The organism is Curtobacterium sp. MCBD17_008 (assembly GCF_003234475.1).
GTDB lineage: Bacteria > Actinomycetota > Actinomycetes > Actinomycetales > Microbacteriaceae > Curtobacterium.
The window spans coordinates 1-115,343 of sequence record NZ_QKTK01000012.1 but is presented as its reverse complement, the minus strand read 5'-3'; the positions used below and the strand labels follow the sequence as shown (position 1 = coordinate 115,343).

Genomic DNA, 115,343 nt, shown 5'->3' with positions numbered 1-115,343 from the left:
CGGGACGGCTCGGCGAGGATCCGGACCCGGTCGCTCATGACGCCCGCACCGAATCCGAGTCGGACCGCGGAGTCGTGGTTGCCCGGGGTCACGACGACGGTCGCCGTCTCCGCGAGGTGTTCGAGGACGTGGGAGAGCATGCGGACCGCCTCGACCGGCGGGATCGCCCGGTCGTAGACGTCCCCCGCGACCACCACGAGCTCGACCGACCGCTCGCGGACGACCTGCACGAGGTGGTCGAGGAACGCCGCCTGGTGCTCCAGCAGGTCCGCACCGAGGAGGGTGCGCCCGAGGTGCCAGTCGCCGGTGTGCAGGATCCGCATGTGAGCCACGGTAACGGCCGCCGGGGACATCCCGGACGCCCACGCTGGCCCTGTGGAGGACCGGACGACCGCGGGCACCGGTGGACGACCGGGCGGCGTACGGTCGGACACATGACCACTCCCGCCGAACTCCTCGTCGAAGCGTTCTCCCGCGTGCCCGAGACCGTCGGACGTGCCGTCGACGGCCTGTCGGAGGACCAGCTCGCGTCCCGACCGGCCGCCGGGGCGAACACGCTCGCCTGGCTCGCCTGGCACATCGCCCGCGGTCAGGACGCCCAGGTCGCCGCCCTCGCCGGTACCGAACAGGTGTGGACGGCGGACGGCTGGGTCGAACGCTTCGGTCTGCCCTTCCCCGCCGAGGCGCTCGGGTACGGCATGTCCCGCGACGACGTCGGTCGCGTCCGCGCGTCGGCGGCACTCCTCACCGGGTACCTCGACGCGGTGCACGCGCGCACGGTCGCGTACCTGCAGACGCTCTCGCCGGAGGACCTCGAGACCGTCGTCGACGACTCGTACGACCGGCCCGTGACCGTCGGTGTGCGGCTCGTGAGCATCCTCGACGACTGCGTCCAGCACGCCGGCCAGGCCGGCTACGCCCGGGGCGTGCTCTTCTTCAACCGCTGACGATCCCCGCGACACGCAACCCCGGCGACCTGACGCAACGCCGTCGCGTTGCGCGTCGTCGCCCTCGTTGCGTTCCGCGGGGACGACGGACTGGAGGCCCGGTACCAGCTGGTACCGGGCCTCCAGTGCGCGCGTGGTCGGGTCAGCGCGCGGCGAGCTCCGCGATGATGCGGTCGCCGGGGCCGCTCTCGACGAGGTCCGCCTCGATCTCCGCGTGCTCGAGGATGCCTTCGATCTTGCGGCGACGGCCGCGCGGGACGATCGTGACGACGGTGCCCTCCTTGCCGGCACGGCCCGTACGGCCGGACCGGTGCATGTACGCCTTGTAGTCGTCCGGCGCGTCGGCCTGCACGACGAGCGAGATGTCGTCGACGTGGATGCCGCGGGCCGCCACGTCGGTGGCGACGAGCACGTTCACGCGGCCACTGGTGAGCAGCTGCAGGTTGCGGGTGCGTCGCGATTGGTTGAGGTCGCCGTGCAGCGACGTTGCGCGGATGCCGGCGTCCTCGAACTGGTCGGCGAGACGCTCGGCGTAGGCGCGGGTCCGGGCGAAGACGATGGTCTTGCCCTCGCCGGCGACGAGCTCCTCGAGGACGCGGTCCTTGTCGCGCTGCTCGACCACGAGCACGCGGTGGTCGATGGTCGAGGACGCCTGGTCCTCACCCGCGACCTCGTGCACGCTCGGCTCGTGCAGGAACTCCTCCACGAGCGCCGCCACCTGGGTGTCGAGCGTCGCGCTGAACAGGAGCTTCTGCGCGCGGTTGCCCTGTGGGGTGACCTCGGCCGTCGCGGAGAGGATCTCCTGGACGGGCTCGAGGAACCCGAGGTCGCACATGTGGTCCGCCTCGTCGAGGACGGAGATGATGACCTCGCTGAGGTCGAGCGTCCCCTTCTTCATGAGGTCCTGGACACGGCCCGGGGTGCCGACGATGATGTCGACGCCACGCTGGAGGGCACCCTCCTGGCGGCCGTAGGGCACACCGCCGTAGATCTGCGTCGTGAACAGGCCGACCGACCGGGCGATCGGCTGCACCGTGCGGTCGATCTGCAGGGCGAGCTCGCGCGTCGGGGCGAGGATGAGCGCACGGGGGGCGCGGCCCATCTTGCGCTTCGTGCCGCCGCCGTGCTCCATGAGCTTCTCGACCAGCGGCGCACCGAACGCGATCGTCTTGCCCGACCCGGTGCGGCCTCGGCCGAGGACGTCCTTGCCGGCCAGGACGTCGGGGATCGTCGCCGCCTGGATCGGGAACGGGCTGCTCGCACCGAGCTCGGCCAGCGCGCGGGAGATGTTGCCGCCGATGCCGAGGTCGCCGAAGGTCACGCCCTCGACGTCCGCGGCCACGATCGACTCGGCCTGGAGCTTCTCGAGCTTGACGTCGTCGGCCGGGACGAAGTGGCCGCGCGGAGCGTCGTCACGACGCGGGGCGCGGTCGCGGTCGTCACGGTCGAAGCGACGGGGCGCACGCTCATCGCTGTCACGACGCGGGGCGCGATCGCTGCGGTCGAACGATCGCGGCGCGCGGTCGTCACGGTCGAAGCGACGCGGAGCACGGTCGTCACGGTCGAAACGACGCGGCGCACGCTCGTCGCTGTCACGACGCGGCGCACGGTCATCACGGTCGAAGCTGCGCGGCGCGCGGTCATCGCGATCGAAGCGACGGGGGCCGCCGTCATCGGCGTCACGACGCGGCGCGCGGTCGTCACGGTCGAAGCGACGCGGAGCACGCTCGTCACGGTCGAAACGACGCGGAGCACGCTCGTCGCTGTCACGACGCGGCGCACGGTCGTCACGGTTGAAGCTGCGCGGCGCACGCTCGTCGCTGCCACGACGCGGGGCGCGATCGTCACGGTTGAAGCTACGCGGGGCGCGGTCGTCACGGTTGAAGCTACGCGGGGCGCGGTCGTCACGGTCGAAGCGACGCGGCGCACGCTCGTCGCTGTCACGACGCGGGGCGCGATCATCACGGTCGAACCGCCGCGGCGCACGCTCGTCGCGGTCCGAACCGCGCGCGGGGCGGCCCGCACCGCGCGGCTCCCACGCAGGGCGGCTGCCGCGGCTGTCGCGCGGCTCCCAGTTCGGGCGCTCGCCCGAGGACGGACGGGAACGACGCTCGTCGGCGTCCCAGCGCTGCTTCTGGCGGGGAGCCGTCGGCTCGGCGGCGCGGAAGCCGCGGTGCTTGGCGCTGCGAGCGGCAGGGGTGCCGTTCGGGTGACGCGTGCGGTCGGTGCGGTCGGCGCGGGAGTTCGCGCCCTTGTCGTACGGGGCCATGTGTTCTTTCCGGGGTGCAGACGTACCACGCAGCCCGGCAGCGACATCGGCGGGGGCGGCTCGTGGAGAGGGGGTTCATCGCAACGTCGATCGACGCGATTCCAGCCCTCGAACTACACAACACCCAAACACGTCCGCGGCTCGCGGCCGCGGTGTCGAAGGCCGACCGATCAAGCATACGCGACCCGGCCCCGTCAGACCAGCCCCGTCGACCGGTGGGATCGGAGCCGGAGGCGGGACGGACCTCCCGGCGGTCGGGTCAGGACTCGGCGAGCCGCTGGCGCTGCTCGGCCACGTCGAAGTCCGCCGCGGGCCACGAGAGGTGCATGTCCTCGAGGGCGCGCAGCAGGAGCTGCTGGACGGCGAGACGGGCGTACCACTTGCGGTTCGCCGGCACGACGTACCAGGGAGCCTCCGGTGTCGAGGTGCGGTCGAAGACCACCTGGTACGCGTCCTGGTAGTCGTCCCAGAGCAGGCGGTCGTCGATGTCGCCCGGGTTGAACTTCCAGTGCTTGTCCGGCCGGTCGAGGCGGTCGCCGAGTCGTTCGCGCTGCTCGTCCTTCGAGATGTGCAGCATCACCTTGACGACCGTCGTGCCCTGCTCGGTGAGCCGGCGCTCGAAGTCGACGATCGCGCCGTAGCGCCGTTCGATCTCGTCCGGTCCGGCGAACTGCCGGACACGCTGGACCAGCACGTCCTCGTAGTGGGAGCGGTCGAAGACGCCGAGCTGTCCCGCGTCCGGCAACTGCCGTTCGACGCGCCAGAGGAAGTCGTGCTCGCGCTCCTCAGCGGTGGGGGCCTTGAAACCCGCGTAGCGCACGCCGTTGGGGTCGACCGCGCCGACCACGTGCGAGACGATGCCGCCCTTGCCCGCGGTGTCCATCGCCTGCAGGACGAGCAGCACGCGGCGCTGGTCCCCCGCCGTCGCCGCGGCCCAGAGCCGTTCCTGCAGGGCCGCCAACCGGGAGGCACCCGCGGCGAGCGCTTCGAGCCCGTCGATCTTGCGGCCGGGGAACCCCGGTGTCGCGTCCGGGTCGACCGTGTCGAGCCGGAACCCGGGGCCGACGCGGAGGAGCGGCTCGGGGTCGGCGTTCCAGGACTTCTGACGGCTCACGGGTCCTCCTGTGGATCTCGCGTTCATCCTGGCACCCCCACCTGCCCATGTACCGTGGCTGGCGATGAAGTCCGGCCGCCGTACCCTGCTCGCGCTCGTCGCCGCGGCCGCGGTCGTCGGCGCAGCGGCGTCGTGCACCGTCGACGGGACCGGGGACGGGAACAGCACCGTCACCGCCGACCCCGTCATCTACCCGCTGTCGCTGGAGTACCACGGCATCGACGTCGTGCCGGACGTGCCGTACGGGCAGGACCCCCTGCAGCAGCTCGACGTGTGCCTGCCGGCCGACAGTCCGCCCGAGAGCACCTCGACGCCCACCCCGACGCCGACCGCCCGGGCCGCCGAGGAGCCGGACCGCGTCGAGGTCGGTTCCCGCCCTGCCGTGATGATGATCCACGGCGGCAGCTGGTCCCACGGCGACAAGGCCACGGCGGCGTACCGGTCGGTCTGTCAGTTCCTGGCGTCCGAGGGGTTCGTGACGTTCAACGTCGACTACCGCCTCGCGCCGACCGACCCGTTCCCGGCCGGGCTCGACGACGTCCGCCGCGCGCTCGACTTCGTCTTCCGGCCGTCCACCCTGCAGACGTACGACGTCGACCCTGACCGGGTCGGGGTGTTCGGCGGCAGCGCCGGTGGCAACCTCGCAGCGCTCCTGGCCGTCGAGGACCACGAGTCGAGCGCCCACGCCGACGGCTTCCGCATCCGGGCGGTCGTCGACCTGAGCGGGCCGACCGACCTCACGGTCCGGTCCACCGGTGCTGAGGGGGTCGCTGCCTCGTTCCAGCGGAAGCAGTTGCTGTACCTCGGGTGCGAGTCGTACCGGTCGTGCCCGGCGGCCGGACGAGCGTCGCCGATGTACCAGGTGACGCAGGAGACCGCGCCGTTCTTCATCGGGCACTCCACCGACGAGTTCATCCCGCTGTGGGAGTCGCAGCGCTTCGCGACGACCCTGCGCGACCACGGCGTCCCGGTGACGTTCGTCGCCGTACAGGGGTCGGCGCACTCGATCGCGCAGCTCGACCGGGCGATGAGCCGCCGGGTCACGGCGTTCCTGCGCGACAACCTGGGCTGACGCTGACGCTGACGCCGACGCCGACGCTGACGCCGTCCGGCCCCGCTGACCGTTCCCCGGGGTGACGTGCTCCGGGGTGACGTGCCCCGCACGGGTGGCACCCGGAGCGGGACTGTCGATGATGTCGACGGATTGTCAGGCTTGGCGGGTGACGCACCCCTCGATCTCCGCCCCGGCCGCCCCCGCCGTGCGTGCCCGCACCGGCAGCTGGACGTCGGTCCGCACGGCCGCGGAACTCCTGCTGGGGCTCTCCTTCTTCGTCACGGTGGCGTCCGGTTGGTACGGCGCCGCCGTCGGGCAGGCAACCGTGGTCACACCGGTCGCGGCGGTCGTGTTCCTCGTCACCGTGACGTGCGTGCTGGTGTCCTGGTTCCGCGAGCTCGACCAGGACTCCGACGGCCGCTGACACCGTCTGCGTGCCGTCGGCCGCACGGTCGCACGACCCGATGCACGCAGGGGCACGCCGCCGCATGAGCGGCGACGCGCCCCGCTGATCACGCCTCGGCGCGAGCCGCCTTCCGCTGCGCCCGACGCTCACGAGCACCCTCGACCAGGGCGTACAACGCCGGCAGCACGACGAGCGTCAGCAGCGTCGATGACACCAGACCACCGATCACGACGAGGGCCAGCGGCTGGGAGATGAACCCCGACTTGCCGGTGAGCCCGATCGCCATCGGCAGCAGCGCGAAGATCGTCGCCAGCGCGGTCATCAGGATCGGTCGGAGGCGTCGGGTCGCGCCCTCGAGCAGGGCCTCTCGGACTGGCAGGCCTCGTCGCCGGTACTGGTTCACCAGGTCGATGAGGACGATCGCGTTCGTCACGACGATGCCGACGAGCATGAGCAGCCCGATGAGCGACGCGACACCGATCGGGACGCCCGAGATGACCTGCAGCAGGATCGCACCGGTCGCGGCGAACGGCACCGAGACCAGGAGCATGAGCGGCTGGAGCAGGCTCCGGAACGTGGCGACCATGATCACGTAGACGATCAGCACGGCGACCACGACGGCGAGGCCGAGCTGCGAGAACGCCGACGACTGGCTCGCGGCGACACCGCCGATGGAGGCGCTCGCACCGCGCGGCAGGTCGAGTTCGTCGACCGCCTTCGTGACGGACTGCACGGCCGCCCCGAGGTTCGTCGCGTCCGGTGTGACGGTGATCGTGGCGGTCCGGGCGGCGTTCGTCGTCGTGACCGTCGTGGGCCCCTCGGACTGCTCGACCGTCGCGACGTCCGTCAGCGGCACGGTGCCGGTGCTCGTCGGCACGTCGAGTGAGCGCAGTGCCGCGACGGTCGTCGGCGGGTCCGGGTTCGCGATGTACACGTCGAGCGTGGCGTCGTCGATCTCGATGCTGCCGGTGTCACGCGGCGACACCGCGGCGGCCACGAGTCCACCGACCTGGGTCTCGGTGAGTCCGAGGTCGGCGGCCTTCGCCCGGTCCACCCGGACGGCGAGGAAGGGCTCAGCCGCGGACAGGTTGCTCGTCGCGCCGGTGGTGCCCTCGACCGAACGCATGGTCGCGAGGACCTTGCGTGAGGCGGTCTCGAGCTGCGCCTGCGTCGGGGCGGTGACGTCCACCTCGATGTCGCTGCTGCCGCCGAACCCACCACCGGACGAGGCGATGGTGATCTCGCCCACGCCGTCGATGGCGTCGAGCCGCTTCCGGGCGTCGGCCTGGATCGTCGGCTGGTCGGCTTCCGCGTCGGTGGTGACCGCGTACTGCACGGAAGCCGATCCGCCGCCGCCGAACGCGGCCTGGATGGACTGCCCGCTCGTGCCGATGGTGGTCTGGACGGTCTCGACGCCGGGGACGTCCTGCAGTTCCCGCTCCACCTGTCGTGCGGAGTCGGACTGGACGTCGAGGCTCGAACCGGCCTTCAGGTCCTGGGTCACGGTGAAGGTGTTCTGCCCGGAGTCCCCGAGGTAGTTCGTGGTGACCAACGGCAGCGCGGCGACCGTGCCACCCAGGACGACGACGGCGAGCAGGACCACGACGACCGGTGCCCGGACGGCCCAGCGGAGCACCGGGAGGTACACGCGACGGAGACGGTCCGAGGTGCCGGCGTCGTGCAGGTCCGCGGCGGACGCGAGCGCGGCCTCGGACGTCGGACGGACGGCGGGCTCGTCCGCGCGCCCCACGGCGTGCGCGGTCTGCTCGTCCCGCTCAGCTGTGGCCCGCTCCGCTGTGGCCTGCTCCACTGTGGCCTGCTCCACTGTGGCCTGCTCCACTGTGGCCTGCTTCGCCTTCTTCGGGCGCAGCCACCAGTACGCGAGCACCGGGACGATCGTGAGCGACACGAGCAGCGAGGCCACGAGCGCCAGGGTGACGGTCACCGCGAACGGCCGGAAGAGCTCCCCGACGAGTTCCGCGACGAAGGCCACGGGGAGGAACACCGCGACGGTCGTGAGCGTCGACGCGGTGACGGCGCCGGCGACCTCGCGGACGGCGTCGAGCACGGCCTGCGCTCGGTCGACGCCGGGGCGCATGTGCCGCTTGATGTTCTCGATGACGACGATGGAGTCGTCCACCACACGGCCGATCGCGATGGTGAGCGCGGCCAGCGTGATGATGTTGAGCGAGTAGCCCGCTGCCTGCATGCCGATCGCCGCGAGCAGCACCGACGTCGGGATCGAGACCGCCGTCACGAGAGTGGACCGCACCGAGAGCAGGAACACCAGGATGACGACGACCGCGAAGGCCAGGCCGAGCAGTCCCTCCTCGGCCAGGGAGTCGATCGACTGCTGGATGTAGGGCGCCTGGTCGAAGACGACGGTGAAGCGCGGGTCGCCCTCGATCTTGGCCTCGATGCCGGGCAGCGCGTCGCCGACGACGGTCGACACGTCGACGGTGTTGGCCTCCTGCGTCTTCGTGATCGAGATCGTCAGGGCCTGCTCGCCGTCGACGCGGCTGATCGACGTCCGCGGCGACTCCTTGATCGCGACCTCGGCGACGTCGCCGAGGGTGGTGTCGGTCGGGGTCGCGGCAGGGGTCGCGGCCGCGTCGGTGGGTGCGGCGTCGGTCGCGCCACCGGTCGTCGTCCCACCCGGGGTCGTCGCACCGGCAGCGGGCCCACCGGCGGCGGGTGCACCGGCGCCGGGTGCGCCGGTCGACGTGGTGTCCGCCGCGTCCGATCCGCCCGAGCCGGACGAGTTGGTGAGGGGCAACGCGCGGATGTCCTCGAGCGACGCGATCCGCTCACCGGTCTGCACCGAGAGGGTCGATCCGTCCTCGGTGATCGTGCCACCCGGGATCAGCGTGCCGTTGTCGTCGAGGGCGTCCGAGATCGCCGTCTGGCTGAGCCCCCGGGCCGCGAGCTCGTCCTCGTCCGGTGTGATGACGACGCGACGCCCGGGGTTGCCGAACACGTCGGCCTGCCGGACCCCGTCGAGCTTCTCGAGGTCGGGGATCGCGGTCGCCTGCAGCCGGTCGACCAGCTCCTCCTGGTTGCCGGACGACGAGACCGCGACCTGCAGCACCGGCAGGTCGTCGAAGGACCCGGTGACGATCTGCGTCTGTACGGAGTCGGGGAGCGAGAGGGCGTTGACCGCGGTCTGGATCTTGTCCTCGGCGCTGGCCAGGTTCGAGCCGTAGTCGAACGAGGCGGAGACGACGCTCTGCCCGGTGGACGACGTCGCACTCGTCGACTCGAGGTCGGGCACGACCTGGATCGCCTGCTCGATCTTCGTCGAGACGTCGTTCGACACGACCTCCGGCGTGGCCCCCGGGTAGGCGCTGACGATGGCGACCTGCGGGAACTCGACGCTCGGGATGAGTTCCTGCTTGAGACTCGACAGGGCGACGCCACCGAATACGGCCACCACGATCGTCACGAGGGCGATGAGGGCGCGGTTCCGGAGACTGAAGACGGAGAGGAGGTGCACGCCCTGATCCTCGCAGCCCGGTCCTGCATCCACCCAGCCGAAGTGCATCCTGGGGATGAACGTGCAGGTACCCGGACGTGTGGCGGGGACCTCCCGGTCAGGCGGCGCCGAGCAGGGAGTACACGGCGAGCACGCCGACCGAGCCGACGACGCCGACCCCGAGCGCGACCGCACGGCCGATCGGCGACCGGGCCAGGGCGATGCCGGCGACGAGGACGCCGACCCCGACCACGATCTGGACGACCCACGTGGCGGTCCCCGTGGTCGCGGCGACCTGCAGCAGGGCGCGGGCGCCCTCGCCGATGAGGACCGCAGCGGTCACACCGGCGGCGGCACCCCGCCAGCGGCCGTCCGGAGACCGGAGCGCGACGGCGACGGCACCGGCGAGCAGCCCGGCGGGCAGTGCCATCACGACCCAGAAGTTGGTGATCGACAGCGAGTCCGGGTAGCCGCGGAGGTTCGTCGTCGCCCAGTAGCCGATGTGCATGAGCTCGAGCAGCACGACGCCGAGCGCCATCGCGAGCGCGGTCCGCAGCCGCGGTCGGACACTCCCCCGAGCGACCCCGGCGGCGAGCACGAGCAGCACGGCGACGACGAACCACGGCCCGGCCGCGTTGGAGATGGACGCCAGCCCGGGCACCGCCTGCCCGAAGCTCGTCGCGACGCCGGCGAGCACGGCCCCGGTCACCGCCATGGTGAGTCGGGCGACCGGCGGCACGGCACTGCCGCTCGGGTGCCCGGGAGCGGTCGGCGACGCGGCGCGGGCGACACCGGGAGAGGACAGGGTGCTGTTCATGGTCTCGATGCTGGCGTGCCCGTCCGCTCGTCACATCACCCGGGAGGGGCATGGGCATCCTCCGCAGGAGTGACGCGGCCGACCGCGGACCACGGACGCGGACGTCCGCGCACCACGGACGCGGCCGACCGCGCACCGCAGACCACAGACCACAGACCACAGACCACAGACCACAGACCACAGACCACGGACCACAGACGCGTGCGTCCTCAGACCACCGCCGCCGACGACCCCCGCGCGCCCACGGTCGCCCCGCCCACCCGTGCCCAGGACCGCGCGAGGGCGTCGACCACGCGCTCCCGTTCCTCCGCGGTCAGGGTGAACGGCACGCGGAGCGACCGCTCGAACCCGCCGTCCGGCCCGAACACGCCCCCGGACGCGAGCACGACCCCCTCGGACCGCGCCGCGAGGACCAGCGCGGTCGACACCGGACGCCCGAGCCCCACCCACGTGGTCAACCCGCCGGCCGGCGACGGGACGTCCCACTCCGGCAGCCGTTCCCGCAACGCGGCGACGAGGCCGTCGCGACCCGCGCGCAGGGCCGGACGCCGGGCCTCCAGGACGGCCGCCGTCTGCGGGACCAGTTCACGCGCGACGAGTTGGTCCAGCGTCGGCGTCCCGAGGTCGCCCGTCGGCCGCGCGAGGAGCAGGCGGTGCAGGAGCTCCGGAGCAGCCCGGATCCAGCCGATCCGCAGCCCGCCCCAGAACACCTTGTCCGCCGAACCGACCATCACGACCTCGCCCGGCGCCCCGGCGGCCAGCGGGGGCGCGGACGGGCCGTCGATGCGGAGCTCCCCCATCGTCTCGTCGGCCACGACGACGGTGCCGACGGCCGCGGCGGCCTCGAGCAGGACGCTCCGCGTGGACGTCGGCATGGTCGCGCCCGTCGGGTTGTGCAGCTCGGGCATGACGTAGGCCATCGTCGGCGCCGAGCGGCGCAGGGTCGCGTCGAGCACGCCCTCGTCCCACCCGCCGCGTGGGTCGACGGGGACCGACACCAGCCGACCACCGGCAGCGCGGAGGGCCTCGTGCGCGTGCGGGTAGGTCGGCGACTCGACGAGCACCGGGTCACCGCGCCCGACGAGCACCCGTGCCAGCAGGGCGATCGCGTGTTGGGCGCCGACGGTGACGATCACCTCGGAGGACGAGGTCGGCAGCCCCCGGGCCGTGTACCGCTCCGCGATCGCCGCGCGGAGGCCCGGGTCCCCGACGGTGTCGAACCCGATCCCGGCGAGCGCCGCCGGCAGGTGCCGCATCGCGCGTTCGACGGCCTCGGCCACGACCGGGGCGCTCCGCAGGGCGGCCTTCCGCAGGTCGAGCACGTCCGCGGGTACGACGCCGCCGAGCTCCTCGGGGTCCGGGCGCCCCTCGAGCGGCAGGCGGACGACGCTGCCCGACCCGCGGAGGGACGTCAGGAAGCCGTCGACGCGGAGTCGTGCGTACGCGTTCGCGACGGTGGTGCGGGAGACGCCGAGTGCGGCCGCGAGCCCGCGTTCGGCGGGCAGGCGAGCGCCGTGCGGGATCCGCCCGTCGATGACGAGGACCCGCACGGCGTCGGCGAGCGCCTCGTACGCCGGGGCGTCGGAGCCGGCACGCCAGTGCGTCAGGAGTACGGCGGCGGAGCGGGCACTGAGGAGGACGGGGGTCACGGGTCCACAGTAGGACGATTGGCTCTCGACCAGCAGGCCAATCTGTTCCAAGCTCGAACCGTGTCCCGCTCCTCCGCCGTGTCCCTCCGTCTCGTCCAACTCCTCGTCGGCCTGTTCCTCTACGGCGCCTCGGTCGCACTGCAGGTCCGCGCGGTCGTCGGCGTCTCGTCGTGGACCGTCCTCACGCAGGGCCTGGAGAACGTCCTGCCGTGGTCGTTCGGCGTCATCACGGTCGTGTCCAGCCTGGTGATCCTGCTGTTCTGGATCCCGCTCCGGCAACGACCGGGGATCGGCACGCTGCTCAACGCCCTCGCGATCGGTCCGGCAGCCGACCTGGTCCTCTGGCTGGTCCCCGAACCGGCCGGCCTGGTCGGTCGCGTCCTGCTGTTCGTCGGGAGCATCGCCCTGCTCGCGGTCGCGACGGCGTGCTACATCGGCGCGGGCTTCGGCACCGGCGCACGGGACGGCCTGATGGTCGGGCTGCACGAACGGTTCGGCTGGCCGGTGTGGGTGGCGCGCACGGTCGTGGAGGTCACGGTCGTCGTCGTCGGCTGGCTGCTCGGCGGGGACGTCGGCGTCGGCACGGTGGTCGCCGCGTTCGCGATCGGTCCGCTGGTGCAGCCGCTCATGTCGCTGTTCCGCCGGTTCCCGTGGAGCCCCGGCCGGGAGGCCAGGCCCGCTCCCGCCCCGCTGGTCGCTGACCGTCTGCCCGACGTCTCGATCTGACCCTGGCGTCCGCACAGGACGCGATGTATCGTGTTGCGAAAGACGCGATACATCGCGTTCCGTCCGACACCGAGGAGCAGTCATGGCACAGGAGAAATGGCTCGTCGACGAGCCGAAGGTCATCGACACCGGGATCGTCCGCGCACTGCGGGTGGGCCTGGTCGGCGGGCAGGTGGACGTCGTCACGCACGACGAGCCGACCGCGCGCGTGGAGATCCACCAGGTCTCCGGCAAGCCCATCAAGGTGGAGATCGAGGGCGACACCCTGACGGTCGACCACCCCCAGATGCGCTGGGACGACCCGCTCGGCTTCCTCAAGTCCTTCCGCGGCGGCGGCGCCCGCGCGGACGTCAGCATCCTCGTGCCACGGGACGTCACGGTCACGCTCGGGGTCGTCTCCGCCGGCGTCCTGCTCTCCGGCACCGAGCGCGGCGCGGTGCTCAACAGCGTCTCCGGGGACGTCGTCGTCGACGCGGTCATCGGTGACGTCCAGGTCCACGCGGTCTCGGGCACGACCACGATCCGCGACCAGGTCGGCACCGTCACGCTCCGGACTGTCTCGGGCGACGTCGTCGCCACCGGCGAGATCCGTCGGTTCTCGGCCGACGCCGTCTCGTCCGCCGTGGTGCTCGACCTGCACGGCACCCCGGACAGCGTGAAGGTGAACACCGTCTCCGGCCCGGTCGACGTCCGACTCGAGCACGGCACGGCCTACACGAGCACCATCACCACCGCCACCGGCCGCCTGCAGTTCGACGACGCCGAGCTCCGCGGCACCCGCGGCACGTACACCCGGACCGACGGGGAGCTCTCCGGCTCGTACGTCGACATCCGGGTGAACTCCGTCTCCGGCGACGTCGCGATCGTGCACGGCCCGGCACCCGTCCCGGCCGCCGACACCACCCCGACCGCCGACGAGCAGGGCGGTGTCGCATGAGCCCCGTCTTCGCGCACGGACACCTGCGCCTGTACCTGCTCGTCCTGCTCGCCGACCACCCGATGCACGGCTACGAGGTCATCACCGCGCTCGGCGACCGCTTCGGCGGCACCTACGTCCCGAGTGCCGGCACCGTGTACCCGCGGCTCGCCAAGCTCGAGGAGGACGGCCTGGTCACGAAGACCTCCGACGGCCGGAAGACCGTCTACGCGATCACCGAGGCCGGTCGCGCCGAGCTCGACGCACGAGCCGACGAGGTCGCCCAGCTCGAGAACGGTGTCGCGGACAGCGTGAAGTCGCTCGCCGACGGCGTCCGCGCGTCGGTCGGCGCCGCGATGGAGTCGCTCCGTGCCGACCTCGCCGCCGCGCAGCACAGCGGCCCGACGGGGACCCCGGGTGCCGCCGGCGCCGAGCCGGCACCGGTCGCGGGGTCCGGCGGCCGGACCCTCCGCGACGCCGAGATGGCGGTCGCCGTGTTCCGGCAGCAGCTCCGTGCCGACCTGCGTCGCCGCGCAGCCCGCGGCACGCTCGACGACGCTGCGGTCCAGCGCCTCCGTGACGGCCTGGAGGCCCTGCGCCGGTCGTTCTGACGCGACCGGACACCAGGACGACCGGCCCGGCGGGGCGGACGCGGTCCGGGCCTCCCGGCCGTCACCGGAGTACCGACCGTCGAACCTGTCCGTTCCTTCAGAGAAGGACGGGAGAACCCCTCCGATCCGCGGCGATCCGCGGATCGGAGGGGTTCTCCGCGTCCCGTCCGGTCGTGGGGGAATACGGTTCCGGCCTCCGGTGTTGCGTTCGCCCCGCCAACGAGTAAGTTCGTCGCTCGTGACCAACGAGACCCGGTCGTTGAAAGCCCGACTGATCGGCGACCCGCTCCCCTCCGAGAAACTCGAGGGGCAGCTCCTGCCGAAGCACCTGGCGCTCCCCATCTTCGCCAGCGACCCGCTCTCCTCCGTGGCGTACGCACCGCAGGAACTGCTCATGATCCTGCTGCTCGGCGGGATGGCGTTCCTGACGTTCGCCCCCTGGGTGGCCGCGCTCGTCGTGCTGCTGCTCGTGGTCGTCGTCGCGTCCTACCGGCAGCTCATCAAGGCGTACCCGTCCGGGGGCGGCGACTACGAGGTCGCGCACCGGAACCTCGGCGAGAAGGCCGGGCTCGTCGTCGCGAGCGCCCTCCTCGTCGACTACGTGATGACGGTCGCCGTGTCGGTGGCCTCCGGCGTCGACAACATCATCTCGGCGCTGCCGATGCTCAACCCGTTCCGCGTGGAGCTGGCGCTCCTGTTCGTCGTGTTGCTGGCGGCCGCGAACCTCCGCGGCGTCCGCGAGTCGAGCAAGGCCTTCGCCGTCCCGACCTACCTGTTCGTGGCGAGCGTCTTCCTGATGGTCGTGACCGGCCTCGTCCGCATCGTCGCCGGGGACGCGCCCGTGGCCGAGTCCGCCGGCTACACCGTCGAGAACATCGAGCACACCACGCAGGCGGCCTTCATCCTCCTGCTCCTCCGGGCCTTCGCGTCCGGCTGTTCGGCGCTCACCGGTGTCGAGGCGATCGCGAACGGCATCCCGGCCTTCCGCCGCCCGAAGATCAAGAACGCGCAGCAGACCCTCGTGCTCATGGGCGGCATCGCGATCGTGCTGTTCGTCGGCCTCATCACGCTCGCCCTCGTCTCCCGCGTGCACTACGCCGAGAACGCGTGCGACCTGCAGGGCTTCGCGGACTGCGCGGCGACACCGCAGCGCTCCCTCATCGCCCAGATCGCCGCAGCCACGTTCGGCAACAACTCGGTCCTGTTCTTCGTCATCCAGGCGACCACGGCGGCGGTGCTGCTCCTCGCCGCGAACACGGCGTTCAACGGGTTCCCGCTGCTCGGCTCGATCCTGGCGCGCGACTCCTACGCCCCGAAGGCGCTGTCCACCCGCGGTGACCGGCTCATCTACTCGAACGGCGTCATCGTGCTCGCGCTCGTCGCGGCCGCACTGCTCATCGTCTACCGGGCGAACGTCACGAGCCTGATCCAGCTGTACATCATCGGCGTGTTCGTCTCGTTCACGCTCGGGCAGAGCGGGATGGTCAAGCACTGGGTGAGCCTGCTCCGCGCCGACCGTGCCGGCACCGCCGGGGAGCCGGTGCACCGCGGGCAGGTCATCCGCAGCCTCACGATCAACTCGATCGGCGCCACCTTCACGTTCGTGGTGCTCGTCATCGTCACCATCACGAAGTTCACGCACGGCGCCTGGCTCGTCTTCGTGATCATGCCGGTGCTGTTCGTGCTCATGCTCGGCGTGAACCGCTACTACCGCGACGTATCGCACGAGATCGCGGCCGACGCGGAGACCGAGTTCGGCGCCACGGGCGACCACGCCATCGTCCTCGTGAACAAGCTGCAGAAGCCGGTGCTGAAGGCGCTCGACTACGCCATCGCCGCGAAGCACGCCGACCTCGAGGCGGTGCACGTCGCCATCGACGACGCCGAGGCCGCGCGCCTCCGGGAGCAGTGGGCCGAGCACGGCATCGAGGTCCCGCTGACGATGGTGCCGAGCCCGTACCGCGACATCTCGATGCCGCTCATCAAGTACATCAAGGCGCACCGACTCGAGCACGGGTCCGAGGTCGTCACGGTGTACACCCCGGTGTTCATCGTCGGCCACTGGTGGGAGGGGCTGCTGCACAACCACCGCGGCCGACGCATCCGCAAGAAGCTGTTGCTCATGCACGGCGTCACGGTCGCGCTCGTCCCGTGGCTGCTCGACTCGTCGGAGCTGCTCTACGGCAAGCGCTCCCGCCCCTTCCCCGGGCAGGACCGCCGCGGCGAGCCCGTCCGCCCCGCCCTCCGCCGGTCGCCGCACGGCGTCTTCCGCTCGGAGGCCGAGGAGGACCGGCTCATCCGCTCTGCCCAGCGCAACAGCCTGGAACCGCAGAAGCTCGCGAACGCCGGCTCCCCCTCGCGCCGAGCGACGCGACCGGCCGGCCCCGCGGAGGGCGTCGACCCCGCGACCTGCACGGGTGAGATCCGATCCCTCGTCCCGACCGCCCCGCCGGTCCCGCACGCGCCGGACGACCGCGCCTGAGCCGAGCACGGTCGGGCGATGACCCCGCGTGACGGTGTCCGGTCGTACCATGTGACCCCATGACCACCGTGCCCGAGGACCTCCGTACCTTCGCGACCTTCGACGGACACGGCGGCAAGGTCTCGAAGCGCGTCGAGGTGCTCGACCACCGCCCGCCGGTCTCGCCGGACGGCCGCTACGACGGGCTCGTCGCGGTGCGCGGCGAGCACCCGCTCGGCGCGCTCGACGAGCGCGCCGCCGACGACTCCGCCGAACTGACGCGCGGCGTCGCGAGCATCGGCTGGGTGGACCCGGCCACGCTCCGGGACTGGTACCGGCCAGACCGGGTGGTGGTGAGCCTCCTGGACGCCCGCCGTTCCGGGCTGGAGCCCGGGGTCTACGCCGACTCGCGAGGGCGCGGCCGGGTCCGCATCGACGGCCAGGAGGCCCACCTCGGCCCCGACGGGCGACCCGCGTTCCGCGCACTGGCCGGGACGGCGGAGGCCCCGAAGGTCGACGTCCCGCTGCCGATGGACCAGGCCGTGCGGCTCGTGGTCGTGACCGTCGCGGGGCGCGACGGCGACGACCTGGGCGGGACAGCACCGGCGCACCGCACGTCGACCGGTGCTGCCGGCGTGGAGGTCGTGACGACGCCCGTGGCGCCGCTCCTGGCCCCCGGCGAGTACCCGGAGTACGCCGACGACGTGCCGGGGCTGCCGCCGCGACCCGCGTCCGGACGGGTCCGCGTGAGCGCCTCGGTGCTGCTGGACGGGGCCCTGCACCCGGTGGACCGGCTCGACGAACAGGCGAACACGCTCTGGATCGAGCGGGGCGGCCGGGTCGTCCCGATCGCGGCGAGCGACGTCGGCGGGGACCTGGTGCGGTACACGGCGACGCCGATCTGACGCCGGACTGGCGCCGAACTGACGCCGGACTGGTGCCGGACCGGCGCCGGTCTGACGCGGGAATGGTGCCGGTCCGGCGTCGCCTGTCCGTTCGCCGGTCATCGGGGGACGCCGTGCTGCGCGGGACGTCGGGGGTGCGGCGTACGGTCACGCTCATGAGTGATGCAGACCAGAACCAGCCGGAGACCCTCGGCGGCGAGCGCCCGGACCCGTCGACCACCGCGAGCAAGGACCCCGAGCAGTGGGTGACCGGTGACGAGCCGATGACCGGCCCGCAGCGCAGCTACCTCGACACCCTCGCGCGCGAAGCCGGCGAGGAGCTCCCCGCCGACCTCAACAAGGCCGAGGCCTCGGAGAACATCGACCGCCTGCAGCAGAAGACCGGCCGCGGCACCAACTGAACCGCAGGCGTTGCTGTACGGCGGTCCGCATCCCAGCGGGCCGCCGTCCGGCATCTCCGTCGCGATCGCCGTCCCCGTCGCGGTCAGGGTCGACCGGGACTGCCGGACGGAGCCGCGAGGCGCCCGATGCCAGCGGTGCGGTCCACCGCTGTCGGTCACGCCCGAGCGGGTGACCGCTCCCCGTCGTCCGCAGCCAGCACCGCCAGGACCTGGCGGGCGATCCGACGACCGGCGCGGTTCGCACCGATGGTCGACGCCTGCGGGCCGTACCCGGCGAGGAAGAGGCGCGGTTCGGCTCCGGCACGCCCGTCCTCCACGACGACCCCACCGGCCTCGGTCCGCAGGTGCAGCGGCGCGAGGTGCCGGAGGTCCGCGCGGAACCCGGTCGCCCAGATGACGGCGTCGGCGTGCACGTGCTCACCGGTCGCGGTCTCGACGCCGTCCGCGTCGAGCCGGACGAACATCGGCTCGGGCTGCAACAGCCCACGCGCCAGGCCGCGTCGGATCCGCGGTGAGACCGGGAGGCCCGTCCCGCTGACGATGCTCGGCAGCGTCCGTCCCGCCTTCGCTGCCCGGTCCTGGTCCTCGACGGCCGCCACGGCGGCGCCGAGCGCGAGATCCGGGTCGTCGGACCAGACCACCGGGCGACGGGTGAACCACCGCGTGGTCCGGGCGACGCCGTCGAGCTCGAGCAGGAAGCCGATGGCGCTCGTGCCACCACCGACGACCACGATGTCCTGCCCCGCGAACTCCGACGCGTCGCGGTACCCCGTCGTGTCGAGCTGACGGCCCCGGAACACGTCGCGACCCGGCACCCACGGCACGAACGGTGTGCCCCACGTACCGGAGGCGTTGACGACCACCTCCGCGCGGATCACCCCGGTGGTCCCGTCGTCGTCGCGGGTCTCGACCACCAGCGCGGGCGTACTGCCAGCCGGACCGGACTCGACCTCGCGGCGGACCGCCGTGACGGCGACGGGGCGACGCACCCGGAGGTCGTGGTGCTCCTCGAACCGCCGGTAGTACTCCGCGACGACGTCACGGGCCGGACGTGAGCGGTCCGCGTCGTCGAAGTGCAACCCCATCTCGTGCATGCCCGGCAGGTCGTGGACTCGGTGCGCGAGGCCGAGCCGGAGGGCCTCCCAGCGGAACTGCCACGCGCCTCCCGTTCCCGGAGCACGGTCGAGGACGACCAGGTCGCGGCCGGCGGTCAGTCCGGCGCGCTGGAGGTGCCAGGCGACGGAGAGGCCCGCCTGGCCCGCGCCGATCACGACGACACGGGCGTGTTGGTCGGCGGTGCGCATCACCCTCGATTCTGCTGTGCTCGGGACGCGCCGGGCGAAGTCGGCAACGGGGTACATGGTAAAGTGGCCGACAGATTTCAAACCACGAACCGTCTGTTCTTCCCGGGTGCACACTCGTCGCCCGCCGAGACCGGACACGAGCCGACACAGAGGGGGTCACGCATGGGGCGCGGCCGTCAGAAGGCGAAGCACACCAAGGTCGCCCGGGAGCTGAAGTACTTCAGCCCGGACACGAACTACGGTGCTCTCGAACGCGAACTCTCCGTCGCACAACAGTCGGACGAGCCCGACTACGTCGACCGCTGGGCCGACGAGTTCGGTGACGATGGTGACCTGGAGAACCAGACGGACACGAACAAGTCCGCCTGACCTCCCGGTCTGACGACGCCGCGCTCCTCCGGGGCGCGGCGTCTCGTCGTGCCCGGGCTGATGCGTCGTCGGGCCTCCGCTGCGGCACGCCGTGCCGGCCTCGCCTCCGCCGAGGTTGCACGATCTGCCGCCGCGCGGGCATCCGCCGAGGTTGCACGATCTGCCGCCGCCGGGCCTCCGCCGAGGTTGCGCGATCTGCCGCCTCCGGGCATCCGCCGAGGTTGCACGATCTGCCGCCGCCGCGCGCCGGTGGCGGCCGCTTCTGCGACCTCGACGGAGCGCGCATGGCGGGTCGTGCGACCTCGACGACGCCGCGCGCGGTGAGTCGTGCGACCGGGGCGACCTCGACGACGCGCGGCACCGAGGAGGTTCCGCAACTCGCCGTGCGCGGGACGTCCCGGTTCCGCGAACGCGGGATCTCGCGCGCCGAGGTTCCGTGATTCTGGAACCTCGGGGAGCGGGCTGCCGCGGGGCGGTACCGGGCGGGGCGCCTCAGCCCGCGTAGGACCCCACGAGGCGCACGGCCCCGCCGTCGACGCCCTTGGCGCCCTGCTCGAACCCGGTCAGGTCGCGCGCACCGGTCGACACCGAGCCGACCGTCCACGCGGGCAGTCCGGCTGCCCCGAGGGTCGCGATGACCTCGTCCGCCGCGGCACCGGACACGACGGCGAACATGCCGATGCCGAGGTTCCAGGTGCCCTCGGTGTCCTCGATCGGGGTGCCGGCCAGGTCGGCGAGCACGCGGAACACCGGCAGCGGCTGCCAGGTGGACCGCTCGACCTCGACCCAGGACCCGACGGGCAGCACGCGCGCCAGGTTCGCCGCGATGCCACCGCCCGTCACGTGCGAGAGCGAGTGCACGGCACCGGGGTGCTGCTCGATCAGGTCCAGCAGCGGGGTCGTGTACAGGCGGGTCGGCTCGAGCAGGGCCTCCCCCACCAGGCCGCCGAGCTCCGGCAGCGTGTCCGTGTAGCCGATGCCGCGCTGGCCGAGGACGTGCCGGACGAGCGAGTACCCGTTCGAGTGCAGGCCGGAGGACTCGATCGCGATGACCGCGTCGCCGTCCTGCACGAGGTGCGCGCCGAGCTGCGAGCCGGCCTCGACCGCGCCGACCGCGGCACCGGCGACGTCGTAGTCGTCCGGACCGAGCAGGCCGGGGTGTTCTGCGGTCTCGCCACCGACGAGCGCGGTGCCCGTGGCCGCACAGCCGCGGGCGATCCCGGCGACGATGTCGGCGATCCGGTTCGGCACGACCCGGCCGCAGGCGATGTAGTCCGTCATGAAGAGCGGCTTCGCGCCGACCACGACGATGTCGTCGACGACCATGCCGACCAGGTCCTGCCCGATGGTGTCGTGCTTGTCGATGGCCTGCGCGATCGCGACCTTCGTCCCCACGCCGTCGGTCGAGGTCGCGAGCAGGGGACGCTCGAAGTCCTTGAGGAACGAGACGTCGTAGAGCCCGGCGAAGCCACCGACGCCGCCCAGGACGGACGCGTTGTGCGTCGCCGAGACGGCGGACTTCATGAGCTCGACGGCCAGGTCACCGGCGGCGGTGTCGACACCGGCCTCGGCGTAGGGGTTGGGCATACGTCGTCCTCCGCTGGGCATGGCAGACTTGTTCGGTACCACCCGATCCTACGGTCTGGAGCACCCCGCGAATGTGCGGCATCGTCGGCCTCGTTGCGCAGGGGCCTGCAAACCAATCCATCTACGACGCACTGCTCCTCCTGCAACACCGGGGACAGGACTCGACGGGCATCGCCACCGTCGACGGGCACGTGCACCACATGCACAAGACCCGTGGTCACGTGCGCGAGGCCTTCCGCACCCGTGACATGCGGGCGCTCCTCGGGACCATGGGTCTCGGCCACGTCCGGTACGCCACCCGTGGCGCCGCGACGAACGAGGAAGAGGCCCAGCCGTTCTACGTGAACGCGCCCTACGGCATCGTCCTGGTCCACAACGGCAACCTGACGAACACGCGTGAACTCACGCGGGAGCTGTTCGACATCGACCGCCGGCACCTCAACACGACCTCGGACACCGAGCTGCTCGTGAACGTCCTCGCGCACGAGCTGCAGGGCCAGGTCCGCGGCAAGCACCTGGACCCGGGGCAGGTGTTCGACGCCGTCGAGCGCGTGCACGAGCGGGTCGAGGGCTCGTACGCCACGATCGCGACGATCGCCGGGCACGGCCTGCTCGCGTTCCGTGACCCGTTCGGCATCCGTCCGCTCATCCTCGGGCACAAGTTCGACGACGCGGGGAAGAGCGAGTGGGTCGTCGCGAGCGAGTCCCTCGTGCTCGAGTCCGGCGGCTACGACATCGTCCGTGACGTCGCTCCCGGCGAGGCCGTCTTCATCGAGATGGACGGCACGATGCACGCCCGACAGTGCGCGAAGGATCCGCGGCTCGTCCCGTGCGCCTTCGAGTACGTCTACCTGGCCCGTCCGGACTCCGTGATGAACGGCATCTCGGTCTACGACGCCCGTCTCCGTCTCGGCAACCGCCTGGCCGACACCATCGAGCAGTACGCGCCGACCGGTGACATCGACGTCGTCATGCCGATCCCGGACTCGTCCCGACCGGCAGCGATGCAGGTCGCGCAGAAGCTCGGCATCGAGTACCGCGAGGGCTTCTACAAGAACCGCTACGTCGGCCGGACCTTCATCATGCCGGGCCAGGCGGAGCGCAAGCGCAGCGTCCGACAGAAGCTCAACGCGATGTCGTCCGAGTTCAAGGGCAAGAACATCCTCATCGTCGACGACTCGATCGTGCGGGGCACGACGAGCCGCGAGATCGTCGAGATGGCCCGTGCCGCCGGCGCGAACGAGGTCACGTTCACCAGCGCCGCGCCGCCGGTCCGCTACCCGCACGTCTACGGCATCAACATGCCGACCCGTGCCGAACTGATCGCGCACGACCGCAAGATCCCCGAGATCAACACGGTGCTCGGCAGCGACCACCTGATCTACCAGGAGATCGGCGACATGCGCGACGCGATCATCGAGGGGTCCGACGTCCCGGACCTCGAGATGAGCTGCTTCACTGGCGAGTACGTCACCGGCACGGTGTCGCCGGAGTACCTCGCCTGGGTCGAGGCGAACCAGCTCAGCTGACGTCGGTCCGGAGCGTCGGGACCACGGACTGGAGGCCCGTCACCAGCTGGTGACGGGCCTCCAGTCCGTGTGTGGTCGCGACCGCAGCCTCAGCGCTCGGGGTGCCCCTGGTCGTCCGCAGTGGGCTCGGCCGTCGCGTCGGTCGGGGACGCCGGGCCGGTGGCGGGGCCGTCGTGGTCCTCGAGCTCGCCGTCGACCGTCTCCGGGACCGGGTCGACCGTGACCCGCTCGGCGGTCAGGCTCGCCGCTCGGCGGGACGACACCCGGTCGAGGACGACCGCGACGAGCGCACCGACGAGCATGCCGATCGAGACGCCGTAGAGGCCGAAGTACCCGACGAGCCCGGCGAAGCCCGTCGTCTCCTGCTGGTCGCCGCGGTCGAGGCTCATGGTGAGCGCGACGACGACGACCGTCACGAGGAAGCCGAGCACGGCGCCGCCGAGGATGAAGACGCTGAAGCGTGGGGCGCGTCGGATGGTGACCTGGTCCGGGGAGGTGACCACGTCGGGTGCCGGGACCGGACGCTGGTCGGGTCGATCGGTGTCGCTCACCGTCCCATTGTCCCCCACCTTGGGAGGAGGCTCGCGCGGCAGTTCATCCACTGGACGCGAGATGATGGTCCGGTACCGCGGGGTGTCGAGACGGGAGGTGCGCGATGGTCGACGAAGCCGACCCGGGTGACCGCCGTCCGACGCGGGCTCCCGCCCGGTTGTCATGGCCGGTGCTCCGCCGCCGAGAGGAAGACCGGGCCGTCGCGGTCGTCGCCGATCACCGGTGGAGCGTCGCGCTCGTCGGTGCGCCCGGACTCGGGAAGACCACCGTCGCCGCCCGCGTCACCGACCGCGTGGTCCGACGAGCGCCGGACCCGGCACCCCTGGTCGTGCCGATCACCGCGGTCGCCGCCGGTTCCTCGATGCCGTTCGGTGCGGTCTCGGACCGGTTCGGCGACGTGCTCGGCGACGACCTGACGGAACCCGTCCCGGCCGAGGAACTCCTGCGCCGCGCGGCCCGGGCGGAGGGTCGGGAGCTCGTGCTGCGGGTCGACGACGCGGACCTGCTCGACGCGCTGTCCGCCCGCTACGTCGCGTGGCTCGTGCGCGACCACGGCGCGCGGCTCGTCCTCACCTGCCGCGACTTCACGGCGCTGGCCGAACCGCTGCGGGCGCTCTGGCAGGACGACCTCCTCGAGCGGATCGACCTCGTGCCGCTCGACGTGGACGAGACGTCCTCGCTCCTGGAACGCGCGCTCGGTGCCCCGCTGGAACCCGCCTCGGTGGAACAGGTGCACCGGGCGACCCAGGGCAACCCGCTGTACCTGCGCGAGGTGGTGCGTGCCGGTCTCGCCTCCGGCGCGCTCGAGCACACCGCGCTGAGCTGGTACTGGCGCGGGCGGGTCACCGCGTCCCACAGCCTGGCCGACATGTACCGGACCGAACTCGCCGCGCTCCCCGGCGACCTGCGCGACGTCGTGGAGATCGTCGCGCTCGCCGAGCCGATCCCGGTGTCCCGCCTGCTCGCCCTGGTGGACGGGAGCGACCTGGACCGGGCGGTCGGCCTCGGGTTCGTGCGGATGGACTCCACGGGCACCGGCAGCCCGGTCGCACGGTCGTCCCACCCCCTCGTCGGCGACGTCGTCCGGGCCCTGGTGCCCGTCGCCCGACGGACCGCCCTGTTCGCGCGGGCCAACGCCTTCCGCACCGACCGGCAGGAGGGCGCACCGCCGGCGGCACGTCTCCGCGCGATCCTGTGGGCGCTCGAGTGCGGTGTCCTGCCGCCCGTCGACCAGTTGCTCGACGCAGCGCGGATCGCGAACGGCCTCCAGGAGCACGAGAGCACGATCGCCCTCACGTCCGCCATGCTCGGGGCGGTCCTCACGCCGACGGAGCGGGTCCGCACCCACTGCCTGCGCTCGCTCGCCCACGGGTACAGCAGCGGACGCGAGGCCGGCCGGGTCGACGCCGAAGCCGCCTGGGGCCTCGCCACGTCCGGCGCCGACGTCGACGACGTCGCGGTCGTCGAGGCGTGCGAGACACTCGCCAACCTCCGGCAGTTCCACGACGACGACGCCGCGTCCGCCGTGACGCTGACCGAGATCGCCGTCGCGCACGTCGGCCCGGCCGCGCGCGAGCAGCTGCGCGTCCTGCGGCTCTCGCACCTCGGGTGGGGCGGCGAATTCGCCGAGATCCGACAGGAGATCGAGCGCTCCGGGGTCCTGCACGCCCCGGCGATCCCGCGGTCCTTCCTGCCCATCGCCGCGTGCGCCGTGATGGCCCTCGGCACCGGTGGGCGGCTGGACGACGCGATGCGACTGGCCCACGCCTGCCTGGCGACCGCCACGGTCCACCTCGAGGACTCGCCGTGGACCGTCGGGGAGGTCGTGTCGGTGCTGCACCAGGTCCAGGTGTGGCGCGGGGACATCGCCGAGATGGTGACGCAGGTCCCGCTCATCCGGGCCGACCCGTTCCTCAAGTACGACTTCACCCTCGAGCTCTTCGGCATCGGAAACCGCGCACTCGGGGAGCGACGGTGGTCCGACGCCGTGACGGCCTTCACCGCCGCGTGCGAGCGGTACGAGGTCATCGACCCCGGCGGCTTCTCGGCCTACGCGTGGTCCCGTCTGGCCATGTCCCAGGCGTACGCCGACATGCCGGACGCAGCAGCCGAGTCCGTGGAGCGGGCGCGGACCACACCGCTCCGTGCCATCCGGATCCTCGGCGACCAGATCGAGACGACGATCGCGTGGACCGAGGCGCTGCTCGGGAACCCGTCCGGGCTCCGGCGGGCCGACGAGATCATCGCGCGCGGGACGGCGGCGGGTGCGTGGACCCACGTGCTCTACGCGCAGACCCTGCACTACGCGATGGACGCGATGGCCGGTCGGGACACCGCCGCGTCCCTCGCGCGGATGCAGGACGCGGCCACCCGCGTCGACGGGCCCCTGGCCGCGGCGATCACCGGGTACGCCGACGCCCTGCGGTCGGGTGACCGCGCGTGGATCGCCAGCGCCCAGGCCGACCTGGCCGCGTGCGGCATGGCCGTCACCGCGGGCCGGACGAAGCAGCCGCTCACGAAGCGCGAGTACGAGGTGGCCGAGCTCGCCGCCCAGGGGTACTCGAACCGGCGGATCGCGGACCGACTCGGGTTGTCGGTCCGGACGGTGGACGCACACATGTCGCGCGTGTTCGCGAAGTGGGACATCCGGGCACGGTCGGAACTCGTCGAACTCGTCTGAACACCGACCCGCGCACGGAACGGTCTGAGCAGGACGGAACGGTCTGGGCAGATCGCAGAAGAAGTTGCGGGATGCAGCACGACTCGCCGCTGCCGTTGACACACCGCGCCCGGTTTCGCGTAGCGTGGAATGCGTCGCCGGGTTCGGACCCGTTCGGGTCGGGTCCGAATCCCGGCGGCTTCACCAAGGCTAGAGAAGCGGGTGCACGGTCCACATCGGTAGGACCTACCTAATTCCTCCGGGTACCGAGACCGACGGGCGTGTCACCACGCCGCCGGGTCAGGGCAGGCGGACCGGCAGGAACGCGGCGATGTCGGCCCGTGAACCGGACGCGCTGACGCGGCGGGTGGTCTCCGGGTCGTCCCAGTGCTGCCGACCCGTCGCGAGCGCGAGCCACGTCGTCGCGTCCGTCTCGACCACGTTCGGCGGCGTGCCCCGCGTGTGCCGCGGTCCGGGCACGGCCTGCACCGCGGCGAACGGCGGGACCCGCACCTCGACGCTGTTGCCGGGCACGTCCTCGGCCAGGCGCTGCAGGGTCCAGCGGACGGCCGTCGCGATCGAGGAGCGGTCGGTCGCGCCGGCGGTGACGGCGTCGAGCGCGGCCCGGCCGACGGCGTCGTCGATGGTCTTCGGCGGCATCCCCACAGGCTAGCCGGTGCACTACGGGCGGCTCATCGGGCTCGGTAGGGTGATCGGGTGCGAATCCTCGTCCTCGGTTCCGGTGCCCGCGAGCACGCGATCATCACGGCCCTCCTGGCAGAACAGGCCGGGCACGTCATCACGGCAGCGCCGGGGAACGCCGGCATCGCCGCCGACGTGGAGACGGTGTCGCTCGACCCCACGAACGGGGCACTCGTGGCGGAGTACGCGCTCGAGAACGACGTCGAACTCGTCGTCGTCGGACCGGAAGCGCCCCTCATCGCCGGCGTTGCCGACCCGCTCCGCACCCGGGGCATCCCGGTGTTCGGTCCCGGCAAGGCCGCCGCGCAGCTCGAGGGGTCGAAGGCCTTCGCCAAGCGCGTCATGGCCGAGGCCGGCGTCCCGACCGGACGTCCCGTGTCCGCCGGCACGGTGGACGAGGCTGTGGCGGCGCTCGACGAGCTCGGTGCTCCGTACGTCGTCAAGGCGGACGGGCTCGCGGCGGGCAAGGGCGTCCTGGTGACCGAGGAGCGCCAGGCGGCGATCGACCACGCGACCTACTGGCTGCAGCACGGACACGTCGTGGTCGAGGAGTTCCTCGACGGGGAAGAGGTCTCGCTGTTCTTCCTCAGCGACGGGCACGACGTCCGACCGCTGTCGCCCGCGCAGGACTACAAGCGACTGTCCGACGGCGACCTCGGACCGAACACCGGCGGCATGGGCGCGTACTCGCCGCTGCCGTGGCTCGACGACCGCTGGGGATCCGAGCAGGCCTTCGTGGACGAGGTCACCGAACTGGTCGCCCTGCCCACCGTCCGCCAGCTCGAGCACGAGGGCACGCCCTTCGTCGGACTGCTCTACTGCGGGCTGATCGTCACCGAGCAGGGCGTGCGGGTGATCGAGTTCAACGCCCGCTTCGGCGACCCCGAGACCCAGGTGGTGCTCCCCCGCCTCGCGACCCCGCTGAGCGGCCTGCTGCTCGCCGCCGCGTCGGGGCAGCTCGGCTCCACGCCACGACCGGAGTTCCGCGACCAGGCGGCCGTCACGGTCGTCCTGGCCAGCGAGGGCTACCCGGAGAGCCCGGTCACCGGCCGGACGATCACGGGTGTCGACGCCGCGAACGCCCGCGACGGCGTCGCCGTGCTGCACGCGGCGACGGGCGCCCTCGACGGCGACCTCGTCGCGACCGGCGGCCGGGTGCTCAGCGTCGTCGCCACCGGGGCCGACTTCGCCGAAGCGCGCGACCGCGCCTACGCCGGCCTGCACGACATCACGCTCCCCGGCGCGCAGTTCCGCACCGACATCGCCGCGAAGGTCGTCCGATGAGCGCCGCCCCGGACGCCCAGGGCTGGCGACACGTCTCCTCCGGCAAGGTCCGCGAACTGTACGTGCCCGCGTCGACGGCAGACGTCGCCGGTGCCACCGAGCTGCTCCTCGTCGCGTCCGACCGCGTGAGCGCCTACGACTTCGCGCTCGAGCCGCCGATCCCGGGCAAGGGCGAGCTCCTCACCCGGTTGTCGCGCTTCTGGTTCGACCAGCTGCGTGACGTCCCGAACCACCTGCTCACCCCGAGCGGGACGACGACGCCCGTCCCGGCATCCGTCGAGGCACGCTCCATGCACGTCATGCCGCTGCGGATGTTCCCCGTGGAGTGCGTCGTGCGGGGGTACCTGGTCGGCAGCGGCTGGGCCGAGTACCAGGAGACCGGCAGTGTCTGCGGTGTACAGCTGCCCGCCGGGCTGGCGAACGGGGACCGCCTGCCGGAGCCGATCTACACGCCCGCGTACAAGGCCCCGCAGGGCGAGCACGACGAGAACATCTCGTTCGAGCGCACCGAGGAACTCGTCGGCCCCGCGGACGCCGCATCGCTGCGTGACCTGTCCCTCGCCGTCTACTCCGAGGCGGCGGCGATCGCCCTGCAGCGCGGTGTGGTCATCGCGGACACGAAGTTCGAGTTCGGCCGCGACGCCGACGGCCTGATCCGGATCGCGGACGAGGTCCTGACGAGCGACTCGAGCCGCTACTGGGACGCAGCGGCGTACGAGTCGGGCAACCGGACGGACTCGTTCGACAAGCAGATCGTCCGCGACTGGCTCAGCGCGAACTGGGACCGCACGGGGACCCCGCCCGTGCTGCCGGACGAGGTCGTCGAGCGGACGGCCGCGCGCTACCGCGAGCTGATCGAGCGCCTCGGCGCCTGACCGCGTCCCGGCCGGCGGGAGACCGACCAGGCAGGCGGCCGACCGGGCAGGCAGCCGATCGGGCAGGCAGCCGTTCGGGAAGGCAGCCGGTCGCGCTGCCAGTCGGTCGCGCTGCCCTCCGGTCAGGCCGGGTCAGGCGTCGCGGGACACGACCACGACGGTCAGGTCGTCACCCGGGTCGTGTTCGAGCGCCCGGCCCCGGACACCGGCCAGGAACGTCGACAGGTCCGGCGACTTCCGGTGGAGCGCGCCGAGCCGGGAGAGCGACGCCAGGGTCGAGTCCCACAGTTCGAGGGCGCCGTCGCTGACGAGCAGCAGGGTGTCACCCGGTTCCAGGACGAGTTCCCCCGCCGCGCGGTCCATCCCGATCGGGTGCAGGCCGACCGGCAGGTCGAGCGACCGCAGCACGGTCTCGGTGCCGTCGGCGTGCAGGTGCAGGACGAGTCCGTGCCCGGCGTCGACGAACGCCAGCCGACCGGTCGCCGTGTCGAGCCGCCCGTGGAACAGGGTCGCGAAGGCCTCGGCGGCGCTGAGGTCCGGGGCGACCTGCTCCTCGAGCCCGGCGACCGCGGTGGACGGGTCCTCGTGTCGGCGGGCGAGCAGGGCGCCGCGCATGCCGGCCGCGAGCAGTCCGGCGGCCATGCCCTTCCCCATCACGTCCGCGATGGTGAGGTCCACCGTGCCGTCGTCGATGCGCCAGTCGTGGAAGTCGCCCGAGACGATGCCGTGCGGGATCGACGTTCCGCCGATGGTCCAGCCGGGCAGGTCGACGGTGTGCGGCTGCAGCCCGGAGAGCACCGTGCGGAGGCGGTCGTCGTCGAGACCGGTGGCGAGTTCGCGCTCCGCCCAGACGCCGAGTTCCTCGAGCAGGGCGACGTCCTCGGGGGCGAGGGCACGCGGGTTCGGGTCGATGAGGCAGAGCGTCCCGACCTTGGTCGCGTCGGCACCGACGTGCAGCGGCACCCCGGCGTAGAAGCGGACGTTCGGGTCGCTGTTCACCATCGGCAGGTCGGAGAAGCGCAGGTCGTCGCGCGCGTCCGGCACGACGACGGGGCCGTCCTGGTCGAGCGTCCGCCCGCAGAACGTGTCCAGGATGGGCGTCGACCCGGGGAACACCTGGTCGGACTGCTGCGACTTGTGGAAGAGCACGTCGTCGCCGGCGAGGTTGAGGAAGGAGCCGGAGACGCCGAACGCCTCTCGGGCGATCCGGGTGATGCGCTCGAACCGTTCCTCCGGGCCGCCCTGCACGACGTCGAGTGCGGCGAGCAGCGCAGCACGACGAGCCGCGACGGGAGCGGAAGCGGGGATCGTCTGCTCGACGTGCTCGGTGCTCATGCGACCACGCTAACGCGGATACCGGACAAGCCCTCTCGGAGTTCACGGAACGCATGACCCCAGTCGACGGGCCACGCGCACGACGCCCCCGGCACCGTGCACCGCGCACCGCGCTCCGCTCGCGCTCAGTCGGCGTCGGGGACCGCGTCCCACTCGTCGCCGTACCGCGACAGCACCGACCAGCGGTCGACCGGCCAGGTGATCACGAACGCCCGACCGACGATGTCCTCGACCGGCACGTTGCCGTGCACGCGCGAGTCGGCGGAGTTGTACCGGTTGTCACCCATGACCCAGAGACGGCCGTCCGGCACCGTGATCGAGAAGTCCTCGCCGGAGACCCGGTTCACGTCCGCCGGCAGGCGCACGTACGGCTCGTCCACCGCGTGCCCGTTGACCGACAGTCGGCCCTGGGCGTCGCAGCACTCGACCCGGTCGCCCGGCAGCCCGATCACGCGCTTGATGAGGTCCTCGCCCTGCCCGGGGGCGAGCCACGCGTTCGGGTCGCGGAACACGACGACGTCACCGCGCTCGAGCGACATGACGTCGGGCACGAGCTCGTTCACGAGGACCCGGTCCCCGACGAGCAGGGTGTCCTCCATCGACTCCGAGGGGATGTAGAACGACCGCACCAGGAACGCCTTCACCAGGAAGGACACGACCAGCGCCGCCACCACGATCACCACGAGGTCGCGGAGGAACCGGGCCGTGGACCGGCCACGGGTCTGCTCGGTCGCGGCCGACGGATCTGTCTCGCTCAATGGGTGACCACGACCTTCACGACGGAGATGACGAGCGCGACGGCGGCGAGCACGAGGCCGCCCCAGAGCCCGAGGAACGACGGCTGCTTGCCGCGGAACCGCTGGAGGAACACCCCGACCAGGCCGATGCGGACGACCAGGATGACGACCGCGGCGGTCTGCGCCCACTCGGCCGGTACCCACCCGATCCACGCGGCCGCGTAGAGGACGGCGGGGATGAGTCCTGAGGTCGCGATCGGGTTGGCGTTCCGGGTGATCACCGCGACGGACTCCCGCCGCGCCGTGTCGTCGGCGGTGTCCCCGATCGCGTGTGCCACGAGGTGCGCGAGCACGTGCGCGAGGTACGTCAGCACCGCCGTCGCGAGCACGGTGAGCACGGCGGCTCCGTGGTGGATCTGCTCGGGCGAGACCGCGATCGCGACGGCGAGCACGGTGATGTTGCCGTAGATGTACGACGACATCCGGTCGCGGACGTGCTCGACCGGCAGGTCCTGGGGGCGTGGGCGACCGCGGCGTTCGGAGGGCATCGGTCCATCTTGGCCCGTCCCCGTCGGGTCGGACCGACGAGCGACCGGGTTCGATGCCAGGGTGGACCGGACCGCGCACCGACGCACGGTCGGGACGGAGGCCCGGATGACGAACCGCAGACCACTCGCCCTGGTGACCGGGGTGGGCCGCCGCGCCGGCATCGGTGCCGCCATCGCGACCCGTCTGGCGGCGGACGGCTGGGACCTCGCCCTGAGCTGGTGGGGTCCGTACGACGAGCGGGTACACGGAGCCGCGGACCCGGAGGGGGTGGACGCGGTCGTGTCGGAGTGCGAGGCCGCGGGGGCTGCCGTGACGCGCCTCCCGGTCGACCTGGCCGACGCCGAGCAGGCGGCCGCGCTCGTCGGCCGGGCCGAGGCGGAGGCGGGCGCTCCGGTGACCGCGGTCGTCATGTCGCACTGCGAGTCGGTGGACTCGGACTTCGCGACGACCACCGTGGAGTCGTTCGACAAGCACCTGGCCGTGAACGTGCGGGCTCCGTTCCTCATCGTGCAGGCGTACGCGCGCCGGCTCCGCGAGGGGGCCGACGCGCCCCTCGACCGGCGACGCGTGATCGCCCTGACGAGCGACCACGTCGGCTTCAACCTGCCCTACGGGACGAGCAAGGGCGCGCTCGACCGACTCGTCGTCGGTGCCGCGATCGAACTCGGGGACGTGCGGGTCAGCGCCAACACGATCAACCCGGGGCCGAACGACACCGGGTGGATGACCGACGAGATCCGGCAGGCCGCCGTGGACCAGACCCCGCTCGGACGCGCGTCGACGCCTCGGGACACGGCCGCGCTCGTCGGCTTCCTGTGCGGACCGGACGGCGGGTGGGTGAACGGGCAGCTGCTCAAGACCGACGGGGGCTTCAGCGCGAAGTGACGCATTTCGTTGACGTGTCACCATGATCGGCACACACTGAGGGCATGCACTCGCAGGACCTCCTCGCCGCGGACACCGGGATGGGCGCCGTCACGCTCCGGGTCGCCGACCTCGACGCGATGACGACGTACTACCGGGACGGCGTCCGTCTGACGGTGCTCGCGCAACAGGGCGGCCGCGTGGTGCTCGGCCGTCCGGCTGCCGGGGACGCGCCGGGCGGACTCACCGTGCCGGTCCTGGTCCTCGAGCACGAGCCGGCGCTCCGGAACGCCGGCCCGGGGCAGGCCGGCCTGTTCCACACCGCCGTGCTCTTCGACACCCGGGCCGACCTGGCCGCCGCCCTGTACTCCGTCGCCACCGGCTACCCGCAGTCCTTCACCGGCAGCGCCGACCACCTCGTCAGCAACGCCTTCTACTGCACGGATCCCGAGGGCAACGGCGTCGAGCTCTACTGGGACCGCGACCGGACGCAGTGGTCGTGGACGCACGGCTCGGTCGACATGGACACCGTGTACCTCGACCCGAACGCCTTCCTGCAGGAGCACCTGACGGCCGAGGCGCTCGAGCACGCCGACGCCCGGCCAGGACGCGTCGGCCACGTGCACCTGTCGGTCGGTGACGTGGCGTCGGCGAAGGCGTTCTACGTCGACACGCTCGGCTTCGAGACCACCGCGGCGATGGGCGGGCAGGCATTGTTCGTCAGCGCAGGCGGGTACCACCACCACATGGCGATGAACACGTGGAACTCGCGCGGGGCCGGACGCCGACAGCTCGCCCTCGGGCTGGGCCTCGTGCGCATCGAGGTGCCGGCCGCCGACGACCTCGGCGCGCTCACCGCCCGGATGCGCGACGCCGGCGTGCAGACCGCGGACGACGGTCGGACGGTCGCGTTCGAGGACCCCTGGGCGAACCGCATCGAGGTGACGACCGCCGGTCGCGGGTGAGTCCCGATCCACCGGCGGCGAGCCCGACCCGCGCGGGCGGCCAGGCGCACCCGGCAGGATGGTGTGATGACTGACGACATCCGGTGGGAGGTGGTCGAGGAGAGCGCGCTGACGCTCACCGACCACGAAGCGATCACGGCGATGCTGGCGCAGGCGTTCCCGAGCTGGTCGCACTGGTACGTCGGCGGCCGGAGCTGGGCGGGGATGCAGCCCGAACGCCGGGTGGTCGGTCGCACCGAGGACGGCGTCGTCCTCGCCCACGTCGGCATCCGGCGGATGTTCATCACGGTCGGCGGTGAGGACGTCCTGGTCGGCGACACCGGCCTGGTCGGGGTCGCACCGCGGCTGCAGAGCACGGGCGTCGGTCGCGAGCTGATGGACCGCGTGCACGACGTCCTCGACGGCCTCCGCGTGCCGTACGGGTTCCTCGGCGCGGGTGAGGACCGGATCCCGTTCTACGCACACATGGGCTGGCACGAGTTCCCCGAGGCGGTCGGCACCTTCAGCGCCTTCACGGCGGACGGCGCCGGCGTCTCGGAGACCGAGCAGGGCGGGTGGATGGTCCGTCCGGTCACGGCCCGGCTCGAGGACTGGCCGGAGGGACCGATCCTCCTCAACGGCCAGCAGGTCTGACGCCGGGGCACCGGACGCAGCCGGACACACGGGAGGCGCGGTGCGAGTCGGACTCGCACCTGGGCCCCCGCCGGCCGGTACCGGAGCGTCGCGCCAGCGGCGGTCCGGCCGTGACCGGCGGGGAGCCTCCCGGCGGTTCCCGCGTCGACTACGCCTCGACGGCGACCGCCTCCGCGTCCTCGTTCGAGCCCGGAGCGGTCGGCACGACGGCGGCGCGCACACGGGCACCGAGGTCGGGGTCGACGTTCGTCCAGTAGGCGAAGACGCGCTCGCGCAGGTCGTCACGCGTCACCTTGGAGACGTGTCCGGCGATGTTGCCGACCAGACGCTCGCGGGCGGCGTCGTCGAGCACCTCGCGGTAGAGCGTGCCGGCTTGACCCCAGTCGTCGTCCTCGGGGTGCAGCGTCGCGGCGGAGCGCTGGAGGGCGCCGTCGGACTCCCACCCGGGGACGTCGTCCGTCGCGTTCGGGTCGGCGTGCGCCCCACCGAGCGTGTTCGGGGCGTACACCGGCACCTCGGCCTTCTGGAAGTCGAAGCGCATGGCGCCGTCCTTGGAGTACGAGTGCACCTCGTTCTTCGGGGCGTTCACCGGCAGCTGCGCGTGGTTCGTGCCGACGCGGTAGCGGTGGGCGTCCGCGTAGCTGAAGATGCGTGCGAGGAGCATCTTGTCCGGGCTCGCCGCGATGCCGGGCACGAAGTTCGACGGGGCGAAGGTCGCCTGCTCGATCTGCGCGAAGTAGTTCTCCGGGTTGCGGTTGAGCTCCATCGTGCCGACCTCGATGAGCGGGTAGTCCGCGTGCGGCCACACCTTCGTCAGGTCGAACGGGTTGAAGCGGTAGCTCGCGGCGTCCTCGTACGGCATGACCTGCACCTTGAGGGTCCAGCGCGGGGTGTCCCCACGCTCGATGGCCTCGTACAGGTCGCGGATGTGGAAGTCCGCGTCCTCGCCGGCGATGCGGTCGGCGTCCTCCTGCGTCAGGGTCGCGTGGCCCTGCTCGGTGAGGAAGTGGTACTTCACCCAGAAGCGCTCGCCCGCGGCGTTGATCCACTGGTAGGTGTGCGACCCGAAGCCGTCCATGTGGCGCCACGACGACGGCAGGCCGCGGTCGCCCATGAGCCACGTGACCTGGTGCGCCGATTCGGGCGACAGGGTCCAGAAGTCCCACTGCATGTCGTGGTTGCGCAGGTGCGAGCCCGGCAGGCGCTTCTGCGAGCGGATGAAGTCGGGGAACTTGATGCCGTCGCGGATGAAGAAGACCGGGGTGTTGTTGCCGACGAGGTCGTAGTTGCCCTCTTCGGTGTAGAACTTCAGCGCGAAGCCACGGGGGTCGCGCCAGGTGTCGGGCGAGCCCTGCTCACCGGCGACGCTCGAGAAGCGGGCGAGCATCTCGGTCTGCTTGCCCGGCTGCAGGAACGCGGCGCGGGTGTACTGCGACACGTCCTGCGTGACGGTGAAGGTACCGAACGCACCACCGCCCTTGGCGTGGACGACGCGCTCCGGGACGCGCTCGCGGTTGAACTGCGCGAGCTTCTCGACCAGGTAGTGGTCGTGCAGGGCGAGTGGGCCGTCGGCCCCGACACCCATCGAGTGCTGGTCGCTGGAGACCGGGGCCCCGCTGTTGGTCGTGGTGGTGGGCGTGTTCTGGTCGGACACGGTTCCTCCTAGGTGGAACGGTTGGATCGGTCGGGGTGGCTCGGGTTGGTCTCGGTGGGCGGCGCCGGACAGCGGGCGCGCCCGAGGGGGGCCTGCCGGGAGGCCCGTGCGACGTGGGCGGTCAGCCCACGCCGGGTGCGGCGACGGGAGGCGCAGCCGCGGAAGGCGTAATCGCGGGAGGCACGGCTGCAGGCACGACGGCACCCGTCGGCTCATCGGCCTCGTCCGCCTGCTCCGCCGCAGCACACTGCTCGCAGATGCCCCAGTAGGTGACCTCGGCGGTGGTGACCGCGAAGCCGTGGGTCTCCGACGGGGTCAGACACGGTGCGTGACCGACGGCACAGTCGACGTCGCCGATCGCGCCGCACATGGTGCAGACGATGTGGTGGTGGTTGTCGCCGGTCCGGCGTTCGTACCGGGCGGGGCTGCCGGCCGGCTCGATCCGACGGACGAGCCCGGCGCCGGTCAGCGCGTTGAGGACGCCGTAGACCGCCTGGTGGCTGGTCGTCGGTAGTTCAGCGGCGAGCGCGCTGACCAGGTCGTCCGCGGTGGTGTGCGGGGACGCCTCGATCGCCCGGAGTGCCGCGAGCCGAGGAGCGGTGACCCGGAGTCCGGCTCCGCGGAGGAGTTCGGTGTCGTCGACCATGCGGAGCCTTTCTCTTGCAGCGTTCAAGACAACGCTCACAGTACACGGCGGATACCCTTCCGACGCCAACGCCACATGGGGGTTGCGGAATACGATGTGTCACGATCCGGTCGCGATCAGCTGAGCATCGCTCGACGGGGGTGGACCGGCCGGTAGCGTCCAGCCATGTCCATGCAGCAGTCCGGCGCGACGCCGGCGAACACCGCTCAGGACGCCCGGGGGACCATCGCGCAGCGGGACCTGGTCGTCGACCTCATCCGGACGGCCTGCGTCGTCCTCGTCGTCGTCGTGCACGTCACGATGGTCGGGGTCGGGTCGGACGCGTCCGGCATCCGGGTCACGAGCCCACTGCAGGAACTGCCCTGGTACGTCGGGGCGACCTGGGTCGGCCAGGTGATGCCGCTGTTCTTCGTGGTCGGCGGGTTCGCGAGCGCCGTCGGATGGCGCAGCACCGTCGCCCGGGCCGGTCACGGCGGCGACCCAGCCCGGGACTTCATCGCGACCCGGCTCGTCCGGCTGTTCCGCCCCGCGGTCCCGCTCTTCGTGGTGCTCGCCGTCGGCCTCGGCATCGCCACCGCGGTCGGGACGCCCGCCGACCTGCTCGGCGAACTCGCCTTCGGCATCGGGTCCCCACTGTGGTTCCTGGCGGCGTACGGCATCACACAGTGCTGCGTCCCGGGCATGGCCCGGCTGCACGCGCGTGCGCCGTGGCGGACCCTGCTCGCGCTGCTCCTGCTCGCGGCCGCGATCGACTCGGTCCGCCTGGCGTCCGGCATCGTCGAGGTCGGCTTGCTCAACCTCGGCCCGGTGTGGCTCTTCGCCCAGCAGCTCGGGTTCCTGTGGGTCGACGGCTGGTTCGCCCGACGGTCCCGGCTCCTGCTGCTCGGCATCGCCGGCCTGGCGTACGCCCTGCTCGTGCCCCTGACGTCCGTCGGCCTCTGGGCACCGGACATGCTGCAGGACCTCAACCCGCCGATGCTCCCGCTGGCGTTCCTCGCCGTCGGGCAAGCGTGCCTCGTCCAGCTCGTGCACGCACCCCTGACGCGACTGATGGCGACCCGCCCCGCACAGGCCGTCGTGTTCCTGCTCGGCCGCGACGGCATGACGATCTACCTCTGGCACCTGCCGCTGTTCATCCTGCTCAACGGGGTCGGCCTGCTCGTGGGGCTGCCGTTCCCCTCGCCGGGCTCGGGCGTCTGGTGGGCCACCCGCCCGGTCGCGGTCGTCGTGCTCCTCGCCGCCACCCTCGGTGTCGCCCGCCTGGTCCGTCGCGCCGACCGGCCCCTCCCCCGCCTGACGCCCGGGTCGGACCGCCCGGCGTGGTCCGTGCTGGCGGCCGGCGCCGTGTGCACGATCGGTCCCGCGTTCGCGGTCATGCAGCTCCACCTCTCCTTCCCGCTGGCGCTCGTCGGGGCCGTCGCGATCCCGCTGGGCGTGTGGCTCCTCGCGCGCACGGTGCCGGCGGAGGAGGCGGCGACGCCGGTGCCGAGCGCGGGGCGCATGTAGGGATCCTCATACGCCGGGGCCGTGTCGGGCCTCCCGGCGGGAGGAGGATGACTCCCGCAGCGCGACCCCGGGAGGCACCCCACGCCGTCACCCTCCGAGTTCTGGAGCACCTGGCACGTCGACCCCCTGGCGACGGCGCTGGTCGTCGTCGCGGCAGCCGTCTACGGCCGCTGGGTCCTCGCCGCCCGCCGCCGCGGCGCGCGCTGGCCGTGGTGGCGGACCGTGGCGTTCGTCGCCGCGCTCGGCCTGTTCGCGACGCTGCAGTCCGGCATCGTGGGACAGGACGACCGCCAGCTCCGGTGGGCGTTCGTCCTGCGGCTCGCGACGCTGTTCTTCGCGGTGCCCGCGTTCGCCGCGGCGGCCGGCCCGCTCGCGCTGCTCCGGACAGGAGGCCCGACCCGCCTGTCCGGAACCGCCGACGCCGTCCTGCGGTCCCGTCCGGCACGGCTGCTCGGCAACGCGATCGTCGCGCCCCTGGTGGCCCTGGCCGTGTTCGGCGTCCTGCTCACCCCGCTGGCGGGCGTGCTGCGGCAGTCGTTCCTCAGCGCCGAAGCGGTGACCGTCCTCGTCCCGGTGCTGGGCTTCCTCCTGTTGGCACCGCTGTCCGAGGTCGGGGTGCTCCACTCCTCCGCCTTCGCGACCGCCGAGTTCCTGCTCGCGTTCGTCGAGCTCGTGCTCGATGCCGTGCCCGCGGTCGTGATGCGGGTGAGCAGCCACGTGCTGGACGGTGCCGGCCGGACCGCCCTGCACGTGCCGTGGGCACCGTCGCCCCTGCAGGACCAGCACCTGGCGGGCGACCTGCTGTGGTTCATCGCCGAGGTCGCGGACGTCCCCGTGCTCATCGCCCTGTTCGTCCGGTGGCAACGCTCGGACCGCCGCGAGGCCAGGGCCGTGGACGACCTGACGGACGAGCAGATGGCGGCGCTGACGCGGGAGCACCTGCGGCGTCGATCCTGACGGGGGCAGTGGGTCCCGCGCTGCCGGGCTCCCGCGGCTCCACGCCCCGCGGCTCCCGCGGCTGCGCACCCACGGCCGCGCGCTCCAGGGCCGCGCCCCTCGGCTCGGCCGCTGCGCGTCCGGCTGTTCCCCGCCGCCGTGGTCCCGCGGCGCCGTGGCCGCGCCGCCGGCACGACGGAGCCCCGGCCCCTCGTGCGAGGGACCGGGGCTCCGGCGGCGCGACGAGCGCGGGCGTCGTGCGGCTAGGCGCCCGCGTGCTTGCCGTGGTGCTCGATGGTGGCGAGCTCCTCCTCGGCGGTGGTGGGTGCCGGCGACGAGGCGTGCGCGGCGACGTGGTCCCGCTCCCCCGTCGTGGGACGGCCGCCCGCGACCTGGCCGCCGCCGACCTGACCGCTGTCGGCCTGTCCGGCCTCGACCTGTCCACCGTCGGGCTGCGTGGCGACCGCGCCGGTCTGCTTCCACGCGGCCGTCTGCTTCGGCTTCGTCAGGAACAGTGCCGCGACGATCGCCGCGATGAGCACGACGGCCGGCAGGACCAACGACTGGCCCATCGCCCGCGAGAACGGGTCGAGCAGGAAGCCCGGCAGGGACCCCGTCTGCTCGGCGCTGATGCCGGACCCACCGGACCGGCTGGGGAACTCCGCGCGGATGCGGGCCTCCATGAGGGCAGCGATGCCGGCGGAACCGAGCACCGCACCGATCTGACGGGTGGTGTTGTAGACGCCCGAGCCGGCGCCGGCGAGCCGCGGCGGCAGGTTGCGCGTCGCGGACACGGAGAGCGGTCCCCACATGCAGGCGTTCGCGAGCCCGAGGAGCGCGCTCGGCAGGAGCACCCAGCCCCAGTCGGCGTTCGCGGCGATGAGGGCGCCGAACCAGAACAGCCCGCCGGAGAAGCAGGCGAGGCCGAACGAGGCGACCCAGCGCGGGCTCCAGATGTTCAGCCGCTTGCCGACGTAGGGCGCGAGCGCGGCCGAGAGGACGGCCTGCGGGACCAGGAGGAGCGCGGCCTGCGTCGGCGAGAACCGGAGCACGTCCTGCGCCCACAGCATGATCGGCAACGCGAAGGACGCGATGGCGACACCGACCGCGGTGATCGCGATGTTCGCGAGGGTGAAGTTGCGGTCCGTGAACAGGCCGAGCGGGAGGAGCGGCTCCCCCTTCTGCACGCCCTGCCAGACGACGAACGCGGCGAGCACCACGATGCCGGCGATGATGAGCGACCAGACGGAGATCGGACCGGTGATGGTGCCCCAGTCGTAGGTCTCGCCCTCCTGGATGCCGAAGACCAGCAGGAAGAGCCCGACCGCGGACAGCACGACGCCGAGCAGGTCGAAGCGGTGACGGTTCGTGGCGAAGGACGGCACGAACTTCTGCGCGAGGACGAACGCGACGACGCCGACGGGGACGTTCACGAAGAAGATCCACTCCCAGCCGAAGCCGTCGACGAGCAGGCCGCCGAGGATCGGGCCGACGAGCGAGGCGACACCGGCGACGGCACCCCACAGGCCCATGGCGGCACCGCGGTTCTGCGGCGGGAAGATACGGGTGATGACGGCCATCGTCTGCGGGGTCATCATCGCGGCACCGAGGCCCTGCACGACGCGGGCGAGGATCAGCACCTCGATCGAACCGGCCAGCCCGCACCAGAGGCTGGCGAGCGTGAACACGACGAGGCCGACCTGGTACAGCACCTTGGGGCCGAAGCGGTCACCGAGGCGACCGGTGATGAGGAGCGGGACGGCGTACGCGAGCAGGTAGGCGCTCGTCACCCAGATGACGGCGTTGATGTCGGCGTCGAGGGCCTGGGAGATGGTCGGCGTCGCGACCGAGACGATCGTCGAGTCGACGAGGATCATGAAGAAGCTGACGACGAGTGCCCAGAGCGCTGGCCACGGCTTCTTGCCGTGCTCCAGGTCGGCGGCGGCGGAGGCGGATGTCATCGAGTGGTGTCCTTGCTGTTCTGGAGGTGTTCGTCGGGGAGGGCCGGGCCTTCCCAGGGGATCTGACCGCTGTCGAGGCGGTCGGCGATGGCACTGAGCCACTCGAGTTGCGCGGTGAGCATGGCACGCGCGTACGACACGTCGAGCCAGTAGCGCTCGGCGAGGCCCTTGGCCTGGAGGCCCGCGGCGGCGTCGTCGTACCCGTCGCGCTGCGTGCGCAGTGCGGCGATGCGCGCCCGGAGCGCGGCGACCACGTCCTCGACGGGGAGGTTGTCCACGTGGGACACGGCGAGCCCGAACTGCGGGTACTCGTCCGCCGGTTCGGCGACCATGCGGCGGAGGCCCGCCTCGAGCGCCGTGCGTCCGGCGTCCGTGATCGCGTAGGTGGTCCGTTCGGGCCGGTTGCCCGCACGGTCGGTGCCGACGACCTCGGCGTACCCGAGGTCCGCCAGTCGGCCGACCTGGTGGTACAGCGTGCCCGGTCGGACCTTGACGTTCCGGTCCTCGCGACGCTGCAGCATCGTCTGGAACATCTCGTAGGGGTGCATCGGCGCCTCGGCCAGCAGGCCGAGCGCCGCGAACGCCAGTGGCGTCAGGTCGGGCACAGGTCCTCCGGGTGTTCGATGCCGATTGTTCGAAGTGGAACATACGCCTTGGAGCAGTCATCCACAACTGCCCCGGCGGGTCGTGGGCGGCACCTAGACTGTTCCTGTCCCCACCCGACCCCTGTGCTGGAGTGAACACGTGCCAACGATCGTCGTCGAGGTCATGCCGAAGGCCGAGATCCTCGACCCCCAGGGCAAGGCGGTGGGCAACGCCCTCGCCCGGCTCGGCAAGAACGACCTGACCAACGTCCGCATCGGCAAGCGATTCGAGGTGTCGGTCGACGGCCCCGTCGACGACGCCAAGCTCGCCGAGGTCCGTGAGATCGCGGTCGACGTCTTCTCGAACGCCGTCATCGAGGACGTCGTCTCCGTGAGCGTGGTCGAGTGACGATGCGCATCGGGGTCATCACCTTCCCCGGCTCGCTCGACGACCGCGACGCCCAGCGCGCGGTCCGCCTCGCCGGTGCCGAGCCCGTCGCGCTCTGGCACGGCGACCACGACCTGCAGGGCGTCGACGCGATCGTCCTGCCCGGTGGCTTCTCGTACGGCGACTACCTCCGTGCCGGCGCCATCGCCGCGAAGGCCCCGATCATGGCCGAGGTCATCGACGTCGCCGGCAAGGGCATGCCCGTGCTCGGCATCTGCAACGGCTTCCAGATGCTCGCCGAGGCCCGCCTGGTGCCCGGCGCCCACACCCGGAACGCCCACCAGCAGTTCATCCGGCGCGACCAGGTGCTCCGCGTCGAGAACGCCGACACCGCCTGGACCGCGGGCTTCGACGCGCAGCAGGAGATCACCATCCCGCTGAAGAACGCCGACGGCCGGTTCGTCGCCGACGCCGACGAGATCAAGCGCATCGAGGACAACGGCCAGGTCGTGTTCCGCTACGTCGGCGTGAACCCGAACGGGTCGATCGACGACATCGCCGGCGTCTCGAACGAGCGCGGGAACGTCGTCGGTCTCATGCCGCACCCCGAGCACGCGACGGAGCCCGGCTTCGGCCCGGACACCCGCGCTGCCATGGCCTCCGGCACGGACGGCCTGACCTTCTTCACCTCCGTGATCGAGCGCGCGCTCGTCAAGTGACCGCGACTCCAGCGCCCGCGACTCCAGTGACAGGGAACGACAACACCGTGACCACGCCCGTCCGCCCGAAGCCCGACACCGTCCAGGACGCCGCCGAGACGCCCGACAAGGAGCAGCCGTACGCGGCCCTCGGGCTCAAGGACGACGAGTACGCGAAGATCCGCGAGATCCTCGGCCGCCGCCCCACCTCGGGCGAGCTGGCGATGTACTCGGTGATGTGGTCCGAGCACTGCTCGTACAAGTCGAGCAAGAACTACCTCCGCCAGTTCGGCCAGAAGGTCACGCCGGAGATGAAGAAGAACCTGATGGTCGGCATGGGCGAGAACGCCGGTGTCGTCGACGTGGGTGACGGCTGGGCGGTGACCTTCAAGGTCGAGTCGCACAACCACCCCTCCTACGTGGAGCCGTACCAGGGCGCTGCCACCGGTGTCGGCGGGATCGTCCGCGACATCATCTCGATGGGCGCACGTCCGGTCGCGGTCATGGACCAGCTCCGCTTCGGTGCCATCGACCACGAGGACACCGCCCGCGTCGTGCACGGCGTCGTCGGCGGCATCTCGTTCTACGGCAACTGCCTCGGCCTGCCGAACATCGGCGGCGAGACCTACTTCGACCCGGTGTACCAGGGCAACCCGCTCGTCAACGCCCTCGCGGTCGGAGTCCTTCGTCACGAGGACCTGCACCTGGCGAACGCGTCCGGCGCCGGCAACAAGGTCGTGCTCTTCGGTGCCCGCACCGGTGGCGACGGCATCGGCGGGGCGTCGATCCTGGCGTCCGACACCTTCACCGAGGGCGGCCCGACCAAGCGTCCCGCCGTCCAGGTCGGCGACCCGTTCGCCGAGAAGGTGCTCATCGAGTGCTGCCTCGAGCTGTTCCAGAAGGAGCTCGTCGAGGGCATCCAGGACCTCGGCGCCGCGGGCATCTCGTGCGCGACCTCCGAGCTCGCGAGCAACGGCGACGGCGGCATGCACATCTCGCTCGACGACGTCCTGCTGCGCGACCCCTCGCTCACGGCAGAGGAGATCCTCATGTCGGAGAGCCAGGAGCGCATGATGGCGGTCGTCCGCCCCGACAAGCTCGACGCCTTCCTGCAGGTCGTCGGCAAGTGGGAGGTCGAGACGAGCGTCCTCGGCGAGGTCACCGGCACCGGCCGCCTCGTCATCGACTGGCAGGGCCAGGAGATCGTCAACGTCGACCCGCGCACGGTCGCCGTCGACGGTCCGGTGTACGACCGCCCGGTCGCGTACCCGACCTGGATCGACGCACTGCAGGCCGACGGCGCCGAGTCGCTCGACCGCCCGGAGACCGGCCCCGCCCTCAAGGCACAGGTCCTGCAGCTGCTCGGCTCCCCGAACCTGTCCTCGAAGAACTGGGTCACGAACCAGTACGACACCTACGTGCTCGGCAACACGGCGCTGTCCTTCCCCGACGACGGTGGCATGGTCCGCGTCGACGAGGAGACCGGGCTCGGCGTCGCGATCGCCACCGACGCGAACGGCCGCTACTGCCAGCTCGACCCGAAGCAGGGAGCTCGGCTGGCCCTCGCCGAGGCGTACCGGAACGTCGCCGTCACCGGTGCCGTCCCCGCTGCCGTGACCGACTGCCTGAACTTCGGCTCCCCGGAGAACCCCGAGGTGATGTGGCAGTTCTCCGAGGCCGTCGAGGGCCTCGCGGACGGCTGCATGGAGCTCGGCATCCCGGTGACCGGCGGCAACGTGTCGTTCTACAACCAGACCGGTGACACCCCGATCCACCCGACGCCCGTCGTCGGCGTGCTCGGCGTGATCGACGACGTCGCCAAACGGATCCCGTCCGGCTGGCAGGACGACGGCCACAACATCTATCTGCTCGGCACGACGAGCCTCGAGCTCGACGGGTCGGCCTGGGCCGGCACCGTGCACGGGCACCTCGGCGGTCGCCCGCCGGCGGTGGACCTCGGGCGCGAGAAGGCGCTGGCGGAGCTGCTGGCCGCCGCGGCCGACGAGCAGCTGCTCACGAGCGCACACGACCTGGCGGACGGCGGCCTCGGCCAGACCCTCGCCGAGTCGGTCCTGCGCTTCGGCCTCGGTGCCCGGGTCGTGCTCGACGAACTCGAGTCCCGTGACGGCGTCGACACCGCGACCGCGCTGTTCTCCGAGTCGACCGGCCGCGTCATCGTGACCGTGCGCCGCGAGGACGACGTCCGCTTCCAGGGCCTCTGCAACGGCCGGGGCTACCCGGTCCTGCGCATCGGCGTGACCGACGCCACGTCGGGCTCGCTCGAGGTCCAGGGTGCGTTCGAGGCGACGATCGACGAGCTCCGCGACGCACACCGCGCCACGCTGCCGTCGCACTTCGGCGACGTCATCCAGGAGAACGTGACCGAGGGCTACGTGGGCCGCGGCCCGCTCGACTCGCACGGCGCGTTCTCGCCCCGCACGGACGCCTGAACCCGGTGCCGATCGTCACGCTGCCCTTCCAGGAGCTGGTCGACCGGTTCGGTCCGGTGCCCGACGGCATCGAGCTGGACGTCTGGGACGTCGAGGCGCCGTACCCCCGGGCCGAGCAGGTCGCCATCGCCTTCCTGCCGTTCTACTTCGGTGGACGGCACCGGTGGCAGTACGTGCACGACCTGCCGAACCTCGAGCTGCTGCAGCTGCCGAGTGCCGGGTACGAGTGGGCGATCCCGCACGTGCCCGGTCACGCGCACCTGGCGAACGGCCGCGGCATCCACGACGACGAGACGGCGGAGCTCGCGGTCGGCCTGGCGCTGACCTCCCTCCGCGAGATCGCGGTGTTCCAGTTCGACCGGGTCGAGCAGCGGTGGGACTCGCGGGAGACCCGGTCCCTCGCCGACCGTCGGGTCACCGTCGTCGGCTACGGCGCGATCGGTTCCGCCATCGCCACCCGGTTCGAGGCGTTCCGCACCGAGGTCACCGTCGTCGCGCGCACGGCCCGCGTGCAGGACGGTCGCCAGGTGCACGCCTTCGGCGACCTGCCGGAACTCGCCCGCACCACGGACGTCCTCGTGCTCATCGCGCCGCTCACCGACGAGACCGAGGGACTGGTCGACGCGGAACTCCTCGCGGCGCTGCCCGACGGCGCTCTCGTGGTGAACGTGGCCCGCGGCAAGGTCGTGGACACGGACGCCCTGGTCGCCGAGCTGCGGTCCGGCCGGCTCTCGGCGGCGCTCGACGTCACCGACCCGGAGCCGCTCCCCGCCGACCACCCGCTGTGGACGACACCGAACACCGTGCTCACGCCGCACGTCGGCGGCAACACGGACCTGAGCGTGCCGCGGTCCCTCGACCTGGTGCGCCGGCAGGTGTCGGCGCTGGCCGAGGGCCGGCCGTTCGAGAACCTCGTCGAGGTCCCCGTCCACCAGGGCTGAGCCTCCCGGCGGACGCGGCCGGGCCCGCCGGACGCGCCCCGAGCCTCCCGGCCCTCAGCGCTCCTGGAGCGGGATGATGCAGGTCGGGCTGCCGACCGCGATCTGCCCGACGGCGTCGCCCGGCACACCGTCTGCACCGACCGGCAGCACCGCGACGGCGTCGGACATCTGGTTCGCGACGAGCAGGTACCCGGGCACACGGGCGAAGTGCCGCGGCCACACGCCACCGGCCGACGCTGACCCGACGAACCGGAGCCCGCCGCCGGACGCGTCGAACACGACGATCTGGTCGCGCCCCCGGACGGCCACCGTGACGATGCCGTGCTCGTCGACCTCGACGTGACTGAGCAGCGAGGTGTCGACCGGCCCGTCGAAGGCGGCGGCAGCGCAGACCTCGCGGAGCGAGCCCGACTCGTCACGCCGCATCCGGTACACGCGACCGTCGAGCTCGCCGGCGACGACGAGGTCCCCGTCGAACCAGGCCATGTGTCGTGGTCCGGATCCGGGCGTCAGGTGGTGGACGCGCAGCGGCTCGATCGACACCGAGGCGGCATCGGCCACGACACGGAACTCGTGCAGGGCATCCCCTCCGAGGTCGGCGACCAGGACGGTCCCGGCCGGAGTGGCGATCGACTGGTGGGCGTGCGGGCCCTCCTGGCGGTCCCCGACCGGTCCGGTCGCGTCGGGCAGGAGCACGGTGGCGACGGCTGCGTCCGGCAGCGCCGCGGACACCCCGGTCCCCCGGCCGGCGATCCCGTGCCCCGAAGCCATGCCGTCGGCAGCGGGAGCCGTGGCCGTGGTGCCGCCGACGATGCCGTCACTGGCGGAGACGGAGGCCGCGTAGGACTCCGCTGCCTCGAGCGACACCGCGGTGACCGTGCCCGAGACGTAGTTCGTGACGACGAGTGCCCCGGACGGGTCGACCCGCACGTGGCACGGCGCGTCCCCGCCAGCGGGCGCATCCCACAGGTGCTCGAGAGCGGACCCGGACCGGCGGAACGCGTGCACCCCGCCGTCGGTCGTCTCCGACACGGCGTACACGCGGTCCCCCGACACGGCGAGGAAGGACGGGTCGTCCAGCACCGCGACGGTCGAGGCGACGAGGGTGGCCTCTCCGGCGGACTGCCCGGGACCGACGATCGAGATGCCCGTCGCGTTGCCCCCGCCGGTCGCCGTGTAGGACCCGACGAGCAGGTGCAGGTCGGGCAGCGTCACAGCTCGCCGACCGCGATGCGCTCGTGGTGGTGGATGACCTCGGCGACGATGAAGTTGAGGAACTTCTCCGCGAACGCGGGGTCGAGGTGCGACTCGGCTGCGAGGGACCGCAACCGTGCGACCTGGATCTGCTCACGCGAGGGGTCCGCCGCCGGCATGCCCGCCGCGGCCTTGAGGTACCCGACCCGCTGCGTGTACTTGAAGCGCTCGGCGAGCATGTGGATCACGGCGGCGTCGATGTTGTCGATGCTCTGCCGGATGCTCTGCAGTTCGGCGACGGCGTCCTCGTCGTTCGTGCTCGGGGCCTCGTTCATGCCCCGAGCCTACTGACCGAGCGCGGCCGGGACGAGGGGCGGACCCGAGCACCCATCGACTGCTGAGATGATGTCCTCATGACGGTTCTGCTCGCCATCTCCGGCGTCTTCGCGGTCCTGGCGGGCCTCGTGCACGTGTACATCTTCTTCCTGGAGTCCGTCGCGTGGACGAGCCCCCGGGTACGCCGCATCTTCGGCATCGCTTCCGACGCCGACGCGCAGGCCACGCGCGCGATGGCGTTCAACCAGGGCTTCTACAACCTGTTCCTCGCGATCGGCGCGGTCCTCGGCGTCGTGCTCGTGCTCGCGGACAACGGCGCGACCGGCTGGACGCTCGTCGTGTTCTCCTGCGCGAGCATGCTCGGTGCCGCGGTCGTCCTCGCGGGAACCGGCCGCAAGTACCTCAACTCCGCGTTCGTGCAGGGATCGTTCCCGCTCATCGCCCTGCTCTTCGCGTTCCTCGCGTCCACGTTCGGCGCCTGAGCCGGCACGGCCGCGGCGCCTGCGAGCGGCGCCACCGGGCCCCGCGCAACAGAAACCGATTCGAACCGCGGACTCCCGCAGTTCGAGCCGGTTCTCGTTGTGCCAGGCCGGTCGGGCCGCCGCCGGTCCGGCCGGTACCGGCCCGCGCCTCCCGGCCGTCCAGCCCGGCGTCGCCGCCGCGCCGCCGAGCGCCCCGGCGCCTGCGAGCGGCGCCACCGGGCCCCGCGCAACAGAAACCGGCTCGAACCGCGGACTCCCGCGGTTCGAGCCGGCCCTCGTTGTGCGAGACCGGTCGACGCCTGGCGCCGGGGCGCCGGCCGGGCGGCCCGCCCCACCACACACGGGCCGCCGCCGGTCCGCCGGTACCCGCCCGCGCCTCCCGGCCGTCCAGCCCGGCGTCGCCGCCACGCCGCCGCGTGCCCGCGTGCCCGCACAACAGAAACCGGCTCGAACCGCGGACTCCCGCAGTTCGAGCCGGTTCTCGTTGTGCGAGACCGGTCGACGCCTGGCGCCGGGGCGCCGGCCGGGAGGCCCGCCCCACCACGCTCGGGCCGCCGCCGGTCCGCCGGTACCGGCCCGCGCCTCCCGGCCGTCCAGCCCGGCGTCGCCGCCGCGCCGCCGCGCCGCCGCGCCGCCGCGTGCCCGCGCAACAGAAACCGGCTCGAACCGCGGAGTCCCGCGGTTCGAGCCGGTTTCCGTTGTGCGAGGCCGTTCAGCGCCGGCCAGTCGGTCGGCGTCAGCCGAGCTTCGCCGCGAACTCGTCCGGCAGACGCTCGAGCGCCCACTCGATCGCCGCGGTGGTCCCGAGCGAGAACGCCGTCGAGACGTCCGAGTCGTCGATGACGATGCTGTGCCCGGCCTCGACCGACGGCACCTTCTTGAAGAGCGGGTCGGCCTCGGCGGCAGACGCCTCGACGTAGATCGGTAGCACCACGGTCAGGTCCGCGTCGAGCAGGTCGAGGTTCTCGTTCGAGAGCGACACCGAGAACTCCTTGCCCGCAGCCTCGTCGATGGCCTTCGGGATCTCGAAGCCGAGGTTCTGCATGAACGTGGCGCGGCTGTCGCGGGAGGCGTACACGCCGAAGCCCTCGGACGTGTACGCACCGATCGCCGCGGTCTTGCCCGCGAACTCGGGGTGTGCCTCGCGCGCGGCGGCGTAGGAGTCGTCGAGGTCGCTGAGGAGCTTCTTGCCCTCGCTCTCCTTGCCGAGCGCCTTCGAGATCATGTCGACCTGCTCCGTGGTGGATGCGAGGTAGTTCTCGCCGCCCTTCGGGATCGCGACGGTCGGGGCGATGGCGGACAGCTTGTCGTAGCGGTCCTTGTCGCCCGAGCTCTTCACGTCGAGGATCACGTCGGGCTTGAGCTTGAGGATCTCCTCGTAGCTGGGCTCGAGCGTGTCGATGATCTTCGGCGCCTTGTCGTACGCGCCCTTGAGCCACGGGCCGACGCCCTCGCCACCGAAGGCGAGCCAGTCGCTGGCGCCGACGGGCTGCACGCCGAGTTCGAGCGCCGTCTCGGCGTCACCCCAGCCGAGGGCCACGACGCGCTTCGGGGCGGAGTCGATCGTCGTGGTGCCGAGGCCAGTCGCGATGGACACCGGGAAGGCCCCGTCGGACGAGCCTTCGCCGGAGGACTCGGACGAGGACGGGCTCGACGAGGAGCAACCGGTGAGTGCGAGGGAGACGGCGACGACGGCACCGGCCGCGGCGAGCACGCGCCCGAGGCGGCGCTTGGGGAGGGAGGTACGGATCACGAAGGGTAGCCTAACCTAAGCACTGCTTCCCCGGGGTTCCGTGTGACGCCCGCGGACAGGCAGACGCCCGCGGACAGGCCGAGGCACGCGGCTAGGCTGCCGACGTGGCAGCCTTCCCCGACGCCGACCGGACGCAGCTCGCCGTCCTCGGCTCCCCCATCGCCCACTCCCTCTCCCCCGCGCTGCACGCGGCGGCCTACGACGTGCTCGGCCTCCCGTTCTCGTACGGGAGGCACGAGGTCGCGTCCGGCGGGCTCGCCGCGTTCGTCGCGGGGCTGGGTCCGGAGTGGCGCGGGCTCAGCCTGACCATGCCGCTCAAGCGCGAGGTGGTGCCGCTCCTCGACCGGACGACCCCGCTCGTCGACGAGCTCGGGGTCGCGAACACGGTCGCGTTCCGCCACGAGGGCTCCTCGGTCGTCCTCGCCGGCGCGAACACGGACGTCGAGGGGATCGTCCGCCCGGTCGCCGCACTCGGTCACGTGCCCGGCGAGGCCGTGATCCTGGGTGGTGGAGCGACCGCGGCGAGCGCCCTCACGGCGTCCCTGCGGCTCGGAGCCTCACTGGTGCGGGTGTTCCTGCGCGACACCGGCAAGGCGGGTGACCTCGTCATGCTCGGCGCCCGGCTCGGGGTCACGCTCGAGGTGCACCCCCTCGACGAGCTCGCGTCCGCCGGGCCGATGGGCTTCGTGGTGTCGACCCTGCCGGGAGGCGCAGCGGACGACCTGCCGCTCGTGCCGTCCGGACCCGACGCGGTGCTGTTCGACGTGGCCTACGAGCCGTGGCCGACCCGGGCCTCCACGGCGTGGACCGGAGCTGGCGGTCGCGTGCTGAACGGCCTCGACATGCTCAGCGAGCAGGCGATCGGGCAGATCCGCTTCTTCCTGACCGGGGACGAGGACGAACTCCTGCCGTCCGAGGCCGAGGTCCGCCGGGCGATGCGCGCTGCCGTGGGCCTGCCGCCGACGATCGGCTGACTCTCTCGCCGCGAGGCACCGCTGCGCCCGGGCCCGCGAGACGCCCCCGTCTACCTTCGACGCCGCCGAGTGGCCGAGACGCCGCTGAATCTGGCGGCGTCTCGGCCAGCTCGCGGCGTCTCGGTCACCTCGCGGCGCTTCGCGCGGACGCCCCCGTCTCGCGCGCACCGGCCCGAGCCTGGGCGGTCAGGCCACGACACCGTCGACGTAGTACCAGCGGCCGGCCTCGCGGACGAACTCGCTCGTCTCCTCGAGTGTCCCCCGCTCGTTGTCCGCGCGCCACCACGCGCGGAACGTGACCGTGCCCGCGGTGTCGAACGGGCCTCCCGACCGGGTCGCGACGATGTCGAGCCGCGTCCACCGCTGCGCCGGGTCGAGGTCGAGCGTCGCCGGGCGCGTGCTCGGGTGCCAGCTGTCCAGCAGGTACCGAGGCAGACCGAGCGCGAAGGCGGAGAACCGCGAGCGCATGAGCCGCTCGGCGGTCGGAGCGGGCGCGCCGGCGTGCAGGGGTCCGCAGCACTCGTCGTAGGGGTTCCCGCTCAGGCAGGGGCAGCGCTCGGTGCTCACCGCTCCAGCCTAGGGAGCGGCGAGCACCGCACGAGCATCAGTCGACGAGCGAGAGCGTCACCGTGATGTTGCCGCGCGTGGCGTTCGAGTACGGGCAGATGGTGTGTGCGAGCTCGACCAGGCGCTGCCGCGAGGTGCCCTCGACGGCGGGCGCGTAGACGTCGAGTTCGACCGCGAGGCCGAAGCCACCCGTGCCGTTGCCACCGATGCTGACCTCGGCGGAGACCTCGGCGCCGGTGGTGTCGAGCTCGAGCTGCTTCCCCGCGACGTGCAGCGCGCCGAGGAAGCACGCGGCGTACCCGGCGGCGAACAGCTGCTCGGGGTTGGTGCCCTCGCCGCTGCCACCCATCTCCTTCGGCGGACGTGTGTCGAGGTCGATGCGGTCGTCCTCGGTGCGGACGTGTCCGTCGCGGCCGCCCCCGGTGGCGTGGGCGGCTGCGGTGTAGACGATGTCGAGAGTCATGGCCCCAGGTCAGCGACCGTCGCTGGACGATCGCTGGGGAGGCGCGGGACGGCGCTGCTCGTCGGCCCGGCTGGCGAGCGGCGTCGGGCGTGTCCGGACTCCCGCGCACGCGAGCGTCCGGCGGTCGGTTCAGCTGATGAAGGTGTCGACGAGCGCCGTCGCGTCTTCGACGACCGACCGCTCCCACTGCTGCCGGGTCTTCCGGATGCGCGTGACGACCAGACCGTGCAGGGCGATCCAGAGCAGGTCCGCCTGCAACCGCTCGTCCCGGTCGCCCGCGGGCAGGCCGACGAGGAGGGCGTCGAGGCGGCTCTGCAGTCGGTCGATCCCGGACTCGACCGTCGCCGGGTCCTCCAGCAGGTCCCGCCCCTCGAACAGCAGCTGGTACGCGCCGGGGTTCGCGACCGCCCAGGTGACGTACGCGCTCGCGGTGGTCCGCAACGCCGTGGCGCGGTCGTCGATCGACTCGCTCGCGCCTGCGTCGTCGATCGCCGTGGTGAGCGCGGTGAGGCTCTGGCTGGCCACGGCGATGAGCAGTGCCTGCTGGGACGGGAAGTGCCGGTACACGGCGGTCGCCGACACGCCACAGGCACGCGCGGTCTCCCTGAGGGACGGCGGGGTGACGGCCAGGCGCTGCGACAACAGGTCCGTCGCGGCTGCGAGGAGGTCGTCCCGCAGCTGGTCGCCCGTGCGGGTACGCGACGTGTTCGTCATGGAGCAACTGTTGCACGCGCGAGAGGTTGACACCCGTCAACCTCTCACCTAGGTTTACACCCGTCAACCTCGAAGGAGCAGTCCATGGACCACACCGACACCACAGCGCTCGTCACCGGCGCGAGTTCCGGCATCGGACGCGAGTTCGCCCGTGCCCTGGCCGCGCGCGGAGCCGACCTGGTGCTGGTCGCGCGCCGGGCCGACGTCCTCGAGGATCTGGCGCAGTCACTCCGGGCTGCGCACGGAAGGGTGGTGACCGTCGTGCCGCTCGACCTCACGCAGCCAGCGAGCGGCACGCGCCTGCTCACACAACTCGACCGGCTGGGCGTCCGCGTGGACACGGTGGTGAACTGCGCCGGCATCGGTCTGACCCGCGACTTCGTGGACAGCACGCCGTCCGAACTCGAGGACCAGCTCGCCGTCAACATCGACGCCGTCGTCGACGTGTGCCACGCGTTCCTCCCCCGGCTCGTGTCCTCCGGCCGCGGCGTGCTGCTCAACGTCGCGAGCCTCACGGCGTACATGCCGACGCCGGGGATGGCGGTCTACGCAGCCTCGAAGGCCTTCGTCCTGCGGTTCACCGAGGCGTTGGCGTACGAGTTGCGCGACGCCGGGGTCACCGTCATGGCCTTCTCGCCCGGTCCGACGAAGACCGAGTTCTACCGGAACTCCGGCACGGACGAGGGTCGGGTGCGCTTCGAGACGCCCGAGCAGGTCGTGGCGGCCGCGTTCCGGGCCCTCGACAAGCCGACGCCCCCGGTCAGCGCCGTCTCGGGCAGTGCGAACACGCGGACCAGTCGCATCGCGCCGCTGCTCCCGCGGCGGACGGTCCTGCGCCTGGCCGACTCGTCCCCGAGGACGACGGCCTGACCTCGTCCCTGCACCGGGACGGCCGCCGAGGAGGCATGAGCGGTAGACAGGGGACGTGTACCGACTCGGCTGGCAGGTGTTCCGCGCGCGGTTCGGGCAGGACGTCTCCGTCGACCGGCTCCGACGTGCCCTGGTGGTCGGCGGTGTCGTCGCGGTCGGCATCGGGGTGCTGCTCGCAGTGACCGACGCAGGGACCGGCTGGATGGGCGTCGGTCCGGGGCTGTCCCCACTCGTCGTCGTCCTGGGGGCGCTGGCGGCCGGACTCATCACGGTGTCGTGCTTCCCGGTGCGACGCACGGGCGAACCGCCGGCGACGATCAACGGGTACCAGGTGCGGCCGGACACGATGCGGATCGCTCGGCACTCGGTGCAGCGTTACCTCGGACGGCGGATGCCCGACGTGCAGCCCAACGACCGGGAGGCCGTACTCAACGACACGGCACTGGTGCGCCGGACGCTCGTCGTCGATGTGGTGCGGGCGGCTCCGGGCCTCCTGGGGTTCGCGCTCATCGGTGCCGTGGTGCTCCTGCTCGGAGGTCGTCACGGTCTCGGGTTCGTCATGGCCTTCGGCTACCTCGGACTCGTCCCCGACCGCATCCTCCGGCTCGGCCGGGCTGAGCGCGCCCACCGTGCCGCTGCTGCTCTCCCGCCGACCGAGCCAGGATCGACCACCCCGACCGGCCGGAACCGGTTCCCGTCCGGGTCGAAGGTCGGCCTGCCCGACGTCTGACCCCGCGCGCGGTGACCGTCACGGCAGGATGAGCCCATGGACACCCGCGCACTGTTCGCCGCGACCGCGCAGTCATTCGTCGACCTGGTCGCCGCACTGCCCTCCCCCGCCGAGGACGCAGCGCTGTGGTCCGCGCCGGCGCTCGGCGTCTGGGACCTCCGCGCGCTCGTCGGACACACGAACCGCGCGCTCGGCACGGTGGCGACGTACGCCACGGCGCTCGACCACGACCACACGGGCCCGGAGTCCCGAAGCACCACGACGACCGTGACCGACCTCTCCGACGCGGTGGACTACCTCCGGACCGCGACCGGCACGGCGACCGACCCGGACGAGGTCGCCGCGCGCGGTGTCTCGGCCGGCGGCTCGCTGGGCACCGATCCGGCCGCCGCGGTGTCGGCCGCTCGCGACGACGCCCTGGCTGCTCTCGCGGCGGTCCCGTCGGGCGCCCGCATCTCGGTGGTCGGCGGCCTCCGTCTGCCGGTCGAGGAGTACCTGCGCACCCGCATGGTCGAACTGGTCGTGCACGGCAGTGACATCACGCGCGCCGCGGGCGCAGCGGGCACCACGGTCCCGTTCGCCCCGCCGCAGCCAGCGGTGGTCGCCGCCGCCGTGCTGCTCGCCGAGGTCGGGGCGCACCGCGGCGACGGCCCGCTGCTGCTCGCCGCCCTGACCGGCCGGGGTCCCCTGCCGCCCGGCTACTCGGTGCTCTGACCGTCAGCCCCGACGACACCGGCAGCCCCGACGACACCAGCGGCACCACCGACAGCGGCACCCCCGACGACACCGGCAGCACCATCGACACCGACCGCACCGCTGACGGCCCGCGCGATCCGCTGGACGGCGCCGTCGACGAGGGCTCGGCGCGCCACGTCGTCGTCCTGCTCCGACTCGTGCACGAACGCCGTCTCCCCACGGACCGCTCCGCAGTAGTCGACGATGCCGTGCTCGATCTGCGTCCGGATCGCCTGCTCGTAGCCGTGCCGCTCGTACGTCCCGGCCGCGTCGCCGGCGACCGGCAGCAGGTGCACCGTGAGGCGGCCGAGGTTCCGCCGCGTCCCGCCGGTCGGGTCGATGTCGAACGCCCAGCCGTTGACGAAAACGCGGTCGGCCCAGCCCTTCAGGAGCGCCGGCATCGACCACCAGTAGACCGGGAACACCAGCACGAGGTGGTCGGTGGCGTCGAGCCGCTGCTGCTCGCCGAGGACGTCGTCGGGGAGCGCACCGGTGCCGCGGTAGGCGTCCCGGTCAGCGGGGCCGAAGCGCGGGTCGAACCCCTCGGCGGCGAGGTCGACCAGCTCGACCTCGCCGGGGTGCAAGGCGGCCCGCAGCTGTCGGGCGATGCCCGCCGTGAGCGAGTCCGGGTCGGGGTGAGCGGTGACGATCAGGGTCTGCACGGCCGACAGTCAAGCGGACCCGGCTGAGCCCGCACCGACGTCGGCGGGTCCGGGCACACTGGTCGCATATGTGGCCGCTTCGTCGTCTCCGACACCACCGCTGACCTCCTGCCCGAGCTCGTCGGTGAGCTCGCCGCGCGCACCGAGCACGTCGACGAGGACACCGGCGAGGTGCACGCCGGCCTCGCGCCGAGCTGGAACGTCGCGCCGACCGACCCCGTGTACGCGGTCCGGCAGCGGCACGGGCAGCGCGAGCTCCCGCAGATCAGCTGGGGTTTCGTGCCGAGCTGGGCGAAGGACTTCGCCAAGCAGCGCCCGAAGCCGATCAACGCCCGCATCGAGACCGTGGCGACGAGCGGCATGTTCAAGCGGGCCTTCGCCACGAACCGCTGCATCATCCCCGCGCAGGGCTACTACGAGTGGGTCGTGCGCGAGGACGGCAAGGAACCCCACTTCGTGCACGAGCCCGGCGGCGCGCTGGCGATGGCCGGCGTGGTGAGCGCCTGGCCGGACCCGACCAAGCCCGAGGACGACCCGGACAAGTGGCGCCTGTCGCTCGCGATCATCACGCGGGACGCCCACGTGGCCCCGGGCGAGGTGCACGACCGCATGCCGGCGTTCCTCACCCCCGACGGCTACGACGCCTGGCTCGGCGAGGGTGCCGGCACGGACGACCTGCTCACCCTGCTCGACCGGGAGTCGCTCGAGGTCGCTGCCGGCCTGCAGCAGTACGAGGTCGCCCGCACGGTGAACAGCGTCCGGAACGACGGCCCGCACCTCATCGACCCGGTCGCCTGACCGTCCGTTCCCCGGTCTGCGTGGACCCACGGCGGGTTGCCCGCGTGGCCGTCCGGACGAGCAGCCAGATCGCGGCGGAGATCACGAGGAGGACGAGCACCAGGCAGATGCTCCAGGCGATGTCGTACCCGATGGGGATGACGGGGTTGTGTGCTTCCTGCGCGATCACCGTCGCGGCGGTCCTGGACATGGCGTGTGGTCGACCTTCCCCCTCGCGCCGCAGCCACCCTCGCGACTGCGTGGACGCCGGTCCGTTCTACCGCTGCCGACGAGACCACCACAAGCCCTCCTCGAGACCGTGACCACCCGGTGACACCGCCCCGGCGACGCCGCCGACGGACGGGAGGCCCGACCCCCGCGAGCCTGTCGACTCACCGAGGTCGGGCCTCCCGTCCGGTGCTGCGCGCCTAGCCGCGCCGACGCGGTCCGCTCACCGGCGCGACCATCCGCCGCCGGAGCAGCAGCGCGGCTCCGGCGAGCACGAGGGCGAACGCCCCGAGCCCGAGCCCGAGCAGCCCGGTGCTGCCGGTGAAGGCGAGCGTCGCGACGTGCACGACGGCGGCGAGCCCGGTCGGGTACCGGACGGTGATCGTCGCGGTGACCACCTGTCCGGCGGTGTCCTGGACCGTGTAGTCGGCCGTCAGCGTGCCGTGGTGGTCGCGCTCCGGGGTGAAGGTGACCGCACCGTCCTCGACGCTCCAGGTGCCGGATCCGTCCACGGTGAAGCGGTCGGTCATGTGCCCGGTGGTGGGGTCGAGCAGGTGCAGGGTGTCGGTGTCGAACGTGCTGCCGCCGGTCGGGGTGTCGTTCCCGAGCGGTGTGACGGTCAGGCGCTCACCCGTCCGTCCGGTGCGCTCGTCGTCGCGGGCGACCGCCGCGGCGACGACCCGGATGGTCGCGGTCGCGGTGGTCGTCTGCCCGGAGGCGTCGGTCACCGCGTACACGAACGTGTCCGTCCCGGTGAAGCCCGCGGCCGGCGTGTAGACGTACGACCCGTCGGCGTGCACGCGGACGGTGCCGTGCTCGGCCTTCCGGTGCAGGCCCGTGGTGAGCGCGGTGCCGTCGTCGTTGCGGAGCAGGCCGTGCGGGGCGTCGACGGCGAGCGGCGTGCCGGCGACGGTGCTGCCGGTGTCGTCGACCGCGGTGACTCCGACGGTCACGGTGACGGTCGCGTCGGTGCGCTGGCCGGCGGCGTCCTGTGCCGTGTAGGGCACGGTGTCGACGCCGGAGAACCGCTTCGCCGGGGTGTAGACGAACGTGCCGTCCGCGGCGAGTGTGGCGGTGCCGTGCGCTGCGGTGCCGACGGCGACGACGGTCAGGTCGGTGCCCGAGTCGTTGCCGAGGACGCCGGGGCCGCGCACGGTGACGGGCTTGCCGGCACCCGTGCGGGTGGCGTCGTCGGTCGCGGTCGGGGTGACGTCGATCGCGACGAGGGCGACGGCGGTGTTCTCCTCGGAGTCGTGCGCCGTGTAGGTGAACCAGTCGCGGCCGGACCAGTCGGCGGTCGGGGTGTACTCGTACGACCCGTCCTTCGCGAGCGCGATCCGCCCGTGCCGCGGCTCGACGTCGAGCGACGCCCAGAGCCCGGTGCCGGCGTCGTCGGACAGGACGCCCTTCGCGGCGGACATCCGGACGACGCCGTTCGTCGTCGTGGTGCTCCAGTCGTCGCCGGCGACGGCACCGACCAGGACGACGACGGTGGCCGTGGTGGTCTGCCCGGAGGCGTCGGTCACCTCGTACCGGAAGCGGTCGGTCCCGGAGGTCCCGGCAGCCGGCGTGTAGACGAGTCCGCCGTCGGTGCCCGTGGTGACGGTGCCCCGGTGGGCGTCACCGTGGCCGGTGACGGTCAGGCCGGTGCCGGAGTCGTTGCCGGTGAGGGTCGTGCCGGCGACGGCGAGCGGCGTGCCCGCGGGGGTCTTCAGCACGTCGTCGACGGCCGTCGGGGTGACGGTGACGGTGACGGTCGCCGAGGCGGTGCCGCCGGTCGGGTCGACCACGGTGTAGCGGAACCGGTCGGTGCCGGAGAACCCGTCAGCGGGGACGTACGTCACCGTCCCCGCGCCGGTGACGGTGACGGTGCCGTTCGTCGGTGCGCCCTGGGCCGCGGTGCCGACGCCGCTGACGCGGAGCGTGGTGCCCGAGTCGTTGCCGGTCACGGCGACCGCGACCGGGGTGCCCGCCGTGGTGCTGGCGGTGTCGTCGACGGCCTTCGGGACGATGGTGATCGTCACGGTGCCGGTCGTGGCGGTGCCGGAGCCGTCGGTCACGGTCACGTCGAACGTGTCCGGGCCGGAGTAGCCCGGCTTCGGCGTGTACGTGTACGAGCCGTCCCGGTCGACCTCGACCGCGCCGTGGTCCGGTGCGGTGTGGTCGGTGACCTGCAGGTCGGTGCCGGTCGAGCCCTGCAGCACACCCTGGTCGGCGGGGACGACGAGCTCGCCGTCCGCGGTGGCGCTCGAGTCGGAGGCGGCGAGGACCGGCGTGACGGTGATCGTCAGGGTGCTGGTCGCGGTGCTGCCGGAGGCGTCGGTCACGGTGACGGTGACGTGGTCGATGCCCGACCAGCCGGCGGCGGGCACGTACGTGACGGAGCCGTCCACGTCGACCGTGGCGGTGCCGGAGGCGCCGTTCGTGACGCCGGTGACGACCAGCCCGGTGCCGGAGTCGTCGGCGGTGAGCGCGGCCGAGGTGGCGGTCACCGGGTGCCCGGCCGGGGTCGTGCGGGTGTCGTCGCCGGCGCTCGGGGTGACGAGGACCATGACGACGCCGGTCGCCGCGTTGCCTGAGCCGTCGGTCGCCGTGTACGTGAACGTGTCCTTGCCGGAGAAGCCGTCGGCCGGCGTGTACGTGTACGAGCCGTCAGCCGCGAGCACGAGGGTGCCCTGGGCAGGCCGCTGGTCGAGCGCCGCGGTCAGGTCGGAGCCGCGGTCGTTCGCCAGGACACCGGTCGCCTTCGGCACGGTCAGCGTCGAGCCGGCGGTGACGGTGGCGCTGTCACGCATCGCCATCGGCCCGACGACGACCAGGACCGTCGCGGTCGCGGACTGCCCGGAGGCGTCGGTCACCGTGTACGTCAGGGTCTCGGTCCCGGAGAACCCGCGCTCCGGCGTGTAGACGACCGAGCCGTCCGCACCGAGGGTGACGGCTCCGTGTGCGGCACCGCTCACTCCCGTGACGGTGAGGCCGCTGCCGGAGTCGTTCCCGAGCAGCGTGGCCGCGGCGATGGTGAGCGGCCGGCCGGAGGCGGTGCCGACGGTGTCCGCCGTCGCGACGGGGCGCACCGTGACGGTCACGGTCACCGGGTCGGTGGTCCGCCCGGCGGCGTCGGTGGCCTCGTACGTGAACGAGTCCGTGCCGGAGAAGCCGGCGGCGGGCGTGTACGTGACCGAGCCGGAGCGCTCGACGACGGCCGTGCCGTTCGTCGGCTTCGTGACGACGGCCGTGCGGAGCCCGGACCCGGCGTCGTTGCGCTGGACGTCGAGCGTCGTCGGCCGGCTCGCCGAGGTCGTCGCGGTGTCGTCCTGCGCCACCGGGGTGACGACGAGCCGCACCGTGGCGGTCACGGGCGTCCCGGCGGTGTCGGTGGCCGTGTACGTGAACGAGTCGTCGCCGGAGAAGCCGTCGACCGGCGTGTACCGGAACGCACCGGTGGCCGCGTCGAGGACGAGGACGCCGGAGGTCGGCTCGGTGTGGCTCGCGACGGTCAGGCCGGTGCCCGAGTCGTTGCCGAGCACGCCGGTCGCGCGGGTGGTGCGGGCCAGGGTCTCCCCCGCCCGGACCGTGCCCGAATCGGCTGCCGCCACGGGGGCGACCACCACGGTCACGGTCCCGGTGCCGGTCGATCCGTTCGCGTCCGTCACCGTGTAGCCGAAGGTGTCCGCGCCGGAGAAGCCGTCCGCCGGGGTGACGGTGATCGAGCCGTCGGCGCCGAGGGTGACGGTGCTGTGCGCGCCGTCCGTGACGGCGGTGACGGTCAGGCCGACGCCGGAGTCGTTGCCGGTCAGGGCCCCCGAGGTCACGACGAGCGGCTGTCCCGCGACGGTGGTCAGCGTGTCGTCACCGGTGCTCGGCTTCACGGTGACGGTGACGAGGCCGGTCGCCGGGGTGCCGGAGCCGTCCGTCGCCGTGTACGTGAACGTGTCCTTGCCGGAGAAGCCGTCTGCGGGCGTGTACGTGTACGAGCCGTCGGCCGCGAGCGCGAGGGTGCCGTGTGCGGGCCGCTGGTCGACGGTCGCGGTCAGGTCGGAGCCGCGGTCGTTCGCCAGGACCCCGGTCGCCTTCGGCACGGTCAGCGTCGAGCCGGCCGTGACGGTGGCGCTGTCGCGCATCGCCATCGGCCCGACGAGGACGGTGATCGTCGCCGTGGTGGTCTGCCGGGAGGCGTCGGTCACCGTGTACGTGAGGGTCTCGGTCCCGGAGAACCCGGCTGCCGGCGTGTAGACGACGGAGCCGTCGGCTGCGAGCGTGGCGGTGCCGTGCGCGGCACCGGTCACCTTCGTGACCGTGAGGCCGGTGCCGGCGTCGTTCCCGAGGAGCGTGGCCGCGGCGATCGTGACGGTCTGGCCCGCCTTGCCGCCGGCGGTGTCGGCCGTCGCGACCGGGGTGACCGTGATCGTGACGACCACGGGGTCGGTGGTCTGCCCGGCGGCGTCGGTCACCGTGTAGGTGAAGGAGTCGGTGCCGGAGGAGCCGGCGACGGGCGAGTACTGCACGGTGCCGTCGGTCCCGACCGCGACCGCCCCGTGTGCCGGCTGGCTGACGACGGCGGTGGTGAGTCCGGTGCCGTGGTCGTTCGCCTGCACGTCGACGGTCACGGGCCGGTTCGCGGGGGTGGTCGTGGCGTCGGCGGTGGCGGACGGCCGCACGGTGATCGTGACCGTGGCCGAGGTCGTCGCACCGGTGGCGTCCGTGGCGGTGTAGTCGAAGCGGTCGGTGCCGGAGAACCCGTCGGCGGGCGTGTACGTGTAGGTGCCCGCGGCGGCGTCGAGCACGAGCGTGCCGTCTGCCGGGGTGCTCGAGGTCGCCACGCGGAGGCCGTCGCCGGCGTCGTTGCCGAGCACCCCGGTCGCGCGGGTGGTCGTGCTGACGGAGCTGCCGGCGTCCACCGTGGCGGTGTCGTCGACGGCCTTCGGGGCGACCCGGACGGTCACGGTGACGGTGTCGGACTTCCCGTTGCCGTCGACGACGGTCACGTCGAAGCCGTCGGTGCCGGAGTAGCCCGGGGCCGGCGTGTAGGTGGTGGTGCCGTCCTTCCCGACCACGACGGTGCCGTGTGCGGGCGTGGTGGTCCCGGCGACGGTCAGGTCGGTGCCGAGGTCGTTGCCGAGCAGGCCGGGAGCGGCGACCGTGGTGGTCTCGCCCGCAGTCGCACTGATGGTGTCGGCCTTCGCGGTCGGCAGGACGGTGATGCTGACGGTGCCGGTGATGGTCGCGCCGGCGCCGTCCTCCGCGGTGTAGGTGAAGGAGTCCGCGCCGGAGAACCGGGCGGTCGGCGTGTACACGTACGACCCGTCGGCGTCCACCGTCAGCGAGCCGTGCGCGGGGGCGCTGTTGCCGGTGACGGTCAGGCGCGAGCCACGGTCGTTCGCGAGGACGCCGTCGGCGGCGCTGGCCGTGGCGGTCGATCCGGCGTGCACGCTGAAGGCGTCGTCCACCGCGGTCGGTGTGACCGTGATGGTGACGGTGCTCGTCGAGCTCTGCCCGCCGCCGTCGGTCGCGGTGTAGTCGAACTGGTCCGTCCCGGAGAACCCGGCGGCCGGGCTGTACGCGAAGCTGCCGTCCGCCGCGGTCATCGTCAGGGTGCCGTGGGCCGGGTCGGTGTGCTTCGTGACCGTGAGGCCGGTGCCCGCGTCGTTCCGCAGGACGCCTGCGGCCGGGATGGTGAGCGCGGTGCCGACGGGGGTCGAGTACGTGTCCGCCGTGGTGGTGGCGCGGACGAGCCGCATCCGGTTCGTGAAGGTCACGACGACGTCAGTGCCGTCGGAGCCCACGGCCTGCGGGAAGGTGAAGGCAGCGGTCGAGCCGGTGCCGGACGCCACGACGGTGCCGCTGTTGACGTCGACGGCCTTCCACGTGGTGTCGTAGTCCGCCAGGTCGGCGGTCCCGGCGGCCTTCTGGGTGACCGTGTACTTCTTGCCCGGCGTGGTGAGGATGGCGCCGGCCTTCTGGTCCTGCAGTCCGGTGGCGCTGCCGGTCGTGACGGTGGACGTGCCCTTGCTCGTCGCGGTGATGCCGTCGCCGGTGATGTCGAGGCCGAACTGGTCGCCCGTGTGCCACCGCTGGTCGACACTCGTGCGACCCGTGACCGTGTCGGCGTAGTTGCAGCTGGCGAGGTCGCTCGCACCGAAGTTCCCGGTGACCGGGAAGCTCCGGACCTGGGTGCCCGAGGTGGGGTCGAGCTGGTAGATGGTGGTCGTCGAGACGGCGCTCGTGCCGGTGCCGCTGGTGGTCGTGTTCGAGACGTAGAGGTAGCCGTCCGACGAGAACGCGATGCCGGGGCTGTTCGTGCCCGACGGCAGCGTCGCGATCTCGGTGGTGCCCAGGTCCGTCTGGCCGGGGGCCGTCGGGACGGCCTCCGTGTTGACCCGGTGGACCTTGTCCGCCGCGACGACGAAGAAGAGCCCCTGCGAGCTGAAGGCGAAGTCGCCGTTGCCGGACTTCAGGCCGGTGATCTGTCCGACCTGTCCGATGGCCTTCTTCGTCACGGGGTCGTACGCCAGGAGCGCGCCGGCGTTGTCGCCGTAGTAGTAGTAGCCCGTGACCGGGTTCACCGCGCCGCGGATGATCGTCCGGACCTTGTCGGTGGCGACCGGCGACGAGGCCGTCCCGGTCTTCGGGTCGTAGGACCGCAGCGTGGCGGTGGTGTTGTTGCCCGCGGCGTACATCGCCGTGCCCTCGCGTGCGATGCCGAGGCCGTTGTTCGCCCCGGTGCCGAGGTCGGCGACGTCCACGGTCGAGCCCTTGCTCGTGCCCTGCGTGATGTCGATCGCGACGACCTTGCCGGCGCTGTTCGAGGCGTACAGCGTGTTCTGGTCGCAGACGAAGTGCCCGCCGTCCGTCGCCTGTACCGCGGCCGAGGCCGGAGCAGTGGTCGCGACGGTGGCCGCCGTGCTGAGCCCTGCGCCGACGAGCAGTGCGGCGCCGAGCATGGCGAGGGGGCGGAGGCCGGACGTGCGGCGGGGCACGGCGGAGCCCTGGGGAGCAGGCAGCATGGGTCACTTTCGGGTCGAGACAGCGCGCCTGGCGCGTTCGAGGGCCCGAAGACTCGGGGAACGGCAGCCGACGCCGATCCCGATCCTGGCAGGAAGCTGAAGCCGCATGGGGACAAGCAGAGTCCCCAGTAGGGGGGACCAGCGCCAGACGACGGGGTACACGCCCCCGGACTGGGGACAGGACACCGGGCCCCCGCGGGCCGGTTCTGGCCCTGCACCTCGTCCCCGCTCCGGCTCGCCTCCCCCGGCAACGTCGAAGCCCCGCCGGTGTTCCGGCGGGGCCTCGGTCATGCTGTTCCGGAGGTCAGGCCTCCGGGTGGTGCTTCGCTTCTGCGTGCTCCGTGTCGGGTTCGGTCAGTCGACCGGTCGGATGACGGACGGGAGCACGATGTGCAGGCGCTCGGCGAGACGCGACTGTGCGTCCTCCAGCGAGCGGAAGTCCCCGACGTACTGGCCGAACGTGTCGGACACGAAGTAGTGCCCGTCCCGCTTGTCGACCGTGCCACCGAAGTAGCCGCCGTAGTTGGCGGACCAGAGGCCGGTCTCGACCTCGGTCCACGTGAGCATGGCGCGGGAGGGAGTGTGGGCCACCTGGGCCTCGAGCACGGCGATCGTGTCGACGGTGTCCGTGTCGAGGGTCACCTCGACCTGGTGCACGTCGTGGCTGATGATCGTCATGGCCCTGCTCCTTCACGTTCTGGGGTACATCTGCTTGCGGGGTCAACGGTACGGGGGACGCCCTCGCCTCACCAGCCAGCCCCGTGCATTCACGGGTTCTCCTGATCCGCTCGGGTATCGAACCCCGGAAAACCGGGACAACACGTCACGTTTCCGGGGTACAGGGGACAAAGCGGGGTACTCGCGATCCGGACGAAACGAGGCGGAGGCTGGCCGGGCCTCCCGTGCGGAGATCCGCCGGCCGGCGGACCCGGCCTGGAGGCCCGCCCCGGTAGCGTCACTCCCCGTGACCCCTGACCGACCGGACGACCGCGTGCACGACGTGCCGTCGGCGTCCGTCGGCCGCATGGCCGGGTCCGGCAGCGCCCTGCGGCGCCACGACAGCACGAGCGCGCACGCGACTGGGCGGAGCCGCAGCGTCGCCGGGGTGCTCGCCGTGGGCTACGGGGTGGCGGTGGTCCTCATCGGGTTCTGGGGCACCCCGGTCGACGCACGCGTGCAGCCGCTGCTCGCCCGTGTGGTCGCCGCGGCGCAACGGCGCGGAGCGCCGAGCTGGTTCGGGTACGAGCTGTTCGAGTCGCTGGCGAACGTGGCGTTCTTCGTGCCGCTGGGCCTGCTCGTCGTGCTGCTCGCCGGGGCCCGCTGGTGGTGGGCCGGCGCGGCGGCGGGGCTGCTCGTCAGCGCCGCCATCGAGACCGGGCAGGCGCTGTTCCTGCCGGCGCGGTTCGCGACGATCGACGACGTGGTGGCGAACACGATGGGCGCCGTCGTCGGGGCGCTGCTCGGGGTCGTGCTGCTCGGGGTGGCGGCGCGGCGACGGCGCTGACGGCCACTCGCGGCTCATCCACCCGAGGGCGGCTCAGCCTCTCCGCACGTGCCGCCGCCTACGGTCGGTGACATGGCCTCGAACAGCACCCCGATGGTGGAGCAGCACATCGCCGTCTTCGGAGGGAGTGGCAGCGGCAAGACCGTCCTGCTCTCGTCGTTCTACGGCTCCGCCCAGGAGCCGAGCGTCCGACGATCGAACCGGTTCGCCGTGACCGCCGAGGACCGTGCCCAGGGCCGCACGCTGCACCGCAACTACCTGGGCATGCGCGACGGCGACACCGTGCCCAGCCCGACCCGGTTCGCCTCGACCTCGTACCGCTTCGTCATCGAGCCGTCGGCGGACTCCCTGCCGAAGGGCCGGTCGAGGCAGAAGGCGATGAAGCCCCTCCGGATCGTGTGGCACGACTACCCCGGCGAGTGGTTCGAGGAGGACCCCAGCTCCGCCGACGAGGCCGCGCGCCGGGTCGAGACCTTCCGGTCGCTCCTCAGCGCCGACGTCGCCGTGCTGCTCGTCGACGGGCAGCTCCTCGCCGAGCACGCCGGCGAGGAAGAGCGCTACCTGAAGGCCCTGATCACCGACTTCCACACCGGGCTCTACGCCCTGCGTGACGACGTGCTCGAGGACGGCAAGCGGCTCACCCGCTTCCCGCGGATCTGGACCCTGGCGCTCTCCAAGGCGGACCTGCTGCCCGACATCGACGTCGAGGCGTTCCGGGAGCTCGTCATCGGTAAGGCCGGCGGCGAGCTCGACGAACTCCGCGACGTGCTGCAGAGCTTCGTGCAGGACCCGGACGCGCTCGACGTCGGTGAGGACTTCCTGCTGCTGTCGTCGGCGAAGTTCGAGCCGGGGAACATCGACGTGACGACCCGCACCGGTGTGGACCTGCTCCTGCCCATCACCGCGATGCTGCCGTTCGAGCGCTTCGCGAAGTGGGCGACGACGCGCCAGCGCGGGGCGCAGGTAGCGGAGCAGCTGTTGAAGTTCGTCGGGCCCGTCGTCGGGTTCCTGGCGACCTCGCGCTACGGCAAGTCCCCGCTCGTCGGTGCGGCCGCGGGCTGGATCGGTGGCGGCATCGGTTCCCGGGCCGTCAGCTTCGCCACGAAGCGCGTCGCGAAGATCAAGGACGAGGCGGTGGCCGAGCAGGAGTTCACCTCTCGCGTGCTCGCGCGCTTCGCCGAGGACCTGGACCGCGGGGTCGAGCAGCGCGTGCTGCGCCGGGGTGAGTCGTGAGCTTCATCTGGGCGACCCGGGGCCGCACGTGGGGCTTCCGGTTCCTGTCGACCGAGCAGCCGGGGCAGGACCCGCTCGCCCGCTACGAGCAGGCGTTCGACGGGATGGGTGACGTGCCGGCCGTCGTCCGTCGTCGCTCCGGGATGCTCGCCGTGCGCTTCCCCGATCCTGAAGGGCGCCGGGACCGCTCTGGGCGGCCCATCCCCCACGAGTTCGTGCTGACCCCGCCGCTCAGCGACTCGGTGCGTTCCGTCGATGACGCGGTCGCGCAGGTCTGGCCGCTCGTGCGGGAGCGGTACGCAGAGGTGTGGGAGTTGCCGAAGGCGCCCGCCGCTGTGTCCGACGTGTGACGGCCAGCCGAGAATCCTCCGCGTGCACCTGCCAGGAGGTGCAGTGACCGTCCGCCGGACACCTCACCGCCCTACGGTCGGCGTGTGAACCCGAATCGCAGACAGTACCGTCGTCCCTCCGCGTTCCCCTGGTGGCTCTGGGTGGTCGCGCCGCTCGCCGTCATCGGCGTCGTCGGCATCCTCCTCGTCGTGACGTGACGTAGCCCCCTGGACACGACGAAACCCCCGGAGCCTGACGGCTCCGGGGGTCCCGCTCAGTGAGCTGTAGCTCAGACGGTCTCGCGCTGGCGACGGACCGAGCCGCGCACGACGAGCAGGCCGCCACCGAGGACGACGGCGCCACCGGCGACCCAGAGGGCCAGGGTGGAGACGGTCGAACCGGTGAAGGCGAGGGAACCGTTGGTGCCGTTGGCAGCCGTGCCCGTGCCGTTGCCAGCGCCAGCAGCAACGTCAGCCGGGGCGATGGTGAAGGACGCGACGCCGACGACACCGGAGGTGGCGCCCGTGGCGGTCAGGTTGTAGCTGCCCGAGCCGCCCACCGGGAGGGTGACGCGAACGGGGAGCGAGCCGTCGGCACCGGCCGTGTAGGCCTTCGAGACGGTGGTCACGGGCAGGGCACCGAGCGTGGCGTCGTTGACACCGGCGCCGGTGATCTGGACGTTGACCGTCTCGTTGTTCTGGAAGGCGCCTTCGCTGAAGTTGATGACGACGATGCCACCGGCGACGTAGTTGCCAGAGATCGAGACGTCCGAGTCGGGAGCGTAGCCAGCTGCGTTGGCAGCGGCCGGAGTTGCGAGCAGTGCGGCGCCAGCCAGCACGACCGCGGCGATGAGCTTCTTCATGAAGTGGTTCCCCTAGTGATCTGATCCGACAGACCCTGATACCAGAGCCCTGCCTCCGCAGATGTCAATCCCCCCGTGACCACAGACATGGCACGTGCGATTGGCGAAGTTCCCTCAATGTAGCGGATGTTCACAGAGTGTTGCCACCCTTCGTGCAACGAATTCGTGAACAGGGGCTGGGTCATCTCCCAGCGAGCAGGTGCTCGCGAACGCCTGTGCGTCGCGCACCTCATTCCCGAGACGGAGAACCCCAGGTCACGAGGGCCATGACGTTCACGACGCCCATCTCTTGTGGAGACCACGGCACCAGCTGTATCCGCTAGGAGCTTGCTCAGGCCAACCAGCACCCCCGGATTGGGGGCACGATCGCCCGCGTAGTTCGGCGAAACGCCGTCTCACCATGCGAGGAGAGCGGTCATCGAGTGCCCTACAGTCCGCGCACTTGCCGCCGTCAGCCGACCGGGACCGGCTCGGCGCAGTCGAACTGCAGCGGCTCGACCTTGGTCTGACGGACGCCGGGCGTCGACTCCGCCTGCACTCCGGCCTTCGCGAACTTCGCCTCCCCGAGGAACGCGACGCGGAAGGTCGTGCTCTGGCCCGGCGCGAGCAGCGTCTGGATCTGCGCCACCGGGTGCTCGCCGTCCGTCGCGGTCTGCAGGGCCGCGCCCTTGCCGTCCTGCGAAGCCCCGAGGTAGATGCCGTTCTTGGGAGCGTAAACCGCAACGAGCGTCTTGATCTTGCCGGGTTCGGTGCCGAAGTCGCCGCCACCGGTGACGTAGCGCGGGAGGCTCGTCGCAGCGTCGGCGGGTGCCGTGTTCTTCAGCGTGACCTCGACGACAGAAGTCGGACGGCCGTCCTTCCGACACACTGAGCTTCCGACCGACACCTTCTTGTCGAGGTAGTAGTCCATCTTCGCGGCGGTGCCGTCGTTGAGGTAGACGCCGAATTCACGCGTCTTCGCCGACGCGGTCGGCAGGGTGCCGGCAACCGCGGTCCCGGCGATCTGCTTCTGCTCCGCCTCGTTCGCGCTCCAAAGCCGGAGTCGCCCGTCCTTCGTGCCGTCGGTCAACGCGGTGATGAAGGCCTTGGTGTCGAAGCCACCGCTCGACACCTTCTCGAAGACCGCACTCGCCGCCGATGCGAAGAAGGCGTCCTGCGCCGTCGGGTCCGGGTACTTGGCGTAGACGTCGCTCAACAGGAGCTTCGCTGCGTTGTCCGACGTCAGGGTGTCCCCGGTCGGCAGCTGCACCGGACCGGTCGCCCGGAGGATGTACCCGAGTGTGACGGGGTCGATCGCCAGGACACCATCCACCTGCTGCCCGAACTTCTGCTTCCACATCTCCCGCGCGAGCGCTCCCGTGACGTCGAATCGTGGCGTGAGGTTGACGTCCTGCATGTACCGCCCGGTGATGTCGCCGTACAGGCTCGTTGTTTCTGGAGACAGCGGCAAAACCGGCTTCTCGTACGGCCCGAAGGACGACCCCGCAGCCTGGTTGCCGAGACTGATCGCCCCGTCCCTTGCCTGCAAGAGGGCCACCGCGCCGGGGATGCCCCCACCAGCACGCAGCTCAGCGTTGTTCTGAAAGAGCAGCACGTAGTTCCGGTCGCCGTCATGTCCGAGCATGGCCGGTGCCAGCTGAAGCACCTTGTTGGCCGTGTCCGCCTGCTGCGACACCGTCGCCAGAGCGTTCCGGAGCTGGTTCACCGCCGATGTCACCGGCGACAGCGTGGCGCTGGTGTCGATCCGGTCCGCCTCGTTCGTCGCCTTCGACAGCGTCTTCGTCGCACGAGCAACTTCCGGCTGAGCGTCGACGAGCGGTTCCAGGTCGACGCGCCCGCCCTTCGGGGTGAACGCGTCCTCGTTGAGGTCACCGATGACGCCTGCAACCGGGCGCACAGCGCCACTCGCCACGTCGTCGACGACGACCGCGACCTCGCGGACGGCCCGGAGGTTGGTGCCGAAGAAGGGCATGTGCTGAGCCGCTCCCCAGATCGGGTCGCCGGTCAAGCTCCGCGCGGCCGACGCGTGGTCTTCCAACTGCTTCGCCGTCCGCTGAGCCGCCGGGGTGTTCCCCTCGGTGATCTCCGACCGCAAAGTGCTCACGAGGGAGACTGACTGCTCGAGGTGGCGTTTCGCGAGGAGCCCTCGGGTACCGACCCAGGCGACGGCGAAGATCAAGAGGAGGACGAGTGCAAGGACGATCCACAGCACGACCCGGGCCCTGGATCCCCGGCGTACAGCAGTGCGTCGCGACTCGGGCAGGTCGGACATGAATCGATTCTAGGGTTCCTCACGCGAGGAAGCCTCGCTGACGAGCGCGGCGCTCGAGCCACCCTGCTCACACGGGCCTTTTTCGTATTGAGAACGGTCGCGAGCAATGAGTGTTCTTCCGCTTTGCACCTACGATTGGCTCTACCGTCCATCTCATCGAGCGGAGCCATCTGTGAGTCGATCCGTGGCCATCATCGGTACTCGCGGGTATCCCAGTTACTACGGAGGCTTTGAGACCGCGGTTCGTCGTCTCGCACCGTTCCTCGCTGATGCCGGATGGGACGTGACCGTCTACGGCCGGAAGGGTTCCGTCCAGGCGGACGATCCCGAGCGCAACGACGATGTCCGCAGCGTCTACAGCTGGGGGGTCAACTCCAAGTCGCTCAGCACATTGTCGTTCGGCGCGACGGCAACCGCATCTGCGTTCTCGCGGAAGCCCGACGTCGCCCTCATCATGAACGTGGCCAACGGGTTCTTCCTGCCTGCCCTTCGCGCTCGCGGCGTCCCGACGCTGCTCAACGTCGACGGGATCGAGTGGGACCGTGCGAAGTGGAACAGAGCCGCGAAGGCGGTCTTCCGAGCAGGAGCCGTGATGTCAGCTCGGTGGGCTGACGAGCTCGTGTTCGATGCCCGGGCGATCGGGGACCGTTGGAAGCGTGAGTTCCACGCGGACGGCACGTTCATCCCATACGGCGGCGACACGCACGGCGCGCTGCCGGTCGACGACGGATTGCAGCACCGAGGGTATGTGCTCTACGTCGCGAGATTCGTCCCCGAGAACAGCATCAACGAGTTCTTCCAGGCTGCAGAAGTACTCGCCGAGCGATGGCCGGTCGTCATCGTCGGGAGCGATGGATTCCACGGAGACTTCGACCGTGCCGCGCAGGCACTGTCAGATCGTTCGCCGCAGATCCGTTGGCTCGGGCACGTCAACGATGACGATCGCTTGAAGTCTCTCTGGCAGCACGCCGGAGCCTACTTCCACGGACACAGTGTCGGCGGGACCAACCCAGCACTGGTCCAGGCGATGGCCAGCGGCGCCCCGACAGTTGCTCGAGACACTGTCTACAACCGCGAGACACTGGCCGAAACGGGTCTGTTCGTGCAGCCCGACGCGGACTCGATCATCGAACGTGTGGACGAGCTGATGACGTCTGGCGATGGCGAACGACTGGGTCAGGCAGCTCGTGAGCGAGCGCAAGCCGATTATTCCTGGCACGGCGTCTGCCGCGCCTACGAAACAGCCTTGGCAGACCTCATCGACAAGAAACAGCGATGAGGACCGCCAATCGCTCGGTTCGCATCTACCCCGAACTCCGAGCGGCGCAGGTGCAGCGCGATTCGAAACTGATGCCTGCTGAAGGCTGGTTCTTCGACAGGAACTACGACCTCCCGGCTGGGGACGTCCCCGGCCACTTCGTCCCGATGAGCACTCGGTCGGCTCTGCGAGCTGTCGCCCGTGGCGACGTGCGGGTTCTCGAGGTGCCCGAACTCCTCTGGGCGCGGGAGCTTCCCCGCACCGTCGCGGTCCTGTTGGTCCACAAGATCTGCACGCGTGGTCCGAGTCAGAGAGTCTTCTACGGAATCGAGAACAATGAGCCGCAGCGAGCACTCTTCGGAACGAAGTCGTATCCGAAGCCGGTGGTCGCTCTCGCGCTCGCTCTGGTCGGAGGTACCGCCAGACTCCTGATCGACGCGATCGCCTTCGGCTCGCAGGGGGCGCAGCGGAGTTACCAGTCCTTGCCGTTCCTCCGTGGCGTATCGAATGCGCTCATCGAAGAGCTCCCCGCCCAGCCTCCGACGCAAGTGCCCGGGCCAAGCGACCGTCGGGGCGCGATCTTCGTTGGCGCACTGGAACCTCGCAAGGGCATCGCCCAGTTGCAAGCGGCATGGGAGAAGGTCGAACAGGCGTTACCAGAGGAAGTCCTCACGATCGTCGGCGATGGCCCCCTGTCCGACGAGGTCCTGAAATGGTCTCGGTTGAAGCCGGACCGCCGGAAGCCGGTGGGCCCGCTACCGCACGCTCGCGTCGCTGGGCTTCTGGGGGAGAGCGCGGTGCTGGTCGCCCCTTCCCAGCGCGACGGCCGTTGGCGGGAGCAGATCAGCCTCCCCATCAAAGAGGCGCTGGCGGCGGGAGTGACCGTGGTGAGCACATCGGACACCGGGCTTTCATCTTGGTTGGCTGCTCACGGCCACTTCATCGTGGATCGCACCGGCCTCGCATTGCCAGAGGCGGTCGAGACAGCGTTGACCCAACCACTCGATCCGCGGGCGGTCGTGGCAGCACTCCCGGCGGAGGACGGGCGCGTTGTAGCGGACCGATGGCTGCGCGTCGGACAGGAGGACCCTCGATGACAGGTCGTACCGGCTCAGTTGTGGTGCACCACCGTAGTTACGACACCATCGGCACAGTAGTGTCCGATCTCTTGTCTCAAGGACTCGACGTAGGCGACATCCTGATCGTGGACAACAGCGAACAACAAACGTCGGAGAGAAGGCTTCGCGCAGCGGTGCCGCAGGACGTCGATCTGCTCTTCGTCCCGAATCGTGGGTACGGTGCAGCCGTCAATGAGGGCGTTCGCGCGCTCCTGGACCGAGCGTCCTACGAGTACCTCCTCGTCGCAACGCACGAGGTACGTATCGCCGCCGGCTCGCTGGCTGCACTTGAAGCAGCGTTGGACGCTGGCCCCGCCCTCGGCGCTGCCGGGCCGACCCTGCTGACGAGAGCCAGTGACGGCCGAGACGAAGTATGGTCGACCGGCGGCAAGCTGACGCGCTGGGCTCGGGTCCCGCGACACCATGACCACCGCGCTGAGCCCGACGGCGTCTTCGCGCGTCACGAGCCGGTTGTCGTTCGCCGCGTCTGGCTCGACGGCGCCTTCGTCCTCTACCGAGCCCGTCTCCTGGCCGACTTCCGGATCAACGAGACGTTCTTCATGTACGTCGAGGAAGTCGACCTGCATCTCCGCCTCGGTCGCGCTGGCCATGCGATCGTCTGGGTCCCTGCAGCTCGTGTCCACCAAAGCTCCGGCGGAACACCCATGTTCTACCTGGGCCGCAACCTGGTGCTGCTTCTGCGGCTGAACGGACAACGGCTCAGAATTGCCTTCGTCCCGTTCGTCGCGCTGCGGGCTGCGCTCCCGCAGGCGATCCGACGACGCAGCGCCCGCCCCGTTCTCGATGTTGTGCGTGGCATCGGCCGTGGTCTCTCGGAGCGGCTCGCTCGATGAAGACGCGAACGGTCGTCCTCAACCCGCTCGGCGCTGCCTTGCTGCACTACCGGCGTGAACTCGTCAGTGTGCTCGAAGCGTCAGGCCAGCCCACCGAGGTGCTTGAGTTCCCGGAGCCTTCCGCTGGTGGCGGGTCCCGCTCGAAATGGGTGCTCCGGTATGTCCAGGCGTTGTGGGATCTCCGTCGGCGGGGACGCAGTGCAACCTCATTCCCTCGCGTCGTGGTCACCTGGCCCGTCCTTGGATACCTTGATCTGCTCATCATCACGGCGTGCCTGCCCGGTGCCTGGCTGACAGTGCACGACCCTGTTCCGCTGGTCCGTTCACTGGGCTACGGGCGGCTGTCGCGTTTCCTTGCCCGCCGACTCGGTGGCCGCGCGAAGATCATCGTCCTCAGCGAGGCGGCGGCGGCCGAAGTGAGCAGAGCGCTGCCTGCCGCCACGCTCACGCGTTTGCCACATCCGATCCTGGAGCCGGAAGTCAGACGTTCTCGCCCCTCGGAGACTGTCGTACGGGTGCTCGGCCAGTACAAGGCCGACAGAGATCTCGAACTCCTCAAGGCAATTGCCGAAGAAGGGTCCGCAACCCACTACGCGATCACCGGCCGCGGATGGCCTGCGCTCGAAGGATGGAGCGTCGACGATCGGTTCGTGCCCGAGAGTGAACTCTACGATCTGATTCGGAGCGCGTCTGTGGTTCTGATCCCCTACCGCCGCTTCTTTCAGAGCGGCATTGCGGTGCGCTGTCTGGAACTCGGCACGCCCGTGGTCGGCCCGAAGAACAGCTCCCTCCGGGACCTGCTGGCTACCCATGAGTACCTATTGGCGGACGGACGGGCAGAGGATTGGGCTCGTGCCGCGACAGCAGCGATCGCTCTGTCAGCAGAGGAACTGCGAGAGCTCAGCGGATCGGCCCGAGCGCGGTCCGAGCGGCTGTGGGGCCAATTCTGATCAGCGTCACGTCACAACAGCTCACACCGTCCCGACGAGAATGACCGATCCGCGGCACCGCGCCTCAGTACTTGTGCCCTGTTAGAGTCCCACCATGTATTCCGGGGGCGCAGCGCGCCGAATCGAAGGGCTTGACCTTCTTCGAGGCCTCGCGATCCTTCTCGTGCTTGTCCGTCATTCCTGGCCCGAAGCGGTGGGCACGGCCGGGATGGTCGGCGTCGTCACGTTCTTCAGCTTGAGCGGATACCTCATAACAGGGCTCCTGGTATCCGACCTGACCCGATTCGGCCGAGTCCGATACTCACGCTTCTATCGCAATCGAGCCCTCCGCCTTCTTCCTGCACTCGTGCTCATGCTCGTCGGCTTTGCATTGGTTTCGCTGATTTGGAACCCGCTCGGAGACCGCCTGCAAGTACTGCGAAGCGTCATCGTCGCCCTCACGTACACGATGAACATCCCCTTCAATCACGGCAGTGAAGCACTATCGCACCTCTGGACCCTTGCGACTGAGGAACAGTTTTACCTCGTTTGGCCGATTGTTCTAGCGTTGGCTATACGTTTTCGTAGAGTAGCTCTCGCGCTCATCGCCTCAGCTGCAGCGATCGTCGCTGCCATGATCGCGACGATGGCGATGACGGAGCCCACCATCTGGAGGATCTACCCGCTCCCGACGTCCTGGTGTATCGCGATGGTCGTCGGAGCCGCCGGCTACTTCGCCATGCCGCGACTCACGGCGTGGTCACGCAGTTTGAGCAGGGGGCGCCACTATTTCGGCGGTGGCATGTTGCTGGTACTCCTCGGTCTATCCGCACTGCCAGAGGCAAAAGGCTCGCCACTTACGTACTTGGTCGTCGGCCCCGTCGCCGCGCTTGCCACAGTCGCCCTGATCCCACAACTTAACGAGTGGCAAACCCTGCCCTCGAAGTGGCTGACACCGCTTAGGGCCCTCGGCCAGCTTTCCTATGCGGCCTACCTGTGGAACTATCCGATCCACACCTGGATGAACGTCGCTCCCGGCATACCGGGCCGCGGCGTGCTCGTCATCGTCCTCACGCTGGCAGCAGCCACGGTGAGTTGGTTCCTCGTGGAACGTCCCGTTGCGCGGCTGAAGGAGCGATGGGACCGCGCGAGTTCGTTGTCGGAAACCAGTGCTGCTAGAGAACGGCTCACGCGTGATACTCGATAGTTAGTACTCTCACGGCTCACGCGTCGGCACGATCGGATCCCGCTCGCTTTCTCTGGAGGCTGCAGCTTCTGGTCGCTTGCCGAGCAGCAGAGATTGGAGCTTTCTGGTGATCGGCCTTTCGAGAAACTTGTATATCAGAGCTGCCGCGACGAGGACCCCCACCACAGACAGCGCGACCGACAGCGGCTGGTTGATGAGGTCGAGCTTCTTGAGCACGACCGGCACTGCCGGCGCCAGTAGGGGGTGGAACAAGTACAGCGAGTACGACGCGTCGCCCATGAACACCACTGCCCGCGGAATTCTTCGGTTCAAGATCGGTTCCGCCAGGATCGTGGTGAAGAAGACCGCGGTGACCCCGACGTTCCTCGTCAACTGATCGAGATCGAATGCCCCACGGTCATTGAAGCTGTCGATCACGACCCACAGAAGCAAGATATAGCCGAACCATCCTGCCGTCCCGAGCCAGGACCGGTCGATAGTCCATTTCGCAACGACCATCCCAACAAGGAAGTAAAGTACGATCGGGTCGAGGTAGAACGAAATTGCTGGTCCCGTTGCGTGGTCAACAAAGAGGGACCCGAGCGCGAGCAATGACAGGCACGCCGCACAGAACGCCATCACATTCATCTTCAACGCCAAGGCGAGAGTGAATATCAGGTAGAACCCCATCTCGAATACCAGCGTCCATCCAACCCCGAGCAGTGGCTCCAGATTTCCATCTACATTTCGAGAAGGAAGAAAAAAGTACGACAGCGCGACCTGTTCGGGTTGCAGGGCCGCATGGAGAACCGCCCCTGGGAGTACCAGCAGCGTCAGGAGCTTGACTGTTGTTGCGATCCAGTACATCGGTCCAATACGAACAAGACGGCGCAGGGCGAACTTCCTCCAGTAACCGTCTTCAGTCAGGTGCTTGTTCGACGACACCATCATCACGAAGCCGCTGATGACAAAGAAAACGTCGACTCCGATCGTCCCGAAGCCCCAGATCGAAAACCGCTGGTCCAGTCGATCATGCGCGTAAAGAGTCGAATGTGTGACCACGACGAGAAGGGCGGCCGCAAGGCGCAAAGCTTGGACGCTCTCGTACTTGTAAGTCAGGCTTCTGTGTTGCATGACTAGTCCTTTATGTCAGCGCGCACTCTTCGGGACAGTCGAAAAACCGAGAGGGGGGGCGACTCGGCGCCACTGGACGTCCTTCAGCTCGAGGCTTTTCCGGTGCTTGGCCCGTCGATCCCTTGGAACCCTCCGTCGCCGCGATGACCGCACCGACGAGAACACCGAACAAAACGCTGGAAGTCGCGCTCAGCGCCACCGGAGCAACGAACGACGAACCCAGCATTCCTGCAAGAGCGGACGCGATCGCGATGGTCGAGAAGCTTGGTTTCCGCACGGCTCTCCACAGGGGGCCAACGACGGAGACGAGCATCAGAACGCCTCCCAGCAGTCCCGACTTCACTGCGGTCCACAGGTAAAAGTTGTGCGCATAGTACGGCGCGTAATCGAGTGTGAAACTCGACCTACCGGCCGAGGGTTTGTAGGCGAACCCGAATCCATGGCCGAAAATCGGAGACGTCGACAGACCCTGAAGAAGCCAGCCGTCCTCGCTGACGCGGAACTGCACCGAAATGTCCGATGCCTGAACGTTTGAGTTCAATCCGTCGATGACGCGACTTGCGTAGCTTGCCACCTGCGTATTGATGAACTCCCCTCCGGGAAGCCCCGCGAGAATGGGGTTCATCACGACCAATAGCCCGAATACGGCTACGGTAGTGAGGCCGATTCCGACGGCACGCGTGGTAGACGAAACTGTCCGGCTCATGAGCGCCGCGAACAGTACTGCTACGCCGAGCGCCAGGATCGAATTCCTGGAGAAGCTCAGAATCACAATCACCAGCGCTGGTACACCCAAGACCCACGAGCTGCGTAATGGCATTTTTCCTGCGACGACGAGCGCAGTTATCGCGCAGAGCACGGCCAGCGCCGGGAAGGTGGCGCTCGTGAGCAGCCGAGTCGCCGCTCCCGAGACGGCGTCAGGGTTTGCGAGGTCGGCTTCTTCGGTACGGCCGCCGACGCTGACGCCGAGCGTCGCCCCTGCGAATACGATCACCGCGGAGACCCACAAGATCCAGGTAAAAACGACGATGCATCGGCGAGCGATCTTCGTTCCGTACAGGCGTACGGCAATGAAGATCACTGCGGCACATTCGACGACCGGGCGCGCGTCGAAGATGATCTTTGAGACGGGGTTCTGCGAAGCGAACGCGACGAGAAGCCCTACCGCGACGAACGCAGCGAATGCCCCGGCCAGGAGATTAGCGCGGCGACTCGCTCGGAAGTGCGCTACTGAATACACGAGAGCGAGCACCAAGAACGGTTCGTGTACCCGGATCGAGCTACCTGCCACCTCGAACTCAGTAGGGATGGCGGCCGGAAGGGCCGTGAAGGCGAAGATCAGCGTCAAGTAGATGGACCATGCGGGACGGATGACCAGAACGAGCACGGCAACGAGCGCAGCGACAGTCAATGGCGCGACCGACGGTTGCCGGACGATCAGACCAGCGGCGAGTGTCGTGAGTACAACCCCCGCTCCGACCACGAGGATCCTTCGCATGGCCGGAGACTAACAGAGCCCAGGGGGAGACGAAGACATCGCGTGCACGGCCTCCACCAGCGCAACCCCGTCTCGAGTTGCATGAGCCTGATTTCCCTGGCTCACGAGGAGCGCGAGATTCCCGCGTCGCCGCTGACTGATGTCGCGAATCCTGCGAGTTCATCAGCCATCTGCGCGGAGGTGAAGCTCGCGACGACGCGCTCGCGTGCCCTTCTCCCCATGGCTCGCGCCTCGGCCTGGTCCTCGAGCAGAGCCAAGACCTTCGAGGCCAAGGCACGGCCATCGCTACACGGCACCAAGAAGCCGGTCCCTCCGTCCTGAACATAGTCATCAAGACCGGGTGTCTCGGTGATCACCACGGGACGCCCGACCGCCATCGCTTCGAGGGACACCGTCATACCCGACGCGTGGACATTCGGACGAGTTGCGATCGCAACGACCGACGCTCGCTCGTATGCCTCGCGGAGCTGCTGGTGTGTCAGGTACGGGACGACCGTGACACCGTCGGGCGGCTGCAGCTGAGTGCGCGACTGGACCATGACCTCGATCGTCGGGCGCTCTCGCCGAACGATCTCGATCGCTCTGAACAAGGTCGCCGGGTCTCGGTCTCTGTCTCCCCCAGCACTGAACAGCATCGGCGTGCTCGGGAACGGCTTCTCCGTGAAGAACTCGTGGTCGACTCCGAAGCGGAGGTACCGGACGGGCGGTCCGCCGGCACCGAGCCAGCGTTCGACGATTTCCACCTGCGGCTTGCTCAAGGTCCACACCAGGCTCATCTGACGGAGAGCCCGACGAGAGAGACGCTGCTTCACCCGAGCGGCCATGGAGTCCGGGGTGTCCGTCGCCCAGATCACGCCGCTCAGGGCTATGTCCGCCGGGTACTGCTCGAGCATCCGGAGCGCGACGTCCTCCTCCCAACTCATCGAGATGGTCGTACGACGAGCGTCGCGCTGCCGCTGGCGGCCCGAGAGCAGGGCTCCGAGGAGAGGCAGGGGACGGAGTGGTCCGACTTCGACGGCCCGTGCTCCCCCGAAGTGACGGGTGACGCCGTCCAACCCGTACGGCCAGCGATCAGGGATCAGCCCAGCGGCGTGACGCTGCTCCCAAGACGGGACGTCCCGTCCCTGAGCGAAGACGATGTTCATCTCCGCGTCGCGGCCGTCAGCTTGCACAGTCATAGTGCCTCGCCTCGCTGGAGACCCTCGTCGATCCACTGCATCGCCGAATCGATCTCGTCCTCGCCCGACACGAACAAGAAGTCACCGAGGTCGCCGGTGCTCGCGTTCATCACACCGGCGATCTTGCCGTAGTTGTTGTCGGCCACGACGTGGGGTTTCCGCAGCAGGAGAGCGAGGACGTGGGCATGGAGTCGATCGGTCGCGATCAAACGGCTTCCTCGGAAGAGGCGCAGGCCGTCTCGGAGGTTGAGCGCGGCGAGAGCACGGTACGAGAACGACATCGCCGGGTAGTAGGCGGGGAGCGACGCGAGCTTCGGCGCCGTCCGGGCGAGGCCCAGCGGGACGCGAGCCAACCGCCAGAGCAACGCGTCGATGCCGCTCAGCCCCCAGTCGGCGGTGCGATCACGACGGCCAGGGCGTGCAGGCACGAATCGGCTGATGCCGACCCCTCGCTCGTGGTCTCGCCGGGCAAGCACCAGGACATCGACCTTCTCATTCGTGCGCCCTCCCCCGGTCCTCGGCTGCCAGCCGAGGGCCGCGTCGTGGCAGAACTGCACTCGCACGTCGGGGAGCGTCGCTCGTGCGCGAGCATGCGACTGCCAATCGCGTACGAGGAGATGGAAGTCGTCGTGTTGCCCGAACACCTTGTTCGCTGCCTCTGCTGCGGCAGCGTCACGGAACTCGATGGACTGCGGGAGCTGGATCACCCGTCGGTTCGGGTAGAGCGAGACGATCCGTTCCCGGAAACGCTGGAACTCGGGCCAGAGGTCTCCGAAGTTGCCTCCGCCGTGGAGCAGGATCGGGCCGTCGGGAACCAACCTGTCCATGAGATCCGGAGAGAAGCGCTTGATGTCGGTCCGGTACCGCACGCGGAGGCCGAGACTCGCCAGATGGTCGAGTTCGCCTCGCCAGATCATCGTGTCGCCCACGTTCTGGTGATTGGGGAAGTCCAGGAGCGCGACTTCTCGATGCGGACCGACGAGTGCACGCAGGACAGATCGTGTCTCTAGCCGCAACTGCTCGAGGCTCTGCGGCCGCTCGGCGATGTGCTCGTCGGCTGATCGGTTCACAACTCAAGCCTTCCCATGGTCACGAAACTCCGCCACGGCAGAACCTTCCTGAGGAGTACTGCGGTGACCCCACTTCCGATGAGGAACGCCGTCGCGTTGAGGATGCCAGAACCGTGCAGGTTGCTCACCGTTGCAGCGAGCAGCCACACCCCCACGGCGGCACCACCACCTGCCGCGAGGATCAGCACGGGCCGGGCAACAGCGCGGGTCCAGTCGAGCAGGGTGAAGCGCAGGACCCTAGCGGCCCTGACGAGGTAGAACGGCTCGATCACGATGAGCGGCAGTGTCAGGCCGAGAGCGATGCCCGGCAGGCCGAACACCGCGCCGAAGAACAGGGACCCCCCGACCGTCAAGACCATCCAGGCCAGCTGCGGGACGAAGAACACGCCGGGGGCCCCAGCCGCATCGGCAGCGGGGATCAGCGGCAGGTGGATCGCATTGATCATGAGGCCGGCGAGGAGTACGACCATCGCCACAGCGATCGTGTTCACCGGTACCCCAGGGCCGAGCCAGATCCGTACGACGTCTTCCGCAGCGATCATGAGGACGGCGCATCCCACGACGCTGAGCGACAGGGTGACGAAGCAGATCGACAAGAGCGCCCGCCGCGCTTCAGCAGGTGCAGCGACGTTCAAGCGGCTCAGAGCCGGACGGAATGGGTCGTTGGCCCACCCGATGAGTTGTCGCACGCTCGTGTAGACCCGGAAGGCCGCGTTGTAATAAGTGACGTCCTGCGGCCTCAGCGTGACGCCGGCGGCGATCGTCCCCGCTTGCAGGAGTAGCGCGCCGACGGCGTTGACGGCGAACGACCGCACGCTGTAGGAGAGCATGTAGCGAAGCGTCCCTCCGGGGAAGCCAGCCCACTCCATCCGTGCCAGCTTCCGCATGCGAACGGTGGCCCAGGACAGGCAAACCGGGACGATCACCGCGATCGCCTCAGCCATCGCGACGAACACGATGTCACGGAGAACCAGACACGCGACGAGAGTCAGCACGACGCGGACGAGCACTCCGATGGCCTGGTTGCGTCGCTCGACCGGCAGGAGCCCAGCGCCGTTGAGAGCCGAGCCGAAAGGTTTGAGGAGCAGTGCTCCGAGCATGGCAACGCCGACCACCAGCAAGGTCAGGGCTTCTGGTTGCGTGAGGACGTCTTGGGCTTTACCCGACCAAAGGTACAAGTAGGCGACGAGGAGGAACGCGGGCGCCACGACAACCAAGGCGAGCGCGTTCCAGATGAGCCCGGCTTGCAGGAACGCGCCGAGGTCGCGCTCCTCACCACCAGCGCGGGCGCGTGACCCGAAATGAACGATTGCAGTGCCGACGCCGAGGTCAGAATAGTTGAGGTACTGCGCTATCGCCGAGACGACGAGCCAGATCCCGTACTGCTCGGCGGACACCGTGCTGATGATGATGGGCAGCAGGACTATCCCGGCGATCAAACCCACGACGCCAGTTCCTGCGCTGCTGATAACCCCTGCCAGGCCGCGATGACCACCGCGACCCTTGCGCACCATCAATACGCTCCACTACTACGGACGACAGCTCGGAGCGTCTTCCAGAGGATCACGACGTCGGCGACCATCGACCAGTTCTCGACGTAGTAGAGATCCAGCCGAACCGAATCCTCCCACGACAGGTCGGATCGACCACTCACCTGCCACAGTCCAGTCATTCCTGGCTTCACGAGGAAACGACGATGCGCATGCGAGTCGTATCGGGCCACTTCGCTGGCGAGCGGCGGCCGCGGACCGACCAGCGACATGTCGCCTACAACGACGTTGAACAGCTGCGGCACTTCGTCCAAGCTGTACCGCCGCATGAAGCCCCCGACCCGGGTCACCCGCGGATCGTTCTTCATCTTGAACAGCACGTCGTTGCCCTCGGCACGGTCGAGCTGGCTGAGCTCCTGCAGCCGGGCTTCGGCGTCGACGACCATCGACCGGAACTTGATCATGCGGAACGTCGAACCGTTCAGGCCGACGCGCTCCTGCCGGAAGAACACCGGGCCGGGCGACGTCAGCTTCACCAGGAGGGCCAGGACGAGCAGGACCGGCGACAGCACGATGATGAGCGCCGTCGACCCGACCAGGTCGAACGCACGCTTCGTGTAGAGCTTCCGTCCGGAGTAGGTCGGCGTCTCGACGTGGATGAGCGGCAGGCCCTGCACCGGGCGGGTGTGGATGCGGGGGCCACCGATGTCGGTCAGGCTCGGCGCGACGACCAGGTGCTGGCGACCGGGCTCGAGGGACCAGCTGAGCTGGCGGACGCGTTCGGGTGGCAGGTCGTCCGCGCTGGTGATGACGACGGTGTCGGCACCCGTCTCCGCCAGGGCCTCGGTCAGGTCGTCGAAGCCGCCGTAGCTCTGCACGGTCGAGCCGGGCAGGACGCCTCGGGTCCCTGCTGACACAGCCGCACCGACGACGCGGTAGCCGGCCTCCGGCGACCGGCCGAGCTCACGGGCCAGGTGCAGCACGCTGCTGGTCGACCCGACCAGCAGGACCTTGGCGGAGTAGTTCCCCCGCTTCCGCTCGGCGACGAGCCACTGGCGCCACATCCACCGCGACAGCAGCAGGACGAGGATGCCGACCGGGAAGGCGATCAGGATGTACCCGCGGGCCAGGTCCACGTGCAGCAGGTACGCCGCGATCGCCAGGACCCCGAAGACGCGCACGCTCGAGTCGGCGACCAAGCGGTACTCGGTGCTGCCGACGCCGATGACGCGGTGCCCCCGGGTGTCGTACAGCGCCAGGGCGCTCATCCACACGGCGATCACGACGATCGAGATCCCGGTGTAGCTGAGGCGCAGGTCGGCGGTGTTCGTCGCCAGGTTCGAGTCGAGCCCGAGCCACGCGATCTGCACGCCGAAGACGACCCAGAAGAGCGCCAACAGGTCCGTGACCAGGACGCGGCGCGAGTAGGACCTACTCCACGCCTCGGTGGAGCCCGTCGATGCTGAGACCCGTACCGCGCCCGCGGTCATGGTCGCCATCCGGTCACCATGTCGCGCCGCCGTCCGCAGACACGGAGACGGCGTCGCCGGCCCAGAGCCAGATGTCGTCCCCGGCACGGTCGAGGCCGATCGGGCCGATCGTCGCGGCGTCAGCGGCGCAGCCGATGGCCGGGGTCGCCGTGTCCGGCGTGACGCCGATCGCGTTCAGTGAGGCGATCTCGACACCCGCGCACCCTTCGGCGCCGACGCGGGCGAGCAGGTACTCGTCGTCGTTGTCCGCCATCGCGCGGACCCCGTCGACCGGGACTTCCACCCACTCGCCGGTGCCCGAACGCCACTCGACCTTCCCCTCACAGATGACGACCGAGGTCTGCTGTCCCTGGTACGCCTTCTTCGGGCGGCCGCAGGGCGACTCGACGACACCGGTGGCGAGGACGATGCCGGCCGTCGAGATGCCGGCACCGGCTGCGCCGGGGCTGCCGGCGGTCCAGGTCACGCCGTCGTCGGCACTGGTTCGGACGGTGGTGGCGCAGTCCTCACCGACGCCGGCCAGGATCGTCAGGTCCGTACTGGAGGCCCGGATCGCCATGAGCGTCGACACGTCCGGTCCGAGCGCGACCGGCACCCACGTCGCGCCGCCGTCGACGGTGTGCTCGAGGGTGGGCGCGGGTCCGCCACACGTCGTGCCGGTGGCGCGCCACGCCTCCTGGCCGTCCACCGCGGTGAGGAAGCGACGCGTCACGGCCGCGGCGTCCGCGGCGTCCGCGGAGGCGGTCGGACTGGCGCTGGAGTCCGGCGAGCTGGAGAACGTCGGGATCGGGCCTGCCGGGTCACCGGCGTTCGGAGCGGTGCGACCGAGCGCGAGGGTCACGAGTGCGATGTCGACGACGACCAGCACGACCACCACGACGGCGACCCAGACCAGGGTCGTCCGTGTGGTGGTCGAACCGAGGTTTCGGGTCCCCCGGCGAGTGTCCATGTCCCCCGACCCCGTTTCAGCGCTCAGCGCGGCTCAGTGCGCCGAGCTTCTTCCCGCCGCGCTTGGGCGGCTTGACCTTCGGTGTGTTCTCGTCCGCTTCCAGGCCGTAGCCGTACCCGTAGCCGTACCGGCCGTAGCCGTAGGCGCCCGGACCGCGGACCGGCATCATCGTGATGACGAACCCGGCGATCGGTGCGCCGACGTTCTCCAGCGCCGACACGGCCGCGGCGAACTGGCCCTTGTGGGTCTTGCCCGAGGCGACGGCGACGATCGCGCCGGAGGCCTTCTTCGACAGGATCGCGGCGTCCGTGACGGGCAGGAGCGGCGGGGCGTCGAACAGGACGTAGTCGAACTCCTTCTCCAGGCGTTCGATGAGTTCCTGCATGGCCCGGGACCCGAGGAGCTCCGACGGGTTCGGCGGGATCTGACCGGCCGGCAGGACGACGAGCTTGCCGCGGCCCCAGGGCTGCGCGACATCCTCGAGCTCGGCGCGGCCGATGAGCACGTCGGTGAGGCCGGCGTTCGTGTCGACGTCCATGTACTCGGCGACGCGGGGACGACGGAGGTCGGCGTCGATGAGGATGACGCGGAACCCGGCGCTGTCGAGCGCGATCGCCAGGTTCGCGACCGTGGTGCTCTTGCCCTCGGACTGCACGGAGGACGTCATCACGAAGGTGCGCGAGCCGGTGCCCAGGTCCAGGAACTGCAGGTTCGTGCGGAGCGTGCGGAAGGACTCGGCACGGGGGCTGCGCGGGTCGACCTGCACGATGAGCGGACGCTCCGACGCCTTGCTGTCGAAGGCGATGCCGCCGACGACCGGCTTGTCGCTGATCTTCTCGACGTCCTGCTCCGTGCGGACGCGGTTGTCGAGCGTCTCGCGCAGGACGGCGATGCCGACGCCGAGCGCGAGTCCGACGAGGAGGCCCAGGGCCACGTTGACCGGGACGTTCGGGCTGACCGGGGCGCTCGGCACGTCGGCCTGCTTGACGCGGGTGAGCTTGACGCTGCTCGTCCCCTCGGCGTCGGTGGCCTCGATGTCCTCGACGACGTTGGTGAGGCTCTGCGAGGTCGCGTTCGCGATGTCCGCGGCCCGGACCGGGTCGGTGTCGTTGACGCTGATGGAGATGAGTGTCGTGCTCGTCGGCGCGCTCGCGGACACCATCGTCGCGAGCTGCTCGGCGTTCATGTCGAGCTGGAGCTTCGAGATGACCGGCAGGAGCACGATCGGGGTCGACACCAGGTTCGAGTACGTCAGGACACGCTGCTGCGTGAAGGTGTTGCCCTGGGCCAGGTCACTCGCGCTGCCCGACGTCTCCGTCGACACGAACACCTGCGCGGAAGCGGAGTACACGGGCTTCTTCAACAGCGAGAAGCCCGCTGCCGCGGCCACTCCGACCAGTGCCAACACCAGGATGAGGACCCATCCCTTGCGCAACACCGTGATGTAGTCGCGTAGTTCCACGCGGCCCGCCTTCCCCGACGATCCTGCCGCGCTCCTGTGGTCCCAACACAGGCGCACCGGGGACGTCCCGGCCTACGGCATTCAAATAGTGCCACATGATCGAGCAACGCTCGGCTGTGTCGGGCGATCCGGTCGCAGCGTCCTCTACGGTGACCCCATGAGCACCGAGTCCGACGTCAAGCACGCCGAGCCCGACACGAGCCGCCAGCGCGACCTGGTCATCCTGCTCGTCGCCCTCGGGGTGGCGGTCATCCTGGCCCGCGTCGTCGGTGGCGTGAGCCGCAGCGGGAGCATCCCGTCGCCGGTCCTGCAGGTGATCGCGGCCGACCTCGCCGTCTGGCTGCCCCTGGTGGCGGGGATCGTCTGGGTGCTGCGACGGTCACCGAACCCTGGTCGTGCCCGGATCCTGCGCCTCGAGATCGGCGACGCGATCTTCGCGATCGGCATCGTCATCCTGGTCCGGGTGTTCGACGCGTTCCTCGGGCTCGCGTTCGGCGGCAGGACCGGCCTGGAACCGGTCCCCACCCTCGGGACGCCGGACATCACGCTGCTCGTGGTGTCGGCGATCGGCCTCGTGCTGGTCAGCCCGTTCCTCGAGGAGGTCTTCTTCCGCGGACTGTTCCAGCGCCGGATGGCCGAGGAGCTCACACCGCGCACGCGCTTCATGGCCGTGCTGCTGACCGCGTTCCTGTTCGCCGTGCTGCACGTCCTGCTCGGTGCCGGGACGACGCAGCTCGACGGCTTCCGGGTGTTCCTGACGACCTTCGCGCTCGGGTCCCTCACCGGCACGCTCGTCGCGATGACGAACCGGCTCGGCGGCGCGGTCCTGGCGCACGTCCTCTTCAACGCGGTGGCGGTCGTCGCGACCTGGCCGCGCTGACCCTCACGCTGCCGTCGGCACTGGTCCACCGGTCGAGGTTCTGAGCGTCGTCCGCTCGCGGCACTGACGCGGCCTGGCGCTGACGCTGACGCTGGCGCAGACTTCTGACGACGACGCGCGCGCCAGCTCGATCAGAGTGACGTCGTGGGTCCCGTGGAGGTCCCGACCGCGGACGGCGCGACGGCTTCGGTGCGGTGCTCCTCGGCGTAGGTCCGTGCGCGACGGATCCGCCGGACGGTCATCGGCACCGTGACGAGCAGGACGACGACCATCGCGGTGAGGACGACGGCCGGGAACACACCGAGGTCGCCGCGGATCGCCGTCGACACGAACTGGAACGCGATCCCGACGTACAGGAGACCGAGGAAGACGAGCTGGAACTGCAGGGCGAGCGGAGCCAGACGGGCGTACTCGACAGCACCGCGCTGCTCAGCCTCGTCGAGCGGGAGGGGCTTGCCGCCGAGGACGACCTTCCCGAAGCGCTGCACCCGGCCCAGGTCACGACCAGCCGCGTCCCGGAGCGCGCGGCTGTACGGGAGCGACACGACGGCGGCCGTGATCGCCGTCGCCGTGAAGGTCAGCTGTCCGGCCAGCAACACGGTCTCCACGAGTTCCGAGCCGTGGTCGCCGTCGAGTGCGATGAGCAGCGCAGCCCCGATCGACGTGACCAGCGCCGCGACGACGAACGTGACGGCGATCGGACGGACCTTGCGACGGACGGCCGCCGCGTCCGTGATCGACGTTCCCGGCGTCTCGAGGATCGGGCGCTCCGTTCGTCGGAACAGCGTGCCGAGGGGCCGCGCACTCGCGAGCAACACCGCCGTGCCGATCGCCAGGACGACCGGCACCCACACCGGGGCCTGAGCCGACAGCGCCGCGAGCACCACGATCACCACGGCGACGACGTCGATCGCGACCACGGCGGAGAACCACCAGCCCAGGAACCGACGGCTCTCCGTCGACGACCGGTGGTCCCAGGAGCCGGCGAACACCCCGATGACGACCGGCCCCATCACGAGGAACGGCGACGTGGTGGCCGCCGCGATCCGGAGCCCCTCGGACGCGTCCCGGAACTGGAAGCCGACGAGCAGCCCGGCGCCCAGGGACAGCGCGGTCGTGACGAAGATCGTCAGCAGGAAGATCAGGACTCGCAATGGTGCTCCTTCGATCGCGTCGGCCCAGCTTGCCCATCATGGCCGGGCCGAGTCGCGTCGGTTCGGTCCCCCTTTCGTCTGTCGCCGCTGCCAGGGCGACCACGTCCTGATCCGGCGATCCGGGCCTCCCGTCCGGTCCGCTGAGCGCGACCGCGAACCCTCCGATCTCCTGTCGGACTTCCCTGAACCGGCTGTGAGCCCTACTCTTTCCCACGTTGTAACGCGGGCGGACGGGGGTGCTCGCGCGACGACCTCAGCAGATCGCTGTCGGCCACGCCGACGAACGACCGGACGACGCCGTCCACGAGGAGCACACCTTTGCGTCCCACTCTCACCTCGACCCGGAGGCGCCGACGCGTCCTCGGGTCGTCCCTCGCCGGAGCCCTGGTCGGCGCACTCGCGCTCGGCGGACTCGGCATCTCCGCCCTGCCGGCAGCCGCCGCGCCGGACGCCCGCACCGTGGTGTCGGGAGACGCCCGCTTCCAGGTCCTCTCCCCCACCCTGATCCGCACCGAGTACGCCGGTGACGCGCAGTTCATCGACCAGGGCACCTTCAACGTCATCGGTCGCGACGACTTCGCCGCGACGCCGTTCACCCAGACGCGTGCGGACGGGTGGCTGACGCTGAGCACCGGGAAGATGACCGTCAAGTACCGCGAGGGGTCCGGGGACTTCACCCAGGACAACCTCCAGGTCGACCTGACGACGTCCACGGGTCAGGCGGTCACCGGCTCGCCGTGGGTGACCGCCGAGACCCCGGTCTGCACGATCGGGACGCTCTGCGAGGGCGAGGCACTGCAGCTGCAGGGCCTGGCCTCCGCCAAGGACCACGCCGGCTACACCGGGTCGGGCTTCGCCGCCGGGTTCGAGAACGTCGGCAACTCGATGACGTTCGCCACGACGGTGCAGCAGGCCGGCTCCTACGACCTGGCCATGCGCTACGCGAACAACCGCGGTGGCGACGGCCAGCTCGAGACCCGCACGCTGAGCATCGTCGTCGACGGTGGGACGCCGGTCACGCTGCGCCTGCCGGCCGGCGAGAGCTGGGACGAGTGGAAGCAGACCACGGCGGCCCTCGACCTGACCGCCGGCAAGCACACCATCCGGATCGAGCGCAGCGCGTCCGACTCCGGCCGCGTGAACGTCGACAGCCTGGCAGTCGTGCCCTCCGGCGCGGCCTACCCGACGCCGACCCCCGCGACCGCCGGTCAGGACTGCGCCTTCGGTGCGGTCTGTGAAGCCGAGGACGCCGGCAAGGCGGGCAACGCACAGGTCGCCGCCGACCACAACGGGTTCTCCGGCGACGGCTTCGCGTCCGGACTCTGGGGCGGCGCGGACTCGGCGCTGACCACGCACGTGACGGGTGTCCCGACGGCGGGCGACTACGCGCTGCAGGTCCGGTACGCGAACGGCACGGCGAACTCCCCGGAGCTCACCGTCGCACCGGCCGGTCAGGAGGCCACCACCGGTGCCCTCGCACCCACGAGCGGTTGGGACTACTGGAACACCGTCACGATCCCGGTGCACCTGGCCGCGGGCGCGAACGACGTCACGCTCGGCTGCCCGACCGTGGACAACAACTGCAACGTGAACATCGACACCATCGCGGTCGTCGACCAGTCCTCGCCGCTGCTCGCCGCGCACGCCCCGCTCGGCGGGTACCGACGCGACCTCGACACGGCGAACGGCTCCGTGAAGACCAACCCCGGCCTGCTCTACCAGGACGGCTGGTCGCTCCTCGACGACACCGCCTCGGCGCTGTACGACACCGCCACCGAGCAGACCACGCCCCGTGGTGACCACGGCGGCGAGGGCTACCAGGACGGCTACGTGTTCGGGTACGGCACCGAGTACACGACGGCGCTGAAGGACCTCGCGACCCTGACCGGGCCGTCGAAGCTCCTGCCGCGCTGGGCCTACGGCGTCTGGTACTCCGAGTACTACGACCGCTCGCAGGAGGACTACCTCGCCATCGCGAAGCGCTTCAAGGACGAGGGTGTGCCCGTCGACGTCATGGCGATCGACACGGACTACAAGACCGGCAGCACCACCAACCAGGGCGACAGCAAGTGGAACGGCTGGTCGGTCGACCCGGCCCGCATCCCGGACATGACCTCGCTGCTCGCCGACTGGCACGAGCAGGGCATCCACAACACGCTCAACATCCACCCGTCGATCTCGGGCAACGACCCGGAGTTCGCGAAGGCGCAGGCCACCGCGAAGGGCAAGCTCACCAAGGGCGACGGCGACCGCTACCTGTTCGACTGGTCCGACCCCGACCAGCTCAAGGCCTACTTCGAGCTCCACGACACCCTGCAGCCCGAGGGCGTCGACATGTGGTGGCTCGACTGGTGCTGCAGCGAGAACTCGAAGTACTCGGCGAACGGCGTCACGCCGGACGCGTTCATCAACCAGCAGTACGCGGAGTACACGGACGAGCAGCTCAAGGGCCGCGGTCTGGCGTTCTCCCGCGCGTACGGCTCGCTGACCGCGGGCGGCTACGGCAACCCGCAGGCCGTCCCGACCGGACCGTGGGCGGACAAGCGCACGACGCTCCACTTCACCGGGGACACCACGTCCACGTGGCAGGAGCTCGCGGCGCAGGTCGGCTACACGCCCGGTGAGTCGGCAGCTACCGGCCTGTCGGCGATCAGCCACGACATCGGCGGACACAACGGTGGCCAGTACGGGATCGAGGGCGCCGAGCCCGGCACGACGCAGCTCCCGCCGGACCTCTACGCCCGCTGGGTGCAGTTCGGTGCCTTCCAGCCGATCGACCGCCTGCACAGCAACCACAGCGACCGGCTGCCGTGGCAGTACCCGGCCGAGGCGAACGCGTCGGCGAAGCAGTTCCTCAACCTCCGCGAGGACCTGCTCCCCCTGACGTACACCCTCGCCGCCGACGCCTCGCGCACCGGCACCCCGATGCTGCAGCCGCTCTACCTGCAGTACCCGGAGGCGCAGGAGTCCTACGCGCAGGCCGGCAAGGAGTACCTGTACGGCAAGGACGTCCTCGTCGCACCCGTCACCTCGGGTGGCTCGACCGCAACCACCTCGGTGTGGTTCCCGGCCGGCGACACCTGGACCGACTGGTTCACCGGCAAGACCTACGAGGGCGGGACCACCGCCGACGTCACGACGGACCTGACCACCATGCCGGTGTTCGTCCGCAGCGGCGGCATCGTGCCCACCCGCTCGCACCACGTCGCGAACGACGCCGCACCGCTCGACGCGGTCACGGTGACGGTCGCGACCGGCGCGGACGGCTCGTTCGCCCTGCACGAGGACTCCGGCGAGGGCCAGCCCACCGCCGCAGCCGACACCTCGGCCCGTGCGGCCGGGAACTCGGCCTCGACCGCCATGCGGTTCACGCAGCAGGCGACCGGTGGCACGCTCGACATCTCCCCCGTCGACGGCTCGTTCGACGGTCAGGTGCAGGACCGCTCCTGGACGGCGACGTTCACGAACGCCGAGCGTCCGCAGTCGGTGACGATCGACGGTGCCCCCGTCGCCGCGTCCGAGTGGACGTACGACGCCGACAGCCGCACGCTCACGGTGCCGGTCGCCGAGCGCTCGGTGACGGACCGGACCGTCGTGCGGTACTCGACGCTCGCGGCCGCTGTGCCGAGCCTCCAGGTCGAGGACCAGCGCGTCACCGCCGGTGACACGCAGACCGTCACCGGCACCGGGTTCCCGGCGGACGCGACGGTCACGCTGGCGACGACGCCCGACCTGGGCGACGACGTCACCGTCCGCACGGCCGCCGACGGGTCCTTCACGGCCGAGCTGGCCGTGCCGGCGACGGCCGCGGCCGGCCGCGTCGCGGTGACCGCCTCGGTGGGCGGGGTGGTCCTCGCCCGGGCCGCCTTCACCGTGGTGGCCGCTCCCCCGACGGCGTCGCCGTCGCCGACGCCCGCTCCGGGTGACGGTCCTGGTGCCGGCGGCCCGGGGACCGGTGGCCCCGGTGCCGGTGGCCCCGGTGCCGGTGGCCCTGGTGCCGGTGGTTCCGGTGCTGACGGCTCCGGTGCTGGTGGTTCCGGTGCGCAGCCCGTCGGCGACCAGCCGGGAGTCTCCGGTGCGGACCGCGACGGTGCCCTCGCCTGGACCGGTGCGGACGTCGTGCCGATCGGCATCCTCGCCGTGGTGCTCCTCGCCGCGGGCGGGCTGCTCCTCACGCAGCGGATGCGACGCCGCCGCGCGGAGTGAGCCGGACGGGCTGAGCGCGCGACGCTGAGCCCGAGGTCGGACGACGGCGGGGTACCCGGGAACGGGTGCCCCGCCGTCGTCGTCGTCCTGGCCCCTCTTCAGGACGCCACACCGGCGTGGCCCAGCCCGAACCAGTAGCCTGCCCTGAGCATGTCTCGCCCAACCAGCGTCATCGACAACCCCCTCGTCCGGCAGGCCCCGATCAGCGGCCTGCTGGCCCTCGGTGCGCTGTGCACCGTGGCGCTGCCGTCGCTCTCGGTCACACACGTGGAGCTCTTCCTCGCGAGCCTGGTCGCGACCGCGATCGCGACACTGCTCGCCGCGGTCGCCGTGTACCTGCCGAAGGTGGCGCCGCTCGTCCCGATCCTGCTCGCCGTCGACTTCGTGTCCATCGCCCTGTTCCGGACCGGAACGGGTGCCGGGGCGTCGGTCTTCACGTCCCTCGTGGTCCTGCCCGTGGTGTGGTGGGCGTCCCTCGAGGGTCGGCGCACCATCGTGTACTCGGTCCTGGGCGTGACGTTCGTCATCCTCGCCCCGTTCGTGCTCCTGCCCGGTGACGTGCCGCGTCCCAGCGAACTGGTCCGGCTCGCGATCACCGTCATCGTGTTCGGCACCGTCGCCGTCATCGTGCACGAGCTGTCCTCCCGCGCCCGCCGATCCGTCCTCACCGCCCAGGCCCGCGAGGGCAGGGTCCGCGCCGAGATCAGCCGCGCCGCCGCCGTCCAGCGGTCCCTCCTGCCGACCTCGAGCGACCACATGGGCCAGGCGGTCACCGTCGCCGGGGCCTGCCTGCCGGCGAAGAGCGTCGGCGGAGACTTCTACGACTGGTACCGCACCCGCGACGGCATCGCCGTCAGCCTGGGTGACGTCATGGGCAAGGGCGTCGGGGCCGGCCTCATCGCCGCCGCCGTCCGCGCCACCATCCGCAGCGCCCGCACGGTCGACGACACCTCCGAGGCACTCCGTCGCGCCTCCGACGGCCTCGCCGCCGAGGGTTCCGGCACCGACGTCACCTTCACCACGCTGTTCCACGCCCGCATCGACGACGACGGCAGCCTGCAGTGGGCGGACGCCGGACACGGCCTGAGCTTCATCCTCCGCGTCGACGGCGGCGTGGAGCGCCTGCGCTCGGTCGACCTGCCGCTCGGGATGGGCCTCCGCGACGAGTGGGCGACCACCACCGGCATCCTCGAGCCGGGCGACCTGCTCATCTCCTTCAGCGACGGCGTCCTCGACCTGTTCGGCGGACGTGACGATGCCGTCGACTCGGTCGCCGAGCTGGCCGGTCAGGACCGGGAGCCCGCGGCGATCGTCGCGGCCCTGACCGAACGCGCGGGCCGGGTGCCGCACGACGACGACGTGACCGTCATCGCGATCCGCCGCGAGGCCGTCGTGTCCTCGCCGACCGAGGTGGCGGCGGCGCCGCTGACGCGCTCCGCCTGACCGCGGGCGGCGGCGGCCGCTGCTCGCTTCGCGCTCAGCGACACCGTTCGCGGCCGTGCACGCGAGCACTGTCGCCCAGCGCGAACCGTGCCGGACGGGAGGCCCGGCGCGGCCCCGCCACGTGCCTCCCGGCCGGACCGCCACGCGACCGACCGCGGCGGCCGACCGCGGCGGCCGACCGCTCGCGCTCAGCGACACCGCTCGAAGCCGCGTGCGCGAGCACTGTCGCCCAGCGCGAACCGTCCCGGGCAGGCGGCTTGGCGCGCGCGACTACGCGGACCAGTCGGGCCGGACGAAGCCGCTCTCGTAGGCGAACACGACGGCCTGCACGCGGCTGGTCGCACCGACCTTGGCGAGGACGCTGCTGATGTGGGTCTTCACGGTGGCCTCGCTGATCCAGAGGTCCTTCGCGATCTGCGCGTTGCTCGCACCACGGACCAGGGCGCCGAGGACCTCCCGCTCCCGGGCGCTCAGCGCGGCGAGGGCCGAGGCGTGTTCGGCCGGCGGGGTCGGTGTTGCCGGGCCTCCTGCGACGGGCGCGGCGACCAGGCGGTTCTCGAGCAGCGCGCGGGTCATCGAGGGTGCGATGAGGGTGTCCCCGGTGTGGGCGGCCCGGACCCCGGCGGCGATGAGGTCGGGGCCGGCGTCCTTGAGCAGGAACCCGAGCGCCCCGGCACGGACGGCGTCGAGCAGGTACTCCTCGTCGTCGAACGTGGTGAGGATGACGACCGCGCCTGCGGTGCCCTCGGACACGATCGTGCGGGTGGCCGCGATGCCGTCGAGCACCGGCATCCGGACGTCCATGAGCACGACGTCGGGACGGAGCTCGGCGCAGACGGTGACCGCCTCGGCGCCGTTCGATGCCTGACCGACCACGGTCAGGTCGGGTTCGGCGTCGACCATCATGCCGAGTCCGGTCCGCACGACCGCCTGGTCGTCGACGATCACCACGCGGATCACGGCGCCACCACCCGGCGGTCGACGGGAGCGGCAGCGGCACGAGGCTCGTCCCCGGCCCCGGCGGTGGCTGCCTGCGTCCGGACCGGCTCCGGTGCCTGCGACGGCTCGGTCGTGTGCGCGCCCCCGCTCGAAGCTGCGGCCGATCCGGGGACCTCACGCGGGGCCTCCAGGACGACCCGCCAGCCGCCGCCGTCGACCGGACCGGCGTCGAGCACCCCGCCGATCGACGCGGCGCGTTCGCGCATGCCGCGGATCCCCGCCCCGCCAGCGGCGAGCGCCGGAACCCGCGGGCCGCCCTCGGTCCCGCCGTCGTCGAGGACCTCGAGGTGGATGCGGTCCTCCGAGACGGCGAGCGTCACCCGCACGGAGGAGCCGTCGGAGTGCACGAGCGTGTTCGTCAGTGCCTCCTGGCAGACCCGGAGCACGGCGAAGTCCTGCATGACGCCGAGCCGCGCCCCGACGCGGAGGTCGACCTCGACCTCGACGCCGGTCGCCCGGACCCGTGCGACGGCGTCCTCGACCGCGGCCCGCAGCGACACCGGAGCGTCGGTCGTGCCACCGTCCCCGCCGGCACGGAGGACCCGCACCACCTTCCGCATCTCGGACAGCGCCTGCTGCCCGGTGCCCGCGACCCACGAGGCGTACTCGGCGAACTCGGTCTGGTCGGCGACCCCGACACGCACGAGGGCCTGCGACCGGACGACGATGGCGGCCATGTGGTGCGCGACGACGTCGTGCACCTCGCGGGCGACGGCGGTGCGTTCCTCCGAGGCGATGCGGGCCTGGTCGGCCTCCCGCAGGCGCACGAGCTCCTCGTTGCGGCGCTGCAGGACGAGTTCGGAGCGTCGGCGTCGCGCGGTCGCACGGCCGAGGAACGCGCAGGCGACGAGCAGGATCCCCATCAGGACGGTCGTCGACCAGTCGGCGTTGCTCGACCAGACCTGCCAGGCGCCGAGCGCGGTGAGCCAGGCGTGCACGGGGACGGAGACGAGCGGCAGGAACATCGCGAGCATGATCGGAACAGCTGCGACGGACAGCACCGCGAGCACCCGGCGGCCGGCGGCACATGCCAGGTAGACCGCGATGACGAGCGGGATGAGCCGGACCTGCAGGACGTGGAAGGTCCACGAGGGCCATGCGACGACGACCCCGACCACCACGAGCAGCGGGTACGGCAGTCGCTGCCCCACCACGAAGCACACGGCGACGAGCAACGCGGTCAGGCGGTAGTCGTCGAGCCGGGTCGGGTACCACCCGGCTCGGTGCAGCCCCTCCATCGCGATCAGGGCGGCTCCGAGGAACACCACCCCCGCGAGCGCGGACCGCACCCACGGCGGGATCGGCAGAGGACGCATGGCGAGAGGCTAGCCGCCGGAGTCGACGTCGCGCCTCCTCCGAAGGTCGGAGTCGCCGGTCGCGACGATCAGTCGGACAGACGGGAGGCCCAGCCGGTCCGCCGATGCGGCCGACGCCCGCCTCGTCCCAGGCTGGACGTGCCGCACACCGCGGCCCACCGGACGGGAGCACGTGATGCAGAAGAAGACCGCAGCCACACTGACCACCGTGGCCCTCATCGTCGCGATCGCAGCCACCGGCGCTGCGGCCGCGACCGTCACGGGACCGGAGGCATCGGGTGCGACCGACGGGACCACCAGGACGGGCGGCGTCTCGACGGTCGTGCAGACCACGGCCCCCACGACCGACGACGACGGGTGGCAGGGGCAGCTGCCGGACGCCGACCGGTTTCGTGCGCTCTCCGACGCCGAGCAGCGTGCCGTGTTCACCCGCGTGGACCGTCTCATCGGGGACCTCCGTGGGACGGACGACGGCGCGGGGCTGGTCGCGCAGCTCGACGGGTACCGCGCCGCGATCGAGCGCGCCCGCGGGTGACCGGATGACGGACGGGAGGCGCGGGGCGGGTCGGCTCCGCGCCTCCCGTCGTCTCACCGGCGGCGGGCGCGGCTCCGGCGTCCGAGGACGATCGCGCAGCCCAGGGCGAGGAGCAGCAGCGCGGCGCCCAGTGCGATCGGGAGGCCAGCCGCGCCCGTGAAGGCGAGATCACCCCGACGCGCGGCGTCTTTGGCATGCGCCCGGTCCGGGCCCGCTGCCGACGACTGCTCCGATGGTCGGTCGCTCTCATTTCCCGAGCCGCCCGGCGTGACGGTGCCGGTGCCGCCCGGTCTGCCCGGGCCGCCGTCACCCGGCCCGCCGTCACCGGGTCCGCCGTCACCCGACCCGCCGTCACCAGGCCCGCCGTCCCCGGGGCCGCCCGTGTCCTCCGCCGGCAGCACGCCCGCATCCACGGAGGTGGTGCGCTCGACCCCCTCGAGGACCCCCTCGGGCGTGGTCACACGGCGGAGCGTTATGGTCCCGGTGGAACCGTCCTCGGCCGCATCCGAGTCGACGGCGTCGTCGTCACCGACGTGCTGCCGCGTGAAGCGTCGGTCGTCGGGTGCGTCGAAGGTGACGACGTACGCGCCGGGTCGGACGGTGCCGAACCGGTACCCGCCGTCCGCGTCGCTCGTCGTCCGCCGCTCAACGGCCTCCCCGGAGTCGTCCGTCCCCGTGAGCCGCACGTCGACGGCCTCGACGCCCGGCTCGTCCGCGCCCTGGAGACCGTCACCGTCCCGGTCGGACCAGACCCGGTCGCCGATCGCCCCGGCGACCACCCGGATCGTGGCGCGGTTGGACTGCACGGGGAGGCGGATGCCCGCCACGCTCAGGCCGAACCGGTTCGCGTACGTGTCGCCGTCCTGCTCACCCTCGGTCGCGAGCGCCAACCGGTGCGTGACCGAGGCGCCGACGGCGACCTGGGCCGTGCGGGTGATCCGGATCGCTGTCACGTCCCGGAGCGACGCGGGACACCCGTCTTCGCCGAACTCCTGTTCCGAGCACCACGTGGTGGAGCCACCGGGCTGGTTCGACGGGTCCGTGCCCACGAGCGAGACGTCGCCGGGTGCTGCCGCCGTGTAGCGCACCTGCTCCCCGGCCCCGGTGTCGATCGCCACGGGCTCGGCGAGCGCTGTCCGGCCGTGGAAGGACCCGTCGTGTGCAGCGGTCCGGTCCGGCAGGACGTCGATCAGGTCGGAGCCGTGGAACGGGTCGGGGTCGGTGTTCGTGTAGACGAGGTCCCACTCCAGCCGGTCGCCGGCGACCACGACCGGTTCGACGGCGTGCTCCTCCACACCGACTCCGCCCGTGGTGGTGACCTGCACCGCGCGCTGCGCTCGGCGGTACTCGGCGGGCGACGCATCGGTGGGGGACGCGACCTCGGCCACGTTGTCGATCGGACCGGCGGGCGCCGCGGTCGAGATCGTGGCCCGGTAGGTGATCGGCGGGATGGACGAGTTCGGTCGGACGTCGTGCATCGTCCAGGTGAGCCGCTGGTGCCGCCGCCCCTGCGCGTCCTGCACGGCGTCGACCGCCGGGGTGGTCGACGCGCTGGCGGGGACGTAGGTGGTGTCCACCGGCAGGGTGTCGCGGACGGTGACCGTCGCCGGACGCCCCTTCGTGTTCCCGTTGGTCAGCGTCGGGTAGAGGGCGTACTCGAGCGTGTCCCCGGCGACGGCGGAGGTGGTCCGGTCCGGGGTGTCGGCAGCGTCGTGTCCGGGGTCGACGGTCTTCTTCGCGATCCGGGCGAGGTTCTCGGTGATGACGACGCTGTCCGTCAGGCCGCCGACGCCGAGCGACGGATCGGCGCTGTCGTGGATCCACCCGGGGTGCTGCGTGCCCGAGGAGAGGTGCCCGAAGTCGAGGGCTCGGGTCCCGTCCGGGGCGTCGAGGACGGTGACCCACGAGTACAGCGCCGCGTGGCGCCCACCGGCCAGGTCACCGACGGCGCGGACGGCACCGACCGCGGCGATGCCGCCCGGCACGTCCTCCGGAGCGTCGTACCAGGGTCCGTCCTCGTCGTCGCACGTGCGTCGCTGCCCCTCTGCGGCCGACGTCATGTCGTACGCGGCGTACTGCACGTGCGCGTCCGACAACCCGGTCGCCTCCGCGGCCCGTGACGGACTCCCCACCCGGGTGAGGCGTTGGGTGGCACGGTCGAACGTGTCGCAGAGGACCGCGTCCTGGTACGGCGAGAGCCCGCCGTTGCTCATGGTGACCTCGCTCCGGAGCCGGACCCCCGCGGTCGCCCAGGGATCGCCCTGGCGCGCGGACCCAGGGCGGACCTCGTGGGCGTCGCCGACCACCCGGTACAGCCGCTTCCCGCCGCTGCCCGGGTCGAACTCCACGAGGTTGCGCTCGGACACGTTGTCCGCCGTCGGCTCGGTCCCGCCCGGGAAGTTCGGGGCTCCGCTGGCCGACGTGGTCTGCAGCGGGGTGAAGGTGTTGCGGGACAGCACGTTCGTCCCGCCCGTCGGCTCGGGCAACCAAAAGCTGATGTACCCGGCGACGACGAGGCCGACCTTGCCACCGGCGATCGGGCCGCCGTACTGGTTCTCCGTCGGCATCCGTGTGGGGTCGGTCACCGTCCCCGTGATCGTGACGTCGACGTCCTCCCCCGGGCCGCTCTGCGTGCAGCTGATCGTGCCCGAGTCCGCGACGGCCCGGGCACCACCGCCCTTCCCGGCCGGGAGTCCGCCGAACCCGGACGCCGCGCGCGAGTTCGGGCCGCATGTGGGCTCGTCGCCGTTCCAGAGCCGAGCGCCGGACGGCAGGTCGCCGAGGATCTGGGAGACGTCGTCGGTGAAGGTCATCGGGCCGCCGGCCCCCTCGAAGCCGAGCAGCCCCTGACCCGGGACCACCGGCTGCCAGTCGACCGCGATCGGGTACACGAGCTGGATCCCCCGCTGTCCGCCCGGACCGGTGACGTCCGTCCGGAGCGACGACGCCTGGATGTCCTTCGCCAGGTTGTACCGTGCTGCGGCGGACACGGTCGTGGTGGGCGAGGTCGCCGTGACGGTCCCGTTGTCGGCGTCGTCCGCGGTGCCGGTCGCACGGACCGTGATCGCGTCACCGTGCCGGAGCTCCGCGGAGACGTCGAGCACCGCCGGTACCGCAACCGCTCGGCCTTCGGGGACGGAGTCGAGGTCGCAGACCAGCTCCTGGCCGTCGATCCGTGACCCGCTCCCGGTGCACCGCGAGGGCACGGCGGCCCAGCGGGTACCGGCCGGCGCGGTGAGGGTGAAGCGCTCGTGTGAACTGGCCCCGCCGGTGGAGTTCATCGTGACGCGGTACGTGATCGCGTCGAGGGTGCGGACGATGCCGTTCGCGGCGCCGCTGTCGCCGCCCGGCTGGTCATCGGGCGTGAACGGACCGTTGCCGTCCTTCGCGACCTCGATCGCGAGCCCGACCTCGGCGTCGGTCGACGTGGCCGGACCGGTCGACGTGGCCGGGGACGGCGCAGTGGATGCGGCCGGAGACGGCCCGGTCGTCGGGGACGGGGTCGGCGCGGTGGACGCGGCTGGCGCTGACGCGGACGGTCGCCCCGCGACCGCCCAGGTCGGTGTCGCCACGGTCAGCACGAGGCTCGCGGCGGTCACCACCGTGACCGCGATGCGGAAGGGGATGCGTGGTCGCAAGGGGACTCCAGTTCAGGACGGGCACCGTCAGGTACCCGGGGCGGTATCCGTACGTCACACATCAAACACGAGCGGCGTCCCAGCGCCTCTTTCTCGACATTCCGTATTCCACCCGCATACGATCAGGCACGATCCGGTCACGATCCGCGACGACGAGCCCGACCGGGGCGACACTGACGCCATGACACGGGGGAAGACCGGGGTCTCGATCGGGGTCGTGCTCGCGCTCGGCGGTGGACTGGGTGGCTGCGCGGCGATCTCGGTCGGGCAGTGCGTCGAGTGGGCGCCGCTCTCCCCGGCCGAGCAGGAGCAGGAGGCGAGCCTCGTCGTGGACGCCGACCTGCGGCCGACCGACCGCACTGTCGAGGCGCTCGGGCGCTACCGCGTCCGTGAGGCGGACATCACCAGCGTCCGCAAGGGCCACGCGCCCGGCGACCGCATCGACGTCATCGCGACCTCGGACCAGTGCACGAGCAGCGGGGAGCCGGTGGAGTACCTCGACGGCGATCCGCTCGCCGAGCCGGGTTCCTACCGGCTGTACCTGACGAAGGAGCAGGCCGGGGGCGCGTGGCGACTCGTCGTGCCCGGCGCCGCCCAGCGTCTGGACGACTGACCGGCGCGAGCAGGCGCGTCAGACCTCGACGTCGCTCCCCATCGTCACCGTGCGCCGGAGCGGCAGCCCGAACCGTGCAGCCGGGTCGGCGGCGTTGTGGGCCATCGCGACGAACAGCTTCCGCCGCCACGACACCATCCCACCCTTGCCCGAGCCGGTCCGGAGCGCACCGCGGGAGATGAAGTACGACGCCGCCGACATGTCCTCCTGCGCCAGGTCGAGCACGCCGGCGGCACAGGCGGCACGCATCGCCGCGGGCAGGTCCTGGTCGTCGGAGAACCCGAAGGTGATCGTGATGTGGTCGATGCCGTCCTCGTCGTGGCCGAGCTCGTCGCGCCTGAACGCATCGGACAGCGCCACGTGCGGCACGTTCGCGGTGAGCACGGACACGATGACGACCCGCTGGTGCACGACCCCGTTGTGCTCGACGTTCGCCCGGAGCGCGAGCGGCGTCGTCTCCTTGTTCGGGTGCGGGAACACGGCGACGCCCGGGACCCGCGGGATGTGGTCGGCGTTGACCGTCTCGATGAACTCCGAGAGGGACCCCTCGCGCTTCCGCCGCTCCTGCTGCACGAGCTGGCGCCCGCGGTGCCAAGTGGTCATCAGGGTGACGACGGCGAGCGCGATGAGCAGCGGCACCCACCCGCCGTGCACGACCTTGGACAGGTTGCCGGCCAGGAAGGTGAGTTCGAGGCCGCCGAACACCACGGCGACGAGCACGAGCTTCCACGTCGCCCAGCGCCACAGCGGCTTCACGACGACGAGCAGCAGGAGTGTGTCGACCACGAGCGCCCCGGTGACGGACACCCCGTACGCGGTGGCGAGCGCCGCCGAGGACCGGAAGGCGAGCATGATCGCCATCACGCCGATGAAGAGCAGCAGGTTGACGGCCGGCAGGTAGACCTGGCCGCCCTCGCGCTTGGACGTCTGGCGGATGGTCAGCGGCGGGAGGAGCCCGAGCTGCACGGCCTGCCGGGTGAGCGAGAACGCGCCGGAGATGACTGCCTGGCTCGCGATGACGGTGGCCGCGGTGGCGAGGATCACGACGGGGATCTGCGCCCAGCTCGGGAACAGCAGGAAGAACGGGTCCTCCGTGGCCGTCGGGTCCTCGAGCACCAGCGCTGCCTGGCCGAGGTAGTTGCAGACGAGCGCGGGGAACACCACGAAGAACCAGGCGCGGAGGATCGGCATGCGTCCGAAGTGGCCCATGTCGGCGTACAGCGCCTCGGCCCCGGTGATCGCGAGGACGACCGCGCCCATCGCGATGAAGGTGATGAACGGGTGCGCGAACAGGAACGCGATCGCCCAGGTCGGGGACAGCCCCTGCAGGACGCCGGGGTGCTCGACGATGTGCGGGATGCCGGCGACGGCGATGACGACGAACCAGAGCAGCATCACGGGTCCGAACGAGGCACCGACCTTGGCGGTGCCGAACCGCTGGACGACGAACAGCCCGACGAGGATGACGGCCGCGATCGGCACGACGAGGTGCTCGACCGACGGAGCCGCGGTGCCCAGGCCCTCCACTGCCGACAGCACGGAGACGGCCGGTGTGATCACGGAGTCGCCGTAGAACAGGGCGACCCCGACGATCCCGATGACCAGGAACACGGTGGTCCCGCGCGGGCGGTGCGCGTGCAGACGTCGGGCGAGTGCGGCGAGCGCCATCACCCCGCCCTCGCCGTGGTTGTCGACCCGCATGAGCACGAGTACGTACTTGATCGACACGACGATCGTGATCGACCAGACGAGCAGCGAGATGACGCCGTAGACGTCCTCCGGGACCGGCCGGACGATCCCGCCGTCGACCGAGAACACCGTGCGCATCGAGTAGAGGACGCTCGTGCCGATGTCCCCGAAGACCACACCGAGCGCGGCGAGGGCCAGGGCTGCCTTGCCATGGTGCCCACGGGCCTCCCGGCCGGCGGGCTGCTGGCTGGCCGTCGCGGGGTGTGTGGCGTCGTCGCCGGGACCGGCGTCTCCGGGCTGGGCGTCACGCGCAGCCGACGGCTGGTCGGACGACTGCGACGACGCGCGGGTCTCGGTCACGGCGGGGGCTCCAGTTCGCGGCCGTGCGGGCGACGGCCGCGCCCATCATGCACCCGCGGAGTGACAGCGGAGCACCAGGCACACCTGACGCAGCGTCGAACGGCTGCTCACGCGTCCTGGTCCGGCACCGTGACGATGCGGTTCTGGTACGCCCAGACCACGGCCTGCAGGCGTGACCGGACCCCGAGCTTGGGCAGCATGCGCGCCAGGTGGGACTTGACGGTGGAGACCTCGACGACGAGCTCCGCCGCGATCTCCTCGTTCGACATCCCCTGCGCCAGGAGCAGCAGCACGTCCCGCTCCCGGGCGGTCAGCACCCCGTCGACCCGGTCGCCCGTCACCGGCTGCAGGCTCCGGCGCGAGGTGAACTCACGGAGCACTCGCCGGGTCAGGGCCTGGTCGAGGGTGCCGTTGCCTGCGGCCACCTGACGGACGGCGCCGATGATCGTGTCCGGTTCGGCGTCCTTGAGCAGGAACCCGGACGCACCGGCCTCGAGGGCACCGAACACCAGGTCGTCCATGTCGAAGGTCGTGAGCATGAGGACGGGCACCGCGGGGTCGGCGTCCGGTCGGCAGAGTTCGCGGGCGACCTCGATGCCGTTCCGGACCGGCATCCGGATGTCGAGGACCGCGACGTCGGGCCGCGTGCTGCGCGCGAGCGCGAGTGCTTCGCCGCCGTCGGCGGCGACCCCGACGACCTCGATGTCCGACTCGGCGTCGAGAAGCGCCGAGACGCCGGCCCGGACGAGTGGCTGGTCGTCGGCGACGAGCACGCGGATCACCGCGCCACCTCCGGGTCGGCGGCCGTCGTGTCGGACTCGGGCCGGGCCTCCCGGCCGAGCGTCAGTGCGACCAGCCACCCGCCGTCGTCCGTCGGACCGACCTGGAGGCCCGCCCCCACCAGTTCCGCCCGCTCGCGCATGCCGCGGAGTCCGTTGCCACCCGCGGGGGTGCTGCCCTGCGCCGGCACGGCGGCCGGCCCGTTCTCGATGCGCACCAGGAGGTGGTCGTCGGCGCGGTCGTCGATCGTGACGGTGCACGGCGCTCCCGGAGCGTGCAGGGCGGCGTTGGCGAGAGCCTCCTGGACGGTGCGGTACGCGGCGAGCTGCGCGAGCGGACCGACCCCGTCGCCGAGCGGACGGCCACCTCCTGCGCGGTCGACGGCCAGGACGTCCAGCCGGACGTCGCTGCGGAACCGTGCCCGTTCGACCAGGTCGACGACCCCGGCGACGGTCTCGACGGCCCGTTCGGCGGGGCTGTCGTCGCGGAGCAGGCCGACCAGGCGGCGGAGGTCCTCGAGGACGGCGGTGCTCTGCTCCCGGACCTGCCGGACGCCCTCGTGGGCACGCTCGGGGTCGGTGTCGATCTGGCGGTCGATGACGGCGGACATGAGGGCGATCCCGGAGAGGTGGTGGGCAGCGATGTCGTGGAGCTCCCGGGCCATGGCGGCACGCTCGCGGGAGACGGCGGCGTCGATCAGGGCGTCCTGCTCCCGGTCGACCGCGGTGGCCTCGGCGGTGCGGGCGACGCGGACCTCGCGGCGGGACAGCACCACCAGGGTGACGAGCAGCGGCAGGCCGACGGCGCCGACCGCCTGCAGGACGCCCTGGCCGATCGAGGTCGTCAGGCCTTGGGTGAAGTCGGCACGGAAGCCGCCCGCGAGCACGGCCCAGATCGCCGCTCCCCCGATCACGACCAGCACGGCCGCTGCGGTGAGTGCGGGCCACAGCCGTGCGAGCGGGACGCGGAGTGCGGCGAGGACGACGGACACGGCGACGGCGAACGGCGTGAGCCCGAAGAGTTCGAACGCCTGCGGGGCGAGGACGGCGACGAGCACCGGGATCCCCGCCACGACGACGAGCGTGGCGCGCGGTGCCCGGCGGGCGGCGAGCAGGGCGGCCGCCTGGGCGAGGAGCCCGAGGGTCAGGACCGTCCACGGCGCACTGCCGACGGCCGGGTAGCTGACGGTCTCGCCGACCGTGTCCGGGTCGGCGGCGTCGAGCGGCGGCAGGGCGAGCAGCAGACCGAGGGCGACCACGGCGGTGCCGAGCGCGACGAGCACGTCGGTGCGGCGCTCGCGGGCGGTGGCGGGACGCCGGGCGGGCGCAGCGCCCCCGGCCTCGGCCTGGGGGCGCTGCGCGAGCGGCTCAGCGGGTGCCATGCTGCGATCGTACGAGGGGCTTCGCCGCCGGGATCGGGGCGTCGATCGGCAGCGCCCGACGGGCCGGGTCGTACCCGAGGTGCCCGCGGGTGGCGATGAGCAGCACCACGGCGGTGATGGTCGACATGATCGTCAGGCCGATCATCAGCGTGCCGGCGGTCATGCTCGGGTACATCGTGGGGAAGAACGTCGAGATCGTGTTGTTCACGCCGACGTGCAGCAGCAGTGCGAGCGGCAGGCTCTCGCCGGTCTTGTTGAAGACCTGCACCATCAGGACGTTGAACGTGATCGTGAACAGGGCGAACACGACGGGCTCGCTCCAGTGCGCGTTCGGCCACCCGCCCCAGTCGCTGAGGTACAGCGGCATGTGCCACAGCGCCCACACCGGGCCGAGGATCGCCGCGGCACCGAGGCCACCGAAGCGGTGCTGCAGGCGGGGCAGGGCGAAGTCGCGCCAGCCCGGCTCCTCGCTCAGACCGGTGGAGAACAGCTGGATGACCAGACCCGGCACCACGGCGGCGAACACGAGGGCGGTCGGTGCGTGCACGTCCCCGCCGGCGAACGGCAGCGCCGACACGATGATCAGGGCCGGCACGACGACGAGCGCCAGGGCGTACCAGTACCAGGCGACCCGCCAGCGGAACAGACGCCCGACCCAGCGGCGGAGGCCCGGGCGACCGTCGGCGACCGCGGTCACGATGAACGCGCCGCCGAGCGGGCCGAGCAGTGCGCCGGGCAGCACCCCGGTGAACTGCGCGCTGCCGAGGACCTCGGCGAAGTGGATGTCCCAGACGCCCATGCCGTGCGGCGACAGGATGTAGGGGACCCACGCCAGCCAGCTCAGCCCGAGTGCGAGGGTGAAGAACGACCCGAGCGGGTGCCGCGCGATGACGCCGCGGATGCCGTGCCGGTCCTGCGGGGCGGTGCCGGTCTGCGACCGGGCTTCGATGGTGTTCGTCATGACATCGACGCTAGGAACTGCGCCGCGCCGGGACGACCGGCGGAGGGAGGCACGTGCGGGACTTGCATCGAAAGGATGCAGCCCCGCCGCGCCCGTCAGCGACCCCGGTCCGGAGCCGCGGCGGCCAGCACCACCGGGTCCTCGCAACCCCGCGCGAAGCCCGCGATCCGCCGGTCGATGTCCCGCTGCAGCACGAGCACGCCGATGCGCTCCGCGAGCGGGGCCAGCCACCTCGGCTTGCAGGTGAAGTTGTAGCGCCAGACCGCCAGCGTGTGCCCCGGCTGCCCCTCCGCGGCGCTGAACCGCCATCCGCCGCCCATGCGCTCGAAGAACCACGAGCCCTTCGTCATCTTCATGCCGACGTTCGAGGGCGGGTTGTACGACACGTACTCGCTCTCCATCGCCAGGCCGAACCGCTGCACCGTGTACGTCCGCACGCCCTTGCCGGGGGCGGTCGCGCCGATGAGGTGCTGCCGCCGGATGAACGGGTCCCACCGCTTCCGGACCTCGCCCTGCGTCTGCGAGACGGCGAAGGCGACGTCCACGTCGACCGGGACGACACAGCGGGACTCGACGACGGGCATGCGCCCATGCTGGCACGCGGCGGGACCGCCGGACAGGAGGCCCGGGGGCGGGCCCGTACCGCGCCTCCCGTCCCAACGGCCATTCAGCGTCAGCGGTCGCGGGGCGATCCTGCAAGCGCTGCGACAACAGCTCCCGCAAGCCCCGTGAAGCCTGCGAGCACCAGCCCGACCGCTGAGAGCGCTCCGCCCCAGACGAGATGTGGGTTCAGGGCCGAGCACGGCTGCCATACGTCGCCGCCAGGGGTGAACTGGCCGACTTCGCAGCCGCCGTTCTGGCCCACAGCGACGAAGACGGCGATGAGCCCGACGAGCAGACAGACTGCGGTGAGGGTGCCGAGCGCCGCGACCCAGATGCCCCCCGTTGACTTCTTCATGCCGAGGAGCGTAGCGGGGCCGATGTCCGCGGATCGACGTGCCGTGGAGGGAGCTCTCGCAGTCCGGTAGCCGATCGGTCACTGGACGGGTTGAGCGGCGGCTCACTCGCGATCGAGCATGGCGTATCGGTAGCCGTCGACCCAGCCCAGGTCGGTGTGCCAGGACTCCTCGATGGCATGCTGCTCGCGTCGCATGCCGTTCTTCTCGAGGATGCGGGCTGAGGCGATGTTGTCTGCGTTGCAGCTCGCTGTGACGCGCCGGAGCCGGAGCGCGTCGAATGCTGCGGTCAGGCGGCCGCGTGCCAGGTCCGTTCCCAGTCCGCGCCCGGCGAGGTCGGGTTGCAGCATGTAGCCGATGACGCCTTGCGTCCCTTGGGGCATCCCTGGTTGTCCTTGTCCGTTTGTGACGTCGAGGAACCCCAGGCCGGCGAGTCGGCCGTCCAGCTCGGCGATGCACGAGAAGTCGGTGGCGCTGTCGGGGATGCTCGCCCACTCTTGGACGTAGGCGTCCGGATCGACGTGAGTGCGGAGCATGAACCGGTTGACGACGGGGTTGTTCCGTAGCGCGACGAGCTGGTCTGCGTCCTCGGGCTGGGGGTCGCGGAGAAAGAGAGCGCCGCTCTGAGCGGGCCACGGAGAGGTGCACACGCTGCCGTCCTTGCAGGAGCCAGGATCGCTGACCGATCGGCTGTCGGACGCTACAGCTCCGATGCCTGGACGAGGGATCTGACCGGTGGGAGCGCCGCACGAGCGGCGGGGTTCGCCTCGTCAACGATCACGGCCACCGCGACCAGCTCGGCACCGCACTGCGCGACGAGCTGCTGCGAGACGATCGCTTGGCTTCCTGTCTCGATCCAGTCATCGACCAGGACCACGCGCTGGCCGTCCGACAGCAGGTCGCGCCGCGTCGCGAGCGTGCGTCGGTTGCCGCGGTAGTCCTGCTGCGTCTGCTGCTCGATCAGCGGGCCGGGGAAGAGCGCTCCGTCCTTCCGCACCGGGGCGAACCCCACGCCGAGTCACACCGCGACTGCCGGGGCGAGAACGAACCCTCGCGACTCAATGCCGAGGACGACGTCCGGCTGCTCAACCTCGATCAGGGCGGCCAGCGCGTCGACGACAGCTGCGAGCGAATCACCAGCGCGCAGCATCGTCCACATGTCAGCTGCGCCGTCGATCCAACGGAAGTGCTCGCGCACGACGTCGCGCCCCGGACCGATGACAGCTTCGTTGCCCATGTCACAACGCTACCCAGGCGGCCGACCGGTCCGAAGTGGACACGAACCCCGACCACATCGAAACCAGTCCGGTCGCCGATCGGCTACCGGGACGCCAGTGGCCGGTCTCTACCTACCGCGCCGATTGGCGCGGTCTCGTAGCGCGACGATGAGCATTCCAATACCCCCGATGATCCAAGGTGCGGCGATGAAGTATCGAAAGGCGCTCGGCTCGGCAACTGCAAGGCCGAGCCACATCAGCCCGACGACCAGCCAGCCGCAGGCGAGCCACAACGACGGTCGGCCAAAGAGCCACCGGCTCAACGTGCGGCTCTCTTGTGGATCTTCCCCGGTCATGTAGCTCACGCTACGCCGCGACGAGATCCGACGAGGAAGCAGCGTGAGGATATCCCGTTAGGCGATCGGTCAGCGGACGAGTCGCACCGTTGTTCCGATCGGGCCGAAACTGGAGATGGCACCGTCTGCGATGAAGCCGTTTCGTCGGTAGAACGAGTGAGCGCGCGGATTGTCAGCAGCGATCCACAGCGACGCCGGCCGTTGGCCGAGCACAGCGTCCAGTAGCGCTTGACCTGTCCCGTGCGCGTGCTCGAGCACGTAGAGCATGCTCAGCTCCTCGGGCCGGACGGCGGCCCGTTCTTCCGCGGTGGTCTGGGCAGCGGCGAACCCGATCATGCCCGCCTCTGCGATGGCGACCACCGTTGTGAAGGTCTGGTCTTCTAGGTTCGATGACCACACGCTGACGCGCCGGTCGACGTCGAACCAGGCATTGGTGTCTGGGTCGTCCACGAACCGCCCGTAGGTTTCGCGCCAGGAAGTGGCGTGCAGGCGGGCGATGCTCGCCGCGTCATCGATGGTTGCCGGCCGGATCACGGCGGTAGCTGAATCACGCTCTCCCATGTCCTGACCGTACCCATCGACGTGGCGGGATGGGTCATAGAGCTCCTGACAGCCGGCGCCCTGTTCCGGGTGCCGATCGTTCAGCGGACGGATCGGGAGGCGGTCTACTCGCAGTCGTCGACCGACGAGGCGGTTACACCTCGCAGCCGATGACGCCTTGCGTGCCCTGAGGCATCAGCGAGCACTCCCAGAGCCACGGAGTCCGCGAATCCCGTAGACGATCGCCGCCACCCCGGTGATGGCAGAGAACACTGCCAACACCACCGCTGGCAGGCCTGAGCGCCCAGTCGGCTCAAGGGGCTCATTGGTGAGCATGAAGCCAGCCGCAACTCCCAACAGAATGACGCCGAAGACCACCATGAAGATCGCACCCGAGCGTCGCATGCTACTTCTCGTTCAATTGCGTTGCTGCCTGCACGGTCATCGCGTGTATCTAGTCCTGAGCTCCGGTTTGGGAAGTTCGACGAGCGAGTTCCGCTCGGACAGAACCGTGTACCGCGAAGCCGATCGCCCCCACGAGGAGGAGTATCAGGCCCAGCCCCGCCACAACGAAGCCGACGGGGACCAAGCCCGCCTGCCCGAGAAGTGCACCGAAGAATGCGAAAAGGAGCGCAGCCGTTACAGCTCCAGCACCGCCCGCGAGGCCGATGGCACGGGGAGGAAGCGTTGGTCGCATGCTCGTAGCAAAGCAGATCAGACGACCTCTCGTTGCCGGATCGTCGATCGGGCGTGTCCCGACACGATCGACCCTCTAGGACGCCCGGCGGCTAGGTTCGTCGTATGAGTCGTCCGAGCGCGCTATGGCTGGTATTCCTATTGCTCGGACTCGTGTGCGGCGCAGTCTCGGTCGTTTTTTTCACGAGCGACGCCCCGGCGTGGCCAGGATGGATCACTCTCGTCTGCGCCGTGGTCGTCCTCGTGAGCGCCGCGGTGGGCCGTAGACGTTCTCGCCTTCGTCCTTGACCGTTAACGGATGGGCTACCGGTTCGCGATTTGCCCTCGACCCTCTCCCGCGGAGCGGCTGCTTTTCGAGAAGTCAGTCCAGCGCGCGTCGTACTCCCGATCATGGCGTTCTCGTAGCTGCTTGAACGCTCGCTCGCGCGACTCGTCGTCGAGACCCCGCTGGTAGACGAGATCCATGTGCTCCGCACCCCATCTGAAGGTAACGTCCTCGAACTTATAGACGCGCTTCCACACTTGGGCGACCTTCTCGGCCGTCAAGGATGGGAAGACGTCCTCGATGCGAGCGTCTGCATGGCCTACTCGGATCATGAAGGCGGCGTCGAGCACGGACAACTCGCGCAGTTTCTCAAGAGTCACGTTGGCACCGTACCTTCAAGCGTCGCACCGTCTCGATAGCCGATCGTTGACCGGACGGGGAGCGAGTGCTCCTGATGCTGTCACCTCCTGCACCGACATGATCAGGGCTTGTAGTCCTCGAACTCCCAGTACCCCAACCGGCTGAGCCTTTCTCCGACCTCGTTCCAGTCCCGTCCTTCCACCTCCGTGAAGAGCCGATTGATAAAGGATCGGATCTGGTGCGGGTTCCACTTAGCCACGACCACCATGTGGCGCTCGTGAAGCGGTCCCCACTGGTTCAGCTCCCTCGTCATTGAGAGGGGGCTACGAACCCGCAGTTGGAAGGACTCTTCTCCCGGCCCGCCCACAGGGCCGGCCATGACGGTGATCCAGATGTCGACGTCGTCTGGATCCTCGAGCACAACGTCCTCGAGGCTTTCACCGTCATTCGTCGAGATGAACCGCACCTGAGCCTTCACGGTGTCATCCTCACGCACGCCCTAACAGCCGACGCGTGTTCCGATAGCCGATCGCCAACCGGGACGGCACGGGAGTCACATCCGAGCGCACTCAACGTCGACGCCGCACTGTCAGGCGTACCTGCGCGGAGGGACACCGACCAGTTCCGATCGGCCAGTCTCTCTTCACTTTGGACGGTTGCGCACGGAGGAGGATTCCGGTCACTTGGAGACCGCTTGTCGCCATCAGCGCGAGAAAGAACCAACTCCTGGAGCCAGGGATGAGAAAGAGCATCACAACTGAGCCGACTCCTACTACGAGGGCCGCGATGTAGAAGCTCAGGCCGAGTTTCATGGGCGCGCGCCGAGCTTGTCCATCACGGGCTGATGATCGGTGGCGCATGAATCACAGGCTACGGGGCGCGCGCTCGCGAACTTGCGGCTGCCGCCCAAGCCAGTCGCGATCACCAAGATGCGTCCGGTAGCCGATCGGCTATCGGACGCCGTTGCTCACCTGGTGGATCGCTGAGGGAGCCCGTTTGGGTGGGAGGATCGCCTCGTGCCGATCGAACTGCCCGCAGGAGTCCTCGCCGTCGTCTTCGACGTCGGCGAGACGCTCGTCGACGAGTCGCGCGCCTGGTCTGCACAAGCGGAAGCGGCCAGCGTCCCACCGTTCACGTTGATGGGAGTGCTCGGTGCGCTGATCGCGCGGGGTGAAGACCACCGCCGAGTATGGGCGCTCCTCGGCGTCGAGAGGCCCGCGGGGAGCGCGCTGATCGAGGAAGCAGACCTCTATCCCGACGCGCTGCCGTGCCTTCGTGCGGCCGACGAGCGCGGCCTTGTCGTCGGCATTGCAGGGAACCAGCCGACGGGCGTGGAAGCGCAGCTCCGCGCGGCCGGCTTCTCACCGCACTTCTTGGCTTCCTCCGCGGCGTGGGGGGTGGAGAAGCCCTCACCCGAATTCTTCGCTCGCGTCGTCGCGGAGGCAGGCCTCGAGGCCGGGTCGATCCTCTACGTCGGTGACCGCCTCGATAACGACGTCCTACCAGCACGCGCTGCCGGCATGCGGACCGCGTTCATTCGGAGAGGGCCGTGGGGTCATCTTCACGCTGAACGGCCGGAAGCACGTCTCGCGGACCTCCGACTCGATACCTTGGCGGACCTCAGCGCCGCGCTGATTGCCGGACGGCCGGCCGAGGTGCAGGTTACGTCTTGATCAGGAGCAGTCGAGTGCGACTGCGCTCAAGGGTGCCCGGTAATCGATCGGCTACCGGAATCTCCGCGGTCTGGCGAGGATGATTCGTCGCGCTGCTGTTCCCGAACGTGACGCAGCTTGATTTGACTGGCCCGGTGCAGCTCTTCTCACGACTGCCCGGTGCGACCATCGACCTGGCCTGGCACGACCGAGAGCCGGTCGCCACCGACTCGGGATTCTCGATCGTGCCGACGGCGACGTTCGACGAAGCCCCACAGGCGGACGTGCTCTTGATCCCGGGAGGGCAAGGTGCGTTCGACCTGCTCGACGACGAGCGAGCCATCGACTTCGTCACGCGGCAGGCTGAGCATGCGCGCTACGTCACCAGCGTGTGTACCGGAGCGTTCGTGCTCGGCGCTGCGGGCCTGCTGCTCGGCAAGCGGGCTACGACGCACTGGGCGTCCCACTCTCTGCTCGGGACCATCGGAGCTGTGCCCGAGCATGCGCGGGAGGTCCGTGATGGTCGAGTCATTACGGGAGGCGGGGTGACCAGTGGCATCGACTTCGCCCTCACCGTCACCGCTGAGGTGTACGACGAAGCCACAGCCCGTGCCGTTCAACTGACCATGGAGTACGACCCTCACCCTCCGTTCGACGCTGGATCGCCGACACGTCCGGAAGCCGACCCGGAGCAGGTGCAGCGGGCTGTTGCGGACGCGCGACATGGACGCGGACCAGTCGTCACGCAAGCAGCATCCCGACTCGGACTGACGTCCCACTAGCCGACCGTCCACTGGGTGCCGTTGCCGCGCGTGGGTCTGCCCGGTAGAGGATCGATCAGCGAGACAGCTTGACGCTCGCTTGCTGCCTGGCCGGCGTCGTTCGGTGCGGCGACAGCATCAGAACAATTCTGCCGCTGCAGTAATCAGGCGAACCCTTGTCCGCCGGTGCCGATGATGCCGGTCAGCACGCCCGCGGCGCAGAGCGCCCAACCGGTGATGATGATCGGAAACCACGGGAGCTTCTTGCGATAGAGCTTGCCAGTTCGTTTGTAGTCGATGAGGTAGTAGACGATGCCGCTCGCGAACGGCACTGCGCCGATGATGAAGAGCGTGATGGCGATCGCGCGCATCATCGTCGCCCTTTCGCTCGGACGATCATCACGATGATGATCGCGACCCCAATGACTGCGACGATCGGGTACGAATTGGCTCGAATCCCACGCCAGTGAACATCAGATCCTCTCGCTGCGCGCGATGCAGCAGCGCTCGCGCTTGTCTGAATGGACACTACTCACGGGCCATGGAAACAGTCCCGCTAGCCGGTGGGCTACCGAACGCCGCCTCGGTCGCTCGTGGTCGTTCCGGTAGGGGATCGGCCAGCGGACGCTGCGATACGCGAGAGGGCGGAGGCTCACCCGTCGTCGGCGCGCGCTCCGCGCGAAGTGCCCGACGGCCGGCGATGCGCTGGACGAGCTTCCTCAAGAAGACGAGCTCCACTGCCACCGTGATGGCCAATCCGAAGAGTGCGAAGGCGATGCGCGCTGGATCGAGACCGCCGCTGAGGACACCGACGGGGAAACCGATCATCAGTACAGCACCCGCGATGACGTTCCACCAGGACGCGATCATCCCGGCAGGAGTGCGATTCGTTAGGTCTGTGCGGTCCGATGGATCTGTGCGATCCCACCATGACGTCATGCGTGCACGCTACCCCGTGTCCGACGACGGCCAGAGGGCCTTGACTCTTTGCGGAGACACAATTGGGTTCGCCCGAAGGGGCTCTCCCATTAGTCCGGAAGCCGATCCTTCGCCGGACGGCACCAGACGCGTCCTGAGGATCGGACCTTGACGTGGGCTCGTAGTCGCTTCCGAGCGACTGTGGCTCTCGGGACACGTCTCGCTACAGCCAGGGTGGCGGACCGTTGATAGTCCAGCCGACGGCCTCGAACAGGATAGCAACGGTGTAAACCACTGGCACGGTGAAGAGTGCCGCGAGGACGGAAACTACTACCCACACCGAGCGCGCTTTCCTACCGAGCGATGGAGAATGCTGAGCAAGCACTGCCCCTACGATTCCAAGCCCGAGCGGTACACCGAGCACCCAACCGAAGGAGATGTCGCCCCCAGGAAAGGCTGACAGGACGAGGGGCGACATGACCGCGGCTACCACGAGCACGGCCGTAGCAACGGGAATGTACCTTCGAGGCGACGCACGCTCGGCACGGCCTGCATCATTCACTGTCATGTCTCATGCACGGAGAGCCTAGGTGATCGGCCGCAGTCCGCAGCAGCGGCTGTCGACCTCGAGAGTACGGAGCAACTCGCCCGGTGTCTCGATAGCCGATCCTTTGCCGGACGCCGTCGTACGCTGTCCTGGTAATGAGCGTGATCATCCTCGTGATGGCCGAGTACATGGTCGACGATTCCCCCTTGTGGTACCGCGGATCGCGTGAACACTTCGACGTCGCCGGGGCCGCAAACCTCGGACTGAGCACGTCCCTCCGACACGATTTGCAGGCGTGGAACGGCGTCTTCGAGCACGCGTGGGACGCCGTTCTTGACGACCGTGACGAGTCCCGCCCTGTCCCGTCGCCTTCGGTGTCCCCTGAGGTGTTGGCCGTCCACGGGGTCGAGGCGTTCACCCTCGCGAGCCGCGTCCAGCTCGAGCTCGGTGACGACACGCACGTCTGGTGCGGCGCAGGCGGAGGGATCGACACGGTGACCGAGTCGGGGACGGCCGTCGTACTGCCGAGCAGACGGCCAGGGACAGAGGTCGAGTTCTTGCATGACGGGAAGCGCGACGTCAAATCGGCGCGTGCTGCGGGCGCCCGTGAAGGAACAGCCAAAGCAGTCGTTCACTGGCGTTCCCTTACCGAACGAGTCGGGACGCCGTTCGGCAACGCTGAGACCCGCGCCCTCGGACTTCGAACTGCCGGGCGCTTGCAGAGCGATGTCGGGCCGCCCACCCAGGTCGTCTTCTACGCCGGCGCGTCAGCGCAGTACCGGTTCGACGAATTCGACTGAGATCGTCACTGTCCGAAAGCCGATCGGCTATCCGACATCTTCTCTCGACGAACTGTCCGCGCCTCACCTACGGCGCCGTAGCAGGTTCTGCACCACGCCACCCCATAGGACAAGACCCGAAACGGCTAGAACTATCCCGAGCACCCATACCGGGAACCCATGACGCGTCACCTGGTCCGGTGTCAGGAAACACAGGACCCCCATCACCACGAAGACGGATGCCAAGATGGCGCCGGGCACTTCCTTGCCCTCTTTGATGATCACTGGATCTCCTTCATTGTGGTCGGCGGCTACTGAGCGGGCTGGCGCAGCCGAGGGAGCGCGAGGCTCGCTGGAGCCACTCAGCCCGCCCGTTACGATGCTCCTGCTTCCTTCGCAAGTGCCACCCGCGGCAGCAAACCAAGTGCAGGACGGCGTGGGCCGGCGAGCTGCCCGATAGTCGATCCGCTACCGAACGAGACGCTCCAGCTCTCCGAGGGGCAGTCAGTGCTTGCGGCGAAGAAACATCATGACTCCGACAGCGACGATCGCCACGATCACGAGGACGAACGCCCACAGAGGAATCGTGGCGCCCGACTTCATTCTGACAGCAGCGAGCATGACGACCGCGGTTGCGACGAGTGCATTCATGTGCCTGAGACTAGAGGGCGACCGCTGTCTCATAAGCCGATCCTTCACCGGGCGTTTTGTCGGCTCGGGCCCCGGTCGCTGCGGTGGCGGCGGTTGAGGAGATCGCCGTCTCAGCTTGCGTCGTCACGCTCGAATACTTCGCATCCTGCGTTCGACTACGTGAGGGCTATGACAATTCCGACTAACATCATTACACCCGAAGCAACGAACGTTCCAATTGATCGACTAGACATTGACTTACCTCTGCGGAAGTCAACGATCGTGAGAATGATCGCTACGACGGCTACGACTGTTCCTGCGAAAATGAACGCGAGGATCAAGCCTCTGTCCATGATTAGGTTCCGTTCTTGATGGTCCTGGCGCACTTGCAGGCTTTGCGGACGCCCGAGCTGAACCTCCTCGTTCTTAACGACCAACCTAGCAAGTGGAAGCGCGCAGAGCGGTTCCGAGATGGAGCCCGCAAGCCGATCCTCTACCGGACGCGCCCACTTGGCTATCGAGACGCCTCGTCGGTAGCGCGCCTACGCCATGCCGCCACTGCGTCGGTGGCCTCCTGCTTCGCACGACCCTCCGGGTTGCGGCTCCCGGTCTCCATGCTGCCCATCAAGTAGAGGACGAGACGCTCGTGCTGTTGTCCGTCGGCTTTCCAATTCAAGAACTGCCCGTCGCGAATCTCGACGACCTGATCACGAGGAATCACATCCTGCGTGAAGAGGTTTCGCAGTACCAGATCGCTGTCGCGTAGTTCTATGCGCATCTGTGTGAAGCGCCAGCCGACGATCGCAGACGCGATGGCCAACAGACCGAACAGCCACCAGGGACTGCTGCAGGTTTCGTTGACTCGTTCGTCTAGGCCGCGAGAGCGACCTGTGGGTTGATGATCGTCTCGTACTCGATCGGGGTCAACTTCCCCAGGCCACGTTGCCGC

General features: G+C 70.6%; 103 protein-coding genes (1 of these 103 running past the window's edge). 45 read left to right on the top strand and 58 right to left on the bottom strand.

Features of this window, described 5'->3' with window-relative positions; translation table 11 throughout:
- Positions 1–323, bottom strand: partial view of an exonuclease SbcCD subunit D gene (locus DEI95_RS12250; protein WP_111060400.1) — the beginning only. The gene continues 847 nt to the left of window position 1, outside the view; 323 of the gene's 1,170 nt are visible here — the first part of the coding sequence; the start codon lies at positions 321–323; its stop codon lies beyond the left edge, outside the window.
- A 111-nt stretch (positions 324–434) separates the two neighbouring features.
- Here DEI95_RS12250 and DEI95_RS12245 point away from each other — a divergent pair, with 111 nt between their 5' ends.
- The gene (locus tag DEI95_RS12245; RefSeq protein ID WP_111060399.1) at positions 435–947 is read left to right on the top strand and encodes a DinB family protein; all 513 of its coding nucleotides are present in this window, start codon (positions 435–437) and stop codon (positions 945–947) included.
- A gap of 142 nt (positions 948–1,089) precedes the next feature.
- Here DEI95_RS12245 and DEI95_RS12240 read toward each other — a convergent pair whose 3' ends face one another.
- A complete protein-coding gene (locus DEI95_RS12240; RefSeq protein WP_111060398.1) occupies positions 1,090–3,216 on the bottom strand; it encodes a DEAD/DEAH box helicase in 2,127 nt (708 codons plus the stop codon).
- Positions 3,217–3,475: 259 nt separating this feature from the next.
- Complete coding sequence (locus tag DEI95_RS12235; RefSeq protein ID WP_258367593.1) at positions 3,476–4,330, bottom strand: polyphosphate kinase 2 family protein; 855 nt, start codon at positions 4,328–4,330, stop codon at positions 3,476–3,478.
- Between the two features lie 64 nt (positions 4,331–4,394).
- Between DEI95_RS12235 and DEI95_RS12230 the strand changes: the two genes are divergently transcribed.
- Both DEI95_RS12230 and DEI95_RS12225 read left to right on the top strand, forming a co-directional pair.
- Positions 4,395–5,402, top strand: a complete 1,008-nt coding sequence (locus DEI95_RS12230; protein ID WP_110911392.1) for an alpha/beta hydrolase — start codon at positions 4,395–4,397, stop codon at positions 5,400–5,402.
- A 148-nt stretch (positions 5,403–5,550) separates the two neighbouring features.
- Positions 5,551–5,808, top strand: a complete 258-nt coding sequence (locus tag DEI95_RS12225) for a hypothetical protein (protein WP_111060396.1) — start codon at positions 5,551–5,553, stop codon at positions 5,806–5,808.
- 88 nt (positions 5,809–5,896) lie between these two features.
- Here the strand turns inward: DEI95_RS12225 and DEI95_RS12220 are convergent, their stop codons facing one another.
- The 3 genes from DEI95_RS12220 to DEI95_RS12210 all read right to left on the bottom strand — a co-directional run bounded on the left by DEI95_RS12220 (position 5,897) and on the right by DEI95_RS12210 (position 11,728).
- Positions 5,897–9,283, bottom strand: a complete 3,387-nt coding sequence (locus DEI95_RS12220; RefSeq protein WP_111060395.1) for an efflux RND transporter permease subunit — start codon at positions 9,281–9,283, stop codon at positions 5,897–5,899.
- Positions 9,284–9,380: 97 nt separating this feature from the next.
- A complete protein-coding gene (locus DEI95_RS12215; RefSeq protein WP_110823519.1) occupies positions 9,381–10,079 on the bottom strand; it encodes a DUF6518 family protein in 699 nt (232 codons plus the stop codon).
- Between the two features lie 209 nt (positions 10,080–10,288).
- Entirely contained in the window at positions 10,289–11,728 is a 1,440-nt protein-coding gene (locus DEI95_RS12210) for a PLP-dependent aminotransferase family protein (RefSeq protein WP_111060394.1), read from the bottom strand.
- 60 nt (positions 11,729–11,788) lie between these two features.
- Here DEI95_RS12210 and DEI95_RS12205 point away from each other — a divergent pair, with 60 nt between their 5' ends.
- The 6 genes from DEI95_RS12205 (at position 11,789) to DEI95_RS12180 (ending at position 17,748) form a co-directional block, all read left to right on the top strand.
- Positions 11,789–12,454, top strand: coding sequence for a YitT family protein (locus tag DEI95_RS12205; RefSeq protein WP_111060393.1), 666 nt, complete (start codon positions 11,789–11,791; stop codon positions 12,452–12,454).
- 82 nt (positions 12,455–12,536) lie between these two features.
- Positions 12,537–13,391: a DUF4097 family beta strand repeat-containing protein gene (locus DEI95_RS12200; RefSeq protein WP_110823517.1), complete on the top strand. Its 855-nt coding sequence runs from the start codon at positions 12,537–12,539 to the stop codon at positions 13,389–13,391.
- Complete coding sequence (locus DEI95_RS12195; protein ID WP_111060392.1) at positions 13,388–13,981, top strand: PadR family transcriptional regulator; 594 nt, start codon at positions 13,388–13,390, stop codon at positions 13,979–13,981. The genes DEI95_RS12200 and DEI95_RS12195 overlap by 4 nt, the downstream gene beginning before the upstream one ends.
- Positions 13,982–14,219: 238 nt before the next feature.
- Positions 14,220–16,463: an APC family permease gene (locus DEI95_RS12190; RefSeq protein ID WP_258367592.1), complete on the top strand. Its 2,244-nt coding sequence runs from the start codon at positions 14,220–14,222 to the stop codon at positions 16,461–16,463.
- Between the two features lie 59 nt (positions 16,464–16,522).
- Complete coding sequence (locus DEI95_RS12185; protein WP_111060391.1) at positions 16,523–17,347, top strand: hypothetical protein; 825 nt, start codon at positions 16,523–16,525, stop codon at positions 17,345–17,347.
- Between the two features lie 155 nt (positions 17,348–17,502).
- Positions 17,503–17,748, top strand: a complete 246-nt coding sequence (locus DEI95_RS12180) for a DUF3072 domain-containing protein (RefSeq protein WP_110823514.1) — start codon at positions 17,503–17,505, stop codon at positions 17,746–17,748.
- Between the two features lie 155 nt (positions 17,749–17,903).
- On the opposite strand, the gene DEI95_RS12175 is transcribed toward DEI95_RS12180, so the two are convergent.
- A complete protein-coding gene (locus tag DEI95_RS12175; RefSeq protein WP_111060390.1) occupies positions 17,904–19,052 on the bottom strand; it encodes an NAD(P)-binding domain-containing protein in 1,149 nt (382 codons plus the stop codon).
- Positions 19,053–19,214: 162 nt separating this feature from the next.
- Between DEI95_RS12175 and DEI95_RS12170 the strand changes: the two genes are divergently transcribed.
- Positions 19,215–19,421: a DUF3073 domain-containing protein gene (locus DEI95_RS12170; protein WP_110823512.1), complete on the top strand. Its 207-nt coding sequence runs from the start codon at positions 19,215–19,217 to the stop codon at positions 19,419–19,421.
- Between the two features lie 492 nt (positions 19,422–19,913).
- Here DEI95_RS12170 and purM read toward each other — a convergent pair whose 3' ends face one another.
- Positions 19,914–21,008 (bottom strand): phosphoribosylformylglycinamidine cyclo-ligase, encoded by a 1,095-nt coding sequence (gene purM / locus DEI95_RS12165; RefSeq protein ID WP_111060389.1) that lies wholly within the window; start codon positions 21,006–21,008, stop codon positions 19,914–19,916.
- Positions 21,009–21,079: 71 nt separating this feature from the next.
- Between purM and purF the strand changes: the two genes are divergently transcribed.
- Complete coding sequence (gene purF / locus DEI95_RS12160) at positions 21,080–22,537, top strand: amidophosphoribosyltransferase (protein ID WP_110823510.1); 1,458 nt, start codon at positions 21,080–21,082, stop codon at positions 22,535–22,537.
- A gap of 89 nt (positions 22,538–22,626) precedes the next feature.
- Here purF and DEI95_RS12155 read toward each other — a convergent pair whose 3' ends face one another.
- Entirely contained in the window at positions 22,627–23,088 is a 462-nt protein-coding gene (locus DEI95_RS12155; protein ID WP_111060388.1) for a hypothetical protein, read from the bottom strand.
- A 104-nt stretch (positions 23,089–23,192) separates the two neighbouring features.
- Between DEI95_RS12155 and DEI95_RS12150 the strand changes: the two genes are divergently transcribed.
- The gene (locus tag DEI95_RS12150; protein WP_111060387.1) at positions 23,193–25,769 is read left to right on the top strand and encodes a LuxR C-terminal-related transcriptional regulator; all 2,577 of its coding nucleotides are present in this window, start codon (positions 23,193–23,195) and stop codon (positions 25,767–25,769) included.
- A 279-nt stretch (positions 25,770–26,048) separates the two neighbouring features.
- Here the strand turns inward: DEI95_RS12150 and DEI95_RS12145 are convergent, their stop codons facing one another.
- Positions 26,049–26,408, bottom strand: a complete 360-nt coding sequence (locus DEI95_RS12145) for a sterol carrier family protein (protein WP_110823507.1) — start codon at positions 26,406–26,408, stop codon at positions 26,049–26,051.
- Positions 26,409–26,465: 57 nt separating this feature from the next.
- Between DEI95_RS12145 and purD the strand changes: the two genes are divergently transcribed.
- Together purD and DEI95_RS12135 are read left to right on the top strand one after the other, a co-directional pair.
- Complete coding sequence (purD, locus tag DEI95_RS12140; protein ID WP_111060386.1) at positions 26,466–27,734, top strand: phosphoribosylamine--glycine ligase; 1,269 nt, start codon at positions 26,466–26,468, stop codon at positions 27,732–27,734.
- Positions 27,731–28,609, top strand: coding sequence for a phosphoribosylaminoimidazolesuccinocarboxamide synthase (locus DEI95_RS12135; RefSeq protein WP_111060385.1), 879 nt, complete (start codon positions 27,731–27,733; stop codon positions 28,607–28,609). The genes purD and DEI95_RS12135 overlap by 4 nt, the downstream gene beginning before the upstream one ends.
- A gap of 132 nt (positions 28,610–28,741) precedes the next feature.
- Here the strand turns inward: DEI95_RS12135 and DEI95_RS12130 are convergent, their stop codons facing one another.
- The 3 genes from DEI95_RS12130 to DEI95_RS12120 all read right to left on the bottom strand — a co-directional run bounded on the left by DEI95_RS12130 (position 28,742) and on the right by DEI95_RS12120 (position 31,229).
- Positions 28,742–29,944, bottom strand: a complete 1,203-nt coding sequence (locus DEI95_RS12130; protein WP_111060384.1) for a GAF domain-containing SpoIIE family protein phosphatase — start codon at positions 29,942–29,944, stop codon at positions 28,742–28,744.
- Positions 29,945–30,069: 125 nt separating this feature from the next.
- Positions 30,070–30,702, bottom strand: coding sequence for a signal peptidase I (gene lepB, locus DEI95_RS12125; protein ID WP_111060383.1), 633 nt, complete (start codon positions 30,700–30,702; stop codon positions 30,070–30,072).
- Positions 30,699–31,229 carry a hypothetical protein gene (locus DEI95_RS12120; protein ID WP_110890736.1) on the bottom strand — a complete coding sequence of 177 codons (531 nt, stop codon included), beginning with the start codon at positions 31,227–31,229 and terminating at the stop codon, positions 30,699–30,701. The genes lepB and DEI95_RS12120 overlap by 4 nt, the downstream gene beginning before the upstream one ends.
- 106 nt (positions 31,230–31,335) lie before the next feature.
- Between DEI95_RS12120 and DEI95_RS12115 the strand changes: the two genes are divergently transcribed.
- The 3 genes from DEI95_RS12115 to DEI95_RS12105 all read left to right on the top strand — a co-directional run bounded on the left by DEI95_RS12115 (position 31,336) and on the right by DEI95_RS12105 (position 33,692).
- Complete coding sequence (locus tag DEI95_RS12115) at positions 31,336–32,115, top strand: SDR family oxidoreductase (protein WP_111060410.1); 780 nt, start codon at positions 31,336–31,338, stop codon at positions 32,113–32,115.
- Between the two features lie 44 nt (positions 32,116–32,159).
- Complete coding sequence (locus DEI95_RS12110) at positions 32,160–33,059, top strand: VOC family protein (protein ID WP_111060382.1); 900 nt, start codon at positions 32,160–32,162, stop codon at positions 33,057–33,059.
- A 66-nt stretch (positions 33,060–33,125) separates the two neighbouring features.
- Positions 33,126–33,692 carry a GNAT family N-acetyltransferase gene (locus DEI95_RS12105; RefSeq protein ID WP_111060381.1) on the top strand — a complete coding sequence of 189 codons (567 nt, stop codon included), beginning with the start codon at positions 33,126–33,128 and terminating at the stop codon, positions 33,690–33,692.
- A gap of 148 nt (positions 33,693–33,840) precedes the next feature.
- On the opposite strand, the gene DEI95_RS12100 is transcribed toward DEI95_RS12105, so the two are convergent.
- Together DEI95_RS12100 and DEI95_RS12095 are read right to left on the bottom strand one after the other, a co-directional pair.
- Complete coding sequence (locus DEI95_RS12100; protein ID WP_110890739.1) at positions 33,841–35,346, bottom strand: catalase; 1,506 nt, start codon at positions 35,344–35,346, stop codon at positions 33,841–33,843.
- A gap of 121 nt (positions 35,347–35,467) precedes the next feature.
- Positions 35,468–35,992, bottom strand: coding sequence for a Fur family transcriptional regulator (locus tag DEI95_RS12095; RefSeq protein WP_111060380.1), 525 nt, complete (start codon positions 35,990–35,992; stop codon positions 35,468–35,470).
- Positions 35,993–36,157: 165 nt separating this feature from the next.
- Here DEI95_RS12095 and DEI95_RS12090 point away from each other — a divergent pair, with 165 nt between their 5' ends.
- Both DEI95_RS12090 and DEI95_RS12085 read left to right on the top strand, forming a co-directional pair.
- The gene (locus DEI95_RS12090; protein WP_111060379.1) at positions 36,158–37,498 is read left to right on the top strand and encodes an acyltransferase; all 1,341 of its coding nucleotides are present in this window, start codon (positions 36,158–36,160) and stop codon (positions 37,496–37,498) included.
- Positions 37,499–37,624: 126 nt separating this feature from the next.
- On the top strand, positions 37,625–38,455 hold the full coding sequence (locus tag DEI95_RS12085; RefSeq protein ID WP_309146543.1) for a cytochrome c oxidase assembly protein: 831 nt from the start codon (positions 37,625–37,627) through the stop codon (positions 38,453–38,455).
- Between the two features lie 242 nt (positions 38,456–38,697).
- Here the strand turns inward: DEI95_RS12085 and DEI95_RS12080 are convergent, their stop codons facing one another.
- Together DEI95_RS12080 and DEI95_RS12075 are read right to left on the bottom strand one after the other, a co-directional pair.
- A complete protein-coding gene (locus tag DEI95_RS12080; protein ID WP_375342354.1) occupies positions 38,698–40,395 on the bottom strand; it encodes a DHA2 family efflux MFS transporter permease subunit in 1,698 nt (565 codons plus the stop codon).
- Positions 40,392–41,000 (bottom strand): PadR family transcriptional regulator, encoded by a 609-nt coding sequence (locus DEI95_RS12075; RefSeq protein WP_258367590.1) that lies wholly within the window; start codon positions 40,998–41,000, stop codon positions 40,392–40,394. The genes DEI95_RS12080 and DEI95_RS12075 overlap by 4 nt, the downstream gene beginning before the upstream one ends.
- A 139-nt stretch (positions 41,001–41,139) precedes the next feature.
- On the opposite strand from DEI95_RS12075, the gene purS reads away from it, so the two are divergent.
- From purS to DEI95_RS12055, 4 genes are read left to right on the top strand one after another with little or no spacing between them, the layout of a single operon-like run.
- Entirely contained in the window at positions 41,140–41,388 is a 249-nt protein-coding gene (gene purS / locus DEI95_RS12070) for a phosphoribosylformylglycinamidine synthase subunit PurS (protein WP_110823495.1), read from the top strand.
- A gap of 2 nt (positions 41,389–41,390) precedes the next feature.
- Positions 41,391–42,086, top strand: a complete 696-nt coding sequence (gene purQ / locus DEI95_RS12065) for a phosphoribosylformylglycinamidine synthase subunit PurQ (protein ID WP_110823494.1) — start codon at positions 41,391–41,393, stop codon at positions 42,084–42,086.
- Positions 42,087–42,133: 47 nt separating this feature from the next.
- Entirely contained in the window at positions 42,134–44,515 is a 2,382-nt protein-coding gene (gene purL, locus DEI95_RS12060) for a phosphoribosylformylglycinamidine synthase subunit PurL (RefSeq protein WP_258367589.1), read from the top strand.
- 5 nt (positions 44,516–44,520) lie between these two features.
- Positions 44,521–45,456: a 2-hydroxyacid dehydrogenase gene (locus tag DEI95_RS12055; RefSeq protein ID WP_258367588.1), complete on the top strand. Its 936-nt coding sequence runs from the start codon at positions 44,521–44,523 to the stop codon at positions 45,454–45,456.
- A 54-nt stretch (positions 45,457–45,510) separates the two neighbouring features.
- Here the strand turns inward: DEI95_RS12055 and DEI95_RS12050 are convergent, their stop codons facing one another.
- Positions 45,511–46,671 carry a beta-propeller fold lactonase family protein gene (locus DEI95_RS12050; RefSeq protein ID WP_111060375.1) on the bottom strand — a complete coding sequence of 387 codons (1,161 nt, stop codon included), beginning with the start codon at positions 46,669–46,671 and terminating at the stop codon, positions 45,511–45,513.
- Entirely contained in the window at positions 46,668–46,985 is a 318-nt protein-coding gene (locus DEI95_RS12045) for a chorismate mutase (RefSeq protein ID WP_110823490.1), read from the bottom strand. Before DEI95_RS12045 ends, DEI95_RS12050 begins: the two co-directional genes overlap by 4 nt.
- Positions 46,986–47,063: 78 nt before the next feature.
- Here DEI95_RS12045 and DEI95_RS12040 point away from each other — a divergent pair, with 78 nt between their 5' ends.
- Complete coding sequence (locus tag DEI95_RS12040) at positions 47,064–47,468, top strand: DUF1304 domain-containing protein (RefSeq protein WP_220032815.1); 405 nt, start codon at positions 47,064–47,066, stop codon at positions 47,466–47,468.
- A 736-nt stretch (positions 47,469–48,204) separates the two neighbouring features.
- Here DEI95_RS12040 and DEI95_RS12035 read toward each other — a convergent pair.
- Positions 48,205–49,221 (bottom strand): iron-siderophore ABC transporter substrate-binding protein, encoded by a 1,017-nt coding sequence (locus DEI95_RS12035; protein ID WP_258367587.1) that lies wholly within the window; start codon positions 49,219–49,221, stop codon positions 48,205–48,207.
- Positions 49,222–49,325: 104 nt separating this feature from the next.
- Between DEI95_RS12035 and DEI95_RS12030 the strand changes: the two genes are divergently transcribed.
- Positions 49,326–50,195, top strand: coding sequence for a shikimate dehydrogenase (locus tag DEI95_RS12030; RefSeq protein WP_111060374.1), 870 nt, complete (start codon positions 49,326–49,328; stop codon positions 50,193–50,195).
- A 186-nt stretch (positions 50,196–50,381) separates the two neighbouring features.
- Here DEI95_RS12030 and DEI95_RS12025 read toward each other — a convergent pair whose 3' ends face one another.
- The 3 genes from DEI95_RS12025 to DEI95_RS12015 all read right to left on the bottom strand — a co-directional run bounded on the left by DEI95_RS12025 (position 50,382) and on the right by DEI95_RS12015 (position 51,939).
- Entirely contained in the window at positions 50,382–50,762 is a 381-nt protein-coding gene (locus tag DEI95_RS12025) for a YchJ family protein (RefSeq protein WP_111060373.1), read from the bottom strand.
- 37 nt (positions 50,763–50,799) lie between these two features.
- Entirely contained in the window at positions 50,800–51,225 is a 426-nt protein-coding gene (locus DEI95_RS12020) for an organic hydroperoxide resistance protein (protein WP_110890749.1), read from the bottom strand.
- A gap of 129 nt (positions 51,226–51,354) precedes the next feature.
- Positions 51,355–51,939 carry a TetR/AcrR family transcriptional regulator gene (locus DEI95_RS12015; RefSeq protein WP_111060372.1) on the bottom strand — a complete coding sequence of 195 codons (585 nt, stop codon included), beginning with the start codon at positions 51,937–51,939 and terminating at the stop codon, positions 51,355–51,357.
- 84 nt (positions 51,940–52,023) lie between these two features.
- On the opposite strand from DEI95_RS12015, the gene DEI95_RS12010 reads away from it, so the two are divergent.
- The 3 genes from DEI95_RS12010 to DEI95_RS12000 are packed head-to-tail and all read left to right on the top strand — an operon-like array spanning position 52,024 to position 54,253.
- Positions 52,024–52,809, top strand: coding sequence for an SDR family oxidoreductase (locus tag DEI95_RS12010; protein WP_111060371.1), 786 nt, complete (start codon positions 52,024–52,026; stop codon positions 52,807–52,809).
- Positions 52,810–52,864: 55 nt separating this feature from the next.
- Positions 52,865–53,539 carry a hypothetical protein gene (locus tag DEI95_RS12005; RefSeq protein ID WP_111060370.1) on the top strand — a complete coding sequence of 225 codons (675 nt, stop codon included), beginning with the start codon at positions 52,865–52,867 and terminating at the stop codon, positions 53,537–53,539.
- Between the two features lie 36 nt (positions 53,540–53,575).
- Entirely contained in the window at positions 53,576–54,253 is a 678-nt protein-coding gene (locus DEI95_RS12000; protein WP_111060369.1) for a maleylpyruvate isomerase N-terminal domain-containing protein, read from the top strand.
- Here the strand turns inward: DEI95_RS12000 and DEI95_RS11995 are convergent.
- Both DEI95_RS11995 and DEI95_RS16990 read right to left on the bottom strand, forming a co-directional pair.
- On the bottom strand, positions 54,238–54,936 hold the full coding sequence (locus DEI95_RS11995) for an NAD(P)H-dependent oxidoreductase (protein ID WP_111060368.1): 699 nt from the start codon (positions 54,934–54,936) through the stop codon (positions 54,238–54,240). The two genes, DEI95_RS12000 and DEI95_RS11995, sit on opposite strands and share 16 nt — an antisense overlap.
- 9 nt (positions 54,937–54,945) lie before the next feature.
- A complete protein-coding gene (locus tag DEI95_RS16990) occupies positions 54,946–55,113 on the bottom strand; it encodes a hypothetical protein (protein ID WP_258367586.1) in 168 nt (55 codons plus the stop codon).
- On the opposite strand from DEI95_RS16990, the gene DEI95_RS11990 reads away from it, so the two are divergent.
- Positions 55,045–55,734, top strand: coding sequence for an SOS response-associated peptidase (locus DEI95_RS11990; RefSeq protein ID WP_258367597.1), 690 nt, complete (start codon positions 55,045–55,047; stop codon positions 55,732–55,734). The two genes, DEI95_RS16990 and DEI95_RS11990, sit on opposite strands and share 69 nt — an antisense overlap.
- Here the strand turns inward: DEI95_RS11990 and DEI95_RS11985 are convergent.
- The 3 genes from DEI95_RS11985 to DEI95_RS11975 form a co-directional block, all read right to left on the bottom strand.
- Positions 55,715–55,924: a hypothetical protein gene (locus DEI95_RS11985; RefSeq protein WP_111060366.1), complete on the bottom strand. Its 210-nt coding sequence runs from the start codon at positions 55,922–55,924 to the stop codon at positions 55,715–55,717. The two genes, DEI95_RS11990 and DEI95_RS11985, sit on opposite strands and share 20 nt — an antisense overlap.
- Positions 55,925–56,141: 217 nt before the next feature.
- The gene (locus DEI95_RS11980; RefSeq protein WP_181436320.1) at positions 56,142–62,918 is read right to left on the bottom strand and encodes an Ig-like domain-containing protein; all 6,777 of its coding nucleotides are present in this window, start codon (positions 62,916–62,918) and stop codon (positions 56,142–56,144) included.
- 381 nt (positions 62,919–63,299) lie between these two features.
- Entirely contained in the window at positions 63,300–63,623 is a 324-nt protein-coding gene (locus DEI95_RS11975) for a hypothetical protein (protein WP_110890758.1), read from the bottom strand.
- Positions 63,624–63,909: 286 nt separating this feature from the next.
- Between DEI95_RS11975 and DEI95_RS16725 the strand changes: the two genes are divergently transcribed.
- The 3 genes from DEI95_RS16725 to DEI95_RS11960 all read left to right on the top strand — a co-directional run bounded on the left by DEI95_RS16725 (position 63,910) and on the right by DEI95_RS11960 (position 66,032).
- Positions 63,910–64,449, top strand: a complete 540-nt coding sequence (locus tag DEI95_RS16725; protein ID WP_181436318.1) for a VanZ family protein — start codon at positions 63,910–63,912, stop codon at positions 64,447–64,449.
- Between the two features lie 72 nt (positions 64,450–64,521).
- A complete protein-coding gene (locus DEI95_RS11965) occupies positions 64,522–65,682 on the top strand; it encodes an ATP/GTP-binding protein (protein ID WP_258367585.1) in 1,161 nt (386 codons plus the stop codon).
- On the top strand, positions 65,679–66,032 hold the full coding sequence (locus tag DEI95_RS11960) for a hypothetical protein (protein WP_111060364.1): 354 nt from the start codon (positions 65,679–65,681) through the stop codon (positions 66,030–66,032). Before DEI95_RS11965 ends, DEI95_RS11960 begins: the two co-directional genes overlap by 4 nt.
- A 269-nt stretch (positions 66,033–66,301) precedes the next feature.
- On the opposite strand, the gene DEI95_RS11955 is transcribed toward DEI95_RS11960, so the two are convergent.
- Positions 66,302–66,874 (bottom strand): sortase, encoded by a 573-nt coding sequence (locus tag DEI95_RS11955; protein WP_110823476.1) that lies wholly within the window; start codon positions 66,872–66,874, stop codon positions 66,302–66,304.
- A gap of 451 nt (positions 66,875–67,325) precedes the next feature.
- Positions 67,326–69,146, bottom strand: coding sequence for a DUF4012 domain-containing protein (locus DEI95_RS11950; protein ID WP_111060363.1), 1,821 nt, complete (start codon positions 69,144–69,146; stop codon positions 67,326–67,328).
- 184 nt (positions 69,147–69,330) lie between these two features.
- Between DEI95_RS11950 and DEI95_RS11945 the strand changes: the two genes are divergently transcribed.
- From DEI95_RS11945 to DEI95_RS11925, 5 genes are all read left to right on the top strand, one after another.
- Entirely contained in the window at positions 69,331–70,425 is a 1,095-nt protein-coding gene (locus DEI95_RS11945; RefSeq protein ID WP_258367584.1) for a glycosyltransferase, read from the top strand.
- On the top strand, positions 70,422–71,501 hold the full coding sequence (locus DEI95_RS11940; RefSeq protein WP_111060361.1) for a glycosyltransferase: 1,080 nt from the start codon (positions 70,422–70,424) through the stop codon (positions 71,499–71,501). Before DEI95_RS11945 ends, DEI95_RS11940 begins: the two co-directional genes overlap by 4 nt.
- Before the next feature lie 59 nt (positions 71,502–71,560).
- Positions 71,561–72,376 (top strand): glycosyltransferase, encoded by an 816-nt coding sequence (locus DEI95_RS11935; protein WP_181436316.1) that lies wholly within the window; start codon positions 71,561–71,563, stop codon positions 72,374–72,376.
- Complete coding sequence (locus tag DEI95_RS11930) at positions 72,373–73,326, top strand: hypothetical protein (protein ID WP_111060359.1); 954 nt, start codon at positions 72,373–72,375, stop codon at positions 73,324–73,326. Before DEI95_RS11935 ends, DEI95_RS11930 begins: the two co-directional genes overlap by 4 nt.
- A gap of 94 nt (positions 73,327–73,420) precedes the next feature.
- Positions 73,421–74,512, top strand: coding sequence for an acyltransferase (locus DEI95_RS11925; protein ID WP_111060358.1), 1,092 nt, complete (start codon positions 73,421–73,423; stop codon positions 74,510–74,512).
- A gap of 9 nt (positions 74,513–74,521) precedes the next feature.
- Here DEI95_RS11925 and DEI95_RS11920 read toward each other — a convergent pair whose 3' ends face one another.
- From DEI95_RS11920 to DEI95_RS11885, 8 genes are all read right to left on the bottom strand, one after another.
- A complete protein-coding gene (locus DEI95_RS11920) occupies positions 74,522–75,625 on the bottom strand; it encodes an acyltransferase (protein WP_111060357.1) in 1,104 nt (367 codons plus the stop codon).
- Positions 75,626–75,635: 10 nt separating this feature from the next.
- Positions 75,636–77,123 (bottom strand): O-antigen ligase, encoded by a 1,488-nt coding sequence (locus tag DEI95_RS11915; protein ID WP_111060356.1) that lies wholly within the window; start codon positions 77,121–77,123, stop codon positions 75,636–75,638.
- A gap of 101 nt (positions 77,124–77,224) precedes the next feature.
- Positions 77,225–78,301 (bottom strand): glycosyltransferase family 4 protein, encoded by a 1,077-nt coding sequence (locus tag DEI95_RS11910; RefSeq protein WP_111060355.1) that lies wholly within the window; start codon positions 78,299–78,301, stop codon positions 77,225–77,227.
- Positions 78,298–79,218, bottom strand: coding sequence for a polysaccharide pyruvyl transferase family protein (locus tag DEI95_RS11905; RefSeq protein WP_258367596.1), 921 nt, complete (start codon positions 79,216–79,218; stop codon positions 78,298–78,300). Before DEI95_RS11905 ends, DEI95_RS11910 begins: the two co-directional genes overlap by 4 nt.
- Positions 79,219–79,367: 149 nt before the next feature.
- Entirely contained in the window at positions 79,368–80,885 is a 1,518-nt protein-coding gene (locus DEI95_RS11900) for a lipopolysaccharide biosynthesis protein (RefSeq protein WP_375342353.1), read from the bottom strand.
- Entirely contained in the window at positions 80,885–82,360 is a 1,476-nt protein-coding gene (locus DEI95_RS11895) for a sugar transferase (protein WP_111060352.1), read from the bottom strand. The genes DEI95_RS11900 and DEI95_RS11895 overlap by 1 nt, the downstream gene beginning before the upstream one ends.
- 4 nt (positions 82,361–82,364) lie before the next feature.
- Positions 82,365–83,300 (bottom strand): hypothetical protein, encoded by a 936-nt coding sequence (locus tag DEI95_RS11890; protein ID WP_111060351.1) that lies wholly within the window; start codon positions 83,298–83,300, stop codon positions 82,365–82,367.
- Positions 83,301–83,316: 16 nt separating this feature from the next.
- The gene (locus tag DEI95_RS11885) at positions 83,317–84,762 is read right to left on the bottom strand and encodes a polysaccharide biosynthesis tyrosine autokinase (protein WP_110823464.1); all 1,446 of its coding nucleotides are present in this window, start codon (positions 84,760–84,762) and stop codon (positions 83,317–83,319) included.
- A gap of 157 nt (positions 84,763–84,919) precedes the next feature.
- On the opposite strand from DEI95_RS11885, the gene DEI95_RS11880 reads away from it, so the two are divergent.
- Positions 84,920–85,642, top strand: coding sequence for a CPBP family intramembrane glutamic endopeptidase (locus DEI95_RS11880; RefSeq protein ID WP_110890769.1), 723 nt, complete (start codon positions 84,920–84,922; stop codon positions 85,640–85,642).
- Positions 85,643–85,773: 131 nt separating this feature from the next.
- On the opposite strand, the gene DEI95_RS11875 is transcribed toward DEI95_RS11880, so the two are convergent.
- Positions 85,774–86,796 (bottom strand): hypothetical protein, encoded by a 1,023-nt coding sequence (locus DEI95_RS11875; RefSeq protein WP_111060350.1) that lies wholly within the window; start codon positions 86,794–86,796, stop codon positions 85,774–85,776.
- A 318-nt stretch (positions 86,797–87,114) separates the two neighbouring features.
- On the opposite strand from DEI95_RS11875, the gene DEI95_RS11870 reads away from it, so the two are divergent.
- Both DEI95_RS11870 and DEI95_RS11865 read left to right on the top strand, forming a co-directional pair.
- Entirely contained in the window at positions 87,115–91,002 is a 3,888-nt protein-coding gene (locus tag DEI95_RS11870) for a TIM-barrel domain-containing protein (protein WP_220036655.1), read from the top strand.
- 150 nt (positions 91,003–91,152) lie between these two features.
- Positions 91,153–92,445 carry a PP2C family protein-serine/threonine phosphatase gene (locus DEI95_RS11865; protein ID WP_110890770.1) on the top strand — a complete coding sequence of 431 codons (1,293 nt, stop codon included), beginning with the start codon at positions 91,153–91,155 and terminating at the stop codon, positions 92,443–92,445.
- 270 nt (positions 92,446–92,715) lie between these two features.
- Here the strand turns inward: DEI95_RS11865 and DEI95_RS11860 are convergent, their stop codons facing one another.
- Both DEI95_RS11860 and DEI95_RS11855 read right to left on the bottom strand, forming a co-directional pair.
- Positions 92,716–93,405: a response regulator transcription factor gene (locus DEI95_RS11860; RefSeq protein WP_111060349.1), complete on the bottom strand. Its 690-nt coding sequence runs from the start codon at positions 93,403–93,405 to the stop codon at positions 92,716–92,718.
- Positions 93,402–94,760, bottom strand: coding sequence for a sensor histidine kinase (locus tag DEI95_RS11855; protein ID WP_111060348.1), 1,359 nt, complete (start codon positions 94,758–94,760; stop codon positions 93,402–93,404). Before DEI95_RS11855 ends, DEI95_RS11860 begins: the two co-directional genes overlap by 4 nt.
- A 175-nt stretch (positions 94,761–94,935) precedes the next feature.
- Between DEI95_RS11855 and DEI95_RS11850 the strand changes: the two genes are divergently transcribed.
- Positions 94,936–95,295 (top strand): hypothetical protein, encoded by a 360-nt coding sequence (locus tag DEI95_RS11850; protein ID WP_111060347.1) that lies wholly within the window; start codon positions 94,936–94,938, stop codon positions 95,293–95,295.
- A 53-nt stretch (positions 95,296–95,348) separates the two neighbouring features.
- Here DEI95_RS11850 and DEI95_RS11845 read toward each other — a convergent pair whose 3' ends face one another.
- Positions 95,349–98,933 carry an SdrD B-like domain-containing protein gene (locus DEI95_RS11845; RefSeq protein ID WP_111060346.1) on the bottom strand — a complete coding sequence of 1,195 codons (3,585 nt, stop codon included), beginning with the start codon at positions 98,931–98,933 and terminating at the stop codon, positions 95,349–95,351.
- Positions 98,934–99,114: 181 nt separating this feature from the next.
- Between DEI95_RS11845 and DEI95_RS11840 the strand changes: the two genes are divergently transcribed.
- A complete protein-coding gene (locus DEI95_RS11840; protein WP_110823457.1) occupies positions 99,115–99,546 on the top strand; it encodes a hypothetical protein in 432 nt (143 codons plus the stop codon).
- Between the two features lie 18 nt (positions 99,547–99,564).
- Here the strand turns inward: DEI95_RS11840 and DEI95_RS11835 are convergent, their stop codons facing one another.
- From DEI95_RS11835 to DEI95_RS11775, 13 genes are all read right to left on the bottom strand, one after another.
- A complete protein-coding gene (locus DEI95_RS11835) occupies positions 99,565–101,595 on the bottom strand; it encodes a potassium transporter Kup (RefSeq protein WP_111060345.1) in 2,031 nt (676 codons plus the stop codon).
- A 107-nt stretch (positions 101,596–101,702) separates the two neighbouring features.
- Positions 101,703–102,377 (bottom strand): response regulator transcription factor, encoded by a 675-nt coding sequence (locus DEI95_RS11830; protein WP_111060344.1) that lies wholly within the window; start codon positions 102,375–102,377, stop codon positions 101,703–101,705.
- Positions 102,374–103,756, bottom strand: coding sequence for a sensor histidine kinase (locus DEI95_RS11825; protein ID WP_111060343.1), 1,383 nt, complete (start codon positions 103,754–103,756; stop codon positions 102,374–102,376). Before DEI95_RS11825 ends, DEI95_RS11830 begins: the two co-directional genes overlap by 4 nt.
- Positions 103,743–104,717: a CPBP family intramembrane glutamic endopeptidase gene (locus DEI95_RS11820; protein WP_111060342.1), complete on the bottom strand. Its 975-nt coding sequence runs from the start codon at positions 104,715–104,717 to the stop codon at positions 103,743–103,745. The genes DEI95_RS11825 and DEI95_RS11820 overlap by 14 nt, the downstream gene beginning before the upstream one ends.
- Positions 104,718–104,812: 95 nt before the next feature.
- The gene (locus DEI95_RS11815) at positions 104,813–105,301 is read right to left on the bottom strand and encodes an SRPBCC family protein (protein WP_111060341.1); all 489 of its coding nucleotides are present in this window, start codon (positions 105,299–105,301) and stop codon (positions 104,813–104,815) included.
- A gap of 89 nt (positions 105,302–105,390) precedes the next feature.
- Positions 105,391–105,675: a hypothetical protein gene (locus DEI95_RS11810; RefSeq protein ID WP_111060340.1), complete on the bottom strand. Its 285-nt coding sequence runs from the start codon at positions 105,673–105,675 to the stop codon at positions 105,391–105,393.
- Positions 105,676–105,777: 102 nt separating this feature from the next.
- Positions 105,778–106,323, bottom strand: a complete 546-nt coding sequence (locus DEI95_RS11805; RefSeq protein ID WP_111060339.1) for a GNAT family N-acetyltransferase — start codon at positions 106,321–106,323, stop codon at positions 105,778–105,780.
- A gap of 50 nt (positions 106,324–106,373) precedes the next feature.
- The gene (locus DEI95_RS11800) at positions 106,374–106,670 is read right to left on the bottom strand and encodes a hypothetical protein (RefSeq protein WP_181436314.1); all 297 of its coding nucleotides are present in this window, start codon (positions 106,668–106,670) and stop codon (positions 106,374–106,376) included.
- Positions 106,671–106,691: 21 nt separating this feature from the next.
- Positions 106,692–106,910: a hypothetical protein gene (locus DEI95_RS11795; protein ID WP_111060337.1), complete on the bottom strand. Its 219-nt coding sequence runs from the start codon at positions 106,908–106,910 to the stop codon at positions 106,692–106,694.
- 108 nt (positions 106,911–107,018) lie between these two features.
- Entirely contained in the window at positions 107,019–107,246 is a 228-nt protein-coding gene (locus DEI95_RS16465) for a hypothetical protein (protein ID WP_146243651.1), read from the bottom strand.
- Between the two features lie 69 nt (positions 107,247–107,315).
- Positions 107,316–107,807 carry a GNAT family N-acetyltransferase gene (locus DEI95_RS11790; protein WP_111060336.1) on the bottom strand — a complete coding sequence of 164 codons (492 nt, stop codon included), beginning with the start codon at positions 107,805–107,807 and terminating at the stop codon, positions 107,316–107,318.
- A 978-nt stretch (positions 107,808–108,785) separates the two neighbouring features.
- Positions 108,786–109,127, bottom strand: coding sequence for a hypothetical protein (locus tag DEI95_RS11780; RefSeq protein ID WP_111060334.1), 342 nt, complete (start codon positions 109,125–109,127; stop codon positions 108,786–108,788).
- A 101-nt stretch (positions 109,128–109,228) separates the two neighbouring features.
- Positions 109,229–109,585 carry an Imm8 family immunity protein gene (locus DEI95_RS11775; RefSeq protein WP_181436312.1) on the bottom strand — a complete coding sequence of 119 codons (357 nt, stop codon included), beginning with the start codon at positions 109,583–109,585 and terminating at the stop codon, positions 109,229–109,231.
- Between the two features lie 538 nt (positions 109,586–110,123).
- On the opposite strand from DEI95_RS11775, the gene DEI95_RS11770 reads away from it, so the two are divergent.
- Together DEI95_RS11770 and DEI95_RS11765 are read left to right on the top strand one after the other, a co-directional pair.
- A complete protein-coding gene (locus DEI95_RS11770) occupies positions 110,124–110,780 on the top strand; it encodes an HAD family hydrolase (RefSeq protein ID WP_111060332.1) in 657 nt (218 codons plus the stop codon).
- 92 nt (positions 110,781–110,872) lie between these two features.
- A complete protein-coding gene (locus tag DEI95_RS11765) occupies positions 110,873–111,541 on the top strand; it encodes a DJ-1/PfpI family protein (protein ID WP_111060331.1) in 669 nt (222 codons plus the stop codon).
- 143 nt (positions 111,542–111,684) lie between these two features.
- Here DEI95_RS11765 and DEI95_RS11760 read toward each other — a convergent pair whose 3' ends face one another.
- Positions 111,685–111,894 (bottom strand): hypothetical protein, encoded by a 210-nt coding sequence (locus DEI95_RS11760; RefSeq protein WP_111060330.1) that lies wholly within the window; start codon positions 111,892–111,894, stop codon positions 111,685–111,687.
- A gap of 1,246 nt (positions 111,895–113,140) precedes the next feature.
- On the opposite strand from DEI95_RS11760, the gene DEI95_RS11755 reads away from it, so the two are divergent.
- Positions 113,141–113,785 carry a hypothetical protein gene (locus DEI95_RS11755; RefSeq protein ID WP_111060329.1) on the top strand — a complete coding sequence of 215 codons (645 nt, stop codon included), beginning with the start codon at positions 113,141–113,143 and terminating at the stop codon, positions 113,783–113,785.
- 483 nt (positions 113,786–114,268) lie between these two features.
- Here DEI95_RS11755 and DEI95_RS16720 read toward each other — a convergent pair whose 3' ends face one another.
- Positions 114,269–114,415 carry a hypothetical protein gene (locus DEI95_RS16720; protein WP_181436311.1) on the bottom strand — a complete coding sequence of 49 codons (147 nt, stop codon included), beginning with the start codon at positions 114,413–114,415 and terminating at the stop codon, positions 114,269–114,271.
- Positions 114,416–114,908: 493 nt separating this feature from the next.
- A partial coding sequence (locus tag DEI95_RS11740; protein WP_220036654.1) for a hypothetical protein occupies positions 114,909–115,343 on the bottom strand: 435 nt, incomplete at its 5' end.

Coding starts and splice junctions, on each gene's coding strand:
- DEI95_RS12080 (WP_375342354.1), bottom strand. CDS start 40,395: ATGACATCCGCCTCCGCCGCCGCCGACCTGGAGCACGGCAAGAAGCCG.
- DEI95_RS12240 (WP_111060398.1), bottom strand. CDS start 3,216: ATGGCCCCGTACGACAAGGGCGCGAACTCCCGCGCCGACCGCACCGAC.
- DEI95_RS11880 (WP_110890769.1), top strand. CDS start 84,920: ATGAGCACCGAGTCCGACGTCAAGCACGCCGAGCCCGACACGAGCCGC.
- DEI95_RS12015 (WP_111060372.1), bottom strand. CDS start 51,939: ATGACGAACACGTCGCGTACCCGCACGGGCGACCAGCTGCGGGACGAC.
- DEI95_RS11790 (WP_111060336.1), bottom strand. CDS start 107,807: ATGGGAGAGCGTGATTCAGCTACCGCCGTGATCCGGCCGGCAACCATC.
- purQ (WP_110823494.1), top strand. CDS start 41,391: ATGCGCATCGGGGTCATCACCTTCCCCGGCTCGCTCGACGACCGCGAC.
- purM (WP_111060389.1), bottom strand. CDS start 21,008: ATGCCCAACCCCTACGCCGAGGCCGGTGTCGACACCGCCGCCGGTGAC.
- DEI95_RS11920 (WP_111060357.1), bottom strand. CDS start 75,625: ATGCAACACAGAAGCCTGACTTACAAGTACGAGAGCGTCCAAGCTTTG.
- DEI95_RS11855 (WP_111060348.1), bottom strand. CDS start 94,760: ATGCGTCCTCTGCCGATCCCGCCGTGGGTGCGGTCCGCGCTCGCGGGG.
- DEI95_RS11965 (WP_258367585.1), top strand. CDS start 64,522: ATGGCCTCGAACAGCACCCCGATGGTGGAGCAGCACATCGCCGTCTTC.
- DEI95_RS11840 (WP_110823457.1), top strand. CDS start 99,115: ATGACACGGGGGAAGACCGGGGTCTCGATCGGGGTCGTGCTCGCGCTC.
- DEI95_RS12215 (WP_110823519.1), bottom strand. CDS start 10,079: ATGAACAGCACCCTGTCCTCTCCCGGTGTCGCCCGCGCCGCGTCGCCG.
- DEI95_RS12020 (WP_110890749.1), bottom strand. CDS start 51,225: ATGACTCTCGACATCGTCTACACCGCAGCCGCCCACGCCACCGGGGGC.
- DEI95_RS12180 (WP_110823514.1), top strand. CDS start 17,503: ATGAGTGATGCAGACCAGAACCAGCCGGAGACCCTCGGCGGCGAGCGC.
- DEI95_RS11825 (WP_111060343.1), bottom strand. CDS start 103,756: ATGGCACCCGCTGAGCCGCTCGCGCAGCGCCCCCAGGCCGAGGCCGGG.
- DEI95_RS11940 (WP_111060361.1), top strand. CDS start 70,422: ATGAGGACCGCCAATCGCTCGGTTCGCATCTACCCCGAACTCCGAGCG.
- DEI95_RS11950 (WP_111060363.1), bottom strand. CDS start 69,146: ATGTCCGACCTGCCCGAGTCGCGACGCACTGCTGTACGCCGGGGATCC.
- DEI95_RS11895 (WP_111060352.1), bottom strand. CDS start 82,360: ATGGCGACCATGACCGCGGGCGCGGTACGGGTCTCAGCATCGACGGGC.
- DEI95_RS12230 (WP_110911392.1), top strand. CDS start 4,395: ATGAAGTCCGGCCGCCGTACCCTGCTCGCGCTCGTCGCCGCGGCCGCG.
- DEI95_RS11820 (WP_111060342.1), bottom strand. CDS start 104,717: ATGACGAACACCATCGAAGCCCGGTCGCAGACCGGCACCGCCCCGCAG.
- DEI95_RS16465 (WP_146243651.1), bottom strand. CDS start 107,246: ATGACCGGGGAAGATCCACAAGAGAGCCGCACGTTGAGCCGGTGGCTC.
- DEI95_RS11815 (WP_111060341.1), bottom strand. CDS start 105,301: ATGCCCGTCGTCGAGTCCCGCTGTGTCGTCCCGGTCGACGTGGACGTC.
- DEI95_RS12145 (WP_110823507.1), bottom strand. CDS start 26,408: ATGCCGCCGAAGACCATCGACGACGCCGTCGGCCGGGCCGCGCTCGAC.
- DEI95_RS12010 (WP_111060371.1), top strand. CDS start 52,024: ATGGACCACACCGACACCACAGCGCTCGTCACCGGCGCGAGTTCCGGC.
- DEI95_RS12200 (WP_110823517.1), top strand. CDS start 12,537: ATGGCACAGGAGAAATGGCTCGTCGACGAGCCGAAGGTCATCGACACC.
- purF (WP_110823510.1), top strand. CDS start 21,080: ATGTGCGGCATCGTCGGCCTCGTTGCGCAGGGGCCTGCAAACCAATCC.
- DEI95_RS11930 (WP_111060359.1), top strand. CDS start 72,373: ATGAAGACGCGAACGGTCGTCCTCAACCCGCTCGGCGCTGCCTTGCTG.
- DEI95_RS11890 (WP_111060351.1), bottom strand. CDS start 83,300: ATGGACACTCGCCGGGGGACCCGAAACCTCGGTTCGACCACCACACGG.
- DEI95_RS12095 (WP_111060380.1), bottom strand. CDS start 35,992: ATGGTCGACGACACCGAACTCCTCCGCGGAGCCGGACTCCGGGTCACC.
- DEI95_RS12245 (WP_111060399.1), top strand. CDS start 435: ATGACCACTCCCGCCGAACTCCTCGTCGAAGCGTTCTCCCGCGTGCCC.
- DEI95_RS11905 (WP_258367596.1), bottom strand. CDS start 79,218: ATGATCTGGCGAGGCGAACTCGACCATCTGGCGAGTCTCGGCCTCCGC.
- DEI95_RS11975 (WP_110890758.1), bottom strand. CDS start 63,623: ATGACGATCATCAGCCACGACGTGCACCAGGTCGAGGTGACCCTCGAC.
- DEI95_RS11985 (WP_111060366.1), bottom strand. CDS start 55,924: ATGTCCAGGACCGCCGCGACGGTGATCGCGCAGGAAGCACACAACCCC.
- DEI95_RS11795 (WP_111060337.1), bottom strand. CDS start 106,910: ATGGGCAACGAAGCTGTCATCGGTCCGGGGCGCGACGTCGTGCGCGAG.
- DEI95_RS12175 (WP_111060390.1), bottom strand. CDS start 19,052: ATGCGCACCGCCGACCAACACGCCCGTGTCGTCGTGATCGGCGCGGGC.
- DEI95_RS11900 (WP_375342353.1), bottom strand. CDS start 80,885: ATGGTGCGCAAGGGTCGCGGTGGTCATCGCGGCCTGGCAGGGGTTATC.
- DEI95_RS12105 (WP_111060381.1), top strand. CDS start 33,126: ATGACTGACGACATCCGGTGGGAGGTGGTCGAGGAGAGCGCGCTGACG.
- DEI95_RS12090 (WP_111060379.1), top strand. CDS start 36,158: ATGTCCATGCAGCAGTCCGGCGCGACGCCGGCGAACACCGCTCAGGAC.
- DEI95_RS12045 (WP_110823490.1), bottom strand. CDS start 46,985: ATGAACGAGGCCCCGAGCACGAACGACGAGGACGCCGTCGCCGAACTG.
- DEI95_RS11810 (WP_111060340.1), bottom strand. CDS start 105,675: ATGAAGAAGTCAACGGGGGGCATCTGGGTCGCGGCGCTCGGCACCCTC.
- DEI95_RS12135 (WP_111060385.1), top strand. CDS start 27,731: ATGAGCGCCGCCCCGGACGCCCAGGGCTGGCGACACGTCTCCTCCGGC.
- DEI95_RS12040 (WP_220032815.1), top strand. CDS start 47,064: ATGACGGTTCTGCTCGCCATCTCCGGCGTCTTCGCGGTCCTGGCGGGC.
- DEI95_RS11910 (WP_111060355.1), bottom strand. CDS start 78,301: ATGACTGTGCAAGCTGACGGCCGCGACGCGGAGATGAACATCGTCTTC.
- DEI95_RS12195 (WP_111060392.1), top strand. CDS start 13,388: ATGAGCCCCGTCTTCGCGCACGGACACCTGCGCCTGTACCTGCTCGTC.
- DEI95_RS12170 (WP_110823512.1), top strand. CDS start 19,215: ATGGGGCGCGGCCGTCAGAAGGCGAAGCACACCAAGGTCGCCCGGGAG.
- DEI95_RS12115 (WP_111060410.1), top strand. CDS start 31,336: ATGACGAACCGCAGACCACTCGCCCTGGTGACCGGGGTGGGCCGCCGC.
- DEI95_RS11865 (WP_110890770.1), top strand. CDS start 91,153: ATGTCTCGCCCAACCAGCGTCATCGACAACCCCCTCGTCCGGCAGGCC.
- DEI95_RS11850 (WP_111060347.1), top strand. CDS start 94,936: ATGCAGAAGAAGACCGCAGCCACACTGACCACCGTGGCCCTCATCGTC.
- DEI95_RS11925 (WP_111060358.1), top strand. CDS start 73,421: ATGTATTCCGGGGGCGCAGCGCGCCGAATCGAAGGGCTTGACCTTCTT.
- DEI95_RS11755 (WP_111060329.1), top strand. CDS start 113,141: ATGAGCGTGATCATCCTCGTGATGGCCGAGTACATGGTCGACGATTCC.
- DEI95_RS12000 (WP_111060369.1), top strand. CDS start 53,576: ATGGACACCCGCGCACTGTTCGCCGCGACCGCGCAGTCATTCGTCGAC.
- DEI95_RS11760 (WP_111060330.1), bottom strand. CDS start 111,894: ATGATGCGCGCGATCGCCATCACGCTCTTCATCATCGGCGCAGTGCCG.
- DEI95_RS12130 (WP_111060384.1), bottom strand. CDS start 29,944: ATGAGCACCGAGCACGTCGAGCAGACGATCCCCGCTTCCGCTCCCGTC.
- DEI95_RS12120 (WP_110890736.1), bottom strand. CDS start 31,229: ATGCCCTCCGAACGCCGCGGTCGCCCACGCCCCCAGGACCTGCCGGTC.
- DEI95_RS12185 (WP_111060391.1), top strand. CDS start 16,523: ATGACCACCGTGCCCGAGGACCTCCGTACCTTCGCGACCTTCGACGGA.
- DEI95_RS12150 (WP_111060387.1), top strand. CDS start 23,193: ATGGTCGACGAAGCCGACCCGGGTGACCGCCGTCCGACGCGGGCTCCC.
- DEI95_RS11955 (WP_110823476.1), bottom strand. CDS start 66,874: ATGAAGAAGCTCATCGCCGCGGTCGTGCTGGCTGGCGCCGCACTGCTC.
- DEI95_RS11915 (WP_111060356.1), bottom strand. CDS start 77,123: ATGCGAAGGATCCTCGTGGTCGGAGCGGGGGTTGTACTCACGACACTC.
- DEI95_RS16720 (WP_181436311.1), bottom strand. CDS start 114,415: ATGAATGCACTCGTCGCAACCGCGGTCGTCATGCTCGCTGCTGTCAGA.
- DEI95_RS12110 (WP_111060382.1), top strand. CDS start 32,160: ATGCACTCGCAGGACCTCCTCGCCGCGGACACCGGGATGGGCGCCGTC.